The organism is Sphingopyxis sp. A083, from assembly GCF_001468495.1.
GTDB lineage: Bacteria > Pseudomonadota > Alphaproteobacteria > Sphingomonadales > Sphingomonadaceae > Sphingopyxis > Sphingopyxis terrae.
In genome coordinates this window covers 220,080-334,036 of the sequence record NZ_LNSK01000001.1, presented here as the reverse complement: position 1 = coordinate 334,036, position 113,957 = coordinate 220,080, and the positions used below count along the sequence as shown (strand labels likewise).

The window sequence follows — 113,957 nt, the reverse complement described above, 5'->3', positions numbered from 1 at the left end:
CGAGCGAAGGCGGCGAGCGAAGCCGCCGACCGCCGCATAGCGGTGTCGGCGCGCGACACGGCCGAGGCCGCCGTCCGGCGCATCGCCGGCGACCGTCAGCGGGTCGAGGCCGAAATCGCCGCATTGGGCGACAGCGCCGCCCTCGCCGCGACGCAGGCCGAAAGCGCCCGCAGCGCCGAACAGGCCGAAGCGGCGATAGCTGCCGCGGAAACCGCGCTGCACGAGGCCGAGGCCGACCGCGAAGCGATCGCGGTCGATCTGGGCGCAATCGATGCCGGTCTTGCCGAAGCGCGTGCGGCGCTCGCCGCGCTCGACGGCGAGGCGGCAACGCTCGAACGCGCGCTCGCCGCCGCCCGCACCGACGACGACCGCATCCTCGACCGGCTGCGCGTGACGCCGGGCCACGAGGCGGCCCTCGCCGCCGCGCTCGGCGACGATCTCGACGCCGGGACCGACCGCGACTCCGCGCGCAGCTGGGGCGGCGCCGATACCGACAAGAACGACCCGGCGCTGCCGGCAGGCACGCAGCCGCTCGCAGCCTTTGTCCAGGCGCCCCCGGCGCTCGCGCGGCGGCTCGCGCAGATTGCAGTTGCCGATCGCGACACCGGCCAACCGCTCGCGGTCGGCCAACGGCTGGTCACCCTGGACGGCGTGATGCGCCGCTGGGATGGTTTCGTCACGCGCGGCGACGGCGCGACGGCGACCGAGCGGCTGCAGCGGCAGAATCGCCTCGACGCGCTCGCCGCGCAGCGCCCGCAAGTTGAACTCGGGGTGCAGGAATTGCAGGATCGCCGCGATACTGCGGCAACGCAGCTTGCCGAGCGAACCGACGCCGCCGCCGCGGCGCGCAGGGCGCTCGCGAGCGCCGACGAGGCACGCCGCACCGCGCTGCGTGCCGCCGATCAGGCGCAGGCCGCGCTCGACCGTCACCGCGACGCCGCCGCGCTGTTCGACCGTCGGCTCGCCGAAATTGCGGCGGCCGGGAGCGACGCCGCTGCGGACCTTGCCGCAAAGGAGGCGGCGCTCGCCGCGCTCCCCGACGACAGCCTCGCGCGCGCGGCGCTTGAGGGTGAAGAAAGTGCAACCGACCGCGCGCGGGGCGACGCCAATGGTGCGCGCGACGCGCTCGCTGATCATGAGCGCGCGCTCGCCGGGCTAAGCGAGCGACACGCGGTCGTCGGTGCCGAGATCAAGAGTTGGAAGGCGCGCGCGGGCGAAGCGGCAAGGCGTGTGACCGACATGGACAAGCGCGCCGAAGCGCTGACAACCGAAGCGGCGAAGCTTGCGGGCCTGCCCGAAAAGCTCGCCGCCGATAGCGAAGCCGCGGCGGCCCGGCAGACGGAGGTGCGCGGCAAGGTGCGCGCCGCCGAGGCGCAGGAGCGCGAAGCCGAAGCGGCGCTGCGCGAAGCCGAAGCGGCGCTGACGACGATCCGCGAGCGCGTCGCCGCGGCGCGCGAGATACGCGCCGGCGCGGTGGCACGCTCCGAAAATGCCGAGCTGCGCCGCATCGAGATGGGGCGCCTGTCGGGCGAGCGCTTCGAATGTCCGCCCCCCTTGCTACCGCAGAAGGTCGGGTTCGAGAGCGATGGCGTCGACGATGCAAGTGCCGAGTCGGCCGCGCACGACCGGCTGATCGGCGAACGCGAGCGGCTGGGGCCGGTCAACCTCGTCGCCGCCGACGAGCTTGCCGAACTCGACGTCGAACGCGAACGAAGCGCCGCCGAGATCGAGGAGCTGCAACAAGCGGTCAACCGGCTGCGCGGCTCGATCGGCAACCTCAACCGCGAGGGTCGCGTTCGCCTGCTCGCCGCCTTCGCGACGGTGAACGAACATTTCCAGCGCCTGTTCACCACGCTGTTCAACGGCGGGCAGGCGCATCTCGAACTCGTCGATTCGGACGATCCGCTCGAGGCCGGGCTGGAGATCATGGCGCAGCCGCCGGGCAAGCGCCTCGGCACGCTGACCCTGCTCTCGGGCGGCGAACAGGCGCTGACCGCCGTCGCGCTGATCTTCGGCCTTTTCCTGACCAATCCGGCGCCGATCTGCGTCCTCGACGAAGTCGATGCGCCGCTCGATGACGCCAATATCGAACGCTTCTGCGACCTGCTCGACCGGATGACGCGCGAGACGAAGACCCGCTATCTGATCGTCACCCACAATGCGGTGACGATGGCGCGCATGCATCGCCTGTTCGGGGTGACGATGATCGAAAAGGGCGTCAGCCGCCTCGTCTCGGTCGACCTTGGCGGCGCCGAAGAACTGCTTGCGGCCGAATAGGCGCCCGCGTCAGGGCGCGCTGCCGACCACCAGCATCGCCGCGAAGACCAGCAACCCCGCAAAACGATTGCTGCGGAATTTGGCGAGCGCGTCGGCGCCATTGTCGAGGTCGAGCGTGACGACCTGCCCCGTCAGGTGCAGCGCGGCGGGGATCAAGGCAACAAGCACGAGGGCATCGGGACGAACATTCCAGAGCGCCCCCGCCCAGCCGCCAAGCGCTACGGCGTAGCAGAGCGCGACGCCGGCCTTCACATGCCGCCCCATCGCGCGCGCGCTCGATTTCACGCCGACGAGCGCGTCATCTTCGATATCCTGAAGCGCATAGATGGTATCATAGCCGATCACCCAGGCGATCGTTCCCGCATAGAGGAAGGGCAGCGCCAGCCCGCCTTGATCGTTCGCGCCGCCGCCGACCGCGATCCAGCCGACGAGCGCGCCCCAACTGAAGACAAGGCCGAGCCATGCCTGCGGCCACCAGGTGATCCGCTTCATGAAGGGATAGGCGGCGACCAGCACGAGGCTGGCCACCGCGACGATCTGCGCCGGCAGGGGCAGGCGCAGCAGTACAACGAGCCCGATCATCGACAGCAGCAATGTCCACATCAGGGCGTTGCGCACCGACACTTCGCCGCTCGCAACCGGGCGCACCGCGGTGCGCGCCACCTTCGCGTCGAGGTCGCGGTCGACGATGTCGTTGTAGACGCAGCCCGCGCCGCGCATCACGATCGCGCCGAGCAGCATCCATAGCAGCAGCGGCCAGTGCGACCAGGCTCCACCCGCCAGCGCCACACCCCAGGCGCAGGGCCAATAGAGCAGCCACCAGCCGATCGGCCGGTCGAAGCGCGCAAGCAGCGCATAGGGGCGCATGCCTGCGGGCAGGATCGTCAGAAAGCCCTGATGCTGGCTGTCGGGGGTGTGCGTCGCTGTCATCGCCGCCCGCGCGATAGCAGGCGGCGCGGCGACAATAAATGGGGCATCGGCGTTCGGCCGCGCCCCGCGCGGATCAGGTGCAGGTCATCTTCGTTGCCGCCGGCGACGGATTATAGACGCCGTCGCCGCCCGCCGGACCCTGAAGGTCGCGGCCTTCGCGGATATTGAAGGCCGCGGTCGTGCGGATAACGCGCGGCCCGAGCCAGGCGGCAAAGGCAAGCGGCTGATATTCATAAGAGACTTCGACGAACATCACGGCGGTCCCGGTCGATGCGGTGACTTCCGCGCCCGGTTTGCCCATCCCTTTGAATGCGGTGCCCGTCTTGCCGGTCCCTTGCAGACCATAGGCCGAATTCACCGGATAATTCCCATAGCAGCGTTGCCAGTGTATCCACTGGCCGCCGCTCGAGTTGCGCTCGAGGCTCGACAGGATGATGCGGCCGTGCGCCTTGAAGTCCAGCCCGCGCGACTGCTCCTCGACGCCTGCGAAGACCTCATTGATATCGACTTCGCGCACCCGCGGCAGCGACAGGTCGCTGCCATAGGCGATACGCGATGCGTTATCGGCGGCGCTCAGCGCCACCTGGCTGATGCGCGTGTTCGCCAGCGTCAGATTGGCGATCTCCAGCCCCCCGAAGCCAAGAAACACGAGCAGCGGCATCGTGAAGGCGGTTTCGATGAGCACGACGGCCTTGTCGTCGCGCGCGAAGCGCACCAGCCGGGCGGTGCTGCGCCGGGCGTGGGCAAGGATGCGGGTCAGTTGCATATCACCTTACTCGTCACGGTATTGACGTTATACGGCTGGTTGCGGAGCACGGTCGTCGCGTAGAGATAGGTTTCCGGCGGCTGGCCGAGCATGCGCCACACCGGCAAAATGCGTTCGAACTTCATCTTCGCGGTATAGAGCACGACATCCTCGGCGCCGCCGTTGCCGTTCGCACCCTGGTCGGCATCCCAATTATTGTTGCCGTTGCGATCTTCGAAACATTCACCCGAATCATAGCGGTTGTTGTTGTTGGCATCGGTGAAGGGCTCGGGCTTGCCGACGTCGTTGAAACTTTCATAGGATTTGCGGGTGAAAGTGACCGGGGCGCCGGGAAAGACATTCTGAACCTGATCGCGCACCGCCGCGTCGATCAGCGTCTGGCTCGACGCCGCCGTTTCGAGGGTCGAGGCCCGCGCCGCGTTGCTGACGGCACCTTGCAGCACCTGCTTGGCGTACATCTGCCACGTATAATCGAACAGGCCCATCAACAGCAGGATGAAGACCGGCGCGATCAGCGCGAATTCCAGGATCGCCGTGCCGCGCTGGTGGCGGCGAAGGCGGCGGAGGAGCGACGGTATCCGGATCATTGCGAGAGCCTCAGCTTCGAAATCTGGCGCGCGATCGCCTGGAAATTGTCGTTGAGCTGCGAAGCGTTGGAGGCTTCATAGGCCTTGCCCGGCGTCGCGCAGGTCGTGAGCTGGGTGTTGAGCGAGGTGCCGAAGCCGACCACCCAGATGGTGATATTCTTCGCCTTCGCCTTTTCGCAAAGCTGGAGGAAGCGGTTGTTGTGCCGGTCGGTCAGATTGCTGTCGCTGGTCCCGCCGACACGCTGCATCGTCCATTCATAGCCCTGGAAGGTCAAATTGCCCATATTCGCCGACATGTCGCCGTCGGTCATGAAGACGATATGGCGGCTGATCGGGCGCTTGTTCGGCGCTTCGGCATTTTCGTCGGCGAACATGCCGTCGGGCGACAGGAGGCGGATGCCCCAGACCATGCCCGAATCATGATAGGTGCCGCCGACGGGCTGCAAGGCGTTGATGTAGGTGTTGAAGCTGGAACGGTCGCTCGCCGTCATCGTCGTCAGCTTCATCGAGGGCGCGGGGCAGACGCCCCAGCCGCTGCTCCAATATTTGGAGTAACGCTGCCAGCTGCCGCCCGACGTGCTGTCGCTCGACACGCTGCTGCTGTTGACATTGAGCGAACTCGTCGTTCCCGACGACGACGGATTCTTGGCGCGCGGGAAAGCGATTTCGGGAATCAGCACTTTCCACTTGGTCCCGTCGTCGCTCGTCGGCGCGCTGTCGACATCCATGTCGCGGGCGCCGGCCGGCGCGGTCTGCGTCGGACCGAAGGCGACGGTTTCGCGCTCCATGACACATCCGCCCCAGGTGGCCGAATAGTTGGTGCCGCTGTCGCCCGTGTCGGTGACAATCGCCGAGCCCGCCTTCGCCTGCGTGACGTCGAAAACGCGATCTTCGTAGCGATATTTATTATCGAAGGTCTGGATCGGCTCTTCGGTCGTCGTCGTTGTCGAGGTGCGCGTATAGGTCGCAACGCGGCGCTGAAGGCGGCACTTGCTGCTCGACCAGGTATATTGGTAATTATAATAGGTATAAGTCTGCGAGTTGTTGTTGGTCGTGACGCGGTTGCCGTCGCTATCAAAGGTCTGCCCGGTCTGGTTGACGGTCGGCGACCCGCTCGGTGACGGCGTCGTGTCGGCCGGCGGCTCCAGATTGCCGCAGCTGCTGCTGTTCTGGCCGCTGACGGTGCTGACGTTGGACCAATTGCCGTAGGTGACGCTGCCCGTTGACGAGCCGTTTTCGACGGTCTGGCCATTACCGTAGGTGATCTTGAAGATCGGCGTGCGCGAAGGCAGCAGCACATTGTTCGACAGCCAGTCAGGATTCTTCGCATAGAGAATCGAGCCGACATTGGCGCTCGAGCTGTACGGCACGACGCCGAACCGCAGGCGGCCGTCACCGACATCGGCGGTGGTCAGCGTGTCGAAGAAGTTCATCGTCGCGGTCTTGAGCGCGCTGATGCGATTGACCGAGTCGCCCGAATTGGTCGTCGCCATCGAGCCGGTAACGTCGAGCACCATCATGATGTCGGCGTTCGAGATTTCCAGCTTCGCGGTGCAGTTGACCGCAAGGTCGAATTGCTTGGTCCCGAATATCTTCATGATATCGGTGGGCAGCGTAACCTTGGCTTCGCCGACGACGTTCGACGTCCCCTGCGCCTTCGATTTGAAATCGACGCCGCTGCTTGCATACATTCCCGACGGGAAGTTGAAGGCGAACATCTTGTTCGCTTCGCCTTCGGCGTTCGAATCATAATCGCCGCCCTGCATCGCGCGGCGGCCCGCGAGCACGCCCGCATCGCACGCCTGCTGCAGGCGAAGCTCGGCCATATAGGCACGGCCGATATCGACGCCCGACCCTACGAGCGCCACGATCGGCACGAGCGCGCCCGCCGTCAGCATCATCGTGTTGCCGCGCGTATCGCGGCAGAAGGTCGAGATGCCGGCCCGCAGGCGGCTGAAAACGGTCCCTCGCATGGTCTAAAACCCCTCTTGGCCCGGCCGCGCGACCCACCAGATGCGCGGCTGGTAGCCTTGCACCTAGGAGGAAACTGCTTACCAAATCGCTAATCGGCCTGACCGGGAATGGCAGTTTTTCGGGGATTCTGGCCCGAAACGGAACAATCGAGCCCGCGCAAAGCAAAAGATGCGCGAAGATTGTGCCTCTGCTATCGCCCAGCCATGCCCGCGACACCTGCCTGGCCGCCCGCCAGCACGCCCCGACTCTATACCGACACGCCGCTTGCCGCCGGCGCGATGGTGGCGCTCGACGGACCGGCGGCGCATTATCTGCTAAACGTCATGCGCGCGAAGCCGGGCGATCCGCTGCTGCTGTTCGACAATCGCAGCGGCGAGTGGCTCGGCGCGGTCGCCGAAGCGTCGAGGCGGGCGCTTTCGATCCGCATCGAACACCAGATGCGCCCGATCGAACGCGTGCCCGACCTCTGGCTCTGTTTTGCCCCGGTGAAAAAGGCGCGGCTCGACTGGATCATCGAAAAGGCAACCGAACTCGGCGTCGCGCGGCTCCAGCCCGTCATCACCGAACGCACGATCGTCGAGCGCGTGAAGCAGGAGCGGCTCGCCGCACAGATTGTCGAGGCCTGCGAACAATGCGGCCGGACCGCGCTCCCCGACCTCGCCGATCCGGTCAAACTCCCCCAGCTGTTGAAAGACTGGCCGGTCGGTCGCGCGCTACTCTTCGCCGACGAAGCCGGCGGGGCTCCGCTCGCTGCAGTCGCCGCGCCCGCCCCCGCTGCCATTCTGACCGGCCCAGAAGGCGGTTTCACCGACCGCGAACGCGCGATGCTGATCGACCATAATTCGGTGAAGCGTATCGCGCTGGGACCGCGTATCCTGCGGGCCGAAACGGCCGCGATTGCAGCAACGGCGCTATGGATGGCGCAGCATGGCGACTGGCGCGGCGGTTAGAAGCTGTTTCATATTGAAACAAGAATGCTGCCAAACTGGCAGTTATTAACTCCAAATTAGGGATGTTGCAGGCAGAGGGTCGCCATGCAACGGCGGGACCAAAGCCGAGGACGCTGGCGTGGGGGCCAGCGGACGCTGCCAATCAGGGCATGGACCATGCTCCTGTGGCTGGCGATGGCGCTCGTCGTTGCACCCGCTGCCCGTGCGCAGACCACCACGACATACAGCAACACGACCGGCGGCGCGATCAGCAACGGCACCCCCTGTTCATCGCCGCTCGTCCGCAATTTCACGGTATCGACCAGCTATATCGTCGGCGACGTCGATCTTGGCGTCCTCGCAACCCATACGTGGCGCGGCGACCTCAGGATCACATTGCAGTCGCCGGCGGGCACGCGGGTCCAGCTTGTGAATGGCGACACCAACAATATTTCGGGTGACAATTTCAACGTGCGGCTGAACGACGGCGGCGCGCAGACGGTCAACACCGACGGAAATAGCGTAACCCATTCGACTAGCGCGCCGCCCTATCAAAACGACTTCAGCCCCAATTCGCCGCTGTCGGCGTTCAACGGCGAAAATGCGCAAGGCACATGGCGGCTCGAGATTTGCGATCAATATCCGCAGGCGGACAACGGCAATTTCGTCCGCGCCGACCTGTATCTGACCAGTCTGCCCGCCAACTATGCCGATCTGTCGCTGACCAAGAGCGTCAGCAACGCCGCCCCGGCGACGGGATCGAGCATCAGCTACACGCTGGCCGTCACCAATGCGAGCGGATCGCCGGCGACCGCGACCGGCGTCACCGTGCTCGACACGCTGCCGGCCGGCTTCAGCTTCACGAGCGCGACCGGATTCGGCAGCTATAACAGTACGACCGGCGTCTGGACGGTCGGCAGCGTCCCGCCGGGTGCGACCCGCACGCTGACGATCAGCGGCACGGTCAACGCGACATCGGGCGCGACGATCCTCAACAGCGCCGAAATCACGGCATCTTCGGCACCCGACCTCGATTCGACGCCGGGCAATGGCGCGACCGGCGAAGATGATTATGCCGCGGCCAGTTTCACCGTCTCGGGCAGCCGCGTCGCGGGCGTGCCGCCGGTGCTGATCTGCCCGGCCGGATCGACGCTGCACGATTGGGACAGCGTGAGCTGGTCCGCCGGCACGACGAGCGGCAGCTATGCGCTGACCGCCATCGGCACGATGAACGTCAACATCGCGATCAGCGGCGGCAGCTTTCTGAGCAACGCCACCTATGGCGGCCAGTCGCCGACGCGGCAGAATGTCGTCACCGGCGGCCTGTCGCCTGCGCAATATTCGATCTTCGAGATCGTCGACTTCACAAGTCAGGCGGGCGTCGTCTCATCGACGATCAGTCTGCCGACCGCAGTGCCGGGCGCCCAATTCACGCTGTTCGACATCGATTATGCCTCGGGCCAGTTCGCCGACCGCGTGACCGTTACCGGCAGCTTCAACGGCACCATCGTCTATCCAACGCTGACCAACGGCGTCGCCAATTATGTCGTCGGCAACAGCGCCTATGGCGACGCCACCTCCGCCGACGGCAGCGCCAACGGCAATGTCGTCGTCACCTTTGCCGCGCCGGTCGACACCATCACCATCGAATATGGCAGCCACAGCCTTGCCCCGGCGAATCCGGGGCAGCAGGGCATGGCGATTCACGACATCAATTTCTGCCGTCCGGTCGCCAATCTGCTGATCGCGAAGACGAGCAGCATCGTCAGCGATCCGGTCAACGGCACGACCAATCCCAAGGCGATTCCCGGTGCCACCATGCGCTATTGCCTGCTGGTGACCAACGGCGGCAGCGCGACCGCGACGGCGATCTACGTCGCCGACCCGCTGCCCGCGACGACCAGCTTCGTTCCCGGTTCGCTGCGCAGCGGCACCAGCTGTGCCGGCGCGACGACCGGGGAAGACGACAATGCCACGGGGGCCGACGAAAGCGACCCGTTCGGCGCCGCGATCGCCGGGACAACGGTGTCGGCCTCGACCGCGGCACTTGGCCCCGGCAGCGCCTTTGCAACGGTCTTCGACGTAACCGTCAACTGACCCCTTCCAAGATGCCGCGAGGCCGCTTACATGCGCTGCCATGAGCACGCGGCAGGTTTCAGATCAAAACGATCCCATCATCGAAAGCCGCGACCAGCTCGCGGCCCCCATGATCAAGGGCGAAAAGCCCAAGGAGCGGTGGCGGATCGGCACCGAGCACGAGAAATTCGTCTATCGCACCAGCGATCACCGGGCGCCGAGCTACGACGAACCCGGAGGTATCCGCGACCTTCTGATGGCGCTCACGCGCTTCGGCTGGGAGCCGGTGATCGAGGGCGGTCATGTCATCGCGCTCGCGGGTAGCGACGGCACCGTCAGCCTGGAACCCGCGGGCCAGCTTGAACTGTCGGGCGCGCCGCTCGAAAATCTGCATCAGACCTGCGCCGAAACCGGCCGCCACCTGAAGCAGGTCAAGGAAGTCGGCGCCGAGCTCGGCCTCGGCTTCCTCGGCGTCGGCATGTGGCCCGACAAGACGCGCGCCGAACTGCCGGTCATGCCCAAGGGCCGCTACAAGATCATGCTGAACCATATGCCGCGCGTCGGCAGCATGGGGCTCGACATGATGCTGCGCACCTGCACCATCCAGACCAACCTCGACTATGCGAGCGAGGCCGACATGGTGCAGAAGTTCCGGGTGAGCCTGGCGCTTCAGCCGCTCGCGACCGCTCTCTTTGCTTCCTCGCCCTTTACCGAGGGCCGCCCCAATGGCTTCATGTCGTACCGGAGCCATATCTGGACCGACACCGATCCGGCGCGCACGGGCATGCTGCCGTTCGTGTTCGAGCATGGCTTCGGTTATGAACGCTATGTCGACTACATGCTCGACGTTCCGATGTATTTCGTCTTCCGCGACGGCCAATATATCGACGCCGCGGGCCTCAGCTTTCGCGATTTCACGAAGGGTGAGCTGTCGGTCCTGCCGGGCGAACTGCCGCGGCTTTCCGACTGGAACGACCATCTGTCGACCGCCTTCCCTGAAGTGCGGTTGAAGAGCTTTCTCGAAATGCGCGGCGCCGACGGCGGCCCGTGGAACCGCATCTGCGCGTTGCCGGCACTCTGGGTCGGGCTGCTCTACGATCAGGGCGCGCTCGATGCCGCATGGGATCTGGTCAAGGGCTGGAGCATCGAAGAACAGCAGGCGCTGCGCGATGCGGTGCCCAGCGAGGGCCTCGACGCGCCGGCGCCCGACGGCGGGACGCTCGGCGAACTTGCGCACCGCGTCCTCGATATCGCGGCCGCGGGCCTGGCGGCGCGGGGCGAGGTCAATTCGATGGGCGATAACGAGGTCGGCTTCCTCGAACCGTTGCGGCGGATCGCCAAGAGCGGCAAATCGCCCGCCCACGACCTGCTCGACCGGTACGAGGGTGCCTGGCATCACGACCTGTCGAAAATCTACGACGAGCAGAGTTTCTGAGCGCACTGCCGGGTCGGTGCGTCAGTCCTGCTGCGCGCCTTCGAACTGCTCGATGACCCAGTCTTCGGCCTGCGCGCCGCCGATCCATTCCTGCATATGCGGATGGCTGACGACCGCCTGGCAGTAAGGCAGGGCAAAGCGCGGCAACGGGATCGAATAGGTGATAAAGCGCGTCACGACCGGCGCGAACATCATGTCGGCGGCCGACCAGTCGCCGAACAGATAATCACCCTCGCCCCCGAACCGCGCGCGCGCCTCGGCCCAGATCTGGAGGATGCGGACGACGTCGGCCTGCACCTCGGGCAACAGCTCCGCGGCGGGATAGATGCGGCGGATATTCATGCTGTGGTGGCGGCGTAGCGCCGAGAAGCTGGCGTGCATTTCGGCCGCCATCGACCGCGCCATTGCGCGCGCCGCCATGTCGGCGGGCCAATAGCCGCGGGCGCCGCCCGTTTTTTCGTTGAGATAGTCGATGATCGCCAGACTGTCCCAGACGACGATATCGCTGCCGTCCCACAGGATCGGCACCTTGCCGCCCGACGGCGCGAATTCATCGCCCTCGCGGCGGCGATTCCAGTCCTCGTCATAGAGCGGAACCGTGACTTCCTCGAACGGCAGACCGCTGTGGCGGGTGGCGAGCCAGCCGCGCAGGCTCCAGCTCGAATAGGCCTTGTTCCCGATGAAGAGTTTCATGCGGTCTCCATATTCCCATCCCGCTTGCGGGAGGGGAGACATTTCGTCAACTCTCCACCGCCTCCAGCACCGCGGTGCGCAGCTCGGCGATGCCCATGCCCTTTTCGCTGCTCGTCACGATCACCTCGGGGTGCGCGGCGGGATGCTTGCGGGCCTCGGCCTCGGTGGCGGCGTGGACCGCGGCGAGTTCGCTCGCCTTGATCTTGTCGGCCTTGGTCAGCACGACGCGGTAACTGACCGCGGCGGTGTCGAGCATTTCGAGCACCTCGCGGTCGACATCCTTGAAGCCGTGCCGGCTGTCGATCAGCACCAGCGTCCGCTTGAGCACCTGGCGCCCGCGCAGATAGTCGTTGACCAGAAAACGCCATTTCTTGACGACATCCTTGGGCGCCTTCGCAAAGCCATAGCCCGGCATGTCGACAAGGCGGAACACCAGCGGATTGCCGACGTCGAAATAGTTGAGCTCCTGCGTGCGCCCCGGCGTGACCGAGGTGCGAGCAAGCCCGTTGCGATTGGTCAACGCGTTGAGCAGCGACGATTTGCCGACGTTCGAGCGGCCGGCAAAGGCGATCTCCGGGACGCTCGGCGCGGGCAGATGCTGGAGTGCGGGCGCCGATTTCAGAAAGGCGATCGGACCCGCAAACAGCTTGCGGGCGCGTTCGCCGCGATCTTCGGCCGCCGGATCGATCTCGCTCACTTTACCGGCGCCGCCCGGAGTTGCGGGAATTTGCGATACATCCACTGCTGCTGCGCGATCGACAGGCAGTTGTTGGTGATCCAGTAAAGCAGCAGGCCCGCCGCGAAGGGCGCCATGATGAACATGAACATCCACGGCATGATCTTGAACACCTGTTGCTGCACCGGATCGGTCGCCTGCGGATTGAGGCGGAACTGCAGGAACATGGTGATGCCCAGGAGCAGCGCGAGCGGCCCGAGCGCGAGCAGCGACGGCGGCGTGAAGGGCAGCAGGCCGAAGAGGTTTAGGAAGTGCAGCGGATCGGGCGCCGACAGGTCGCGAATCCACAATGCGAAGGGCTGGTGCCGCATTTCGATCGTCAGCATCAGCACCTTGTAGAGCGCATAGAAGATCGGAATCTGGATGACGATCGGCAGACAGCCCGCGAGCGGATTGATCTTTTCGTCCTTGTAGAGCTTCATCAGCTCCTGCTGCATCTTCGGCTTGTCGTCCTTGTGACGTTCCTGCAGCGCCTTCATCTTGGGCTGGACGAGGCGCATCTGCGCCATCGAATGGAACTGACGCTGCGCGATCGGGAACATCAAGCCGCGAATGATGACGGTGAGCAGCATGATCGCGACGCCGAAATTGCCGATCTGGCGGAACAGCCAGTCGAGCAGTTTGAAGATCGGCACCTCGAAAAATTCGAACCAGCCCCAGTCGATCGCATTCGACAGGCGCGTGATGCCCTGCTGGTCCTGATAATGCGACAGGATGCTGACTTCCTTCGCGCCGGCGAAGATACGACTGGTGGTCGACACCTGCGTTCCCGGCGCCACCTGTTTGAAGTCGCGCGCGAACAGCGTCTGATAATTGTCCGTCGCCGGCGCGGTGATCGACGCGGTGACGCGCTCATCCTTCGCCGGGATCACCGCAGCGAGCCAATATTTGTCGGTGAAGCCAAGCCACGCCGCCGAATTATATTTGAAGGCGCCGCCTTCATCGAGATTTTTGTAATCGACGTCGAACACCGACTTGCCGTCCAGATAGCCGGTCGGACCAACGTGGATCGTCCAGCTGTCCTTTTCGTGCGGGTCGGTCGGCTTGCCGAGGCGGTCGATCAGCGCGAAGCTGCTCGCCGCGACCGGCGCGCTGCCCGCGTTCGCGATCGTCTGCTTGGCGGTGATCAGATACTTGTCGTCGATGCTATATTCGACGCGGAAGGTCTGGCCGGTCGCGTTCGACCAGCTGAGCGTCACGGGGGTCGCCGGGGTCAGCTTCGTGCCGCTGGCAGTCCACAGCGTCGTCGGCCCCGGAACCTCGATCCCCTGCGCCGACCAGCCGACGCTCGCGAAATAGGCGGCCTTGCTGTTGCCCGGCGCGAACAGGCGCACCGGCGGCGCGTTCTTTTCGATCGTCTGGCGATATTTGGTCAACGTGATGTCGTCGATCCGCGCGCCCACAAGGTTGATCGACCCTGCGAGCGACGGGGTTTCGATCGGCACCCGATTGCCCGTGGCGAGCGCAGCCTCGACCGGCAGAATCGTCGTCTTGGCGACCGGTGCCGCGACCGCGGGCGTGCCGGATGGGGGCGCACTGGCGGGCTGGCCTTGTGACGCCGCGGGAGTCGCACCGGGCGCGCCGGCGACGGTCTTGGTCACGTCGGGCTTTGCCGGGGTGGGAAAGAATTTCTCCGAAACGAAATTCCAGCCGAGCAGGATCGCCACCGACAGTAAAATTGCCGCGATCAGGTTACGCTTGTCGTCCACGCTCTTCGGTCTCTCTTCTGATCAATGTGGGGAAATGCCGCATCAAGGTACGGGGTCGTAGCCGTGGCCGCCCCAAGGATGGCAGCGCAATAGCCGCTTTGTCGCCAGCCAGCCACCCTTGATCGCACCATGGCGTTTCAGCGCTATGATCGCATATTCGCTGCACGACGGCGCATAGCGGCACGTCGGCGGCAGGATGCGCGACGGGCCCAATTGCCAGGCACGGGCGATCAGGATGAGCAAGCGGGCAATCATGGAAAACGCCCGGAAAAATGCGCAACTTCACACGCGCTTGCACCAATTGCGGCGCCATGACCCGGGTCGGGAAGGGGCACGGAGCGCATATCCGCAGAAAACTGCGCAACTTCATTCGCGATTCGCGGTTTGCGGCGTGAAACGGATGGGGTCATGTCTGGACGCTATGCCATCGGAACAATGTAGGACAGCCGGTCATTTCGCCAGCTTCCTTGCCGCGCGCTGCAGCGCCGAATCGAGATGCTCACCCAGTTCGGCAAAGGCGATGTCGTTGCCGCCCGGCCGCCCGATCATCACATGGTCGGCGCCCGCGATTCCCCGCGCGGCAAGCGCGGCGCGGGCGAGCGCGCGGAAACGGCGCTTCATCCGGTTGCGGGTGACGGCATTGCCGACCTTCTTGCTGACGGTAAAGCCAATGCCCGGCGCATCGTCGCCGTCGCCGCGCGGGCGCACGAGCAGGACAAAGCCGGGCATGGGAAAGCGAAGGCCGCGGTTGGCGGCCAGAAATTCGCTGCGTTTGGAAAGCGTTCGCACCAGCCCCAGCTCCTTTTGGGCTGGCGGCGAAGCGTCGGCGATTAGGCCGACAGCTTCTTGCGGCCGCGCGCGCGGCGGGCGGCGAGAACCTTGCGGCCGCCGACGGTCGCCTTGCGGGCGCGGAAGCCGTGACGGCGCTTGCGCACGAGGCGGCTCGGTTGATAGGTGCGCTTCATCGCGGTATCCCCAAATTCTCTTCAATCGGTGCAACGAAAAAGGGCCGCCAAGCGAGGGCGGCCGCTGATCGAGGCGCGGATAAGCGAGAGTCGGGCGAAAGTCAATCGCCCTCGACGCCCGATCGCGATCAATCCGCATCGAGCGCCTCGATCGCGGCGCGGGCGCGGCGGCGCGCGGCGCTGACCCGGCGCATGACGCGGTCGGTCCAGGCACCATAGCGCGGATGGCGGCGCTTGAAGCGGACATAGCGGCGTTTCGCCCAGGCGCTGTTCTGCAGGACCAGCATCAGTCCGACCGGAAACAGGATGATGAAGCCGGGGCCGGGCAGCGGGCCGATCAGCACCGCGACGATCATCAGCAGCCCGCCGAGGCAGAAGAGCGCGCTGCGCACCTGCGCGTTCGATCGCAATCGCTGGTATAAGCCGCGCTTTGCCATGGCGGGCGATGTGGGGAGCGTCGAGGCGTGTTGCAAGGGTAAGGCAGCTTGGCGCGCCAACGCCTTTTTCGTCATCCCGGATCAAGTCCGGGATGACGATGATGGATATGATAAAGAGCGACCGCGACCGGCCCTTCCCAATGGAGCGACGGCGATACTCAGTTCAGCGGGACGAAACGCGCCATATCGTCGCGGGTCAGGTAGCGCACCTGATCGAAGGGGGTGGCGTTGGTCAGCGCATAGAAGGCGCGGGCATGCGCGTCGTCCATGCCCATTTCGCGGTAGAGGCCGATATATTCGGCGTGGACGGGATCGCTGGCGGGATAGTCCTTTGCCTCGCGCCCATATTCGTCGGCCCAGCTGTGGACGCCGAATTCGGCATCGGGAGCGGCGCGGCGGGTGGAACCGGCGAGCCAGAGCTCGACCGCACCCGACCGCACCGAACCGCCGCTCGGGACGACGGTTTCCAGACCCGCCCGGCGAATCGCGCGGGCGAGAATCAGATTGGCCTCTTCATCGAGGCTGCCGGGGCAGTCGATCATCTCGAGCCGCTTCACGCCCGGAAAGGCCGCGAGCATCGCGGCGAACTGGCGCGGCGTCGCACCATCGACATCGCCGCTCATCCGCGCCGTCGTGCCGTCGACGACCGCAAAGGGGCCAAAGCGCGTCTTCGCCGGGCCGCGCATCGCCAGCCCGGCGCCGGGCGCGTAGCGCCGCGTCGCGCCCAGATCGGCCTCGTCGGCAACCCCAGTGTCGTCCCCAGCATCGTCGAGCAGCGCGGCGGTGTCGTCGTCAGCCGCGAATTCGTCAGCGTCTTCGGCGCCCGCATCCCCGGCGCCGGGGGTGTCGTCGTCGATCCATGTCACGATGGTCGTCACCGTGGTCGTGACCGTCACCAGCTGCTGCGCCCGCGCCTGCGCCGGCGCGAAGGCGAGCAGCGCCGCGAACAACGCGACGAGCAGCGTCCGGAGAAGCGCGGCGGGGGCGACAGGCGAAACCATCGCCCCGCCTTCGCGCGCGCGCGGTTCCCAAATGGCAAAGCACCACCGTCAGCGCGGCGTTAACCGCATATCGGGACGCCCCCAGTCAGTTCGGAACGCGGAGGCTCAGTCGCGGTCGGGGGCGCCCAGCGGGAAATAGCTGCGATAGGGGCGGGCATCCTCGATGCAGCGCGCCACCGACGGCCGCGCGAGCAGGCGGGCGCGGTAGGCGCGCACTTTGGCGTGAGCCGGGTCGATCGGATGCACCCAGTCGGCATAGAAGAGCGCCGGGGCCGCGGCGCAATCGGCGAGCGTGAAACCATGGGGCGTCGCCCAGCCATCATCGCCGAGCCGCAACTCGAGCCAGCCATAGACCTGTTCGAGCTGATCGCGGGCGCGGGCGACGCGGGCCAGATCGGGCGTTTCGGTGATGAAGGGCAGATATTCGGCCACCGCGGCCTGAAAGCGCGCCTGGAAATGATTGTCGAATATCCGGTCGAGGAAGCGCACCTCCAGCGCCGCCTGCGGATCGGCGGGAATCAGCCGCGGGCCGGCGTCCGAGCGCTGATCGAGATATTCGGCGATGATGCTCGCCTCGAACAGCGGGCGCCCGTCATCGACGATCAGCGGAAATTGCCCGACCGGCCAATGCGCCCGCAGTTCGTCATAATGGGTGAAGGGCGGCTCGGTCTCAATCGCGCGGAATTCGTGCGCAACCTCCTTTTCGTAAAAGGCGATCTGCGCCTTCCACGTATAGGAGGAAAAGGGGTGTCCATAGAGGATCATCGGTCATTCTCCTGCCGCATCGACAGCCACGCAAGCGGCAGGCCGATGAAAGCGATATGCGGAAATAATGCGATCGCGCCCTTGGCGAGATCGGCAGGCGGAAAGGGTGCACCGAAGCGCAGCGGCAGCACGATCGCGTTCATCACCAGATAGAGGACGAGGCCATAGAGTGTGCCGCTGAGCCACCACGGCCTGCGCAGCGCGGGGATTCGCGCCGCCGCGGCGAACCAGACGCCGACCATCGCCGCCATGATCGCATAGTGGGTAGCGAGCCCCGCGAGCGCGCCCGCCGCGCCCCAGTCGGCAGCACCGTCGCCAAAGGGGCCCTTGGCGACGCCGCGTAGCATCCGCCCGGGATCGCTGCCCGCGAGCACGCTCCACACCGCAGCATAGAGGATGTCGAGCGTGCCGCAGAGCGCCCAGGCGAAGAGGAAGGGGCTACGCCGCGCCAACGGCGTCACCCCGCACCGCGGCCTCGATCGCCGCGATGTCGATCTTTTTCATCGTCATCATCGCATCGAAGGCGCGCTTCGCCACCCCCTTGTCGCTGCTCGTCGTCGCTTCGATCAGGATCCGCGGGGTGATCTGCCAGTTGAGGCCCCATTTGTCCTTGCACCATCCGCACGCGCTTTCGGCGCCGCCATTGCCGACGATGGCGTTCCAATAGCGGTCGGTTTCTTCCTGCGTTTCGGTCGATACCTGAAAGGAAAAGGCCTCGCTGTGCGGAAAGATCGGGCCGCCGTTCAGCCCGACGCACGCGATACCCAGAACGGTGAACTCGACGGTCAGCGCATCGCCTTCCTTCCCGCCGGGAAAATCGCCGGGGGCGCGGTGAACCGGTCCGACCGCGCTGTCGGGAAAGGTCGCGGCGTAGAATTGCGCCGCTTCTTCGGCATCCTTGTCGTACCAGAGGCACAGCGTCACGGGGGGCTTGCTCATCATCCTTCTCCCTTCAGCGGATGGCCGATCGACCAGAGGTGGCCGAACGGGTCCTTCACCTGGGCGTAGCGATCGCCCCAGAACATGTTTTCGGGTGCCATCACCGACGTCGCGCCCGCCGCGATCGCGCGGTCGTACCAGCGGTCGGCATCGTCGACCTGCAGGTGCAGCGTCACGCCCGACGGCGCGGCCATCGCTTGGCCCGAATATTCGGGGAAATCGTCGTGCATCATCAGCGACGATCCGTTGATATGCAGATGCGCATGCATCAGCCGCACGCCGTCCTCGGCCGGCATCCGCACCTGTTCGACGGCGCCGAACGCCTGTTTGTAAAATTCGATCGCCTCGCTTGCCCGCTTGTCGGCGATCGCGATATGCGGGGTCAGTCCGCCGGTCGGCCCTTGATTCTCCATCGTCTCTCTCCCTTCTTTCGGTTCAGCGGCGCGGGCCGACGAGGCCGAAGGCGGCGCCCTGCGGGTCGAGCCCGGTTGCGGAAAATTCGCCCCCGGGGATTTCATGCGGGCCGCTGAGCAGTTGCCCGCCCTCGGCGGCAACGGCGGCCAGCGCGCGGTCGATGTCGTCGACGCCGATATAATAGGTCCAGGCGGACACCGGCATCTGCGGCATGCGCGGCATGACCGCGCCGATGCCGATGTCGCCGAGTTGCAGGAAGCGGTAGCTGCCCATCGCGCCCATATCCATCGCGCCCTCCTGCCCCCAGCCGAAGTGGCGGCGGTAGAAGGCGATCGCGGCTTCGGGGTCGTCGGTCGACAGCTCGTTCCAGCGGGCATGCTGCGCCTCGGTCACCGAAAAGACGTCGCTCGTCATGCCCTCCATGCCCGGCGGCGGCACCGGGTTCATGACATAGAAGGGCGCGCCCTGCGGATCGCTGACCATCGCGATGCGACCGACGGGCAGGTCGGTCGCGGGCATATGGACGCTGCCGCCGTCGGCGGTGATCGCGGCGACCGCCGCATCGACATCGGGCGTGTAGAGATAGCCGAGCCAGCCCGGCCGCGCGCCGCCCGCGAGCATATCGGCATTGAGCGCCAGCATGCCGCCGGCATTGCCGCCGTCGCTGCGCCCGATCATGCGGTAATCGACACCGCCGGGCGCCGCGGGATCGGCGGCGCCCGCGATCGTCCAGCCGACGACGGCGCCATAGAAGCGCGCCGCGCCATCGGGATCGCCGGTCATCAGTTCGTACCAGATGAAGCTGCCCTTGGGGTTCGTCATCACCATTCTCCGTTTCGTATCTGGGGAAGGAAGGGCCCTGAGGTCAGGCGTCGAGGATCGGCGCGAAGCCGCCGTAGATCATGCGCTTGCCGTCGAAGCACTGGTCGGCCGGGTCGTGCCGCATACGGTCGTCGGCCATGATCTTGTCCCAACCCGCGACGCGCGTTTCCTTGTCGGGCCATTCGATCCAGCTGAACACGATATTTTCGTCCGCTTCGGCGTGGGCCGCGCGGCGATAGTCGGTGACCTTGCCGTCCGGCACATCGTTGCCCCAGCATTCGAGGACGCGCGTCGCGCCATGGTCGAGAAAGACGACCGCGGCCTTTTCGGCGAGCGCGCGATAGGCGTCGCGATTGGCGGTCGGAACCGCGACCACAAAGCCGTCGGTATACCCCATCGGGCCGCCCAGCCCTTCCTCGACGATCGAGGCGAAGCCCGCACCGATCATCCGCTGGCCGTCGAAGGGCATTGCCGCGCCCATCGCCTGCATACGCGGATCGCTCATCATCTTTTCGGTCGCGGCGTCGCGCGCCGCGCGATCGGGATATTCGAACCAGGAAAAGACGATCTCCTCGCCCTCCTTTGCCTGCACTGCGGTCCGGAAGTCGTTGACCTTGCCGACGGGGACGTCATCGCCCCAGCATTCGACATGGCGGCGGACGCCGAATTCCTTGAACAGCGCCACCGCATCGGCGGCATGCTCGCGATAGGCGTCCTTCGCATTGGCAGGCACCGCCAGCACAAAGCCTTCGACATAGGTCATCGTCTCTCTCCATTTTTCTTTCCAGGGGTATCAGGTCATGCGGCGCTCGGCTCCTCGGTGAAGGCGGCGAGCTGTGCGGCGAGCGCACGGCCGAAGGCGGGGCGGTCGAGGCAGCGCGCGAGATAGGTTTCGAGCCGCGGATGTTCGGCAACGACGCCCGCCTCTATCCCTTCGCGCAGCACCGTCGCCATCGCGATATCGGCGACGCTGAAGTCGTCCGCGAGATACGGCCGGTCGCCCAGCGCCTCCGCAAGCTTGCCGAGCCGGGTGCGAAGGAATTCGAGGAGGCCGGGACGGCGCAGCCGCGCCCATTCCTCGCCCGCCGCGAAAATCTCTATGTTCGACAGTTCGAACATCAGCGGTTCGACGCTGTTGTAGGCGGCGAAGAGCCAGCTCGTCACCGTGGCACGCCCTTGCGGGTCGCGCGGCAGCAGCGCGGCGTCCTGTTCGGCGAGATGGAGCAGGATCGCGCCGCTTTCGAACAGGCGGACATTGCCGTCGCGCAGCACCGGCACCTGCCCCCACGGCTGGTCGCGATAATGATCGGCCGGCCGGTTGACCGCGCTGATCAGCCGCTCGGCATAATCGACGCCCATTTCCTCGCACGCCCAGCGCGGACGCAGGTCGCGGACGAAGCCCTGCGCGAAATCGGGAACCCAGTCGAAAGCGGTGATTTCGATCGCCGCATCGGATTTGACGCCCATGGCCCTACTCCCTTTTGCCCTTGATGAACGCGACGATCGACATGGCGTGGCCATGGCCGAGGTCGAAATCCTGCTTCAGCCAATCGACCACCGCGCCGGCCTTGACGCCCGCGGCAAGCCCGCCCGCGTCGGCGAGGCCGCGCTCGACGGCCATCGTGCGCAGCGCCTCCGCCGACTTGCCGGTCTTGGCCTCGACATTGTCGAGATAGGCCTGGAAACTCATTGCGAGACCTCGGGCACCGCCGCCTCGCCGTTCGCGACGGCGGGGTCCATCCAGAAGGGACCCCAGACATGGCCATCGGGGTCGAGGAGGTCGCGGCCGTACATGAAGCCATGATCCTGCACCGGGTTGATGTCGGCGGTGCCGCCGTGCGCCGCGGCGGCGGCGATCATCGCGTCAACCGCCGCGCGGTCCTCCATCGCGAGCGCGAGCGACACCTCGCTGGCGCTGGTCGGCGGGATCGGGCGATCGGTGAAGCTCTGCCACTTTTCGTGCGTCAGCAGCATCACGAAGATGCTGTCGGACCAGACCATCGCCGCCGCAGTCTCGTCGGTGAAGCGCGGTTCGTTGGTGAAGCCGAGCGCTTCATAGAAGGCCATGGATTTCGCGAGGTCGCGAACCGGCAGGTTGACGAAGATCATCTTGGACATGGGTGGCACTCCTCTTCCTGGGGGGATTTTTCGTCAGGTCCGCCCGAACAGCATGCGGACATAACGCGTCAGATGCGCGACACTTTCCCGGGCAATCGCCGGGTCGTTGGTGGTTTTGGCCAGAACGAAGCCGCCCTGCAGCACCGACTGGATATGCCGCGCGAGATCGAGCGCGCTCATCCCCGCAGGCGCGCCATAGGCCTGCATCGCGGCTTCGATGTCGGGGGCGAGAGCCTCGCAATAGGCGGCGATGCTCGCCTCGCACGCCAACCGGATCGGCTCGCTGGTCGCATAGGCATCCTGCACCATCGTCCCGACGAAGCAGGTGAAGCCGTCGACGGGGCCGTGCAGCAGCGAGAAACGGAAATCGATATGGCCGAGCAGTCGGTCGAGCGGGTCCTCCAGCTTCGTGTGCGGCAGCATGTCGAACATCGGCCGCGCGCGTTCGGTCCAGGCCTCGGCCGCGGCGACCGCCAGCGCCTCCTTCGATTCGAAATGATGGAAAAAGGCGCCCTTGGTCACGCCCGCGGCGGCGCAGATCTGGTCGACCGTGGTCGCGGCATAGCCCTGACGCCGCACCTCCTGATGTGCGGCGGCGATCAGCTTGTCGCGCGCACTGCCGCGCGGTGCGCGAGGGGCCGGAAGCGGGTCGGACGATGAGTGAGTCGCGGTCATGAATGCTTACATACCAACTGGTCGGTATGTTGTAAAGAGGTACGGGGGACGCATCCAGGATGGCGCCGAAAGGACTCGACCTTTCCGGCACTTGGCTTATGACGGAACGCAGAACAAAGCAGGCACAATCTGCGCCACTATGGGGGCAAAATGGTCGCGATCGTTTCTACCGTCGCCTATCTCGGGCTCGAAGCGCGGGGCGTCGAGGTGCAGTGCCAGATCGCACCGGGCGTGCCCGCCTTCGCGGTCGTCGGCCTGCCCGACAAGGCGGTCGCCGAGAGCCGCGAACGCGTGCGCGCCGCGCTGTCGGCGATCGGCCTCGCGCTGCCGCCCAAGCGGATCACCGTCAATCTGTCGCCCGCCGATCTGCCCAAGGAAGGGTCGCATTACGATCTGCCGATCGCGCTGGCGCTGCTCGGCGCGATGGGCGTCGTCGATGCCGAGACGCTGGGCGCCTATGTCGTCGTCGGCGAGCTGGGACTCGACGGACGGGTCGCCGCCTCACCCGGCGTGCTGCTCGCCGCGCTGCACGCGGGCAGCGTCGAGCGCGGGCTGGTCTGCCCCGCGGCGCAAGGCCCCGAAGCGGCATGGGCGGGCAATGTCGAGGTGCTGGCGGCGACCGACCTGCTCGCGCTGCTCAACCATTTTCGCGGCACCGCGACGCTTCCCCCACCCGTTCCGGGCGAGGTCGAGCCGCCGCGGCGCACCGCCGATCTGGCGCAGGTCAAGGGACAGGAAACCGCCAAGCGAGCGCTCGAAATCGCGGCCGCCGGGGGGCATAATCTGCTGATGAGCGGACCGCCGGGCGCCGGCAAATCGCTGATGGCGGCGTGCCTGCCCGGCATCCTGCCCGACCTGACCCCCGCCGAAGCGCTCGAAGTGTCGATGATCGCCTCGGTCGCGGGCGGGCTCGAAAGCGGGCGGCTGGTGCGTGCGCGGCCCTTCCGCGCCCCGCATCATTCGGCGTCGATGCCCGCGCTGGTCGGCGGCGGCCTGCGCGTGCGCCCGGGCGAAGTCAGCCTGGCGCATCTGGGGGTGCTGTTTCTCGACGAACTGCCCGAATTCCAGCGCGGCGTGCTCGACAGCCTGCGCCAGCCGCTCGAAACCGGCGAGGTCAGCGTTGCGCGCGCCAATGCCCATGTCACCTTTCCGGCGCGCGTACAGCTTGTCGCGGCGATGAACCCGTGCCGCTGCGGCCATCTCGGCGACCCGGCGCTCGCCTGCAGCCGCGCCCCGCGCTGCGCCGCCGATTATCAGGCCAAGCTGTCGGGACCGCTGCTCGACCGGATCGACCTGCATGTCGAGGTCGAGGCGGTGAGCGCCGCCGACCTGACGTTGCCGCCGCCCGCCGAGGGCAGCGCCGAAGTCGCGGCGCGCGTCGCCGCGGCGCGCGCGGTCCAGACCACCCGCTATGCCGCACACAAGGTGCGCACCAATGCCGAGATCGACGGCGAGTTGCTGGAAGCGGTCGCGACCCCCGACAAACCGGGGCGGCAATTGCTGGCGCAGGCGGCCGAGGCGATGCGGCTGTCGGCGCGCGGCTATACCCGCATGCTGCGCGTCGCGCGGACGATCGCCGATCTTGCCGGCGCTGATTCGATCGGCCGCGTCCATATTGCCGAAGCGCTGAGCTACCGTCGGCAGGCGCCGCGGAATTAGGGTCAGGCGAAAGCGCCGACGCTTTCGATGAACTTGATGACCGAGATCGGTTTCGAGACATAGGCCTCGGCGCCCGCGGCGCGAATCTGTTCCTCGTCGCCCTTCCCGGCATAGGCGGTGACGGCCATGATCGGCACTGCGCGCAGCGTCAGGTCGGCCTTCATCTGGCCGATCAATTCGAGCCCGCTGACGTGCGGCAGCTGGATGTCCATGATGATGAGGTCGGGCGCGATTTCGCGCGCCTTGGCAAGCGCATCGCGGCCGTCGCGCACCGGATGCGCGCTATAGCCATGGGCGTTGAGCAGGTCGCAGAACAGGCGCAGATTAAGCTCGTTATCCTCGACGACCAGAACGGTCTTTCCCATGATGTTGAAGCTTTCCCCGCTTGCGTCCGCGGCCGGTTTAGGCGAATCGGCGGCGCGACACAATTGCTTCGCAGGGAAGGATTTTCGGCGTGAATGACGGCGACGCGGCGCTGGCGCTGCACGCGCTCGGCTGGATTCTGGCCGACGAGCCGCGGGCCGAACGGCTGCTCGGCATGACCGGCCTGTCACCCGAAGGTCTGCGCGCCTCGCTCGGCGATCGCGCGACGCTGGCGGCGATCCTCGGCTTTCTTGCAGCGTACGAACCCGACCTTGTCGCCTGCGCAGAAGCACTCGATATAGACGCCGAAGCCTTGGCCGCTGCCGCGCGCCGCCTCGAAGGACTGGAAGGACCAATGCCATGACCCGCCCGCTCGTCATCACCGATTGCGACGAGGTGCTGATGCACATGGTCGTCCCCTTTGCGCAGTGGGTCGACGAGGAACATGGCGTGATCTTTCGGATGGAGGACACGAGTTTCGCCGGCGCGCTGAAGCGCAAGGAATGCGGCACGCCGCTGGAAGCGGCCGAGGTCTGGCCGCTGCTCGACGGCTTTTTCCGCACCGAAATGCCGCGCCAATATCCGATTCCCGGCGCGCTTTCCGCGATGGCCGAAATCGCCCGCCATGCCGACATCGTCGTGCTGACCAATGTCGGCCCTGACCATCAGGCGGCGCGCATGGCGCAGCTTGCGGCCCTTGGCTTCGACGCACCGGTGATCGGCAGCCGCGGCGGCAAGGGCGAGCCGGTGCGCGCGCTGATCGAGGAGCGCCGGCCGCCGGTCGCGGTGTTCATCGACGACCTTGCGAACCATCATCATTCGGTCGCGATCGAGGCGCCCGACGTGTGGCGCCTGCACATGGTCGGCGAGCCCGCGATCGCGGACAAGATACCCGCCGCGCGCCATGCCCATGCCCGCATAGACGACTGGGCAGCGGCGCAGGACTGGATTTTGGCGCGGCTTGCCGAAAAGGCTCCGGCCCCGGCGCCGCAGGCCGTATAATCCCCCAATCGAGACAGAAGGAATCACCATGGATATTGCCGCCAAGCTCGCCGACCTCGGCCTCGAGCTTCCCAAACCCGCCGCGCCGGTTGCCGCCTATGTCCCGGTCGTCGAGGCGGGCGGGCTGCTGCATATCAGCGGCCAGCTTCCCTTCCGCGACGGGCAGGTCGTGACCGGACGGCTGGGCGCCGACACCGACGAGGCAAGCGGCTATGACGCCGCGCGGCGCTGTGCGCTGATGCTCGTCGCCCAGATCGGCAAGGCGCTGGACGGCGATTGGTCGCGGGTCGAAAAGATCGTCAAGCTCGGCGTGTTCGTGAACAGCGATCCCGCCTTCACGCAGCAGCCCAAGGTCGCGAACGGCGCTTCCGAGCTGATGGAATCGCTGTTCGGCGAAGCGGGTCGCCACGCGCGCAGCGCCGTCGGCGTGTCGGTCCTGCCGCTCGGCGCGGCGGTCGAAGTCGACGCGATCGTCGCGGTGAAGCCCGCGTAAGCCCATCGTGGCCGAGGCAGACCCGCCCGCCCGCACCCTGTCGCTCGGCACCGGCGTCGCCGCGGTCGAGGCGGCGGCGTGGGACGCGCTGGCAGGCGGCGGCAATCCCTTCGTCGGCCATGCCTTTCTGGCGCTGCTCGAAGAATCGGGGAGCGTCGGGCCGGGGACCGGATGGCAGCCCGCGCCCTTGCTGGTCGAGGACGGCGCGGGCCGACTCGTCGCCGCGGCGCCCGCCTATCTGAAGACGCACAGTCAGGGCGAATATGTCTTCGACCATATGTGGGCCGACGCATGGGAGCGCGCCGGGGGCGCTTATTATCCTAAGCTTCAGATCGCGGTGCCCTTCACCCCGGTGCCCGGACCGCGGCTGCTCGCGGCCGAGATCGACGATGCGACGCTGCTGCTGCGCGCGGCCGAGGCAGTGGTCCGGCAGAACGACCTGTCGTCGGCGCATGCGACCTTTGTTGCGCCCGAACAGATGCCGCTGTTCGAGGCGGCGGGCTGGCTGCTCCGCCGCGACATCCAGTTCCATTTCGCCAATCGCGGCTATCGCGATTTCGACGATTTCCTCGCCACGCTGACCTCGGCAAAGCGCAAGCAGCTTCGCAAGGAACGCGCGCGCGCAGCCCAGGGTCTGCGAATCGAGGATGTCAGCGGCGACGCGATCCGCCCCGAACATTGGGACGCGATGTGGGCCTTTTATCAGGACACCGGCGCGCGCAAATGGGGGCATCCCTATCTGACCCGCGCGGCGTTCGACATGATCGGTGCGCGCATGGCCGACAGGGTGTTGCTGAGCATCGCGTGGCAGGACGGGCGGCCGGTGGCGGGCGCGATGCACCTGATCGGCGCCGACACGCTTTATGGCCGCTATTGGGGATGCCTGATCGACATTCCCTATCTGCATTTCGAGCTATGCTATTACCGCGCCATCGACCTTGCGATCGCGCGCGGTCTCGCGCGGGTCGAGGCCGGCGCACAGGGCGGGCACAAGCTGGCCCGCGGCTATGCCCCCGTTGCGACCTGGTCGGCGCATTTCATCGCCGATCCGGGATTCCGCCGCGCGGTCGCGGACTTTCTGGAACGCGAACGGGCGGCCGAGGAATCCGAAATGCAATGGCTGGAAGGACAGATGCCGTTCCGACGGAGCGGCTGAGGAATCAGGCGGCGTAGCGACGCGCCGCCGGGCGGCGGGCGGTTTCGTCGAGCCATGCGCGCGCCTGACGCTGCGCCTCCGCGATCTCGTCGCGGCTCATTTCGGCCGAGACGTCGGCGCGGCACTGCTGGCCTTCGATATTGCCGCCGAGCGCCGAAAGATTGAACCATTTATGCGCCTGGATCAGATCGACCTCGACACCGCCGGTGCCGGTCGAGAAGGCCACGCCAAGGTCGAAATAGGCACTGGCATCACCGCGCGCCGCATCGAGCAGCCGGCTTTCGATCAGATACTGGGCAGACTTCAGACTGTTAGCCATGATAACCCCCTGTCGTCTCCACCCCACATGGAGACTTCGGGGTCAAACCTTGCGGCTTATGGTCAACAAAGCGTTAACGGCGCGGTGATTTTTTTGGGGATAAGCGGCGCGAACGCTGTAAATCCGCCAATTTTTCGTTTGATCAATCGACCGCATAATTGTCGATCAGGCGCGTTTTGCCCATCCGCGCCGCCGCCAGAAGACGTGCCGGCGCGCGGAATATCGTCAATCTTTCGAGGCTGTCGGCGTCGGCGAGCGCGACATAATCGACGCTGTCGAACCCGCCCGTGATGATTGCCGCCTCGGCATCGGCGAGCGTTTCGGCGACATCGGCGCCGCCCGCGATTGCCGCCACCGCGGCCTTGAGCGCGTCCGGAAAAGCCGCCGCGGCGGCGCGCTGTTCGGGCGACAGATAGGCGTTGCGCGACGACAGCGCGAGCCCGTCGCCATCGCGTGCGATCGGCGCGCCCAATATATCGAGCGCGAAATCGAGGTCGCGCGCCATGCGGCGGATGATCGCCAGCTGCTGCCAATCCTTTTCGCCGAAGATGGCGACGTCGGGGCGCACCTGGTTGAACAATTTGGCGACGACGGTTGCGACGCCGTCGAAATGCCCCGGCCGCGCCGCGCCGCAATAGTCGGCGCCGAGTTCGGCCACCTCGATATGCGTGGCATGGCCACCCGGATACATGGTCGCGACATCGGGCGCCCAGAGCAGCGCCACGCCTTCCTCGACCAGCAGCGCGGCGTCGCGCGCCTCGTCGCGCGGATAGGCGGCATAATCCTCGTTCGGGCCGAACTGGGTCGGGTTGACGAAGATCGACACCACGACATGGTCGGCAACGCGGCGGCCCATGCGGACGAGCGACAGATGCCCGGCGTGCAGCGCCCCCATCGTCGGCACCAGCGCGACGCTCTTGCCGCCCTGCTTCAGCGCCGCGACCGCGCGGTGGAGCGTGGCGATGTCACGGATGATTTGCACGCTTGCCCTGCCTCCGATATTGGCGGCGCCAATACGCCCTTCATGCGGCCGCCATGCCGCGCCAACAGGAAAATCGCAACGGTCATGACGAAAGCCCCCCCGCACCGGATCATCTTCGCCAATGAAAAGGGCGGCACGGGCAAATCGACCTGCGCGGTGCATTTCGCGGTCGCGCTGGCGAGCCAGGGCTGGCGCGTCGCGGGGATCGACCTCGACCCGCGCCAGCGCACCTTTCACCGCTATCTCGAAAACCGCACCAACACCGCCAAGCGCCGCGGGATCGACCTGCCGATGCCACAGTTCGAGGTGTTCGAAGGCTCGACCGTCGAGGAACTCGACGAACAGGTTGCGCGGCTGGCCGACGGGGTCGATTATTTCGTCGCCGACACGCCCGGCCGCGACGATGTGTTCGCCCGCCACCTTGCGACCACCGCCGATACGCTCGTCACCCCGATCAACGACAGCTTCATCGATTTCGACCTCATCGGTCAGGTCGACCCCGAAACCTTTCAGGTCACCCGCCCCAGCTTCTATTCCGAACTGATCTGGGACACGCGCAAGGCGCGGGCGAAAAGCGACGGGCGGACGATCGACTGGATCATCCTGCGCAACCGTCTGCAGCATGTCGACGCGCACAATATGCGCCGCGTTGGCGAAGCGCTGAACCAATTGTCGCGGCGCGTCGGCTTTCGCGTCATTCCGGGGCTGGGCGAGCGCGTGATCTATCGCGAGTTGTTCCCGGCCGGCCTCACCCTGCTCGACAAGGCGCATCTCGGCGGCATGGGGATCGGCCATGTCGTCGCGCGGCAGGAATTGCGCGAGGCGATGGCGGGGCTGAACCTGCCGCAGCGCGAACGGCTCCACCCCGACGGCGACCTGTTCGCCGTCGCCTGACCCCTCCATCCTCCCGAGAGGCATCCATGACCCATCAATTCCACCCGACCATGCTGCGCGAATATGACATTCGCGGGGTGGTCGGCGACACGCTGTCCGATGCGGACGCCCATGCCATCGGGCGCAGCTTCGCGACGCTGATCGCACGTGCCGGCGGCAAGCGGGTGGCGGTCGGTTACGACGGGCGGCTGTCGTCGCCGATGCTCGCCGACGCACTGATCGCCGGGATCAACGCCGCGGGTATCGACGCGCTCAATGTCGGGCTGGGGCCGACGCCGATGCTCTATTATGCCGCATCAACCGAAGATGTGGACGGCGGCATACAGATAACCGGCAGCCACAACCCCCCCGACTATAATGGCTTCAAGATGGTGTTTCAGGGCCGCCCCTTCTTCGGCGCCGATATCCAGCGGATCGGCGAAATGGCCGCCGCGGGCGACTGGGAAGCCGTCAACCCGGGAGGAGAAGGCACGGCGCAGAGCATCGATATCGTCGATGCCTATGTCGACCGGCTGGTCCAAGGGTTCGCCGGCGGCGCCTTCCGCATCGGCTGGGATGCGGGCAACGGCGCCGCGGGCACGGTGATCGAAAAGCTCACCGCGCGCCTGCCCGGCGAACATCATCTCCTCTACACCGATATCGACGGCCATTTTCCGAACCACCATCCCGATCCCACCGAGGAAAAGAACCTCGCCGACCTGAAGGCGCTCGTCGCGGCGAAGAAACTCGACTTCGGCGTCGCATTCGACGGAGATGGCGACCGCATCGGCGCGATCGACGGCGAAGGCCGGGTGATCTGGGGCGACCAGATGCTGCAGATCTATGCCGCTGCAGTGCTGAAGGAACGGCCGGGGGCGACGGTGATCGCCGATGTGAAGGCCAGCCAGGCGCTGTTCGACCGGGTCGCCGAACTCGGCGGCAAGCCGCTGATGTGGAAGACCGGACACAGCCTGATCAAGGCGAAGATGAAGGAAACCGGCAGCCCGCTGGCGGGCGAGATGAGCGGGCATATCTTCTTCGCCGACCATTATTACGGCTATGACGACGCGCCCTACGCGGCGGTCCGGCTGATCGAGGCGGCGACCAAGCTCGGCAAGAGCGTCACCCAATTGCGCGGCGAAATGCCCGCGATGGTCAACACCCCCGAACTGCGCTTCCAGGTCGACGAGGTGCGCAAATTCGCCATTGTGGACGAGGTTCTGGCGCGGCTGACCGCGGCGGGCGCAACGGTCGACCGCACCGACGGCGCGCGCGTGCTGACCGACGACGGCTGGTGGCTGCTGCGCGCATCGAACACGCAGGACGTTCTCGTCGCCCGCGCCGAGGCGAAGGACGAAGCGGCGCTCGCGCGGCTGATGGCGGCGATCGACGATCAGCTTGCGGCGTCGGGAGTCGTGCGCGGGCCGCAGGCGGCGCATTGATTATGACGCGTGTCCCCGCGAAGGCGGGGACCCATCTCCCGCCAGTGCCAGTTTGAGCCGGTCGGAGATGGGCACCCGTCTTCGCGGGTGCACACGGCCTCTTGATCGCCCCGATAGCCTCTCCATTTATCCCTGCAAAAATCTTGCCAGATTGACCTCCGCCGCGTCGCTAGGGTAACGCGCGCATGGGGGCAGCGACAGGAACCCAGAACGGAACCGAAGATCCTATGACCGACCAATCCACCGCCGGCACGCTTTCCGACACCGATCACGGCGTCGCCGAGCATACCGCGCACGTCCAGCAGGACGCGGCGGCGGGCAACGGGCTGGCGGTCATTTCGATCGCCAAAAGCTATGACAAGCGCACCGTCCTGTCGGACGTGTCGCTGTCGGTCGCCAAGGGCGAGGTCGTCGGCCTGCTCGGTCCCAATGGCGCGGGCAAGACGACCTGCTTCTATTCGATCATGGGGCTGGTCAAACCCGACGCCGGACGCATCATGCTCGACGGCGCCGACATCACCGCGCTGCCCATGTATCGCCGCGCGATCCTGGGCCTTGGCTATCTGCCGCAGGAAACCTCGATCTTTCGCGGCATGACGGTCGAACAGAATATCGCCGCGGTGCTCGAACTCGCCGAACCCGACAAGATCGCGCGCCAGCAGCGGCTCGACGAGCTGCTCGACGAATTCGGCCTGACCCGGCTGCGCAGCGCGGCGGCGATGGCGCTGTCGGGCGGCGAGCGGCGACGCGCGGAAATCGCGCGCGCGCTCGCGGCGAACCCGTCGATCATGCTGCTCGACGAACCCTTCGCCGGCATCGACCCCATTTCGATCAGCGATATCCGCGACCTTGTCGCCGACCTCAAGACACGCGGCATCGGCGTGCTGATCACCGACCATAATGTGCGCGAGACGCTGGACCTCGTCGACCGCGCCTGCATCATCTACGACGGCAAGGTGCTGCTTGCCGGATCGCCCGCCGAGCTGGTGGCCGACCCAGAGGTCCGCCGCCTGTATCTTGGCGAGGGCTTTTCGCTTTGATGCGGTAGTCGCCGATGGCGTTGGGTCCACGCCTCGATTTACGCCAGTCGCAATCGCTGGTGATGACGCCGCAGCTGCAGCAGGCGATCAAGCTGCTCGCGCTGTCGAACCTCGAACTCGAAGCCTATCTGGCCGAGGCGCTCGAAGGCAATCCGCTGCTCGATGCGACGCCGGGCGACCGCGAACCCGGCGATGACGAGGGGGGCGACGAAGCGCCGCCGTCCGACGGCCCGCCCGCCGACACCGACCTGGCGCTGTCGTCCGAAGCGGGCACCGCCGACGATCTCGACGTCGATTTTGCCGAGGAACGGTTCCACCACGATAGCGCGAGCGATTCGGTGGGGCTGTCGGGCGATAGTGAGGGCATCGATTTCGACAGCTTCGCGGGCGACGACGGCACGCTTTACGACCATCTGCTCGCCCAGGTCGGCGAACAATTTTCAGGCATCGAGGCGATGGTCGCCGAACAGATCGTCGCGCTGATCGACGAGGCGGGCTATCTGCGCGCCGATCTGGCCGAGCTGGCGCAGCGGCTCGGCGTGCCGCTCGCGCTGGTCGAGGCCGTGCTCGCGGGCGTCCAGAGCTTCGACCCTTCAGGCGTCGGCGGCCGCGACCTCGCCGAATGTATCGCGATCCAGGCGCGCGAGGCCGACCGCTACGATCCCGCCATGGCGACGATGATCGCGCATCTCGACCTCGTCGCAAAGGGCGCTTTCCCGCAGCTCAAGCGTATCTGCGGCGTCGATGACGAGGATCTGGCCGACATGATCCGCGAGCTGCGCGCCTACGACCCCAAGCCCGGCCTGCGCTTCGGCGGCACCGCGACGCAGGCTGTGGTGCCCGACCTTTATGTCCGCCAGACGGCGAAGGGCTGGGCGGTCGAGGTGAACAGCGGCACGCTTCCGCGGCTGCTCGTCAATCGCCGCTATTACACCGAACTGGCAAAGGACGCCGCGGCCAAGAGCAAGGCGTGGCTGTCCGAACAGCTCGCGGGGGCCAACTGGCTGGTGCGCGCGCTCGACCAGCGCCAGCGCACGATCGTCAAGGTCGCGAGCGAGATCGTGAAGCAGCAAGAGGGCTTTTTCCTCCACGGCGTCGCGCATATGCGCCCGCTGACGCTGCGGCAGGTGGCTGAGGCGATCGGGATGCACGAATCGACCGTCAGCCGCGTCACCAGCAACAAATATCTGTCGTGCGCGCGCGGCCTGTTCGAACTCAAATATTTCTTCTCGTCGGGGATTTCGGCGACAGAGGGCGACGGCGCGGTGTCGGCCGAAGCGGTAAAGAGCCGGATCAAGGCGATGATCGAGGCCGAAGATCCCAAGGCGATCCTGTCCGACGAGACGATCGCGCAGAAGCTGTCGGCCGAAGGCCACAACATCGCGCGGCGCACCGTGGTCAAATATCGCGAGGCAATGGGCTATGGCTCGTCGGTGCAAAGGCGACGGCAGAAGGCGCTGGCGGGATAAAACTGTCGTCACCCCGGACCCTTCGACAAGCTCAGGACAGACTTGATCCGGGGTCCACGACCTCGGCGCGGCAATGGATTCCGGATCAAGTCCGGAATGACGAAATAAGGGTGGGACCCGGTTGACTTTTCACCCGCTTCCCCATAGTTGCGCCGCTTCGCGTAACAACGCCAAGATTTACGGAACAGACCAATGAAGATTCGCAACAGCCTGAAGTCGCTGAAGGACCGCCACCGGGATAACCGCGTTATCCGTCGTCGTGGCCGCACCTATGTGATCAACAAGACCAACCGCCGCTTCAAGGCGCGCCAAGGCTAAACGCCTTGCCGGGACCGCGTGTCCCCGCGCATTTGCGAGTAAGCGTAACGCCGTCGGATGCTTCCGGCGGCGCTTTCGCGTGTCCGGAGCAGCCATGATTCGTCAGAGCGTCATTTTCGATGTCGGCCGCGTCCTGTTCGACTGGGACCTGCGCTATCTGTTCGCCAAGCTGATCGACGATGCGGGCGAGCTCGAATGGTTCGTGACCAACGTCGTCACGCCGCAGTGGCATTTCCAGCACGACGCGGGGCGGCCGCTCGCCGACATGCTGCCCGAGCTGAAGGCCGAATATCCGGCGCATGCGCCCCTGATCGACGCCTATGCGTCGCGCTTCAACGAGACGATTCCGGGGCCGATGCCCGGCAGCCTCGAACTGGTCGAGCGGCTCGACGACGCGGGGGTGCCGCTGTTTGCGATCACCAATTTCGGACATGAATTCTGGGAGGGCTTCCGCCCGACCCAGCCGGTGTTCGACCGCTTCCGCGACATTATCGTATCGGGCACCGAGAAGCTGATGAAACCCGACCCCGCCATCTACGCCCTTGCGATCGAGCGATTCGGCATCGATCCCGCCGGCGCCATCTTCATCGACGACGTCGCGCACAATATTGCGGGCGCCGAATCGGTCGGGATCGCGGGGCACCGGTTCGTCGATGCGGCGACGCTGGAGCGCGAGTTGGTGGCGCGGGGCTATCTGGCATAACCATTCGTCATCCCCGCGAAGGCGGGGATCGAGCTTTCAACGGCGCGAGCTGGATCCCCGCCTTCGCGGGGATGACGAATAGGGGTTCCTACTTCTCCACCCCCAACTGCGTCAGCACGAAGGCATATTCCTCGGCATCTTCGTGGAGCGCGCCCCAGCGGCCCGATTTGCCGCCGTGGCCCGCGCCCATGTTGGTGCGCAGCAGCAGCGTCGCGTCGTTCGTCCGCGTCGCGCGGAGCTTCGCGACCCATTTGGCGGGTTCCCAATAGGTCACGCGCGGGTCGTTGAGCCCCGCCGACACCAGCATCGGCGGATAGGCCTTTGCGGTGACATTGTCGTAGGGGCTGTAGCTCAACATATAGTCGAACGCGGCCTTGTCGGTGATCGGGTTGCCCCATTCGGGCCATTCGCCGGGGGTCAGCGGCAGCGTTTCGTCGACCATCGTGTTGATGACGTCGACGAAGGGCACGCCCGCGAGCACCGCGCCCCACAGCTCGGGCGCCTCGTTATAAATCACGCCCATCACCTGCCCGCCCGCCGAGCGGCCCTCGACCGAAATCTTGCCGGCGCTGGTGTAGTTTTTGGCGATCAGCCCGCGCGCGACGTCGATGAAGTCGTTGAACGTGTTCTTGCGCTCGGTCGTCTTGCCTGCGAGGTACCAGCCCCGGCCCAGATCGTCGCCGCCCCGGACATGCGCGATCGCATAGATCATGCCGCGATCGACGAGGCTGAGCCGCGTGGTCGAAAAGCCTGGCGGGACGCGATAGCCGTACGACCCATAGGCATAGAGATGCATCGGCGCGCTGCCGTCGAGCTTGGTGCCCTTTTTGTAGACGAGCGAGGCGGGGATCAGTGTCTTGCCGTCGCGGCTCGGAAGATTAACCCTTTCGGTTACATATTGCGTGGCATCGTAACCCGAAGGGATTTCCTGCACCTTCAGCGTTTCGAGCGTTCCGCTCGCCAGATCATAATCATAGACCGTGTCAGGGGTGACCATCGATTCATAATCGAGCCGGAGCTTGTCCTGATGATATTCGGGATTGTCGCCGAGGCCCGCGACATAAGTCGCCTCGGGAAATTTGATCCGGCCGGGGGTCAGCGGCGCGTCATAGCGGCGGATATCGACCTGATCGAGCCCGTCCTCGCGCGCTTCGATGACGAAATAGTCGCGGAATATCGACAGACCGGTGATGTAGCTATGGTCCGATCCGGGGATCAGCGTGGTCCACTTGCCCGGATCCTTCACGCTCGCGGTGGCGATGCGGAAGTTGGGATGCTCGTCATTGGTGTGGATATAGAGCGTGCCGTCGCGCTCATCGACGCTGTACTCGCGGCCCTTCTGGCGCGCCGAGACGAGCTGCATCGGCGCTTCCGGGTTATCGGCGGGGAGAAGATAGACCTCGCTCGTCTCGTTATCGCCCGTCGCGATCACGATATAATTGTCGGCGGCGGTCTTGCCGATCCCGACCCCGAAACCGATGTCGGGTTCCTTGTAGAGCAGCTTGTCGTCGGCAACATTCGTCCCGAGCTTGTGCAGCCGGACATTGTCGGTGCGCCAATTCTCGTTCGCGAGGCCATAGAGGATCGCGTCGTTCCCCGACGTCCAGACGAGCGAGGACAGCGTTCCGGGGATAACGTCGGGCAGTTGTTCGCCCGTTTCCAGATTGCGCACGCGCGCCTCGAAGCGTTCGGAGCCATTGTCGTCGAACGAATAGGCCATCAGCCTGCCGTCGGGGCTGATCGACAGTTCGGCGAGGCGGAAATATTCCTTGCCCTCCGCCATCGCGACCTCGTCGAGGATCAGCTGGGTCTCGCCCGCGCCGGACGCGGGCTTGCGGTACCATTTCTTATATTCGGCGCCCTCTTCATATTCGACCCAATAGAGCCAGTCGCCGTCCTTCTGGGGCACCGACGAATCGGCTTCCTTGATCCGCCCCTTCATCTCCTGGAACAACGTCTCGACCAGCTGGGCGTGCGGTTTCATCGCCGCATCGAAATAGGCGTTTTCCGCCTTCACATAATCGAGGATGTCCGCGTCATCGATCACCGGATAGCTCTGGTCGCGGAGCCAGAAATAGGGATCGGACAGCGTCTTGCCGTGCAGCGTGACTTGGTGCGGCCGCTTGTCGGCGACCGGAGCGGCGGGGCTGGTGGTCAATATCGTCTCTTTCTCTTCGGCGAACGCGCTGCCGGGCGCGACAAGCGGGGTGGTAATTGCGGCCAGAAACATCCAAATAGCGCGCATCAAGAAAACCCCCGCAGCGTCGCCCCGATCGGGCAGGAATTGGCTGCGATGTAGGAACAAGGAACAGCGCATGTCCACCCCCGACCATGCAGATCGCCTCGCCCGCCTGCGCGCCGAACTCGCGCGCCGCGGCCTCGACGGCTTTGTCGTGCCGATCAGCGACGAGCATATGAGCGAATATGTCGGCGCCTATGCGCAGCGCATGGCGTGGCTGACCGGCTTCGGCGGATCGGCCGGAACCGCCGCGGTGCTGCCGGCGAAGGCGGCGGTGTTCATCGACGGCCGCTATACGGTGCAGGTGCGCGACCAGGTCGACGGATCGCTTTACGACTATATCGGGGTGCCGCAGTCGAGCGTCGCCGAATGGCTGGGCGCCAATGTCAGCGCCGGGCAGAAGATCGGCTATGATCCGTGGCTGCACGGCATCGACTGGGCGCGCGGCCTGGCGGCGGCGCTGACCGCGAAGAGCGCCAGCCTGATTGCGGTCGACACCAACCCCATCGACGCGGTGTGGGACGACCAGCCCGCGCCGAGCGCCGCGCCGATCGCGGTCTATGATACCGAGCAGGCGGGGCAGTCGGCGGCCGACAAACGCGGCGTGATCGCCGACTGGCTGAAGGCGCAGGGGCTCGACACCACGGTGATGACCGCGCTCGATTCGATCGCCTGGACCTTCAACATCCGCGGTGAAGACGTCAGCCACACGCCCGTCGGGCTTGCCTTTGCGTTGCTCCATGACGACGCCACCGCCGACCTGTTCGTTGCGCCCGAAAAGATCACCGAAGCGGTGCGCGCGCATCTGGGCAACAGCGTGCGCATCCACGACCGCACCGCCTTCGAGCCTGCGCTCGCCGCACTGGCGGGCAAGCGTGTCGCGGTCGATCCCGACCGCGCGGTTGCGGCGATCTTCACCGCGCTTGAAGGCGCGGGCGCAAAGATCGAGCGCCACCGCGACCCGGCGGTGCTGCCCAAGGCGATCAAGAACAGCGCCGAGCTTGCCGGCACCCGCGCCGCGCACGTCCGCGACGGCGTCGCGGTCGCGCGCTTCCTCAAATGGATGGAAGAGGTCGCGCCGCAGGGCGGGCTCGACGAACTCGGCGCGGCGGCGAAATTGCGCGCCTTTCGCGACGAAAGCGGCGTTCTGAAGGATTTGTCCTTCGATACCATCTCGGCCGCCGGTCCCAACGGCGCGCTGCCGCATTACAAGGTCGATGAAACGACCAATCGCGCGATCGAGACGGGCACGCTCTATCTCGTCGATTCGGGCGGGCAATATGCCGACGGCACGACCGACATCACGCGCACCATCGCGATCGGCGAACCCAGCGCCGAAATGCGCCGCCGCTTCACGCAGGTGCTGAAAGGGCATATCGCGCTCGCAACCGCGCGCTTTCCCAAGGGAACGCGTGGCAGCCAGCTCGACATTCTCGCGCGGCAATATCTGTGGGCCGACGGAGTCGATTATGCGCATGGCACCGGCCATGGCGTCGGCGCCTATCTGGCGGTCCACGAAGGGCCGCAGCGCATCGCCAAGCCCGCCGGCGGCCAGGCGGGAACCGAGGAGCCGCTGCATGCGGGCATGATCCTGTCGAACGAGCCCGGCTATTACAAGGCCGGCCATTTCGGCATCCGCATCGAGAATCTGGTGGTGGTCGAACCCGTCCGGATCGAGGGGGCCGAGGAGGATATGCTGGGCTTTGAAACGATCACCTTCGCGCCGATCGCGCGCAACCTGATCGTCGGGGCGATGCTGTCGCCCGCCGAAGCCGACTGGCTCGACACTTATCATGCCGAGGTGGTGGAGAAGCTGTCGCCCGGGATGGTCGCGGCCGACCGCGAATGGCTGGCCGCCGCCTGCGCGCCGATCGATCGCGGCGTCGCCGCGCTCGCGGCCTGAGGAGCGCGGCATGGATCAGGCCAACTGGGCTGTCCCGCGCGACGATTTTCGCGTCCAGCAGGATGTGCGCGTCCGCTTCAACGAGATCGACGGCCAGAATATCGTCTTCAGCGGCAATTATCTGATTTACGCCGACATCGGGGTGACCGAATATTTTCGCGCGCTGGGCGAAGGACAGCCGGGGCCCTATTTTCACCAATATGGTACAGATATCCGCGAAGTGCATAGCGAAATCGACTATCACGCACCGGCGCGGCTCGACGAGTTGATCACCATCGCGGCGCGCGTCAGCCACTTCGGGCGGACGAGTTTCACGCTGCACTGTGCGATATTCCGCGGCGCCGAACGGCTGACCGATATCGAGATCAGCTACGCGCATCTCGACCTAGACACGGGCAAGCAGACCGCGCTTCCGGGCAGCTTTATCGCCGAAGTCCGGCGATTCGAAACCCGCTTGCCCATTCAGGATTAAGGTAGGCGATTCGCGCCAAACGCCGCCGATTCGCGTTTCTCCACCAAAAAGGTCGAAAAAAAGGGCCGCCCGAGGGCGACCCTTGAAAGTTTTTGGGAGAGGATGCCTAAAAGGCAAGTGTGATATTGCACTGCACAATTGATTGTGCAACTGCGAAATAAGCATCCGACATTGCAAAAATTGCAATCATTGGCATCGATAGCATGCAAAGCGTGCAATCCCTTCCGCGCGCGCACCCCCTCGCAAATGGGCGCGACATCGCCTAGATTGGCGCCATGTCTATGCTCAAAAATTGGGATGTCGGCGGCGGCCTGTCGGATTTCTGGGCCTATATCCGCGAACCGCGCCCGCACCGCTGGACGGTGTGGGGCCTCGCGATCGCGCTGCCGCTGCTGATCTTCTACGGCTTTTCCAAATATCTTGTGCCCTATGAAAGGCCCAAGCCGCAGATCATCTATTTCGAAAACTGGAAGGCCGACCGCAGCGAAGCGGAGATACGCGCCGACTGGGTGGCGCGCGCCAAGGAAACGACGCGCGCCAACGCCAAGCGCCGCGCCGAATTCCAGCGGCTCGCCGACATGATGGGGGTCGAATATGACGCGAGCGAAGCCGAGAAGGTGACGCGCGAGACGCTGGGCAAGGAAGCCGACGCCATCGAAAAGAAGCCCGAGCCGCCGAAGCGCTCGACGCTCGCCGAGCGGGCAGCGCGCGGCGCGGCGGCGGCGCCCGCGACTCAGCCCTGACCCCGGTGCGCGCCGACGCCGACTGGATGGCCGCGGCGATCGCGCTGTCGCAGCGCGGGCGCCCCGAGGCCGCACCCAACCCCAATGTCGGCTGTCTGATCGTCAAGGACGGCCGCGTCGTCGCGCGCGGCTGGACGCAGGCGGGCGGCCGGCCGCACGCCGAAGCGATGGCACTGGCGGCGGCGGGCGACGCCGCGCACGGCGCAACCGCCTATGTCAGTCTGGAACCCTGCGCCCATGCGAGCGCCCGCGGCCCGTGCTGCGCCGACTTGCTGATCGCCGCGGGCGTCGCACGCGTCGTTGTCGCCGCGCAGGATCCCGATCCGCGCACCGACGGACAGGGCATCGCCCGGCTGCGCGCGGCGGGAATTGCGGTCGAGACCGGCCTGCTTATCGGCGAAGCGCAGGCGGCGATGGCCCCCTGGTGGTCGCGCGCGACGCGCGGCCGGCCGTTCGTCACGCTGAAACTCGCGACCTCGCTCGACGGCTGCATCGCGATGGCCGACGGGTCGAGCCGCTGGATCACCGGCGCCCCTGCCCGCGCGCACGCGCATCTCGAACGCGCGCGGCATGGCGCGATCCTGGTCGGGCGCGGTACCTTCGCGGCCGACGCGCCGACACTCGACGTCCGCCTGCCCGGACTTGCGTCGCGGAGCCCGCAGCGCCTGCTCCTGACGCACGGCGATGCCCCCGACGGCTGGACCGCGCTCGCGGCGCCGGACGCTGTGGATGCGCTGCCGATCGATTCGCTGCTTGTCGAGGGCGGCGCCGGGGCCGCGGCCGCCTTTCTTGCCGCCGACCGCGTCGACCGGCTGCTTCTCTATCGCGCGCCGATCCTGATCGGCGCCGGTCGCCGCGCGCTTGGCGACATCGGCCTCGGCGATCTGGCGGGCGCGCACGGGCGCTGGCGCCCGGCCGACAGCCGGATGCTTGGCAGCGACCGGATCGACGTCTACGAGCGCATCAGGAAGGAATGACCGCTCCCATGTTTACCGGCATCATCACCGACATCGGCACCATCCGCAGCCGCGAGGATCGCGGCGACACGCGCCTCGTCATCGGCACCGGCTATGACGTCGACACGATCGACCTCGGCGCTTCGATCGCCTGCTCAGGCGCGTGCCTGACCGTCGTTGATAAGGGCGTCGATGACGGCAGCAACGGTCCCGGCGGCTGGTTCGCGATCGACGCAAGCGGCGAAACGCTCGCGCGCACCGCGCCGGGCATGTGGGACGCGGGGCGCCGCCTGAACCTGGAGCGCGCGCTGCGCGTCGGCGACGAACTGGGCGGACATATCGTGACGGGACATGTCGATGCGGTCGGCCGGATCGTCGCGGTCGATCCCGTCGGCGACAGCGTCAAATTGGCCGTCGAGGCACCTGCATCGCTCGCGCCGCATATTGCGCCCAAGGGATCGATCACGCTCGACGGCATATCGCTGACCGTGAACGACGTCAGCGATCAGCCGGACGGTACCGCGCATTTCACGCTGAACATCATCCCGCACACGCAGGAGATGACGACGCTGAACGAAGTCGCGGTGGGGCGTCCGGTCAATCTGGAGATCGACGTCCTCGCGCGTTATCTGGCGCGGATGCAGGCGCGCGGATGAGCGACCCGCGCCGCAAGGCGATCGTCCGGCTGCGCATCGCGATCTGGGCCTGCGCCATCCTGTTGTTCGCGATCCAGTTCGTCCATCACGCAATCGGCCTGTTCCTGCCCGCGATGGCGCTCGCACTCGTGCTGCTCGCCGCAGCGGTCCAGCATGTCGAAACGCGCTTGCAGCGGCCGGCCAAAAGCTATGCCCGGGTGGGCATCGCATCGGCCGCGGCGGCGCTGCTGTTCATCGCGCTGCCCGCCTATTGGCACGGCATCATGTGGATCGGTGCGCTGCTTTGGGTCGGCTTTACCGCCGCCGGGCTTGCCTGGTGCATCCAATATGAGCGAACCGAGCCGCTCGACCGCCCCTGAAACAGGCCGTCAGCGCTCGGCCCAGCCGGCCGCGATTTCGGGATCGGCGGCGATCATCGAACGGCGCATCGCGAGCCGGCCGATCCGCAGCAGTTCGGCCTTGCGCCGCGCGGGCGCGAGGTTGCAGCTCGCGGCCTCGCGCACCACGGCGGCGCCATAGCGGTCGGCGACGATCAGGCCCGAGGTTTCGGGGCGATAGCCCTCGGTCTCGAGGATCGCGGGATCGAGGCCCGACGCGAGCGCCCAATAGAAGCGGTCGCACCAGTCGCAATAGTCGGGCCATTTGCCGTCACCGTGCAGATCGGCGCGGCTGACCTTGATCTCGACGATTGTGATATGGCCCTTCGCGTCGATCGCGGTGAGGTCGGTACGGCGGCCGTTGGGGAGCGTCACCTCGGGGATCGCGACGAGCCCCTGCTGCGCGAACAGCCGGCACACGCCGCGCGCGACGTCCGCGGCGGTCAGCAGGTCAGACATGGTTCGATTTCAAAATGACCGCATCCCCGAGCGAAGACGAGGGGCCGGGCCGAGCGAAGACGAGGCCGCGCACGGCTCTGGCTTCTCACTCCGCTCGAAGGAGCCCCTCGTCTTCGCTCGGGGATGCGGGTCATGCTTGAGCATCCCGATCGATGGTCAGAACGGAACGTCGTCGTCCAGATCGTCGTCGAACGGCGGACGGCCGCCGCCCGAGCCGCCACCGCCACCCTGGTTCCAGCCACCGCCCGAGCCGCCGCCGGGCGCGGCGCCACCCTGATCCCAGCCGCCGCCCGATCCGCCGCCCTGCGACCAGCTATCGCCGCCGCGCGAGCCGCCACCGCCGCCGCCAGGCGCACCGTCGAGCATGGTCAACGTGCCGCCCATGCCCGCAATCACGACTTCGGTCGTGTAGCGGTCGTTGCCGTCACGGTCCTGCCACTTGCGGGTGCGCAAAGACCCTTCGATATAAACCTTCGAGCCCTTTTTGAGGTAGCGCTCGACGACGCCGACGAGGCCGTCGCCGTTGATGACGACATTGTGCCATTCGGTGCGCTCCTTGCGCTCGCCGGTCATGCGGTCCTTCCACTGTTCGGAGGTCGCGATGCGGATATTGGCAATCTTGCCGCCGTTCTGGAACGACTTGATTTCGGGATCGGCGCCCAGATTGCCGATCAGAATAACTTTGTTGACGCTGCCAGCCATGCCGCTCCGCTCCGCTTGAATGTTGGAAGGATCAGCCTAGTCCAAAGGCAACGGCTGTCCAGTAGGTGATACCTGCCGCGGCATAGGCGAGCGCGAACAAATAGCCAACCATGAAGAGCGGCCATCTCCATCCATTGGTCTCGCGCCGGGTGATCGCGATCGTCGAGATACATTGCGGGGCAAAGACGAACCAGGCGAGGAAGGCGAGCGCGGTCGCGATGCTCCAGCGGCCCTGAAGCCGCTCGCTGAGCGATTGCGCGACGGCGTCCTCGTCATCCCCCGCGTCGATCGCATTAGCGGTTGCGAGCGCCGAGACGGCCACCTCGCGCGCCGCCATCGCGGGAATCAGCGCGAGTGCGATGTCGTGGTTGAAGCCGATCGGCTTCACCACGACTTCCAGCCCGCTCGCGATGCGGCCGGCGATACTGTAATCGACCTGGCGGACGTCGCCGCCCGCCGGCGCCTGCGGATAGCTGAGCAGCAGCCACAGCACCGCAGTGGTCGCTGCGATGATCGTGCCGGCGCGGCGCAGGAAGATCCACGCGCGCTGCCACAGCGCGATGCCGACATCGCGCAGCCGCGGCCATTGATAGCGCGGCATTTCCATCATGAAGCCCGCCGCATTGCCCTTGGTCACCGACCGCCGCAGCACGAAGGCGACGACCAGCGCGCCGACGATGCCCGACACATAGAGGCCGAACAGCACGAGTCCCTGCAGGCCAACGGGCGATCCGCCGACGCTGCGGTTCGGGATGAAGGCGCCGATGATCAGCGTGTAGACGGGCAGCCGCGCCGAACAGGTCATCAGCGGGGCGATCAGAATCGTCGTCAGCCGGTCCTTCGCATCGGGAATCGCACGCGTCGCCATGATGCCGGGAACCGCGCAGGCGAAGCTGGAAAGCAGCGGGATGAACCCGCGTCCCGACAAGCCGACCTTTGCCATGATCCCGTCCATCAGGAAGGCGGCGCGAGTCATATAGCCCGAGGCTTCAAGCAACAGGATGAAGAGGAAGAGAATCAGGATCTGCGGCAGGAAGACGACGACCGCGCCGACGCCGGCGAGCAGTCCTTCGACCACCAGCCCGCGCAGGAAGCCTGCGGCCATATGATCGCTCGCCAGCGCCTGCAGTGCGGCGATGCCGTCCTCGATCCAGGCGATCGGTGCTTCGGACCAGGCATAGACCGCCTGGAACATCACGAACATCAGCGCGAGCAGGATCAGCAGCCCGAAGACCGGATGAAGCGCCACCGCATCGACGCGCTGCGTCCAGCGGCGCACCGGCGTTTCGGCGAGCGTCGCGGCGCGCGCGATGGCGCGGGCGCGCTGGTGCAGCGCGGTGTCGCCGGGCGGCGGCGCGGGCTGGTCGGTCGCCGACAGGCCGTGCGAGAGGATTGCGCCGTCAACCGCTGCAAGCAGTTCGGTCAGGCCGCGCTTGCGCACCGCCACCGTCGGCACCACCGGCACGCCGAGTTCGGCGGCGAGCCGGTCGGGATCGAGCGTCAGCCCGTCGCGCTCCGCGAGGTCGAGCATGTTGAGCGCGACGACGGTCGGCAGGCCGAGCGCGATCAGTTCGAGCGCGAAGCAGAGATGATTGTCGAGGTTCGCCGCGTCGACGACGACGATCAGTGCGTCGGGGCGCTTCTCGCCCGTCTGGCGGCCGAGCACGACGTCGCGCGTCACCGCCTCGTCGGGGCTGGCGGGCGACAGGCTGTAGCTGCCCGGCAGATCGACCAGCGCGAGCGGGCGGCCGTCGGCAAAGCTCGCATGGCCCGATTTGCGTTCGACCGTGACGCCCGGATAATTGGCGATCTTCTGCCGCGCGCCGGTCAGCGCGTTGAACAGGCTCGATTTGCCGGCGTTCGGATTGCCGACCAGTGCGATCGTGGGTGCGGGGCCGGTCATGTCGTCGCCGGTTCGACCTCTATGGCGGCGGCCTGCTTGCTGCGGATGATGACTTTCATCCGCCCGATCGTCAGTGCGAGCGGATCGCGCGAGAACAGGCTGCCGCGATGCAGCGGGGTGACTTCGCTCCCCTCCAGCAAGCCGAATTCGCGCAGCCGGCGCCCTTCGTCGTGCGACATCGACGTCCAGTCGATGCGCGCGATGCGCACCGCGATGCCAAGCGGGGAGGAATCGAGCTTCGCGATCATTTGCGAGCGATTATCAATAACAGCAGCGAAGCGCCAGCCCCAAAATTTGCCGGCGCCGCCCCCTCAGCGTCCCGGGTAGCGCAGCCGCCCCACGAAGCGCGCGAGGCTGGGCCGTTCGATGCGGTGCGCAGCGCGGCGGTGCTTCCACGCTTCGAAGCGCATCACATTGTCGATGCGCCGGGCAAGGAAGGCGCGCGTTTCGGCGAAATCCTCGCTCTCGTCATTGAGGAAGACCGCCATCGTCGATCCGTAAACCCCGGTGAGGATCGCGCGCTTGCTGTAGTGATTATAGTCGGTCGCGGTGTCGCCCGCGAGGCGCCACATCAGGTCGGCGGCGCGCCAGCCGAGCCTGGCCGCATGCGGGGCCTTGCCCGGTAGCGCGAGCAAGGCCAGCGCGCGGCGCAGCGATTCGCGGTTAGGCGCGAGCAGATCGATCCGCGTTTCGACGAGCCGGGTGATGCGCTCACGAATCTTCATCGTCGCGAGCGTCTCCGCCGGGCAGCGCTCCGCCATCGCGGCATCGATCGTCGCAAACCAGGCATCGACCATGTCGCGCGCACCGCCGGGAAAGGCGAGCCGCGCAACGTCGCGGTCGATCCCGAGCGCGCCCGCGGCTTCGTCGAGCGTGGCGGCGGTGAAGCCGTCGAAGGCAGCGGAAGCCGCGACAAGCGGCGCCAGCGCGGCGCGAATCTCGTCGAGCGTCGGATCGGCGGGCAGGGTTGCGGCGGACGGATGCTGGGCCATGACCATCAGATAGGCGCCGCGCGGCGGCTCGGCAACCGAATCAGCACCAGCGCCGCAGCGACCATCGCGCCGCCGAACAATTCCATGACGCTGAGCGTCTCGCCGAAGATCAGCCACCCCGCAGTCGCCGCGACCACAGGCTGGACGAGCAGGGTCAGGCCGACGACGAGCGGCGAGAAACGCGGCAGTGCCCAGATGAGCAGCCCCTGCCCGACCAGCTGGCTCATCAGCGCCAGCACGATCAGCGGGGTCCAGTCGTGCGGCAGAATCGCTTCGCCGAACAGCAGCGCGGTGCCGAGCAGCACCGGAATGCCCGCCGCGGAGGATATGGCGAGCGCCGACCAAGGGCCGATGTCGCCGCGCACCCGCTGCATCATCAGCACATAGCCGGTATAGAGCGCCCCCGCGAGCAGGCTGAGCAGATCGCCGACCAGATAGGCCGCCGACGCCTCGTAGCTTTGCCCCATCAGCAGCGCCGACCCCGCGAAGGCGAGCAGCACCGCCACCGCCTGCCACCCGCGCGGCAGCGTGCGCGCGACCGCAATCCCCCACAGCACGAGCAACAGGCTGGCGCTGTTGCCGAACAGCGTCGCATTGGCGACCTTGGTCTGAAGGATGCCGAGATGCCAGGCGGCAAGATCGAGCGCGAAGAAGAGCCCCGCCCCCGCCGCCACCGTCAGGGCGCCGCGCGGCGGCAGGCGGCCGCCCGTTTCGCGCCGCATCAGCAGCGCGAGCAGCGGCAGCGCGAGCGCGAGCCGCCAGAAGGCCGCGGCCACGGGGCCGGTATCGGCGAAGCGCACCACCATCGCGGTCAGCGACAGCGCCAGATTGCCGCCGACAAGCGCGGCAAAGGCCCAGCGGTTCACCGTGGCGGCGACCGGCTTGGCCACCGGATCGACCGGCGAAATGGTGGGCGGGCTGATTGGCTTGTTGCTCATTTAGATTTTCTTTTGCTACCCACCATTGTGCAGCGGCCGCCGCATCCATAGCTTCGGTGGCCATAGCGGCGACAGCACGGGCCGTCGCCGGTAAAGTGAAAGGTGGAATCTATGCCCGCATCGCTTCTCGACCCGATCAAGCTTGGCGCGATCGACGCGCCCAACCGCATCATCATGGCGCCGCTGACGCGCGGCCGCGCCGGCCCCGGTTTCGTCCCCAACGAACTTGCGGTCGAATATTATCGCCAGCGCGCCTCGGCCGGGCTGATCATCTCCGAAGCGACGGGAATTTCGCAGGAAGGGCTCGGCTGGCCGTCGGCGCCGGGGCTGTGGACCGACGCACAGGTCGAAGGCTGGAAACCCGTCACCGAGGCGGTCCATGCCGCGGGCGGCCGCATCGTCGCGCAGCTGTGGCACATGGGCCGGCTCGTCCATTCGGTGTTCAACGACGGCAAGCAGCCGGTGTCGGCTTCGGCAACGAAGGGCGAAGGTCGCGCGCACACGCCGGTCGGGCGGCTCGAGCTCGAAGAAGCGCGCCCGCTGCGCCTCGACGAGATTCCGCGCGTGATCGCCGACTATGTCGCGGCTGCCGAAAATGCGAAGCGCGCCGGGTTCGACGGGGTGCAACTGCACGGCGCAAACGGCTATCTGATCGACCAGTTCCTGCGCGACGGCACCAATTTGCGCGACGATGATTATGGCGGTCCGGTCGAAAACCGCATCCGTCTGCTCCGCGAAGTGACCGAAGCGCTAATCGGCGTGTGGGGCAAGGATCGCGTCGCGGTGCGCCTGTCGCCCAATGGCGAGACGCAGGGTGTCGACGACAGCGCGCCCGAAATACTGTTCCCCGCCGCCGCCGCGGCGCTCGACGCGCTGGGCATCGCTTTCCTCGAACTGCGCGAGCCCGGCCCCGACGGTACCTTCGGCAAGACCGACGTGCCAAAGCAGTCGCCCGCGATCCGTCGGGCCTTCAAGGGGCCGCTGGTGCTCAACAGCGATTATGACGTGGCGAAAGCCGAAGCCGATCTGGCGAGCGGCCTTGCCGATGCGATCAGCTTCGGGCGGCCGTTCATCGGCAACCCGGATCTGGTCGAACGCATCCGCACCGGCGCGGCCTGGGCCGCCGACAATCCGCAGAGCTGGTATTCGCCGGGGCCCGAGGGCTATATCGATTATCCGGCGCTGGTTGACGCCTGAGCTGATAATCCTCCCTGTCGCGTTGCGATGGGGAGGTGGCAGCCCGCAGGGCTGACGGAGGGGCTGAGACCTATCGCCCCTCCACCACCTTCGGTGGTCCCCCTCCCCACGGCTACGCCGCAGGGAGGATTTTTTAATTTCGCTCGGCGATCGCCTTGTCGACGATCCCCGCGCCGATCGGCGCCAGGATCTTGCCGCCGAACTGGAACAGCAGAAAGGCCGCGACAAAGGCCGCGACCGGCATGATGAGCAGCAGGAAGACGAAGATCGCGAGCCCGATCGCGAAGATCGTCACGAAACCGCCGCTCAGGGTCGATTGCCCGCTGGCGCCGAGTTCGATCGTCCGCGGCCCCTTTGCATCCCACCATTTCGACGTGACCACCGTCTTGCGCGAACCGCGGTCCGGTTGCGGCGCCGGACGGGACCGCGATGCCGGGATCGGAGCGGCTTCGGGGACATGCGCCGGGATTCGCGCAGGTGCGGCCTCGCGCGCCGCCGGCGCGGCGGGCGTATCGCCCCAAGGCTGGCGCGCCTTGGCCTGAGCGCCGCGCGCCGCGATCGCTTCGCGCAGCCGGTCGGCCGGGGCGGTACCGGCAATCGTTGCGGGGGCTTTGACGGGTTCAGGCATTTCGTCGCGCGGCGCCGGGTGGGCAGGCTCTATGCCGCTGCGCCGGTCATGTTCGGCCATGCGCTGTGCCGCGGTCGGCGGAGTTCCGCCAGTCGCGCGGTCGATCACCACCAGCCGGCCGCCGCGTTCGACGACGGAGTATCGGCCGGGGGGAGTGCGATCAAGCAACGCCGAACTGATCCTTCAATGCCAGCATCGCGAGCGCGGCCTTCGCCGCCTCGCCGCCCTTATCCTTGCGCGTCTTGTCGGCGCGCGCAAGCGCCTGTTCTTCGTCCTCGACGGTCAGAATGCCGTTACCGATAGCAAGGCCGTCGAGCGTGAGTGCCATGATGCCGCGCGCGCTTTCGTTCGACACCACTTCGAAATGATAGGTTTCGCCGCGGATGACGACGCCAAGCGCGACATAGCCGTCATAACGGCCGCTCTGATCGGCAAGCGCGATCGCCGCCGGAACTTCGAGCGCGCCGGGGACGGTCACGACCTCGTGGCTATGTCCTTCGGCTTCGAGCGCGCTACGCACGCCATCGATCAGCATGTCGTTGAGATGGGCATAGAAACGCGCTTCGACGATCAGGATATGGGCCATCATTCTTCTCCGGGGATTGCGCGTTCGCCGACGACCGACAGGCCATAGCCTTCGAGCCCGACGAGATTGTTGTGCGAAGGCGTCAAAAGCTCCATCGCATGAACGCCGAGGTCGACAAGGATTTGCGCGCCAATGCCATAGGTGCGCAGATCCATGCCGCCGGTCGGCGGCGGGGCGGCGTCGGCGGCGGCCGAACCGGGAAGCGGGCGCATGAGCATTACGATGACCCCCGATCCTTCGGCGCCGATCGCTTCCATCGAGCGTTGCAGGCGGCGCTTGCGGGGGCCGGGGCGGCCCATGATATCGTCGAAGATCGACACCGCGTGCATCCGCACCAGCGTCACGCCTTCGGGATCGACCGCGCCCTTCTGCAGCACCAGATTGACGGTGCCGTCGACCTTGTTGCGATAGGATTTGAGCCGCCAGTCGCCGCCATAATCCGATTCGAAGGGTTCGTCGGCGACGCATTCGACCAGCCGGTCGGTGCGGCTGCGATAGGCGATCAGGTCGGCGATCGTACCGATCTTCAGCCCGTGGCGCCGCGCGAAGGGGATCAGATCGTCGAGCCGCGCCATCGTCCCGTCATCGTTCATGATCTCGCAGATCACGCCCGAGGGATTGAGGCCGGCGAGGCGCGCGATGTCGACCGACGCCTCGGTATGGCCGGCGCGCACCAGCACGCCGCCGTCGCGCGCGATCAGCGGAAAGACATGCCCCGGCGTGACGATATCGTCGCGGCCCTTGGCGGCGTCGATCGCGACCGACACGGTGCGCGCGCGGTCGGCGGCCGAAATGCCGGTGGTCACGCCCTCGCGCGCTTCGATCGAGGTGGTGAAGGCCGTTTCGTGGCGGGTGCCGTTGTTGCGGCTCATCAGTTCGAGGCCCAGCGTTTCGACCCGCGACCGCGTCAGCGTCAGGCAGATGAGGCCGCGGCCATGCGTCGCCATGAAATTGACCGCATCGGGGGTCGCCATCTGCGCCGGGATGACCAGATCGCCTTCATTTTCGCGGTCCTCGTCGTCGACAAGGATGAACATGCGACCGTTGCGCGCCTCGGCGATGATTTCCTCCGGCGTTGCCATCGGCGAGAGGTCGCTGCCGTGCGCGAGCCAGTTCTCGAGCTTGCGCAGCGTTTCGGCGGTGGGGTTCCAGCCCGGCGATTCCATGTCGCGCAGGCTGTTGGCGTGGAGGCCGGCCGCGCGCGCAAGCCCCGAACGGGACATGCTGCCATCGTCGACGATGGCGCGGATACGATCGATGAGGTGCGTAGACATGCCACGCAATTATCACATCATAATGTGATCCCCAATAGCGAAATCACATTGCGCTATTATTTGGGTCCGAAGATCGGCCCCAGATCGCGCAGCGGGGCATCGGGCTTGGCGTCAAGCAATTGCAGCATCTGGCCCGTCCGGTCGTCGCGCTTGGCATAGTCGCGCGCCGACATGCCCGCGATATGATCCGATTTGTCGGGATTGGCGCCGTGGCGCATCAGCAGCCGCACCATCGCCGCATTCTTGGCCTGCACCGCCAGGATCAGCGCCGTCTCGCCGCGGCGATTGGTCATGTCGACGATCGACTTGTCGGCTTCGATCAGTTCCTCGGCGCCGTCGGGATAGTTGAGCAGCGCCGCGTGCATCAGCGGCGTCACCCCCTGGCGGTCACCGATTTCGGGGTCGGCGCCCTTGCCGATCAGGAAGCGCAGCCAGGTCGTGTCGCGACGCTTGGTGACGATGATCAGCGCGGTTTCGCCGGTGTCGGGATGGCGCGTGTTGACCAGCGTCGAATCGTCCTTCAGCGCCTCGGTCGCCTTCGTCCCGTCGCGGTTCTCGACGGCCTGCAGAAAGGCATAGCCGCCGCGGAATTGCGCGTGCGCCGCAGTACCGGCGCCGAGCGCGGCGGCGATCAGCAGGAGGAAGGAGGCGAGGCGAAGCTCCGCGCGTCGAAACATGATTAGGCGACCCCTGGCGATGATCGTCGCACGGCGCGACGAGAAAGGTTGATTTTCGTGGCCTAGCCCATCAAGGCTGGCCGCATGATGAACATCCCGAATATGGTCCGAAACGCCGGTCGCGCAAGCCTGCTTCTGATTTTTGGCGCGGCGCTCGCCGGGTGCAACGCCCCGTCGGCGACGCAGGACGCGACCCCGCCGCTCGCCGGCGCGAAGATCGGCGGACCGTTCAGCCTGACCGATCAGGATGGCCAGCCGGTACGCGACAGTGATTTCGCGGGCCGTTACCGCATCGTCTATTTCGGCTACAGCTATTGCCCCGATATCTGCCCGGTCGACGTGCAAAAGCTGATGCGCGGGCTGGCGGCGTTCGAGAAGGCCGATCCGGCGCGCGGTGCCAAGGTGCAGCCGATGTTCATCACCGTCGACCCGGCGCGCGACACGCCCGCCGTGCTCAAGGCCTTCGTCAGCCGGTACCACCCGCGCCTGATCGGACTGACCGGCACCCCCGAACAGATCGCGGCGGTCGCGAAGGAATATGTCGTGTCCTTCCACAAGGTCGAGGGATCGGCGCCCGACCGCTATCTGATGGCGCATACGCAGCTCGCCTTCCTGATGGACCCGGCCGGCAAGCCGCTCGCGCTGCTGCCGCTCGATGACCCGTCGACCGACGTCGATGAAGGCGCGCCCGACAAGGTCGCCGCCGACCTTGGCAAGTGGGTGAAGTGACCGGGGCGGGGCGCCGCTTCTGGGAAGCGCCGCTCGCCTCGCTCGACGCGGGCGAGTGGGAGGCGCTGTGCGACGGTTGCGGCAAATGCTGCCTCCACAAGCTGGAGGATGAAGACAGCGGGCGCATCTATCCGACCAATGTCGCGTGCCGCCTGCTCGACCTGAAAACCGCGCGCTGCGGCGATTACAAGCATCGCCGCCGCCACGTCCCCGATTGCCTGACGCTGACCAAGCGCAGCGTCGCCGACATCGAATGGCTGCCGCAAACCTGTGCCTATCGTCTGCGCGCCGAGGGCGCGCCGCTGCCCGCATGGCATTATCTGGTCTGCGGCGATCCGGACGCGGTGCACCGGGCGGGCGAGTCGATCGTCGGCTGGACGGTGAGCGAGGACCGCGCCGGGCCGCTCGAAAACCATCTCGTCGAGCGCGTCGTCTGATGCGCCGCGAACGAGCCAGCGACGAGCGGCCGCATATCTGGGTCGGTGATACGCCGTGGCCGGTGCGGCTGGTCCCGCATGCGCAATCGCGCCGCTATCGCCTGGTTTTCGACGGTGCGCGCGGCGAGCTGCGACTGACGCTGCCGCGCCGGGCAAGCGCCGCGCGCGCGATCAAATGGGCGAGCGAGCAACAGGACTGGCTCGCCGAACAGGTCGGCAAGACCGCCGCGCCGGTCCGGGTCGGCCCCGGCACGGCGCTGCCGCTGTTCGGCATGGAGCGCCGGATCGAATGGACGGCGACCGCCCCGCGCGCGGTTCGCGCCGAGGGCGACCGGCTGAGCGTCGGCGGCCCCGCCGAAACCGTCGGGCGCCGCATCGAGCGCTGGCTGAAGGCCGCGGCGCTCGACATCATGACGCGCGAGAGCCGGGAAATTGCCGCGCGCGCGGGACTGACCGTCGGCCGCGTCGGGGTCGGCGATCCGCGCAGCCGCTGGGGCAGCTGCACCCACGACGGCGACCTGCGCTATAGCTGGCGGCTCGTCATGGCGCCCGACCATGTCCGCCGCGCCACCGTCGCGCACGAGGTCGCGCATCTGCGGCACATGGATCATAGCGCGGCCTTTCACGCGCTGGTCGACGATCTGCACGATGGCGACGTCGGCGCGGCGCGCGCGTGGCTGCGCCGCGAAGGCCGCGGGCTGCACCGCTACCGTTTCACCTGATCCTTAATTGCCCTCGCCATTGGCGGGGGCACGCGCGGGCGGCGCCTTCAGCACTGGTGGCGGCGCCTTGGGCGGTGCCGGTGCGGGAGTGCGCAGCTGCTGCGGGGCCGCCTTTGGCGCGGCGGCGCCATTGTCGGCGGGCGGCCGGCGCCCGGTCTGCTCCTCGATCCATTGCTGGTTGAGCACCGGACCGTCGGCGGGCGGCGGCGGCGGGACGTCGCCCTGGGCGGTGTCGGGCGCGGCGGGCAGCTCGATCGGCATGCCATTTTCATCGACCATGCCGCCATTTTCCTCCGGCGCGCCGAAATAGGCCTCGTCATCGCCCTCGAGTTGCCATTCGGGCAGCTTGACCTCGGTATCGAAGGGCTCGACGGGGCGCCGTGCGACAGCGATGCGCATATAGTCGGCGAAGGCCTTGGCCGGCGCGCGGCCGCCCTGCAGCCCCCCGACCGCCTTGGCATCGTCGCGGCCCATCCAGACGCCGGTGGTCAGACCGCTCGAAAAGCCAAGGAACCAGCCGTCCTTGTTGCTCGACGTCGTGCCGGTCTTGCCCGCCACCGGCCGGCCGATCTGCGCGGCGCGCCCTGTCCCCGTCGCGACTGCGGTCTGCAACAGGTCGGTAATGCCCGCGGCAACCCAATTGTCGACGAGCACCTGCCCGCGCTCGGCCGGCTTCTGATAGAGGAGGCGCCCGTCGGCGGTCGTCACCTTGGTGATGCCATAGGGCTGCACCGACACACCCTTGCGCGACACCGCGGCGAAGGCGGCGGTCATGTCGATCACCCGCACTTCGGCGCTGCCGAGCACCATCGACGGGTGGGTGTTGATCGGGGTCGTGATGCCGAAGCGGCGCGCCATGTTGGCGACCGAGGAAAAGCCGATTTCATTGCCCAGCTTTGCCGCGATCGTGTTGACCGAATAGGCGAAGGCGGTGCGCAGGCTCATCGGCCCGGCGAAGCGGCCCGACGAGTTTTTCGGGCTCCAGCCGTTGATCGTCACCGGTTCGTCGACCACCTGATCGTCGACCTTATAGCCGGCTTCGAGCGCCGCCATATAGACGAACAATTTCCATGCCGACCCCGGCTGGCGCATCGCCTGCGTCGCGCGGTTGTAGTTGGAGGCGACATAGTCGGTGCCGCCGACCATCGCGCGCACGGCGCCGTCGCGATCGAGCGAGACGAGCGCGCCCTGCACCCCCTTCGGCGTGTCGGCCTGGATGGCCGCGGTCGCGGCGCGCTGCATGCCGAGGTCGAGCGTCGTGTAGACGTCGAGCGCCTCGGTGCCTTCGTCGATCAGCATGTCGAGCTGGGGCAGCGCCCAGTCGGTGAAATAGCGCGCGCTGTTCTGGCCGGTTTCCTGTGCCAGCTGGACATCGGCGGGCTTGGCACCGTCGGCCTGCGCCTGGGTGATGAAGCCCGCATCGACCATGGTTTCGAGGACGACCCCAGACCGGCCGAGCGCGGCCTGGGCGTCGGCGGTCGGCGAATAGCGCGACGGCGCCTTGACCAGCCCCGCGACGACCGCGGCTTCGGACAGCGACATCTGGGTCGCGCTATGCCCGAAAAAGCGCCGCGATGCGGCGTCGATGCCGTAGCTGCCGCCGCCGAAATAGACCTTGTTCAGATAGAGTTCGAGGATCTCGTCCTTCGAGAATTTCCATTCGAGCGCGAGCGACAGGATCATTTCGCGCAGCTTGCGCGACCAGGTATAGCTGTTCGACAGGAAGATATTGCGCGCCAGCTGCTGGGTGATCGTCGATGCGCCCTGCATCCGGCGCCCGGTGCCATAATGTTCGACCGCGAAGACCGCGGCGCGCGTCATCCCGACCGGATCGACGCCGGGATGATAGCGAAAACGCCGGTCTTCGACCGCGACCATCGCATCCTGCATCACTTGCGGTGTTTCGCGCAGCGTCAGCCAACGCCCGTAATTGGGGCCGAGCGACAGGAAGACGGTGCCGTCGGCGGCGTGGACGCGGATCGTCTGGCCCGCCGGCGACTTTTTCAGCTCCTCGAAGCTCGGGATGCGCTGCGCCGCAATGCCGACCGCGACCGCGACCGCGACGACCCCGACCAGCGCAAGCGCGAGGCCCCAGCGGAACAGGCGGCGCAGCCAGAGGCGCAGGCCCGACGGTCCCCCCGAGCCGGAGCCCGAGCCTTTGCCTGACGATGACGATTTGGAGGCGGATGACGACTGTCGCTCGCGGCGCAAAATCCAGTTTCCTTCTTTCGCTGCACGGCGATGCGGCAGCCGGCCCGGCGGGGATCAGCCTTCGCCGGTCCCCGCCTCATCCTGCCCGCGGTCGGCGAAGTCAAGCGCCGCGCTGTTGATGCAATAGCGCAGCCCCGTCGGCCCGGGGCCGTCGGGAAAGACATGGCCCAGATGCCCCTCGCACTTGGCGCAGCGCACTTCGGTACGGATCATGCCATGGCTCATGTCGCGATGTTCGCTGACCGATGCGTCGCTGGCGGGCGCGGTGTAGCTCGGCCACCCCGAACCGCTGTCATATTTGGTGCGGCTGTCGAATAGCGGCGTGCCGCAGCCGGCGCAGCGATAGAGGCCGTCGCCCTTGAAATCGGTGTATTTGCCCGTGAAGGCGCGCTCGGTGCCGCCTTCGCGCAGCACATGATGGGCCATCGGGTCGAGTTGCTTGTCGGTCATGATGGGCTACTCCTCGGCGGCGCACGGGGTGGGGAAAGGCGCCGCATGATGGCCTGAATATCGGCGCGATGCCGCGCCCCCGCAAGGGGTAGCGTGGGCGGCTTTACCGCCGATTAACCACGATCGCGCTATGGCGAAGGGGTGATAATGCGTCTCCTCCTTATCCTCCTGCTGGTCGGCGCGCTGCCGCCCCCCTTGGCCGCCCAGTGCCAATTGTGCCGTCAGGACGGCAAAGATGCCGCGATTGCAGCGCGCAAGGCGAGCATGCCGCTGCGCGTCGAGGTCGACACCCAACTCGACATGGGCCGCCTCGCAGTCGGCGCGAGCGGCGGCGAGGTCGAGATCGATCCGCTGACCGGCGCGCGCCGCCTGCGCGGCGACGTGCGCGACCTCGGCGGCTTTGCGGTTACCGGCGTCGTCACCGTCAGCGGCGAGCCCGGCGCCGAAGTGCGCGTCACCCTGCCCCCGTCGGTCGATCTGGAGAGCGGCAGCGGCGCAAGCGCGCGGGTGACCGGGCTGGCCACCGACCTGGGCGCCGCGCCGCGCCTCGGCCCCGACGGCCGCCTCGTCTTCCGCTTCGGCGGACGGCTGCAGGTCGCCGGCGCCACCGACGGCGACTATCGCGGCCGCATTCCGGTGACGGTCGAATATCCGTAAACTGGCGCGCGTTCAGGCGAGAAAAGCCGCAACGCCAACGCCGCAAAACGGCTGCTCGGCGCGGACGTTCTTTCAACGCCGGGCGTGGCGGCGCTGCTTCTCCAGCCTCGTCCACTGGTCCGAGGGCCGAGATTCGGGATGGGCCATCGACGCCCAGATCATCAATTCCCGCCTCGCGAGCGACCGCGAATTGGCGCCACGAACGCGATTCCAAGCCTTGCACCTGTGTTAATCAAGCAATACAGCATGGCCATTCGGACGGCCTGCGAGTCGAAAACCGCGATGTTCAAATATATTCTTTCAACGCTGACCTTTCTCGGACTCTACGTTGCGGCGCCGGCGCACGCGCTCGACGGTGGAATGACCTTTCTCGTCCCGGCACGGGATGCGGCGGGCCAGGCCATCACCGAGCGGCTGTCCGATGGCCGGGAGCTGCCGGTTGGCATGCCGATCGCCGAAGGCCCGTTGAAACGCAGGCTACTCGCAGCGACGGCGAGCGGGGTCGCTGCCCTGCTTCCCGATCTCGATCGGATGGCGCGGGCCAGAAGCCGGCAGACGTTCGACTGCCCCTCGATCGGCGGCGGCATCATCGTCTATCTTTCCGACGAAGACGGCGGCTTCGCCCGCAAAGATCTGTTCATCGAGGACGGCAAGGGGCGCCGCGCACTTTGCCGCGACTATTTCATCGATCTCACGGTCGATGAAGCCAGTATCGCCGACGGCCAGTTCGAAGAGGTGCTCGCGCATGAATTCGGCCATGTGCTTTTGCGCCGGCTCCTTGGCCCGATCCCGCCGACGCTGTCGCGAAATGGCCATTCGGTGCTAGTCGTCACCGATCCAACGACCGCCTTCGACGAGGGTTTCGGTGAACATTTCCAGCCCCTGGCGCTGGCATTGACGGCATCGGAGGGGTTTCGCGCCCGCGCGCGGTTCATGGCGCCATCGCCCGCCGACTATTGGCTCAGCCGCCGCGAGACCTGGCTGCGCGAGACGGCGATCCCGCAAGGCGGCTTTCTCTTCGGATCGGCCCGATCGGACCCGCAAGCTTCGGGGATCGAGGGATGGCGCCTCGCGCAAACCGATTATTCATTAGACCCCTGCAGCGTCAGATCGGGCGAGGCGCAGATGGCGTCCGAAGGCGTCGCCGCGACCATCTTCTACCGGCTTCTCGCGGAAAGCATGACGCGCGAGGCTTTGCTCGCTCGCTACGAAAAGCTGTTCACGATTCTCGCTCGGCGCGCGGACTGGCATGGCCGCGCGCCGCTGATCGATCTGGTTCGCGACTGGGCCCGGCTCTATCCCGACGACGAAAAGCAGGTCACGCGTATCTTTCTCGAGGCCACCGGCGGCGCGACGGCGAGCGCGGACTTGCGCGACGCCACTGCCCGGCTTTCCTGTTCGGGTGCGCATGGCAAGCTTGCCGACTTTCTTCGCGATTTGCCGCTCTATCGCCAGGCCTTCGCCGCAGCCACCGATCAAGTCGCGGCGGGCAAGCTCGCACTCGATGCCGATCTCGCTCCGGAACTCTGGATCACGAACCCCGACGTCCATATTCCCGCGGCGCCGTGGGACGAGAAAATGGCCGAACCCTTGGTGGTCGACCTCAATACGGCCGACGCTACCAGCCTGGCCTATCTCCTCGCAGGCAATCGCGATCTCGCATCGCGGCTGATCCAGGCGCGCGACAGCGCGCGTTTTTCGAGCATCGACGATGCCGTGACGAGGGCGAAGCTTACGCCCGGCGAGGCTAGCGAAATCGCCCGATTCCATCGGCAGATCGGCGATCTGCCGGCATTTACGCGGCGTTGAGCGGATGTCGGTTTGGCGGCAAAGTGATGGGAGTATCGGGACTATGGCTCGGGTGAAGTTCGCCTTGTCGCTGCTATGCAGCACCATAGCGCTTTCCTTGTTGGGCGGTGAGATTGCCGCCGCCCGTCAAGAGTCGGCGCCCTCGGTGGTCCCCCTTGACGTTCAGTTCGGCAAACCGCCCGCGCCGGTCGAGGCGTCCGGCCGCGACCATCTTCTCTACGAGATGCGATTGACCAACTATTCGGGGCGCACGATCGTCCTGACGGAAATCGACGTCCTCGACAGCAACGGCGGCCGTCCACTCGGCGCATTTGCGGCGAAGGATTTGGCGACGATGATTGCGACGCCCGGACAGCAGAAGGAGGACGCCGATCGTCTCCAGATCGGGCCTGGCGGCTTTGTCGTTGTCTATTTCGACACGGCGGTTCCCAAGGGAACAGGGGCCGGGTTGCGCCTCGGTCACCATATCCATGTGGCATCGGCATCAAGCGGGCCGCCCGACCCATCGCGCACTATTCTGAAGGCCCCGCCACTGACGGTGAGCAGCGAGGCTCCGCTCGTGGTGAACGCGCCGCTTGGGCCGGGCCACTGGCTCGCGGCCAATGCGCTGTCGAACGATTCCGACCACCGCCGAACGATCGCGGTCGTGGATGGCCAAGCCCGGATCGCGCAGCGCTATGCAATCGACTTCGTGAAGATCGATGCGCATGGCCGTGCCTTTACGGGCGATCCGTCGAAGAACGAAAGTTGGGCCGGATATGGCGAACCGGTTCTCGCCGTCGCCGACGCGGTCGTCGAGCGCATTCTTGATGGCTTGCCCGACAACCCACCCCTGGCCCCGCCTTCCATCAAGATCGGCCTCGATACGATTGCCGGTAATCATATCGTCCTTCGGCTGCCGGGCGGAAAGCGCGTCCTTTACGGACATCTCAAGCCCGGCAGCATAAGAGTGAAGGAAGGCGAGCGGGTGCGCGTGGGCGAGGTGCTCGCGGCGCTCGGCAACTCGGGGCAATCCGATGCTCCGCACCTTCATATCCATGTCGCCGATGCAGCCTCGCCGTTGGGTGCAGACGGTCTGCCCTTCGCTTTTCGCAGCTTCCGGCTGGAAGGCTATGCGCCGTCGCTCGATATTCTCGACAACCCCGGCGGGTGGACCGGACCCGCAACATCCGGCGTCGCTACGCGGCATAGGGAACTGCCCACAGATCTGGCCGTCATCGCCTTTTAATCGCTCGCTGCGCCCTCGGGATCGAGTATCGCGCGACCGGCAAGGACAATGTCCACAAGATGGTCGAGGACCGCACGGATACGCGGAGACCGACGAAGATCGGAATGAACAAGCAGCCAAAGCTCGCGGCTCGGCGGCGGTGAGGGTTTGGCTACCAGCGCGAGCCGCTCGTCGGGATCGCCGAGAAAACGCGGCAGAACCGCCAAACCTATCCCGGCAGCCGCCGCTTCGTGCAGCGTGGCCAATTCGTTGCTGCGAAATGCCAAGCGCAAGTCCGCCTCCAGCCGTCGCAACCATTGCTGTTGGAGCACATGATCGAGGCTATCGTCATAGCCGAGAAAATCTTGGTCGCAGGCTGCGGTTTTCGCAAGATAGTCCCGCTGGCCATAAAGGCCGAAAGCCATCGTTCCGATCCGCCGCGCCACGATCGAACCCGTCGTCGGCCGACTGAGGCGGATGGCGATATCGGCATCCCGGCGCGACAGGCTGATGGCGCGGCTGTCGCCGGCAAGTTCGAGCTCGATCCCGGGATATCGGCGCCGCAGCGCCGTCAGGCGGGGCGCGATAAATTGGCTGGCGAATGTGGGCGGCGCGCTGATCCGCACGACGCCTGCCAGATCGGACTGCCGGCCTTGCGCCACGCGCGCGATGTTGAGCGTTTCCTCTTCGACGCGCGCCGCAATATCCGCGATCGCTTCGCCTTCGGCCGTAAGGCTGAATCCGCGACCGGACCGTTCGAACAGACGCATGCCAAGCCCTTCTTCGAGCGACGCAATACGGCGCGCGACCGTGCTGTGTTCGGCTCCCAGAGTGCGGGCCGCGGCCGAGAGCGTCCCCGACCGGAAAAGCGCCAGAAAATATTTCAGATCATCCCACTGCATTTGTGCATTTTTGCACAATAACTGGGCATACTAAAGGAATTACTGTGCGCGTGCCCATGTCCTAAACAGCCCGCTTCCAAAGCGAAGGAGCGAGAAGATGGCACGAGTGGTGAAAATGCACGCCGTGGGGGATGCGGCTGTTCTGCGCGTCGATGACCAGCATGTCGGCGATCCTGGTCCCGGCGAGATCCGCCTCCGTCAAACCGCGGCGGGGGTAAATTATGTCGATATCTATCACCGGACCGGTCTCTACCCCGTCGCCCACCTGCCCGCCGTCCTTGGTGTCGAAGGGGCCGGCGTGGTCGAAGCTCTAGGCGATGGCGTCACCCATCTTCGCCCGGGCGACCGGGTCGCTTGGGCGGGCCTGCCGATGGGCGGCTATGCCGAAACGCGCCTGCTGGCGGCAAACCGGGCGGTGCCGCTCCCGTCACATATCTCGGATACGGTCGCCGCGGCTTCCATGTTGCGCGGTATCACGGCGCACATGCTGCTGACGCGCGTCGCACGCATCTCGCCCGGAGATATCATCCTCATTCATGCCGCCGCGGGCGGCCTTGGTCTGATATTGAGCCAGTGGGCGCGCAAACTCGGAGCAAGCGTCATCGGGACCGTCGGCTCGCCCGAAAAGGCGGCGCTGGCGAAGAGCTTCGGCATCGACCATGCGGTGCTTTACAAAGAGGGCGATTTTGTCCGCGAGGTTCGGGATATCACCGGCGGCCGGGGCGTCGATGTCGCCTTCGACGGTATCGGGGGCGACGTCTTGCTGCGAACCCTCGATTGCGTCCGACCTTTTGGCCTGGTGGTCAGTGCGGGCCAAGCCTCGGGGTCGCTCCCGGCAATCGATATATCCGAACTGGGCCCGCGGCGGTCGCTCGCCTTGGCCCGGCCTAGCGTCCTTGCTTATATGGCCGACCTTGATTCCTATCGGAAAGCCGCGGCCGAATTGTTCGAAGAACTGGAAACCGGACTGCACGTGGAGATCGGAGCGCAATTTGACCTGGCCGACGTGGCCAAGGCGCATTCTGCCCTCGAGGCCGGACGAACCACCGGTTCCGTCTTGCTGACGTTCTGACCCTGAGCAGAAAGATTTGAGCAATGAAAGACTGGATTTCGTCCGCCATCGCCGAAAGAAAAGGAACCTGATGATGAAGTACCTCGTCCTTTCACGGCGAACGCCGGAATTTCGTGGAGAAGTGCTTGGGGAGCACTATGCCTATCTCGACCGCCTGCGCGATGCAGGGCGGCTCGAATGCGCCGGCCCCTTCACCGACCAATCCGGCGGCGCCTATATATTGATTGCCGCCAGCCTCGACGAGGCGAAGCAGTTTGCCTTCAAAGATCCGTTGCACACGCAAGGCTGTTCCCAGCTTGATGTCCTCGAATGGAACGCGGATTTGCAGCCGTCTTCCGATCGTGCCTGGAGGATGGTCTCTTTTCGGTGAAAGTCAGCAAGAGCGATCCGTTCGGCATGGGGGCCGCGGCCGCCAACCCGGATCTCCGCTCTTCCCATTTCGATTGCGCGACCGTCATCGTGAAAGCCAGGCTGCGCGCGCGGGATAAACTCCCGACCCGGGTTCTCCTAGGCCCCTTAGATACGCATCCGGACGCCGCCGTCTGCCCTTCTGCCAGCCACGCGACACTCGCATTCCAACCTTGGTCGAAAAGTCAGGGGCGCTCGTGACCTAAATCTTTCGGGTCCGGCCAACCCGGCTAGAGGTTGCATCACGACGTGATCGGCACGGGTCAGGAGGGGGACAAGCGATGGATCGGCGGCAATTTATGGCGGGTGCGGCTTCGATCGGGGTCAGCGGCATCTGGGCATCGCGTCTGTCCGCGGCGCCCTCGCAAATGGCATGGCGAGAGGATCGCCGCCTCTTTCCCCAGGGTGTGGCGTCGGGCGACCCGGACGACCATAGCATCGTCCTGTGGACTCGGCGGCCGTTCGACGTGGGCGACCGTCATGAACTGACCGTCGAGGTGGCGCTCGATCCGGACTTTCGCCGCGTCGTCGCGGCGGCGCGCACGCCGGTGCTGGCCGCCGCCGACTGGACGTGCCGGGTATTGGTCGGCGGGCTCTCGCCGGCGACGGTCTATTGGTACCGCTTTATCGACGACAAAGGTGCGGGCAGCCGGATCGGGCGGACGATCACGGCACCGCGCGCCAACGACCCGCGACCCGTTCGCTTTGCCTTCGTGTCCTGCAACAGCGTCAACGAAGGCGCGCAGAACGCCTACGCCCGCATGATCTGGGAGGATCAGCGCGCGGCGGCCGACCGCAAGCTCGGCTTTGTGCTCCATCTCGGCGACTTCATCTACGAAGTGGTCGAATATCCCGAAGAAGTCCCGCACCGCTATTCGCGCACGGTCTATGATCTCGGCCACATTCCCGACGCGCGCAAGGTCGGCAATTTCTATGTGCCCACCAATCTCGCCGGCTACCGCCACGTCTATCGCGCGCATATCGACGATCCCGATATCCAGGACGCCCGGGCCTATCTTCCCTTCGTGTGCATGGGCGACAATCACGAATTCTCCTGGCAGGGCTGGCAGAGCTTCATCAAATATGGCGCCGCCGTCGAACCCGCGCAGCCGCTGCGCGTCGCGGCCAACCAAGCATGGTGGGAATATATTCCCTCGCGCGTCCGCAAGGCATCGGGCGCCGCGCTGGAGCAGTTCAGCCCGCCGGCCGTCGAAAAGGCGGCGATCGACACCTTCGACGACGATGGCTTTGGCACCGAAACCAACAACCGCATCGCGGTCGGCAGCATGACAGCCTACCGCGCGCTGCGGTACGGCAAGCATGTCGATCTGATCCTGACCGACCTGCACAGTTACAAGGCGGCGGACCCCACCGATCGGCCCGAGGCGGCGGCGCTCGACTCCGGCGACTATCCGGTGATCCCGCAAGAGTGGCTGGAAATCGTCGACGGCGGGCGGGATTATGCGGGCGGCAAGCCGCCTGCGATCATTGCGATCGGCGACAAGAGCATTCCCAATTATCGCAAGGACGAACCCGCCCATACTGTGCTCGGCCGGGAACAAAAGGCGTGGCTCAAGGCGCGGCTGACCCAGTCGACTGCGACCTGGAAGATCTGGGGCGCGACCAACGGCACGCTCGACATGCGCACCGATCCACAGAATCTTCCGGCGGGGCTGGTGAAAGACCGATGGCCGGGCAGGGATTATGGCACCTTTGGCGGCGGCGATATGAGCGGAGCCTTCGCCGAACGTGCCGAAATCTACGATCTCGTTCGCGACGAGAAGATCCCGGGCTTCGTTACCGTTTCCGGCGACCGCCACAGCTTCTGGGCGGGTTATGCAGCGCCTGCCCTGCCGCCCGCGGGATTTGCGCCGGTCGGGCTCAGCTTCATCACCGGTTCGATATCCGCTCCCGGTCTTGGCGAAGCTGCCGAGTTCTTCAAGGAATCGGCCTTGCGCCCGCTCTATGTTCGAAAGGTCGAAGGCGCTCCGCCCGAGCACACGATCAACCTCACAATCAAGCGTGGGGTGCGCTCGGCGCTGGAATATGCGGCGAGCGGCGACATCGAAGCCGCCCGGGCGCTGACCAATCCCGACGTTGCGCCCCATCTCGAATTCGTCGACATGGCCGGTCACGGCTATGCTGTTGTCAGCGCAGGGCCCGACACCATCGAAACCGAGTTCGTGTGCATCGTGCGCCCGATCGCGCGGGCGAAAACCCCCGATGGCGGTCCGCTTCGCTACCGCGTCTCGCACCACGCCCAAATGTGGCAGCCAGGGGCACGGCCCAGGCTCGAACAGCGCATTGTCGAGGGGGACGCGAAGCTCTCGATCTGAAGCTCTCTTCGGATAATCGGCTGCAACGAGCCCGGACCGATTGCGGGCATCTACCGAAAGCAATCATCCGAAGACACCGACACCATTTGGGACGCGACAATGCGCATCTGAGCGCCGAATGCCTGTCGGCAGAAGGAGCCCGGCGGAGATCAATTTTCGGGCGGCGGCTGAAATCCGCGCGGCTATTCTATGATGGCCTTTTGCTGCAGCGACCGGATCTCATTTTCGCTTACAGCCCAGTCGGTCAGGCTGCCCAGCAAATCGGGTCTCGAAACCACGGGACCCGGTGACCGGAGGGTGGACCGCGAAAATCGCGGCGCGGGTGCCGGTTGCAACGAGCGGCCCGAATGAACATGCGCTTCACGCGCGCGATTTGCGGGATGATCGGCCGCCTCGTCAAAGGTCAGCACTGGCGAGACGCAGGCATCGAGCCGATCGAAAATCGCGCACCATTCGCGCTGCGAACGCGAGCGGAATATCGGCTCGATCCGGCGCGTGCGGTCGAGCCAGACGTCGGGGTTGAGATAGTCGGGAAAATCCCCGGGGTCGAGGCCAAGCCCCACCAAAAACGCATCATGGAACTCTCGCTCAAGCGCGCCGACGGCGATGTGCCGGCCATCGGCGGCTTCATAGCAGCGATAGAAATAGGCGCTTCCGTCGAGAAGATTGCCGGTGCGCTCCCGGTTCCACAGGCCCATCTGCATCCAGCCCGCCATCTGGGTCAGCAGAACCGAAATGCCGTCAACCATCGCCACGTCGAGAATCTGGCCCTTGCCCGATCGCTGCCGCTCGACCAGCGCAGCGAGCACCCCCATGGCGAGGAATGTGCCGCCGCCGCCGAAGTTACCGACCAGATTGAGCGGCGGCGTCGGCGGCGCGTTACTTGGCCCGATAGGATAGAGGGCGCCGGCGAGCGCGAGATAGTTGATGTCATGTCCTGCGCGCGACGCCAGAGGGCCGGCCTGCCCCCACCCGCTCATGCGCGCATAAATCAGACGCGGATTGACTTCGCAGAGTATTTCGGGACCGATTCCGAGCCGTTCCATCGCGCCCGGGCGATACCCTTCGATAAGAACGTCTGCCTTCATCGCCAGGTCGCGAACGAGATTGCGTCCGTCGGGCGATTTCAGGTCGACCGCCACCGAGGGGCGGTTGCGATAGAGAAAGTCGAATTGCGGATCGCCGCCAAGCGGGCGCCCGGCGCCAAAGCGTTCAATGCGCAGGATGTCGGCGCCCAGATCGGCGAGCAACATGGCGCCAAAAGGCGTCGGGCCAAGCCCGGAAAATTCCAGAATCCGAATACCGGCAGCCGGCGGCGCAGAACCATTTTCTTTTTCTATCATAGGCTTGTTATCCGTCTCCCCTCGCGGGCTCGGCGCCCATATTCCCATCAGTTGAAAAATATACTAGCCAGTATACGCTTCTCCTGTCACTATCTGATTCACCAGACCGGCGCAGACCGGACGATCAGAGGAGAGCGAGATCATGTCTGAGATCACCCCGAGCGAATTGCGCTTCACCCGGACCGAGCGGGTTACCATGGGCGCCCCCACGGCTGAGGCGATTGCCGACCAGGCCGCCAAGATGGGGTGCAACAAGGTTTTTCTGCTGGCATCGACGACGCTGCGCGAACAAACCGGCGAAATCGGCGTGATCGAGGCGGCGCTTGGCGACCGCCACGCCGCAACCTTCAGCGGGATCGCGCCGCACGCACCGCGCAGCGATGTCCTCAAGGCCGCCGATGCCGCACGCGCCGCGGGTGCCGACCTGATCGTCTCGGTTGGCGGAGGTTCGGTCACCGACAGTGCAAAGATCGTCGCCCTGCTGATCAAGCATGATGTGCGAAGCGTCGAGGCGTTCGAACCCCTGCGCACCTTTGTCACCGATGCAGGCGAGGTGATCAACCCGATCACGATCGGTCCCGATATTCCGGTCATCTGCGTGCCGACCACGCTTTCCGGCGGAGAGTTCAACGCGCTGTCGGGCGCCACCGACGAGGTCACCCAGCACAAGCAGGGCTATGAGCACCGCAACATGGCGCCCGTCATGGTCGTTCTCGATCCCGCCATCACGCGCCACACGCCCGAATGGCTCTGGCTCTCGACCGGCGTTCGTTCGGTAGACCATGCGGTCGAGACCTTGTCCTCCTACCAGTCGAACGACTTTGCCGACGGTCTTGCCGAAAGCGCCCTGCGACTGCTTGTCGAGGGGCTGCCGCGCGTGAAGGCGGATCCGGGCGATCTCGAAGGTCGCCTTAAATGCCAGATCGGCGCATGGCAGTCGATGATCAGCATCATCGGCGGCGTTCCGATGGGTGCAAGCCACGCAATTGGCCATATTCTGGGCGGCACCTGCGATGTCCCGCACGGATATACCTCCTGCGTGATGTCGCCTTATGTCCTGGCGTGGAACGCCGAGCATGATGCAAGCCGTCAGGCGCGCACGCTCGCGGTACTCGGGGGCGAGCATGCGAGCGCTTCGGCAGCGCTCGATGCCTTCATCGCGGGGCTGGGAATGCCGCGGAGGCTGAGCGATGTGGGAGTAGACGAAAGCCGCTTCCAGCAGGTCGCCGAATATACGCTTCTCGACATCTGGGGCCGCACCAATCCCCGGCCGGTCACCTCGGCCGCCGACATCCTCGAAATCCTTCGGCGCGCCGCCTGACGATGTCGGCAACCGAAACGATAGCCAAGGAAGAGAGGGGGCTGACTATGCCGGACGCTGCGCGCGCGCGAGATTTTCAGGATCCGCGCATTCCCAATCGCGACGAATGCGTGCTGCGCTACCTGCTCGACCGCTGGGCGGCCGAGCGGCCCGACAAGGCCCATATCGTCTTTCCGGACGGGTCCGAATGGAGCTTTGCTGACATCCACGCCCGCGTTCGCGCCAAGGCCGCCGGCCTGCGCGCGCTCGGCGTCAAGCAGGGCGATCATGTGGCGGTGTGGCTGCCAAATGGACCCGACGCGCTTTTGGCCTTTTATGCGATCAACTACCTCGGCGCCGTCTTCGTGCCTTTCAACACCGCCTATCGGGGCGGCTTGCTCGAGCATGTGCTTGCCAACGCGTCGGCGCGGCTTCTGCTGGTTCACCCCGATCTTGTACCGCGCCTCGCCGAAGTCGATCTTGGCGGTCTCGAACGCCTTGTCGTCACGACAACCGGCACCGTGGCGCAAGCGCCTCTTCCGGTGGTGCGTTACAACGATGTGGCGGGCGACCCCTCGGACGGATTGCCGCTCGAACGGCCGATCGAACCCTGGGACATCCAGTCGATCATCTACACGTCGGGCACGACGGGTCCCTCGAAGGGCGTCCTGTCGTCCTATCTTCACATGTTCTCGAATGCCGGCCCCGAAAGCTGGCCGATGGTGGGTGAGGACGATCGCTATATGTGCGTCGCGCCGATCTTTCACATCGGCGGGATGGGGCCGCCGTTCGTCATGCTCGCGCGCGGCGCTTCGGTCGCGCTGATTGACAATTTTTCGACCGACGAATTCTGGGCAGTCGCAAAGCGAACCGGCGCCACCGTCGTTTTTCTGCTCGGCGTCATGGCTACATTCCTGCTCAAGGCGCCTCCGGCCGCGCAGGACCGCGACCACGGGGTCAAGAAGGCCTTCATGGTGCCGTTGACCGGCGATGCGCCCGCCTTCACCGAGAGGTTCGGCATCGATATCTACACGATCTTCAACATGACCGAGATTTCCTCGCCGATCGTGTCGGAAGCCAATCCGGTGAAGGTCGGCACCTGCGGGCGGGTGCGCCCGGGGGTGGATGTCCGCCTCGTCGACGGCGACGATTGCGAGGTCGCCATCGGCGAAATCGGCGAGATGCTGGTCCGCACCGACCGGCCCTGGGCGATGAACAGCGGCTATAATGCGAACCCCGAGGCGACCGCGGCGGCGTGGCGCAACGGCTGGTTCCACACCGGCGACGCCTTTCGCCGTGACGAGGATGGCTATTATTATTTTGTCGATCGGGTCAAAGACGCGATCCGCCGCCGGGGCGAGAATATCTCGTCCTTCGAAGTCGAGGCCGAAGTCTGCCGCCACCCCGACGTTCGCGAGGCGGCTGCTATCGCCGTGCCGAGCGAATATTCAGAGGATGAGGTGATGGTCATTGTCGCACCGGTGCCCGGCCGGTCGATTGACTGCCGCGCGCTCGCGCAATTCCTGATCGAAGCCATGCCCTATTTCATGGTCCCGCGCTATTTTCGCGTGTTGGACGAACTGCCCAAGACGCCGTCGGCAAAGGTGTTGAAGACCGATCTGCGGCGCGAGGGGGTCACGCACGACACTTGGGATCGCGAGGCGGCTGGCCTGCGGGTTCGCCGCGAATCCTTCTCGCCATGATCCTTCCGGCCTCCGCATCGCGAGCGGAGCACCGCCCTCGCTTCATCGGCGTCGTGGCCGGCGCACGCGCCCGTTTTTCCGCTTTTTTCAGGATATTTGTCAGATGACCCAACCGATAACCGACCGCCCGATCGCTGCGGACCGGATCGACTGGCCGCTTTTGGAATCTGGGGTGGAGCAGGCGAACATCCCTGCCCTGCTGATGCTGCTTCACCAGATGACCGGCGAGGAAAAGTGGCTCGAAGATCCCTATCGGCCGGCGCGCGCACCGGGCCTCGATGACAATGACAGCGGCCAGCTGCCCGAGGACATCCAGCGCGAGGTGCGCGAAGCCGCACGGCTGGCAATCAAGGCCTGGCTGACGGGCACGCCGCTCGCCCTGCCGCGGCCCGACAATACGCATCTCGCCAGGATGCTGAGCGTGGCAATGACCGAGCATGTCCCCGAGGAATATGGCGATATCGTCGCCGCCGGGATGCTGTACGCGCCGATGCCGCGTGCGATACCGCCCTTGCTCAAGACCAAGTCGGCGATCGTGATCGGAGGCGGAATCTCTGGCATTTGCGCCGGGATCGAGCTTCAGCGGCTGGGCATCGATTATGTGCTGTTCGAGAAGAACGAGGATTTCGGCGGCACCTGGTTCGAGAATCGCTACCCGGGATGCGGGGTCGATACGCCTTCGCTGACCTATACATTCTCGTGTCGGCCGAACGACTGGTCAAAATATTTCCCGCTGCGCGACGAGATCGAGAATTATCTTCTCGAAACCGCGCGCGAATATGGGCTGGCGGCGCACGCACAGTTCAATTCGAAGGTCGAGTCGGCGCGGTGGATCGACGACGCGCAGCAGTGGGAGGTCGTGGTCTCGAAGCCCGATGGCAGCACGGCCGCGCATCGCGCGGACTACCTCTTCAGCGCGGTGGGCATTCTCAACATCCCCCGATATCCGAGCATCGAAGGTCTCGACGGCTTTGAGGGCGAAGTGATCCACACCAGCCGCTGGCCGCAAGGCGCCGATCTTTCGGGCAAGCGGGTAGCGGTGATCGGCAATGGCGCATCGGGCATGCAGGTTGCTCCGGCGATTGCCGACGAGGTGCGTTCGCTCACCCTTTTTGCGCGGTCGAAACAATGGGCGGCGCCGTTTCCGCAGTTCCGCAAATCGGTTCCCGACGGCGTGCGCTATCTGATGCAGGCCGTGCCGCTCTATCGGGCCTGGCTCGAACAGCGCCTGTCGTGGACGTTCAATGACCGCGTCCATGGCACGCTTCGACGCGATCCCGACTGGCCGCACCCCGAACGCGCGGTCAATGCGATCAACGATGGTCACCGCCGCCATTTCACCCGCTACGTCGAGGAGCAGCTGGCCGAACGGCCCGACCTGATAGCGGATGTGCTTCCCGACTATCCGCCCTTCGCGAAGCGGATGCTGCTCGACAACGGCTGGTATCGCACGCTCCTCAAGCCCAATGTCCGGCTGATCCCCGAACATCTGGCGCGGGTGGAAGGCAATCGATTGATCTCGTCATCGGGGATCGAGGTCGAAGCCGACGTCATCATTCTTGCGACCGGATTCCAGACCACCCGCGTTCTCGGCTCCTATGAGGTGATCGGACGGAACGGCGCGTTGCTGCGCGACATCTGGGGCGAAGATGACGCCGCTGCCTATCTCGGGACACTGGTGCCGGGCTTTCCCAATCTGTTCATTCTGCTCGGTCCCAATGTCGGTTCGGGCCATGGCGGCAGCATGATCCGCAACATCGAAAACCAGATGCATTTTGCGGGCGAAGTCGTTCTTGCAAGCGCCGCCCGCGGGGCCGACACGGTTGAGGTGAAGGATGAGGTTTACCAAGACTATCGGCGGCAGATCGACGAAGCGCATGAGAAGCTTGTGTGGACGCATCCTGGGACCGAGAATTGGTACCGAAACGCGAAGGGCCGCGTGATTGCAATCACGCCGTGGCGTAACGATGCCTTCTGGCGCATGACACGCTCGCCCAATGCGGACGACCTGGCTTTCGGGCGGCAGGACAGCGAGGGACTCAATGCCCGCGCCGAAGCCGGTTAGGCGGCGACGAGGCCGAAACCGATGAAAGTCTTTCAAGGCCGCCGCCTCGGCGCGATCGAGGATTTCACGATCGAGGAGCGGGCCAGCGTCCCGCCGGGTCCCGGTCAAATGCGCGTCCATGTCGAAGCGACCGCGCTCGGTTTCGTCGATGCACTCGTGATGCGCGGCCTTTACCAGGTGCAGCCGCCTTTGCCCTTCATTCCGGGAGGCGAGATTGTCGGGCGCATCGAGGCGGTGGGGGATGGTGTCGAGGGCTTTACGGAAGGCCAGCGCATCGCGAGCTGGCAATTCGGCGGCGGGCTCGCCGAACAGGCGATCGTCAGCGCCGAAAGCAGCGTGGCAGTGCCCGATGCCCTTGATGCTGCAGGCGCTTCGGCGTTGATCCTCGACTTCCTGACGGCCTATTACGGGCTGTTCGATCGCGGCCATTATGAAGCAGGCCAGTCGCTGCTCGTTACCGGAGCATCGGGCGGGGTGGGATCGGCGGCGGTCCAGCTCGCCTATGCCAGCGGCGGCCGCGTCGCCGCCCTGGCCTCGGGAGACGCCAAGATACGCCATGTTGCGGGCCTCGGCGCCGAGCTGGTGCTCGACTATCGCAATCCCGAATGGCGCGCCGACCTCAAGACCCGCTATCCTGGCGGGATCGACCGCGTGTTCGATCCGGTCGGCGGCGCGCTGTTCGAGCCCTGTTTCCGCTCGCTCGCCAAACATGGTCGGCACCTGGTCGTCGGCTTCGCGTCGGGTGACGAAATCCCGCGGCTTCCTGCCAATCTGCCTTTGCTCAAGTCGGGGGAGTTGGCGGGCGTGGATGCGCGTTATCTTGGCGAAAGCGATCCGGCGCGGGTGCGGACGATTCTTGACATCATCTTCCGCCTTGCCGAGCGCGGCCGGATCCGGCCTGTCATCGCTCAGAGCTTCGCGCTGTCCTACGCCCCTGCGGCGCTACGCGCTCTCGCCTCGGATACACGGATCGGAAAGATCATCGTCACGCCCTGACGCGTCACCACTGCGCGCGAAGCGCGCTCATGCCGCGGAACAGAAATCCCTCGCGCCATGCCGGTGCGTCGACATCGACGGTCAGCCCCGGCAAGCGCGTCGCCAGCCTTTCGAAGGCGATCCGGCCTTCGAGCCTGGCCAATTCGGCGCCGACGCAAAAATGAATGCCGCCGCCAAAGCTGAGGTGCCGAGCCGCATTGCCGCGACCGATATCGAAGCGGTCGGGATCGTCGAACAGCCGCGGATCACGGTTTCCGGCACCAATGAGGGTGAGAACCTTCTCGCCCTGCGCGATCGGCTGTCCGCGGACTTCGGTTGCTCGCAGCGCGGTGCGATAGGTTGCAATGAGCGAGCTTTCGTAGCGCAGCGCTTCATCGACCACGCCTGCAGCAAGGGTTTCCGGTTCGCCGACAAGACGCCGCCACTGATCGGGAAAGCGGCTGAAGCAGAGCAGGCCGTTGCCGATCATGTGGGCGGTCGTCTCAAAGCCAGCCCCGAACAAGCCGATGGCGACGGTGACCAGTTCATCGTGCGAAAGCGCATCCTCGGCGCCTCCGGCCTGGACCAGCGCGGTGGCGAGATCGTCCCGGGGCGCCGCCTTTCGTTCGTCGAACAGCGTCTCGAAAAATTGCTGCAACACGGCGATCTGGCTATTCGCGGTTGCCAGTTCCGCGTCGGTCAGCGCGCGCGCTTCAAAGACGATGAAGCTTTGCGCAATGGCATCGATTACCGTTTTGAGACGGGCATCTTCGGGATCGATGCCGAGCATGTCGCACATGACGCGGACCGGAAGTTCATAAGCGAAGCGCGCGATCAGATCGCCTTCACGGTCGGCGGCGAAATCGTTGATCAAGCGATCGGTGATCTCACGAATACGCGGCTCCATGGCGCGAACGCGCCGTGCGGTCAGGGCCCCCGTCACCAGTCCGCGCACGCGAGTATGATGCGGCGGGTCTTGCATCAGAAACACCTCGGACAGCCATTTATAGCCTCGCTGTCCCATCACATCGAAATCCGGGCCATAGAAAAGGCGAATATTCTCGACAAAATCGCCCTGCCCGAACGCCTCGCGGTTCATCAGGACCGAGCGTATATCGTCGTAGCGGCTGACCACCCAATAGCCATGCGCGGACCGGTGGATCGGATCCTGCTCGCGAAGCCGGGCAAAGGTTTCGTAAGGATCGGCCTTGAGCGACGCATCGCCGGGCGAAAAGGGCGGCAGGGGAAGCTCGGTCATCGCAGTGCCTCGATCAATGCTATGCAAAACGCGGCCGGTATGTCCCGTCATCGGCGCGCTCCACGAACAACGAATGAGGGGCCCCGAAATGCGCGGGGACGATGCGCGCTCCCCTGGCGCTCGCGCGCTCGAGCAGATGCCGCCGGCTCGCAGCCGCCTGCGCCCTGTCCTCGCAATAGACACTGTTCCAATCGGGGCGCAGCACCTGCATCGGGTGATGCAATATGTCGCCGGTGAAGAGTGCAACCTGACCCTGATCCTCGACTTCGAGGACCATGTGACCGGGCGTGTGCCCCGGAAAGGTCCAGGCGCGCATCCCGGGGGCGATCTCGGCGCCATCGTCGATCAGTTCAGCGAGGCCTGCATTGATGATCGGCAGGACGCTGTCCTCGAAGACATTGGCGTTGACTCCGGCACCGGCGAGGTTCGCATAAAGTGGCTTTTCGGGATTCCAGGCCGCTTCGTCCGCACGCGGGAAATGGTAGCGTGCGTTCGGGAAGGTCGGCAGCCAGCTGTCCTCGCGCCATTCGGTGTTCCACCCGACATGGTCGATGTGAAGATGCGTGCAGAAGACCGTGTCGATATCGCCTGCTGCGAACCCTGCCGCCTCCAGCTCCGCGAGAAATGGCGTCGCGAGATTGCCGAAGATCGGAATGCCGGGACGATCCTTGGCGTTGCCCGCACCGGTATCGACGACGATCCGCTCGGTTCCGGTATCGATGAGCCAGCTTTGCAGATAGCCATAGATCATCCCGTTACGAAAGAAGGCGGGCTCGAAACCCGCCGCCTGGGCGGCGAAGGCAGCGTCCTCATATTCCGCGAAGAGTGCCTCGGGCGGACTGAAGCCGCCCTGCCACTCCTCGAGACGGAAGACACGGTAGCGGCCGATACTGAACGCTGCCTCCATGCCGCAATACTCCAATCAGAAATCGACCCCGAGTGTCACGCCGTAGGTCCGCGGCGGCCGCAGCGACCCCACCGACACAAAGCTGTACAGCGGCGCGGAGATGATCGTGTTGGCTAGCGCATATTTGTCGGTCAGATTCTTGCCCCACAGCGCGAGCGACCAGCGTTCGTCGGGAGACCGGTAGGTAATGCTCGCATTGGCCAGCGCGAACGCCTGCTGCCGCGCGTCGCGGTTGTTGAATTCGGTGAAGAAGACCTCGTCCTGCAGATTGACGTCGGCGGAGAGGTCGAGGAAGCCGGCGCTACCGAGCCGGAAACGCTGGTCGGCAAAGGCCGCGACCGTAAATTTGGGCGCGTTGGACAAGCGGTTGCCCGACAGATCGACGAGGGCCGGGTCGGTCGGACAAGCCGGATACTGCGGCCTGCCGGGACTGCCCGCCCCATAATAGCCGTTGCAGAATTCCTTGTATTTCGCGTTGAGATAGGTGCCGTAGACCCGGATCGTGGTGTTCTCTCCGGGACGGAAGTTGGCTTCGAGCTCGACCCCGTAGTTGCGCGCCGACGCCGCGTTGATCGTCTCGACGATGCTGTTGGCGTTGACGAAACCGACCTGCAGATTGCTGTAATCATAATAGAAGACGGCACCGGCGAACCCGAATTTGCGGTCGGCGGTTTCCCCGCGGAAGCCCGCCTCGTAGCTCCAGACATATTCGGGGTCGATGACCGAGTTGATGCTGCCGATGTTGACGACACCCGATTTGAAGCCGCGCGTGACCTTACCGTAAAACAGCGTGCCGCCCGGGGTGCGATATTCGATCGCGAACTTGGGCGTGATCGCATCCCAGCTGCCGCTCTTGTCGGTCGGGATATCGAGGCCCTGCGCCTCGAAGGTGAAACGCCCCACCCCGCTGCGCCTTTCCCAGTTATAGCGTGCGCCGGCCGTCAGCGTCAGGTCGGGCAGCAGCTCGTATGACGCTTCGAGATAGGCGCCCGCCGCCTTGGTCTTGACGGTGCCGCGCTGGAGATAATTGCCATTGTCGAACTGGTCGGCGGGGAAACTGGTGCCTAGAACGATGTTGAAATAGGATGCCAGGTTGACGGTCGGCACGCGCACCTCGCCGAACAGACGTTCGTCGAAATAGGTCGCACCGCCCAAAAGCGACAAGCCGCCGGTCTTGTAGGTGAAATTGACCTCCTGGCTGAACGACTTGCTGTCCTCGGTATAGTTGTTCTGACCGAAGGCATTGATATCGCTGACGTCGAGATCGTCGCGATTGAAACGCTTGAACTTGCGGTAGGCGGTGGTGGAAACCACCGAGAGATCGCCCGAATCCCACGTCAAAATGCCCTGAACGCTCGATCCGTCACGCTTGTTGACCGCGTCTTCGTCGGAGTAGATGTTGCGCAGGTTGGGCTTTTCGCCGCGCGCCGCATAATAGTCGAAGATCGTTTTGCCGCCGAGGAGCGACGACGCCAGCCCCGCTTCGGGAACCACGGTCGGACCGAAATAGTGGAAGGCATAATTATTGTCGTCCTCCTTGAAGTGATCGGCGACGATCAGCAGGTCAAGGTTCGAGGAGAATTTCGCGAGCAGCGATCCGCGAATGGCATAGGCATCGCGGTCATCGACAGGGTTGCCGGTGAACAAGTTGGTGCCGTAGCCGTCGCGCTTTTCATATTTGCCCGCGACGCGAAACATCAAATTTTCGCCGGTGATCGGTCCCCCCAGCGCGCCTTCGAGCGTCCGCGCGTCATAATTGCCGTAAGTGGCACGGGCATAGCCGCCGAATTGGGAGGTCGGCCGCGCGGTGACGATATTGATGACGCCGCCGGTCGCGCCGCGGCCATATGTCGTGCCCTGCGGTCCGCGCAGCACTTCGATCTGCTGGACGTCGTAAAAGCCGCTGAGCTGCGCCGCCGGGCGGCTGATCATCGCGCCATTCTGCAGGAAGGCCACGGCGCCGTCGGCGCCAAGGTCGATGCTGGTGAGGCCGATGCCGCGAATGAAAGTGCGGTTGACGCCGAATTGATCGCCGACCGAGACATTGGGCACCGCCGAGGCGAGATCGCCAGCGTCTTCGATACCGCCCGCGCCGACGTCGCCGGCACCGAGAACCGAAATCGAGCCCCCTGTATCTTCCAGCGCCTTGCCGGACTTGGTTGCCGTTACGATGATGGCACCATCCTCGCCGGCCTCGGTGCCGCTATCGCGCGCAGTTTCCTGGGCGAACACTGGCGCTGCGACGGCAATCGAAGCCGTGGCAGCCGCCGACAGCAGTAGCTTGACCTTGAAATTCATATCGCCTCTCCCTGATATACCGGGCTTATAATTATCTACCCGCCAGTATTTGATTATCTGTTTGGGCCAATCGGGTATCGAAACCCGCTCCGTTTTCCGCCTGTGTCAGATTCCTTTTGCTATTCCGCGCCTGCCAGCCGCAGCGCGGCCTCGACGAGATATTCGATCACCTCGTCGGCGGTGCGTTTGCCGGTCGGCGAGTACCATGTCGGGATCCAGCTGATGAGGCCGCCGATCCAGACCGCGATGAACGGATCGATGTCGGCGCGGAATTCGCCGCTTGCGACGCCTTCGCGGATCATCGTGCCGATCTGGTGATCGAAGCTGTGCCGCAACCGCAGGATGCGCTTGTAATCATCGGCGGAGAGATGCTTCATCTCACGCTGATAGACGACGACATATTCCTGCCGGTCGATGACAATCCGCCCGACCTTGCGCACCACTTCGGCAAGCCTTGCACGGTGGCTCTCATGCCGATGCGCCAGCACATCCTCAAGCACCGCGAGGGCCTCGCTGATGCCGACCTCGCAGATCGCCGCAAGGATCGCTTCCTTGTTCCTGAAATAGGAATAGAGAAAGGGCTTCGTGACGCTGAGCTGGCTGGCGACATTGTCGAGGGTGCAGCTGCTGTAGCCGCGCTCGTAAAAAAGATGGCTCGCAGCCTCGACGATGCGGTTGACCTTGAAGGCAACGAACTCGGATTTGAGCGAGGCACCGGGGGCGCGGGGATTTATCATGGAATCACTGGACACGGCCACCGTCATAGCATCGACCCAAGGCAGTCGGATAGTGACACCAAAATCTCCCTCCGCGGTGCCATTCTGTCGATGGCGAGCCGTTGGAATAACTATGCCGCAAAAATTATCTACCTGCTAGTAGTTTTTTCAGGATGCTGGTATTTTTGCGGAACTGCGACGAAAACGCCACCGGGGTCACCATGGCGGCAGTCGCGAACAGCGCTGCCGCCGCGACCAGCCGGGCTGCGAATGATGCGGTCAGCCGATTAAGCGCGCACCTGTTGTCTTGAACTTTTGCCGATCTGGCGGCGGTGCGCCTGGCCCGATGGGTCAAGCGCACCGCCCGCTGACGACTGTGGGTCGCAGATCGCCGTCAGCGATTGCGAATAGAGCCCAAGCCTGCGTGCGGTTCATCCTCCAGATGGAGGATGGGACGGAGTTTTTTCGATCAGTTCGGAGCGGTTGCACCGAGCCGGGCCAGCAGCCCGGCAAGGTCGGACTGTCGTGACGTACCCGTTTTCTCGAGCACACTGCGAATTTGGCTGCGCACCGTAGTGATGGCGACACCGCCCGACGCCGCGATTGTTTCAGGCGTTTCGCCTCGGGCGATACCACTGGCAACGCGCGCTTCCGACGGCGTCAGGTCAAAAAGCGACTTCATCAGCGTTGCCGAAGGCACGCGATCCGAAGCGACCGGCACCATCATCAGCAAGGCATAGGAATCCCCAAAAACATCGTGCGCGCCGCGCGGAACCGGGATCAGATGCGCAACCTGCCGGGGCGTTCCCGCCGCGTCGCGCACCGGAAACGATCGCGCGCTGATGGCGGGTGCCGAGGTCAGCGATGCCAAGGCGTCGTCGAGGAGCGCGTCTGCCTGCCTGTCTGCCAGTCGCAGGCGGCCGTGGGCACCCAATATCACAAGCGATGACACATCGGTGCCAAGGGGGCTCATCTCGACAACTTCACCGCCGGCGCGCAGGAGAAAAGCCGGCAGTTGCATCGCGGTCAGCGCCTCGGCAGCGCCCTGCGCGCGCTTGTGCTGCATGCGCGCGCTCACGAGCGCGCTGCGCGCCAGATGCGGGCGCAGCAGGTTGAGCCGTGCCACGCTTTCGGCCGCGACGGGGCCTTCAGAAAAGGCCCGCTCGACGCTGAACACGATATTGTCACCGGTCGACACCTGGACCCCGGTTCCCGCCGACCATCCCAGCCCGCGCGGACGGAAGAAATCGCGATACACCGGATCGGCATCGATTTCCTCGTCGCTCCAGAAATCATGCTCGACGAAAAAGGAGGGCTCCTCGCGGCCCATCAGACAAACGCGTCGGCTGCATTTGCCGAACCATCCTTCCTCCACATAGGCTGCAAAGACGTCGGCTACTCGCTCGGAAGCTGTCCAGTTCAGCGCCTTGCGCGCCGAGAAGAGAAGCCCACCCGCCGATCCCGCGAGCGCCGCCACCTCGTCGAGAACCGCCGGCCATGCCTCCGGGACCACCGAGCATTCGTAAATCCGATCGACAAGTCCGTCTTGCATTCTTGATCCCCGCCGGCAGATGGGGACATTGTCGTCACCTTCGTCCAAATGGCAAGAGTAAGGAGCGCAGCCCGTAAAGCGCGTCTTCCCAACCAGGTTGAGGCTTTAGACAAGGGCCTGCTCCCTCATACAACGACTGGCGGCTATGCGCCCGAAACCAGGCGTAGCGCCGGATAACTGACGGCCTGAGAGTTGCCATCCGCGCGTTAGGTGAAATTACCGGATTGGCCAATCTCAAGCGTGAATATGAGATCGTCGAAATCGTCGTCGAACTCTCCATCGTTGCAAAGATAGCGCCGACTTCCGGCATCTCCCTCCACAATCATCGCGCCCCCGCCGCGCCAAGACTGCATGACCCCGTCGCCCATGTCCCAGACATTTTTCACTGACAACAGGCCGTCGCTCGAATTGACACGGAATTCGGAGGTGACCGGGGCAGTATCCTGCCACAACACGATAGATTTATCGAACCTCTCGCCATTCACCACGAAATGCCCGTTTGTCGTGAGGTTGATTCCCTGCTTCCACTTGGCTGAAATAAGTTCAAATCGAATTCTGACGTCGGCACCGTCTCCTATGCTGACCTTGTCCACCATCTGCACGGTCCGCCCGTTATATTCGATCGGTTTCCCACGAGATTCCATGAACATATCTTGAAATACGATCATCTCATTGCCTTACACGCCGAAAGGGGGTCTTTAGTCGGACGTTCATCAGGCCAAACGTGCTGGACGTCAAATCGCCCACCACCTCGCTGTGGCCGGAGCAATTGAGATTGTCAAAGCGAGAGCGCTGAATTCCTTGCCCTTTGAGGGGGTAGCATTCCAAGCTATTGACGATGATACCCGCGTCTCGATCTAAGCCCCGGATTGCGGAACGTCCGCGTCCCATCCTTCGCGCCCGACAGGGGCTCAGCGCCGCTGGCTGGCACAACCGCTGACGCTGACCGGTTGCGGACTGTCGGGTGTCGGTAACAATCCTCCGAAAGCGGACGAAAGCCCATTGGAACGAATTTAAGAAGGCCAATCAGCGCCAATTCGCCGCGCTTGATGCCAGAGCGATCGTTCGGCCAAGCCCGGGCTGCGGCGGCGGAGGTAAAAGATTCTGCTGCGCGGATCGCGCCAGAGACCCTTCGGATCCGTGATTGTTCGTCCTTTGTGTACTCGTCTGGTGTACCCACCGAGTCACTCACGAACATAAAACCGAGAATTCCGCGCCTTTCCGGCGATTTGGTGACCCCTACGGGACTCGAACCCGTGTTTTCGCCGTGAAAGGGCGACGTCCTAGACCGCTAGACGAAGGGGCCGTCGTTCGGTGAAGCGGCGCCTTAGACGGGCCGGTCGGTGCGGTCAAGCCGTGGTGGCGGCGCGTACGCAAAAATATTGCGCCGCGCTGTTTCATTCGGCCCAGGCGGCATCCTCGAGATGGAGTTCGGCGGCGGGGCGGCTGCCCCAATCGTCGCGCTTTGCGCGCCCTGCCAGCCACAGCTTGCGCGAACCGCGCGCATGGAGCAGCGTCTGGCCGAGTTCGGTTTCGGCGCTGCGAAAGGCGATCGCCTTGAAACGCGCGCCATCGTCGCCCGCGACGATCAGCCGCAGATGGTCTGTGCCGACCACCCCCGATTCGACGATTCGCACCAGCCCGGTGGCGACGCGCGGCGCAGGCCAGCCGGCGCCGTAAGGGCCGGCGCTCTCGATCGCTTCGCACCACAAGGGATTGATCCCGCGCGGCGCGAGCACCGCGTCGATCAGCAGCGACCTGTCGCCGCTCGCGCGCTCGACATCGGCAGCCAACCGCTCGTTCAGAAAGGCGCCGAGCGCATCGACCCGCGCGCGCTCGACCGTCAGCCCCGCGGCCATCGCATGCCCGCCGCCCGCGACGAGCAGCCCTGTCTCCTTGGCGGCCAGAATGGCGGCCCCCAGATCGACGCCCGAGATCGAGCGTCCCGATCCCTTGCCGACGCCATCCTCGTCGAACGCGATGACGATCGCCGGGCGGTGCAGCTTTTCCTTGAGCCGCCCCGCGACGATACCGATGACGCCGGGATGCCAGCCGTCGCCCGCGACGATCGCCACCGGCGCGTTCGCGGTCGCGCCGCTTGCCTCGATCGCGGCGTCGAGCACCGCCGCCTCGATCGCGCGGCGCTCCTCGTTGAGCCGGCACAGCTCCTGCGCGATATCCGCCGCCTCCTGCGGGTCACCGGTGGTCAGCAGCCGGACGCCGAGGTCGGATTTGCCGACGCGCCCGCCGGCATTGATCCGCGGCCCCAGCGCAAAGCCCATGTCGCTCGCCGTCGGGGGCTTGGTCAGCCGCGCCGCATCCATCAGCGCCGCCATGCCGATATTGCCGCGCCGCGCCATCACCTTCAGCCCCTGCGTCACCAGCGCGCGGTTGAAGCCGGTGAGCCGCGCGACGTCGGCGACGGTGCCGAGTGCGACGAGGTCGAGCAGCTCGATCAACTGCGGTTCGGCACGGCTACCGAAAAAGCCGCGCGCGCGCAGCGTGCGGAGCAGCGCCGCCCCGAGCAGGAAGGCAACGCCGACCGCGGCGAGATTGCCGTGCACCGCCGCGCCCGGTTCTTCATCGAGGCGATTGGGGTTCACCACCGCAAAGGCCTGGGGCAGCGTGGTCGCGCATTGGTGATGATCGACGACAATCACCTCGACCCCCGCGGCCTTCGCCTCGGCGATCGCGTCGAACGCCTGCGCGCCGCAATCGACGGTAACGACGAGCCGCGACCCCGCTTCGCCGATCCGCACCAGCGCGGCGCCCGAGGGGCCATAGCCTTCCATCAGCCGGTCAGGAATATAGGCGCCCACCGGCACATCGAGCGCACCGAGCAGGCGGACGAGCAGCGCCGCCGATGTCGCGCCGTCGACGTCATAATCGCCGAAGACGGTCACCGCCTCGCGCGCCTCGACCGCATCGGCGAGCCGCGCCGCGGCGGCATCCATGTCGCGGAACAACGAAGGGTCGGGCATGAAACCGCGCAGCGTCGGAACGCGCTGGCGGTCGAGATCGTCGCGCGCGACGCCGCGCGCGAGCAGCAATTGGGTCACCAGATCGTCGGGGGCGAGGCTTTCGCCGCCCATTTCGGCGCTCGTACGGCGCCAATGCCACGGCTGGCCGAGGATCGAGCGGGTGATGCCGAGGGCGGCGGTAGTCATGCCGCCGTTCCTGCCCTGAGGATGCGCGCGCGTAAAGCTCGCGCGTCGGCGAGCGGAATGGCCGGGATTTCATGCGCGCCGAGCGCGCTGCCGCCGGGCACGCCGAACACGAGGGTTGCAAGGCCGAGCGGGCGGAGGAGGAAATCGGTCTTGATATCGACGCTCTGCACCGACGCGTGCGGCAGCAGCGTCGTCTTCGGCTTCCACCAGCCGCGGCGGATCACGACCATCTCGCCAAGGTCGGTCCACAGATGAAAGCGCGTCGCGAACAGCGCGCCGGCCGCGAGCAGGGGAGCGGCGATCAGGCCGAGCCAGCCGACCGCATTGCCCAGAATCAGCGCGATGGTTCCGCCGGTCGCTGCCGCGACCGCGCCGATGACCGGGCCGATGGCGATGATGCGGTGGCTGTGTTGCCACGTCTGGCCGGGGCTGGGGCGCGGCATCGCAACCTCGGCGAGCACCCGATCGATTTCGGCGAGCCGCCCGAAGGGGACGACCTGATGGTCGGGCTCCTTCGCTCCGTCGCTCGCCAGGCTTTGCAGGCGCAGTTCGTGCCAGCCGAAGCGCTGTCGCAGCCAGCCGGTGACGAGGATCGCCGCCTGCACGCGCTTGACCGGCATCGCCACATCGGTGCGCGTCGTCAGCCCGCGCGTGCGGCGCAGCGCGCGCGGTTCGCGCACGAGGCGAAAGCCCCAGTTGGCAAAGATCATCATCGCGATCCCGCTCGCAAAGCCGATGACGAGCAGCGACAGGAGCGCCCCGATACCGGCGACCCAGCGATGCGCGAGTACCCAATTGTCGAGGCCATAGCCTTCGGCCAGATCGACCCAGTCGATGGGGTTGAAGACGTTGAAATCGAACGGCAGCAGATTGTCGAACAGCTGCATCGACGCGCCGACGACCGCGAGCGCGGCGAGCGAGAAGTTGAACAGGCCCGCGACGAGCAGCCGGCGCGGATCCATTGCGAAGAGCAGCCGGTCCTCTGCGGCATCGCCGCCGCCTTCGGTGGCGGCGCCCGAGGGATCGGCAACCTGCGTGTCGGCGGCATCGCTGCGCCAGGCGCGGATCGCGCCGCGCAGCGCCTGCGCTTCGTCGAACCCGATGGCATCGAGATCGCCGTCGCCTTCCTTGCCGCCGCCCGCGCCGGTTTCGAAATCGACCTTGGCGATGCCCAGCGCGCGCGCGATCAGCCCCTGTTCGATACTGACGTCCTGGATGCGGTCGAAGGGGATGGTGCGGTGCTGGCGCGCGAACACGCCGCTCTCGATCACCACCGCATCATCGGTCACGGCATAGCGGAAGCGCAGCCAGGCAGCGATCGCGACGAGCAGCGACAGCAGCAGAAAGGCGAGCAGCGCGGGAACGACATAGGCCCATTTGCCCGCAAAGCCGATCGCCGCCAGCGCGGGCAGAAAATTGAGCGAACGCGGGCCGAGCTTGACGATCGCCAGCGCCAGCGTCGCCGCGTGCAGGCGCTGCCAGTCGGGTTCGACATCGGCCGCCCGCGCGGGCGCCGCGGCAGGTTCGCCCTCGCTCATGCGAAGTCGGTCTGGATGTGGTGGCGGATCGTCTCGCGCATCGCGGCGGCGAGATCGGACCGCAGGCCAGGCAGCGTGACCGTGCTGTTGTGCGTCCCCGAGGTATGGACGACGAGGTGCGACAGACCGAACCAGCGCTCGATCGGCCCCTGCCCGACGTCGATGTGCTGGACGCGCACGAAGGGGACGATGGTGTCGGTGCGGAACATCCAGCCGCGCGCGACGCGTAATTGCCCCGCGCCAATGTGATAGCCCCACCGCTGCATCCGGCGCGACGGCAGCATGACGATGACGAGGAGCGCGACCAGCCAGGCCAGCGCGGTGAGCAGGCCGAACGGACCGCCGATGTTGCGGATCAGCAGCGCGTCGGCGACGCTCGCGCCGATCGCCAGCGGGACGGCATTGAGCGCCGCGGCGATACGCAGAACGTGGCGATAGGCGGGATCGACCGGGTCGAGCCCCTCCACCGCGTTGAGCGCATCGGGTGCGAAGGGGTCGATGGGCGGCGCGGCGTCGGTATCGGTCATCGCCCTTCGTTAAGCGCAGCGCCCCCTATGGCACAACAATATTGAAGCGCGGGTCGGCGGGCGGGTGCATCGCGAACCACGACAGAAAGGCCATGCGGTCGCCCTCGATGCGGATCGCGCCCGATTGCATCAGCGCCGGAAACTGCGCCTGACCGAGCATCACATCGTCGAGCGTGCTGCGATCGAGCGTGATCGTCGCGGTCGGCGCGGCGTCGGTGACGCCATAGCGCGGGAATTCGACCCCGCCCTCGACGACGACCGCGACGCTTTCCTTGCTGTCGGGCATCACGAACTGGAACACGCCCTTCTGCGCCGCGCCCTTCACCGCGTCGAAGCGGGCAGCAAGCGAATCGAAGAAGACCGCGGTCGGGATCGCGCTGATGAACGACCGGCTCTGGCCGTTGCTGGTGCCGCCAGCGACCGCATTCCCGCGCAGCGTCGCGGCCGCGGCGAGATAATAGTTGCGCCACGCCCCCGATTCGGCCTGATAGCCGAGCTGGTCATAGGCCGAGGCGAGCGCGGCGCGCGCCGCCTGATTGTCGGGCGCCGCGAAGACGAGCTTGTTCAGCATTTCGGCCGCCCAGCGATACTCACCCTTGGCGATGGCGTCCTTGCCCGCCGCAAGCAGCTTGTCGGGGCCGCCCGCCAGCGCGACATATTTGGGCGCGCTCTCTTCGGGCGGCAGCGGGTTGAAATTGGCCGGATTGCCATCCCACCAGCCGAAATAGCGCTGATAGGTGGCCTTCATGTCGTGATTTAGGGTGCCATAATAGCCGCGCGTCGAAAAATCGCTTCCCTGCACCGCCGCTTCGGGAGTCTGGTCCGCCAGCTCATGCAGCGTCGCGCCCCGGTTGGCGAGAAACAGGGTGCGATCGTGGACATAGCGATAGGCGTCGCGCTGGTTCGTGAGCAGCGTGCGGACCTCGCCCGCGCCCCATGTCGGCCAATGGTGCGATCCCATCGCAACCTCGGCGCTGCCGCCCCATTTGAGGAGCATCGCATCGATCACCTTCGACCAGCGCAGCGCGTCGCGGACCTGCGCGCCGCGCAGCGTCAGCACATTGTGCAGATTGTGGGTCACCACCTCGGTCGTGTGGAGCGCCTTGTAGGCGGGGATGTAAAAGACGAACTCGGCCGGCGCCTCGGTGCTGCCCGCGTCCATGAAGTCGAAGGCCAGGCCGTCGATGGTCAGCGTCGCGCCGCGCGCGGGCACGGTTTCGGTCGGCTCCATATAGCCGATCGTTCCCGACGACAGCTTGGGGCCAAGCCCGGTATCGACCTGTCCTGTCGGCCCGGGCGCGAGGATCGCCCCGAACATATAGAGCGCGCGGCGCCCCATCGCCGGGCCGGCAAGGACATTTTCCGACGTCGCCTCTTCGGAAAAGCCGTGCGGTGCAATGATGCGGATCTTGTCCTTCGTCACCTGTTCGGGGGTCACGATGCCGCCGACGCCGCCGAAATGATCGCTGTGGCTGTGGCTGAAGATCACGGCGCGGATCGGCAGCACGCCCGTCTTTGCCTCGACCGTGTCGGCGAACAGCTTCCACCCCGCCGCAGCTGTTTCTTCGGACAGCAAGGGATCGACCACGATCCATCCGGTCTTGCCCCGAATGATCGTCATCACCGACAGGTCATAGCCGCGCAATTGCCAGATCTTGTCCGGCACAACCTCGAACAGCCCGTGCACCGCATTGAGCCGCGCCTGCCGCCACAGCGACGGGTTGACCGTGTCGGGGGCCTTGGCCCTGTTCAGAAAGTCATAGGGTCGGCGATCCCAGACGATCCGGCCATCCTTGCCCGTGATGACGCCGTCCGGAATCTCGGCGATCTTGCCGCGCAGCACATTCGCCTCGTCGCGCGGGTCGTCGAGTGGCAGGCGCTGGGCGAGTTCGGCCTGCGCGGCACGGGTCGCCTCGCTCGCCGCATCCTGCGCCGCCGCGCCGCTCGCCCACAGCATGATCGGAATCAGACAGATCGCACGCTTCATCGCATCCTCCCCTTTTGGTCCTGCTTGCGCCTTGTGGCATGGCTTGGCAAGCGGATGCCCGGCGGGTGCGGGCTTCGCGCGACGCTAGAGGATATTGCGGCGATGAAATGCAAATTGCTTATCATTTGGCACAGCCGCACCGGCGGCAGCGCCGCGCTCGCCGAGGCGGCGGCGGCAGGCGCCGGCGACGCGGCGCGGCGCGGCGCGGCGGACGATGTGACGCCGGAGATGATTAAAGCGGCGGCGGGCTATCTGTTCGTCGGTCCCGAAAATCTCGCGGCGCTGTCGGGCGCGATGAAGGAGATGTTCGACCGCTGCTATTATCCCTGCCTCGGCCGGATCGAGGGGCGCCCCTATGCGACGATCATCTGCGCCGGCTCCGACGGCGAAAATGCCCAGCGCCAGCTCGACCGCATCGCGACCGGTTGGCGCCTGCGGCGTGTGGCCGATCCCGTCATCGTCAATACCGATGCCCAGACGCCCGAGGCGATCCTCGCCCCCAAGACGATTGCGGCGGACCGCCTTGCCGAAGCGCGCGATCTGGGCGCCGCGCTCGCGGAAGGGCTGGCAGCAGGGATTTTCTAGCGCCGGATGCCGTCAGGCCGGGTTCGCCGCCTGCATCTCGGCGATCAGCCCGTTGTCGATGTCCTTGGCCCGCCGGTATCCCGCGCGATCGCGCAACGGCGCGACATAGGCTTCGAAGGCGGGGCGCGTCGGGATCGTCCCGAATTGCAGACCCCAGTCGAGTTGGCTGCCTACATAGACGTCGGCGGCGCTGAAGCGCCCCTCCGCAACGAAGGCCTTGCCCGCCACCGCCGTTTCGAGCGCGTCGAGCGCCTTTTCGAACGAGCCATATCCCACCATCCGCTGCTGCTCGGCGCTCGGCACCCAGCCCGCATGGGTGTTGGTCACCGCGGTTTCGAGCGGCCCGGCGGCAAAGAACAGCCAGCGGTAATAGTCGGCGCGCGCCTCCAGCGGCGGCGCGAGCCCCGTATCGGGAAAAGCATCGGCCAGATAGGCGCAGATCGCGGCGCATTCGGTAACGACCTTGCCCCGGTGGACGATCGCGGGCACCTTGCCCATCGGGTTGATCGCCAGATAGTCGGCGCCCTTCATGCTGTCGTCATAGCCCAGGATTTGCGTCTGATAGGGCGCGCCCACCTCTTCGAGCATCCAGCGGACGATCTGTCCGCGCGACATGGGGTTGGTATAGAAAATCAGATCGTCGACCACCGTTGCTCTCCCTTGCTGCGAGTCGCAAAGAACATATCAGGAACATTGTCTGCGATCCAGAAGCCTTGTTTTGTCATGCGGGCGCGGTAAGGCAAGAGGATGAGCGACGAACGCATCTGGACCGCCGCCGTGCTGGTGATCGGCGACGAGATTCTCTCGGGCCGCACGCAGGACAAGAATGTCGCGCAGATCGCGACCTGGCTCGACGTGCAGGGGATTCGCCTGCGCGAAGTGCGCATCGTCCCCGATGTCGAGGACGAGATCGTCGATGCGCTGAATGCGCTGCGTGCGCGTTACGACTATGTCTTCACCACCGGCGGCATCGGCCCGACCCACGACGACATTACCGTCGATGCGGTGGCGAGAGCGCTCGGCGTCGGGGTCATCGTCCACCCCGATGCGCGCGCGATCCTCGAACGCTATTACGCGGCGCGCGGCGGCGAACTGACCGAGGCGCGGCTGCGCATGGCGCGTACCCCGGAGGGCGCCGAGCTGATCCCCAACCGCATGTCGGGCGCGCCCGGCATCCGCATCGGCAATCTGTTCGTGATGGCGGGCGTGCCGCACATCACCGCGGGCATGCTCGATGCGCTGACCGGCGCGCTGGAAGGCGGAGCGCCGCTCGTCGCGCACACGATTGGCGCTTGGGCGCCCGAAAGCGAGGTCGCCGATCTGCTCCGCGCGGGCGAAAAGGATCACCCCGGCGTCGCCATCGGCAGCTATCCCTTCTTTCGCGACGGCCGCGTCGGCGCCAATTTCGTCTTTCGCTCGACCGACGCGGAGCGGGTCGCCGCTTGCGTTGCCGCCGTGCGCACGGCGCTTGAGGCGGCGGGCTATGCGGTGACCGACGGCGGCATCTGATCGGCCGCGTCGGCGTCGCTCGTCCGCGTCGCGCGCGGCAGGCGGCGCAGCATCGCGATCGCGAACAGTCCGAACAGCGCCGCCACCAGAAAGGCGGCGCCGGGAAAATGCACCGGCGCGTTCGCGCCCGTGAACCAGGCCATGGTGCCGGTGAGCAACAGGGGCGCGACGATCTGTCCCAGCCCCATTGCCATCGCCGATATTCCCTGCACCTCGCCCTGCGCGCCGGCATCGGCGCGGCGCGACAAGATGGCGCTCAGCGATGGCTGCACCGGCGCCTGGAACATGATCGGCACGATCAGCAGGAAGGCGCCCCAGGTCGTCGTCACGAACGCATAGCCGACGAACACCGCGACCGCGACGGCGATGCCGATCGTCGCCGCATCGCGTTCGCCGAAGCGCGCGACCATCGGCCCGACGACGAAGCTTTGCCCGAGCGCGATGGCGACGCCGACCGCGGCAAGGCTCGCGCCGATCATCCCCGGCGTCCAGCCGAGCTGCGCGATGCAGTAAAAGCTCCACGTCATCGGATAGACGAGGCTGGCGATCTGCCACAGCAGCAGCACCGCCGCCGCGCCGCTCATCCCCGGAAGCGCGCGCATCGTGCGAAAGGCGCCGAGCGGATTGGCGCGGCGCCAGTCGAAGCCGCGCCGCTTGTCGGGGGCCAGCGTCTCTGGAAAGATGAAGGCGCCGTAGATCATGTTCGCCGCCGCGAGCAGCGCCGCCGCCACAAAGGGCGCGCGCGGCGACAACTCGCCCAGAAAGCCGCCGATCGCGGGGCCGACGACGAAGCCGACACCGAAGGCGGCGCCGACGAAACCGAAGTTGCGAGCGCGCTCCTGCGGCCGCGTGACATCGGCGATCGCCGCCATCGCGGCGGCATAGCTGCCCCCGAAAATCCCCGACAGCGCGCGCGCGACGAACAGCCAGGGCAGCGTGTCGACGATTGTCAGCAAGGCATAGTCGGCGGCGAGTCCGGCAAGCGACAGCAGCAGCACGCGCCGCCGCCCGAACCGGTCCGACAGATTGCCGAGCACCGGCGAAGCGAGGAAGGTCGCCATCGCCATGACAAGCCCGATCCACGCCCCGACCTCGATCGCATGCGGCAGGTCGATGCGCCCCACCTCCATCACGAGCTGCGGCAGCACCGGCATGATGATGCCGAACCCGATCGCATCGATGAAGATGGTCGCCACAATGAACGGAATGGTGCGCTTTGCCGTCACAAGAATATCCTGAATGTCGGAAGCGGGAGGCCTGCGCCGGGCCTCTTACGGCGGGGCTGGAGCGGGTGAAGGGAATCGAACCCTCGTCGTAAGCTTGGGAAGCTTCTGCTCTACCATTGAGCTACACCCGCATTTCAACGACTTGGCCCCTGCCTGCCGCGCTGTTTTAAAACGCGTTTTGCAGTTGCCCTCGCGATGCGGCGTCCGAGTGCCACGATGACCGCGCTGTCGTCAACATATCTCTTGCGGATCGCGCGAGCACGCGGCGGCGATCAGCGCTTCCGCGCCTTCCATGCCCGCACCGCCGCCATCGTCTTCTCGATATGCGCCTGCGGCTTGCTGTCGGTGTAGCTGAGCAGGATCGTCCCGTTCGGCGCGATCACATAGGATGTGCGTTCGGAGAGAATCCGGTTGTCCGCCGTGCGCATCGTCGTGTCATATTTGGCGGCGACCTTCGCGCCCGGATCGGCCGCCACGGCAAATTTGTCGCGGCATTCCGACCGCGAAAATTCGGCGACGCGGTCGATATTGCCCGCGGTGACGCCGATGACGCGCGCGCCCAACTTTTTGAAATCGTCGGTCGATTCGGCAAAAAGATGCGCCTCGATCGTGCAGCCGGGCGTGAAAGCCGCGGGAAAGAAATAGAGGACGACCGGACCTTGCTCCAACGCCTGCTTCAGCGACAGGCTGAAGGGCTTCCCGCCCTGTGCCGCATCCAGCGTGAAATCGGGCGCCTTCACGCCGGGCTTGAGCGCCGCGAAGCCCTGCAGAGGCGCGGCAGCCAAGAGCAGCCCGACACCCAGCGCGATTGCCGTCATGCCCCGGAATTTCATCATCGCTCTCCCATTTGGCCGATGTCGCCAAGCATGACCAAAAAATGCGCGGGCGTCCAGCGCGCCGACGCAAACGCTCGTCGAGGTCATGGTCTTGGAGAAAGCTGCGGCATTATGTCGCAAAAGAACCGATTCGCAGACTCCACGAATCGCGCTGATTTCCTTAGTGAAATCGGCATGGGTAAAAGCAATTTACAAGCGTCGCTGGAGAAGAAATACGCCGCCTGGAGCGGCGAACTTCTCGAAGTTCAGAAACAGATCTTCAAGATCGAGGAATCGCATGCCGAGCTGACGCAGTTACGGGCGCGGGCGGCTAAACTCGAAGAGTTGGTTGGCAACGCCAAGAGCATTTTCTTCGAAGTAAATCCGGAATGGGATCCTGAACAGATCAAGCCGACACGGACCGGCTCTTACACCCTGCCTTTTGAGATCGGCACGGTTTCAAAGGAGTGCATGACGATCCTGCGCGAGGCGGAAAAGGCAATGACGTCGCGAGCGATCGCCAAGATGATCCTCCAACGCCAGAATATCATTGATGCCGACTGGCAGCTCCTCGACAAAGTGCGCAGCGCAGTGGATGCTTGCATGCGCTCTCGCCGCGGAAAATATGTCCAAGCTGAAGGCGAATACCCCATCTACTGGTCGATCATCCCCGCGTGATGATCAGCGGCTCAGCTTAAACACTCTTATGAGCTCAGCCTTGTCCGGGTCATTATCATTGTCAGATTTGCGCCGCTGCCAGTAGCCCTTCATCCGCCGCGAAACCGGTGACGCGAGTGCGCTAGAAAGGATCATTGCAAACAGGTCGCCATTAGGCCTGCGCCTGTTTTCCTCTCTCCACGCCATTTCACGAGCATAGTAGCTGGTATAGCCTCTTCCGATGCTGTTGTAGACGCCGCGCTCGGCACGGCGCATTCTGGAAAAGAAGCTCTCGGCCTGGTTCGTGCACGCTATTCCGTCGGAATAGCTTTTCGAGTGGTTGATCCGCTTGGTATCGAAATAGCCATGAAGCGCATCATACTGGTTGGCTTCGTCGGCATGGACGACGCTGCCCTTCTTCACTAGCTTGCGCATGATTGGGACGGCATCGCTTTCCTTGCTAACGTGGAATGTCCGCACACGCGCCGGCCGGTTTCGCCCCTCGTCTTCACGCTCGCGGACGACAACGATCAATCGTTTCTTCGCCAGCTGCTCAGCCTTTGCCGCAGCGCGCAAGCCTTCCCAATTATCAGGATCATTCGCAATACGCTTTGGCTTTCCACCAAACACGGCGCCATCCACCTCGATGACGCCATCGAGCTCGTCATATGCATCGCGGTGATCGATCCCCATGGCTTCGCGCAGCTTGTGCGCGAGCACCCAGGCGGTCTTGTATTCGACCCTGATGTCGCGCTGCAGTCGCAGGGCTGCCACGCCGAGCGCGCCATTGGTGAAGATGGCGATCGCCTCGAGGATCTTGCGGAACTCCAGTTTTCGGCTGGCGAAGATGGTGCCACTGGTTACGGAATATTGCGTCCGGCATTTTGCAACCGAGCATTTCCATTTGCGTCCGGCGATCAGTTCCCAGTGATTTTCTGACCCGCATTTTGGGCAAACCGGTCGACCATTTGTGGCGGCCCACCGGATGCGCTTGAATTTGGCATAGGCGCGATCCTCAGACATGCTGAAGACCGAACGCAATGAAAGCGTCTGTGCTTCGCGTGTGAGGAGGAAGTGCTGCGCCATTTCGTGTGATGATCCGTATCATCACATATAATGATATTCCGTAGATTGTCCAGTTCAATATCATCACACACGATGATGCGTCTCATTGCTGGACGTTACGGCGCGTTTGGCGAAACGAAATGCTGATCCTATAACTCCGCAAATGACAGATGATTCGACAGCAGCCGCTGATGACAAAGCTTGGGAAGAGCTGGTCAAAAACATGCTCCGCGCGGAGATGATGCGCCGGGGCATTTCCTATACCACGCTGGTCGAGCGATTAGCCGAGATCGGCATTGACGATAATGAGCTGAATTTGCGGAACAAAGTCAGCCGCGGGCGCTTTTCCGCAGTTTTTTTCATGCAGTGCATGCTCGCCGTCGGCGTTGATCTTCTGCAGATTCCCAAGACGCTTGAAGAAGCCATCGGGAAAGGCGGCGCCCAACGGCTCGCCAAAACGCGCGCGAAGCCGGACTCCTGATCTCCAAAATATTCTCGAAAACATAAATGCGAAGAAAGACGAATTCGAATGAACGACGTAGCGGGAAATGAACGGGCCGACTTGCATCGCACGATTTGGCGCATTGCGAACGACCTGCGCGGCAGCATCGACGGGTGGGATTTCAAAACCTACGTGCTCGGAATGCTGTTCTATCGGTTCATTTCCGAGAATCTCGTCAAATATTTGAACGAGCAAGAACGCCAGGCGGGGATCGTGGACTTCGACTATGTCGAACTCAGCGACGAAGATGCCGAATTCGGCCGTGAGGAAACGGTAAAGGAGAAGGGCTTCTACATTTTGCCGTCGGCGCTTTTTTCAAACGTGCGCCGGCGAGCTCGCCAGGATGCGAATCTCAATGAAACCCTTGCGCAGATTTTTGCGCAGATCGAAGGCTCGGCCAACGGAACCGACAGCGAAAACGATATCAAGGGTCTGTTCGACGATCTGGACGTCAACAGCAGCAAGCTTGGTGCGACGGTGGCGAAGCGAAATGAAAAGCTTGTCAAACTCCTCGACGCGATCGGAGATCTTCCGCTCTCCAATCCCGCCTTTGCCGATAACAGCATCGACCTGTTCGGCGACGCCTATGAATATCTGATGCAGATGTATGCCTCGAACGCGGGCAAATCTGGCGGCGAATTCTATACGCCGCAGGAAGTGTCTGAACTGCTGGCGCGGATCACCGTTGCGGGAAAAACCGAGGTCAACAAGGTCTATGACCCTGCATGCGGCTCGGGATCGCTCCTGCTCAGCTTCAGCAAGGTGCTGGGGCACGACAAGGTGCGTCAGGGATTCTTCGGACAGGAGATCAACCTGACGACCTACAATTTGTGCCGCATCAACATGTTCCTGCATGATGTGAATTATGAAAAGTTCGACATCGCACTGGGCGACACGCTTACCGATCCAGCGCACTGGGATGATGAGCCCTTTGAGGCGATCGTCTCCAATCCGCCCTACTCGATCAAGTGGGAGGGCGACGCCAATCCGCTGCTGATCAACGATCCGCGCTATGCACCAGCCGGTGTGCTGGCGCCCAAGAGCAAGGCCGATCTTGCCTTCACAATGCACATCTTGCACTGGCTTGCTGTCAACGGCACGGCCGCAATCGTCGAGTTCCCGGGCGTCCTCTACCGCGGCGGCGCCGAGCAGAAGATCCGGCAGTATCTGATCGACAATAATTATGTCGATGCCGTGATCCAGCTGCCGCCGGACCTGTTCTTCGGCACCACGATCGGCACCTGCATCATCGTGCTCAAGAAATCGAAGACGGATAATGCGACGCTGTTCATCGATGCCAGCGCCGAATGCTCGCGTATCGGCAACAAGAACAAGCTGACGCCCGGTAACATCGCGGCGATCCTTGACGCCTTCGTGGCGCGCAAGGACGTCGATCATTTCGCCAAGCTGGTCGAAAACAGTGCAATTGGAGAGAACGGCTATAACATCTCGGTATCTTCCTGGGTCGAGCAGAAGGATGCACGGGAGGCCGTCGACATCGTCGAACTTAACGCCAAGATAGCTGGCATCGTGAGTCGGCAATCCGAATTGCGCAACCAGATCGATGCGATTGTTGCCGAGCTTGAGGGAGAGGCGGCGTGAGCCGGATCGATACCCTTCTTGAAGAACTCTGCCCAGACGGAGTTCCGTTCTATCAACTCAACGAGATATTTGTCACCAGGAACGGATATACCCCAGCAAAGGCCAACAAGGCATTCTGGGTAAACGGGACAATTCCTTGGTTTCGGATGGAAGATATTCGAGACAACGGACAGGTTCTCGATGACTCCGTGCAGAAAATCTCGACTGACGCAGTCAAGGGCGGAAAGCTGTTTCCCGCCAACTCCATCCTCGTAGCGACGTCGGCAACTATCGGGGAGCACGCGCTCATCACAGTTCCCCACTTGTCCAACCAGAGGTTCACCTCACTATCCCTCAAGCCTGCCTTCGTTGACAGGTATGATATCAAGTTCGTCTATTACTACTGTTTCAAGCTGGACGAGTGGTGTCGAAGCAACACTACGACTTCGAGCTTTCCATCGGTAGAAATGAATGGCTTCAAGAAATTTAAATTTCCGTTGCCGCCGCTCGAAATCCAGCGAGAAATAGTTGCCATCCTCGACCGGTTCACCAAGCTGGAGGCGGAGCTGGAGGCGGAGCTGGAGGCGGAGCTGGAGGCTCGGCGTCGGCAGTATCGACACTACCGTGATCAGCTGCTGAGCTTCCCGGAACACACGGATAGCCAAGCAAGCAAGCAAGCAAGCAAGCAAGCAAGCAAGCAAGCAACAAGGATAATGGCCTTGGCTGATTTTGCAACCTTTCGGCGGGGCACAGCCATCACGGAAAAGCAGACTGCTGCAGGCTCGATCCCGGTCGTCGCCAATGGTCCTGAGCCTGTATATTCACACAGCGAATTTAATCGTGACGGAGAAACGGTTGTCGTGGCACGATCCGGCGCAAACGCCGGATATATTAGTTTCTGGACGAAGCCGATTTTCCTGACGGATGCCTTCAGTATTGATCCCGATCCGTCAGTTATGCGGCCTAAATTTGTCTATTACTTGCTGAAGCATAACGAGCGCGCGGTCCAGAACAGCAAGAAGGGAAGCGGAGTGCCTCATATCCAGATAAAGGCGATGCATTCGATGCGATTCCCCGTTCCCGATTTGCGGGAACAGGATCGCATTATTGGCGTCCTCGACAAATTCGATGCACTCGTAAACGATCTGTCGAACGGCCTGCCGGCTGAGATCAACGCGCGTCGCCGCCAATATGAGTATTATCGCGACCGCCTTATGACCTTCCAGGAAGCCGCATGACCGAAGGACATCAGCCCTTTCACTTCCAGCCGATTGCGCAGTCGAGCGAAAGCACCGTTGTTGCCGAGTTTGTGCCCGAAACGAGTGGCGTGCGCGATGCCGGGTATCAGTCGGAGGATGCCCTCGAAAAGGCGCTGATCGCGCAGTTGCAGGCTCAGGCCTATGAATATCTGGCCTTCACCTCGGAAGCCGAACTGGTCGCGAATCTGCGCGATCAGTTGGAGAAGTTGAACAAGGTTCAATTCTCCGATTCCGAATGGAGCCGGTTTTTTACGACCTGCATCGCCGGCGCCAATGACGGCATCATCGAAAAAACTGCGCGCATCCAGGAAGATCACGTTCAGCTGCTCAAGCGTGACGATGGCAGCATCAAAAATATCTACCTGATCGACAAGGCGACCATCCACAACAACAGCCTGCAGGTCATCAACCAGTATGAGACGCAGGGCACTCGGGCCAACCGCTACGATGTGACGATCCTCGTCAACGGGCTGCCGATGGTGCACATCGAGCTGAAACGCCGCGGCGTCGACATTCGCGAGGCCTTTAACCAGATCAACCGCTACCAGAGGGACAGCTTCTGGGCAGGCTCAGGCCTGTTCGAATACGTGCAGCTGTTCGTCATCAGCAACGGGACGCTGACTAAATATTACAGCAACACCGTGCGCGATGGGCACCTTGCCGAGCAGCGCGGCAAGCGATCGCGGCAAACGACGTCGAACAGCTTTGCTTTCACCAGTTGGTGGGCCGACGCAAAGAATCGACCGATCACGGACGTGGTCGGCTTCACGAAGACGTTTTTCGCCAAGCATACTCTGCTCAACATCCTGACCCGCTACTGCGTGTTCGATGTCAGCCGCAAGCTGCTGGTGATGCGGCCCTACCAGATCGTCGCGGCCGAGCAGATCATGCTGCGAATTGGCACGTCGACCAACTACAACCAATTAGGGACTGTGAACGCCGGGGGCTACATCTGGCACACGACCGGCAGCGGCAAAACGCTCACCAGTTTCAAGACCGCGCTTCTGGCCCGCGATTTTGCCGGCGTCGACAAGGTGCTGTTTGTCGTGGATCGCAAGGATCTCGACTACCAGACAATGCGCGAATACGAGCGGTTCGAAAAGGGCGCCGCCAATTCAAATACGTCAACCGCCGTGCTGCAAAAGCAGCTTGCCGATCCGAACGCGCGGATCATAATCACGACGATCCAGAAGCTTTCGCGCTTTGTTGCCACTAACAAGAAGCATCCGATCTATGACGCCCATGTGGTCGTCATTTTCGACGAATGCCATCGCAGCCAGTTCGGCGATATGCATGCCGAGATCACGAAATCCTTCAAGCGCTACCACCTGTTCGGCTTCACCGGCACACCGATTTTTGCCGAAAATTCCGGCAGCGCGGGCAATCCCAATCGTCGCACCACCGCCCAGGCGTTTGGCGACCGGCTGCACACTTACACAATCGTCGACGCCATCAATGACAAGAACGTGCTGCCGTTCCGCATCGATTACATCAACACGATCAAGACCGGTGGGGCTATCAAGGACAAAAAGGTTCCGGCGATCGACACCGAACGCGCCCTGCTTGCGCCGGAGCGCATCACCGGGGTCGTGGAGTATATCCGCGAGCATTTTGACCAGAAGACGCGCCGTGCCACCTCTTACCGCCACGACGGAAAGCGGCTCTCCGGCTTCAATTCGATTCTTGCGACCGCATCGATCGACGCTGCCAAGCGCTATTACGCCGAATTCAAGCGCCAGCAGCAGTCGCTGCCAGCGGCGCAACGTCTGAAAGTTGGCCTGATATACAGTTTTGCGGCCAACGAAGATGACGAGGACGGGTTGCTGGGCGAGGAAGAGTTCGAGACGGCGGGTCTCGACCAGAGTTCGCGCGATTTCCTCGAGGATGCGATACGCGAATATAACGCGCTGTTCAGCGCCAGTTTCGACACTTCGGCGGACAAGTTCCAGAATTACTACAAGGACCTGTCGCTTCGGCTAAAGGCCCGCGAACTTGATATGGTCATCGTGGTCAACATGTTCCTGACTGGCTTTGATGCCACGACGCTCAATACGCTGTGGGTGGATAAAAATCTGCGCGCGCACGGTCTGATCCAGGCCTATTCGCGCACAAACCGCATCCTCAATTCGGTGAAAACCTACGGCAATATCGTATCGTTTCGTGATCTTGAGCAAGAGACGAACGATGCCCTTGCTCTGTTCGGCAATAAGGATGCCAAAGGGATCGTCCTGCTTAAACCATATGCTGAATATTACGACGAGTATGAGAGCCTGGTCGGCCGCCTGAGAACCGAGTTCCCGCTCGACCAAATAATCGTCGGAGAGACTGCCCAAAAAGCCTTCATCAAGCTGTTCGGCTCGATCCTGCGGCTCAAAAATATTCTGACGGCATTCGACGACTTTGCTGGAAACGAGATTCTGACCCAGCGCGAGTTCCAGGACTATCTCAGCCTCTATCTCAATTTCTACGCGGACTTTCGCCGGGCCTCCGAGGCAGACCGCGAAGCCATCAATGATGACGTGGTATTCGAGATCGAGCTCGTCAAACAGGTCGAGATCAACGTCGATTACATCCTGCTATTGGTCGAGCGCTATCTGGCCGCCAAGGGCACAGGAGAGGACAAGGAAATCCTTGCGACCATCGACCGCGCCATCAACTCGAGCCCTTCGCTTCGCAACAAGAAGGACCTGATCGAGCAGTTCGTCGCGTCCGTCTCCGCCAAGTCAAAGGTCGATGCCCAGTGGAAGTCGTTTCTGGCTGGCCGCAAGACGGAGGAGCTGGAGGAAATTATTGCAGGCGAAGGTCTGAATGCGGACGAGGCTCGCAGCTTCATCGACAATGCGTTTCGCGATGGCGCCATCCCCACGTCCGGCGTGGCGATCACCAAAATCATGCCGGCCGTCTCTCGCTTTGCGAAGGGCGGGGAGCATGCTTCGCGGAAGCGGACTGTAATGGAAAAGCTGACGGAGTTCTTCGAGCGATATTACGGGCTAATCTAGGCCGTGTTGACAAAAGTGATTCCCAAACGCGCGTCGTTCTGATTCAAGACTGCTTTTTGAGGAGCGGTCTTGGGTCGCGGGGATTTGTGGGAAGCGGAGTTAAAAGTGATTTTCGCGTCAAAGATTTTTGGAAATCAATTATTATCATCCTATAATCTGTCGATCCGATAATTTTGACCGGCCGGATTATCTACCAGCCATTTGGCGTCGAGGAACACTATGACTTCGGTTGGACTGAACAGCTTTTTATTCCTCGCGCAGAATTGGCCCGGCCTCTACGATCTAGCTAAGAAGGCAGAGGCTGCAGCTGAATACGATCCAGAAATCGCAGCTGTTCGCCTGCGCAGCTATGCTGAGCAGATGGTCGAATTGCTGTTTGCCCACTTTGGCATCCAACTGGTCGATGCCGATAGTCTGAATGATCGGCTACGATTGCTCGAAAAGGGCGACTTGTTGGATCGCCGACTGCTCTCAAAGCTTCATACACTGCGGAAATTTGGCAACAAGGGCGCTCACAGTAAGGGCGTGCCCGCGGAGAAGATAGACGACCTTCTGGTTGACGCATGGTCTCTTGGCTGTTGGTTCTGTCGACTGTTGCGGCCCGATGTGGAGTGGATGATCCGCCCATATGGGCAGCAGCAGAGCGTGCTTTCCGTAGAGCAGTCTACTACGTCACCGGATCGAGAATCCACAGCGTCTACGACCACGACAAATGTGCTGAAGTTCCCGGAAGACCGAATCCGGCGTATTCGTGACGATGTCGCGCGCGCCATGGCGACGGTCGATCCGCGGGTCCGCAATCTGCGAACACGCATGTCCATTCAGGAAGCGTTCTCGGACGCACTCAATGATGACCAGACTGCTTGCATCGCGGTCGTCGACGATTTCCTGGCCAATCCCGACCAAAAGATTCTCTTGCTCAAGGGCGACGCCGGCACGGGCAAAACCTACATCGCCCAAGGCATTATCGACTACCTGGCAGCGCAGGGCCGTGCATGCCATGTGGCCGCGCCAACCGGTCGTTCTGCAAAAATCATAGGCGAAAAGGCTGAGCAAGAAGCAAGAACCCTACACAGCCTGATCTATGACTTCAGCAACCTGAAGGAATTCGGCCACGAAGATGGCGCTCCAGGCTTGGAAACGTTCAAGTTTTACGCATCAGTCGCAGCCAATCGTGATCAGGCCAACACGGTCTATGTTGTCGATGAAGGTTCGCTCATTTCCGACGTATATTCGGAATCCGACTTTTATCGCTCAGGGTCGGGATATCTGCTGCAGGACCTGATCGCTTACGTCGGGTTCAATAATAGCGAGAATGACCGGAAGATCATTTTCCTAGGCGATCCCGCTCAGCTTTCCCCTGTTGGTATGAACACATCTCCGGCCCTTGATGCCGAATATCTCAGGGTGAATTTTGGAATTCAGCCCGCCGAGTATCAGCTACGGCAAGTTGTCCGGCAAAAGGCAGACAGTGGCGTTCTGCGCAACGTCCAACCCATCCGTAAGGGATTGGAGAGCGGAAATTACGGCGGCCTGCGCTTCAACTTCGACGCTGATGTCCAGCGTCTTGGGGCGGACGAGATCGTCCCTACCTACATGCGTGCGCTTGCAGATTCCAAACCTGATTTGCCGATCGTAATTACTCGGTCAAACGCGGAAGCATCGGAGATAAACCATGCTGTAAGGGCACAGCTCTTCCCAGGGCAAGCTTACGTCACCAAGGGCGATCGCCTGCTGATCAGCGGGAATACGTTCGTCAACGGTCACTTCCTAGCGAATGGAGAATTCGTTAGGGTGGCAGGGACTGAGGGAGCCGTTGAGCGCCGGAGCGTTACTCTCCGCACCAGGAACGTCGAAACCAAAGAAACGGAAGTTGTCGAGGTAACCCTGACCTTTCGTGACGCTGACCTTGTGCTCGTCCTTGCCGACGGAACAGAGGTCATCCAGAGCGTCAAGCTCCTGGATGATTTCCTTCACGAGGGGGAGGCCGGCTTATCGGCCGAAAAGCAGCGAGCGCTGTATGTCGATTTCCTCAAGCGCCATCCCGATTTGCGCCGTGACGAGCCGGGCGTTCTGCATCAGGCACTGTGTTCGGACCCCTACTTCAACGCTGTTCGTGCGAAGTTTGGCTATGCGGTTACCTGCCACAAGGCGCAGGGCGGTGAATGGAAGCACGTGATCGTCGTTTGCCCGAGCGCCGGCGATCCAAGGAATGCTGACTATTTCCGGTGGTTGTATACGGCAATGACAAGAGCCAGCGGCACCCTCTACCTGGTGAATCCTCCTGAGGTGCGTATCCGGGTGGCGGGGCCTGACCTGTTGGCAGGTCATCCCAATTCCGAGCCAGGTGCGACGAATAGCACTCCCGTGTCGCCAGTGGAGGCCTTTCGCGCAAATCTGCTGACCAACATCCGTAGACTGCTTGAGGGAACCGATATCCAAATCGAGGATGTTGCCCATTATCCATATCAGGAAGCGTATTTCCTTGGTCGTGCGCCGGACGGAATTAAAGTGCTCATCCACTACAATGGCAAATACCAAGTAGGAAAGATTGCGGCGAACCGGCAAAGCCCATTCCGGGATGAGGTGATGCAGATTCTAGCGCCGTTGATCGGCGCGTTGCCAGGACAATCCGGGCAAGCTGGCGCCTCTACTGGACTGCCTACGCGACCGTTCCTGATGGCCTTCCACAACCAGTTGGTTGATGGTTTGAGCAAAAGAGACATTGATGTCGCGTCGCTGAAAGAACAGCAATGGAGCCAGCGGTATTCCTGCCAGAGGGACGACCAAATCGCCATCGTCGATGTGTTCTATGATGGGAAGAACCGGCTGAAAAACTGCGTCCCCATCAGTCCTACGGCTTTCACGTCGGGTGCCGACTTGAGCCTCCTGCGTGAAGTGCTCGAAGTCGTCACGGACATAATCGTGTGAAGCCTTCCCAGCAGATTACGGCCGCTCGCAAAACGGGCAATCTGGAGGAAGCTTACCAGATTGCAGTCGATTTTCTGAAAACCAGTCCGGATGACCGCTGGCTAAAGGGAGCATTCGGCTGGGTCTTGATTGACCTCGTGAAAAAGCACTCATCGGGATCGGATCAGGCTGCACTGCGCCGATACACTGATGAACTGGCGTCGCTGGTCGTGCCCGAAGGTGACGAACTTCTGGCAACACACAGGAACCGGTGGCTTGCCTCTTCAACCCCATCCGGGAAGACGCTTGAAGAAGCGCGCACGCTTAGCAAAGCGGGGAAGCACGAGGATGCAATCCGGCTTTACGTTACCCTGGCCAGCGAGAATGCTTTGGATGAAGATGGCAGGGTTGCATTTGGCTGGGAACTGTTTCGTGCATTGAAAAGCGCGACGGGTAAAGATGACAGCGGAAAACTGGATGAACGAAATATCGGCCGGATTCGGCAGTATTTGAACATGTATTTCAAGCTCGGAATTTCACGCCCTGACCTTCTTCATAGCTGCATCATGCAGCAGGGGATAAAAGTGGCCAAACAAGGCCACTTGAAGTTCCTCCCATTTCTCAAGATCTGGAAGATTGATAACCTTCGTAAAGAGGATTTCGGTTCAACGCGCAGCGATGATGGCAGAGAATTCCCTGCGCTCGCAGAAGACCTTATTCAGTTCGCATCGAAGGAAGCCTGTCGCACCAACGAAGAGCGCGATCTTGAATACCTGAAGCCCCATCTCGAAGCTGCCATCAGACGTTACCCAAACAACATCTGGCTCAAGTTCAATCTGGCAAAATTGCTCAGAGGCCTCAATCAGAACGAGGCCGCACTTGCGCTTGCTATTTCGTTTGCCAAGGAAAAAGCTGGCGAATCCTGGACTTGGGATCTGATAGGGGATCTGCAATCTGATCCGGAAATGCGCTTGTCATGCTATGCAAAGGCACTGTCATGCTCAGATGACGACAACTTCACCGGCAAAATCCGATTGAAATTTGCGCAGCTTCTTGCTGCATCGTCGCCCGGCGAAGCCAAGGCCGAAGTCGAAAGAGTTATAAGCTTCAAGCAGAAGAACAGCGAAAAAGTCCCTGCAGAGGCGGCCCAGATGGCTCAAAGCCCCTGGTTTATGCAGGCGTCCAGCACCGCAACGGGACGATCATTTTATGACAAGCACAAGGTCCGAGCCGAAGAAATCCTCTTTGCAGATATCCCTTGGTATGACGCATGCCTGGGTGACGAGTTCGAGATTGTAAGGGATGACGGGTCGAAGAGAAGAAAGCGGCGTATCTATATTCGGGGCAATCCAATCCCACTAGAGATCAGTGTTTCTGCTTCACATCCCGAAGTTCGGGGAAAAGCACCGGGACACCCGCTGCGCTTGCAAAAGGAATCGCCGGCTCAAGAGCCATGGAACACGAAGGTTCATCGGATCCAGCCCCGACCGCAGGGTATAGATAACGACGTTCTCAAGGAAGTGACAGCCGCAATCAACGGCTTGAACAAGGACAAGAGCGTCATCCATTTCGTGGTGACAAGGGGCGTGGAAGGGGCGTGCCCGATGGCCATGCTGCCTGAAGCGCCGCGCATTGGTGCGACCGTAGCCGTTTCACTGGCCAGGTATTACACCAAGTCCGGTGCTCGGGTCCGTGTCTTCTCCATCAGAAACGCTGATGAGGCACCGTCAGCCGATGTTTTGACCAAGTTTCGAAGCACCGTCAGGGTCAACAACGGCATGGGCTTTACTTCAAATGACATTTTCATCCCGCCAAATTTGATTAGCGTAAATCGGATCAACGACGGCGATGACGTCGAAGGACAGGCAGTCCTTAGCTACGATAAAAAGAAGGACAGGTGGGGATGGAAGGCTTTCGCGATACTATCTTTTGAGGGCGAAGCGTCAGCTTTCGACCTTGAAGAAGGTTGATATCTTTACGTCCGGATTCGCCTCAGCAAACAAAATTGTCGGAGAAACTGGCGATGCCGAAGTCGAGATCGATTCGTTGCGAGTGGTTCCCAATCTAAGACTTCAGCGCGATTTCATCTCTGAATAATCACCATCTTTCAATGATATAACGAGTTTTTGGTTCTTTTGCGACATAATGCCGGAAAGCTGGCGCACCCGACAGGATTCGAACCTGTGACCTCTGCCTTCGGAGCGGGTACTAACAGGCTACGCTATTCAACGCCAGAGCCTGTTTTCCTACCCTAAGCTACTCATATTACATCGGAAAGATGAAAATCGCTGCCGCCGATGCTAACCTAGGCCCGCCGAGAATACACCCCCTGTTGCTTACGCGGTGCTTTCGCGGAAGCGGTACGGTTCGAAGAGGTTGCAGCCTATGGGCAGGATCACAAAACGCCTTGTAGAGGCGGCTGTCGCCGAGGTGAAGGATTATATCATCTGGGACGACGAATTGCCGGGTTTCGGCATCCGGATCTTCGCGTCTGGCAAACGCAGCTACATCATCCAGTATCGCACCCAGGGACGATCCCGGCGTCTGACGATCGGCATGCACGGCATCTGGACCCCCGAAATGGCGCGCCGAGAAGCGCGCATTCAACTGGGCCGCGTGGCTCAAGGCGAAGATCCGCAGGAAGAGCGACAGATCGACAGGCAAGCGATAACGGTCAAAGAGCTTTGCACCTCGTATCTAACGGACCTCAACGCTGGGCTTATTATCGGCAAAGGCGGGCGGCCGAAGAAGCAATCGACCATCGACACTGATACGGGTCGCATCCATCGCCACATCGTGCCGCTGCTTGGACCGCGGCGGGTCAGAGATTTGGACAAGGCCCACATCAACAAGGCGATGAAGGACATCATGGCCGGCAAGACAGCGGTCAGCGTCAGGACAGCGAAGCTGCGAGGCAAGGCGATCGTGCGAGGCGGCGCGGGAACCGCCGCCAGAACTATTGGTTTGCTGGGAGGAATACTGACCTATGCAGTCGAGGCGGGGATCATCGAAACCAATCCGGCGTTCGGCCTCCGCAAGCCAAAAGACAATGTTCGCGATCGCCGCTTGTCGGAAGCCGAATATCGGCTGCTCGGTACCAAACTTCGCGAGGCGGAGGTCGATGGGCAACATGAAATAGCCGCACAGATCATCCGACTGCTGGCGCTCACCGGCTGTCGTCGCAGCGAGCTCACCAAGCTCCGGTGGAGCGAAGTCGACATCGAAGGCAGCTGCCTTCGCCTCGAAGATAGCAAGGAAGGAAAATCGGTTCGGCCTGTCGGCTTGCCTGTAATTGAATGCCTGCAACAACAAGAGTTGTCAGAGGCTCGAACCTATGTGTTTCCCGGCACCAGCCGCGACAATGCCTTCGGTGCCCTTCCCGACCACTGGACGAAGATACTCGGCGGGTGCGGGCTCGACGGCATTACTCCGCATGTGCTGCGGCATAGTTTCGCCAGCATCGCGAATGATCTCGGCTTCACCGAAACCACAGTCGCGGCGCTGCTCGGTCATGCCAAGGGGTCGGTGACCGGCCGCTATATCCACACAATGGACGCCGCGCTGATCGCAGCCGCAGATACGGTCGCCGGATATATCCAGGGCCTTCTCGACGGAGCCCATTACAAGCTGACCGCCTACGCCCTCGATCATGCTTCCCGGAAGCAGGCCCTTGCGAGCTTTCTGGCTGGCGCCATCGGAGCAGATCCCGATGTTGACGTGCGCGACGAATCTCTCGTCGCTTAAGGCGGGCAAGGGCACGTCTCTAGCCAGAACCGTTCCTTTGATTGGGTTACAAGGAGTAAGACATGGTCCAGGACGATAAGGCAATCAAGCCTCGCCACGTGACTACTCCAGATGCAGCCAAGCATGGCTTTGCTGCGATGATCAGTGGCCGCGATTATCGCGCGAGTCCCGGTTGGGGAGCGAAACTCGGCTATTCGCGGGAGGAGCTTTGGGATGCACTGGAACAATCGATCGCATTCCAACGCATCGCGGCTCGGCCATATGACGGCCGAGTTCCCGAAATCTTGATCGGCGGGATTCTCGGTCCGAGAGGCGATGCCTATTCGCTTGACCAGACGATCACTGCCGTAGAAGCCGAGGATTAAACAGCTTTCGTCTCGAAGCCCTGAAGCACGCAGAAGCGGACTTCGTCAGCGCGGTGACGTTTAACAATGTCCCGGAAGCGGTGGGCGTCGCCCGAGCCGCAGCCCGGATCGGCCTGGCGCTAAGCATATTGTTCACGCTCGATAGCAACCATCGGGTCCAAGCCGGAAAGAGGCGATAGAAGCTGTAGATGCCGAATCCGGCGACGGAAGGCCGGACTTTTACGGCATCAACTTCTCGCACCCGCTCGAATTCGAGTCGGCGCTTGAACCCGGCGACTGGATTCGTCGTCTCCGCAGCTTGCAGCTAAATGCCAGCGCGAACGACAAAGTCGACCTGTGCCACCCCGGCCATATCAAGGACGGCACCCACGTTGACCTCGGTCGGCGCATCGGAGCGCTGGCCCGGCGCTATCCGCACATCGACATCTTCGGCAGTTGCTGCGGAACTTGGGCGCCCCATCTCGATGAAATGGCTCGTAACGTACGCCAGACGCCACAGTAGCTCCATTGCCAGCTCCTGGCGGCGCGTGTTGGAGAGGGCAACGGGTAGCTGTGTTGCCCACACGGCCGCACCAATCATTGGTAGAAATTGGCCGATTTCAGACCGGCGGCTTCCGGGCGTCGATCCAAGATAGCTGACATTCGCCAAGGTCGTGCGAGGACTAGGGAATCGGGAATTACCGTACGCAACTTTTGCCGCCCTGAAAGTACCAAGGGTTGTACTTGCTTATCGGCAAAGTGCATCCTTCTGCCCCGCAAATCGCTCGCTGCTAACGCAATTCACCGAAGCTGCGCCTGAAGGGAGGCGTCAAGGCGCTGGAGTACGGTTCGCGATGGCGTCCTCGATCAGGTCCTGCATCACCTGCTCCAGCTCAACACCCTTGCGGTCGCCGCCGCTCGAGATTTCGGTTGCGATCAAAGCGTAGTAGCCAGTCTCTCGATCGATCCAGCCGGTCCACCCATAAGCGCCCGGCGAGGAATTTATCTTCGACGTCGCGCACGCCGAAGGCGTATCGCATTCGACGAAGGAACCCAGCGCATATTCCCAGTTCGCGGCGCTTGCCGGAACGAAAACGCGCGGCAGGCCTGCAGTGCGCTGCTGCGTAAAGCTCGTCATGTCGGTAATGAAGGTCCCGCCAAGGAAAGCGCGCAACAGTTTCGCATAGTCGCGCGGCGTCGAATAGGCGCCTCCGGCAACCCATGGGTTGGTGGGAACGCTACCCGACGGATCGTACCAAGTCGTGCTCGTCAACCCGAGCGGGGTCGTTACATGCTGCGCGAACAATTCGTGGAAATTGCGCTGGCGTGACGGCGATGTGCCGGGCGCGATGCTCGTATCCTTCGCCTCGAGATAGGCTGCGGCAACCTGGATGCCATGCGGACCATAGCTGAATTGCGCCCCGGGGGCATTGCCCGGGCGTAAACTGTCGTAGCGCAGGTCGTGGATGCTCTTGGCGCAATTATTCAGCCCATAAGCCGGAAGGAGCTGGCAGCCGCCGACGAGCGGGCTCGCGTTGAAACCCGACGTCATCGACAGCGTGTGCTTCAGTTTGACATCCTTTTTCGTCCCGCTCGTCGTCCAGAAGGCGAGCGGCGGCCGCATCGGATCATCCAGCGTCGCGATACCGGCCTGCACCATACGCATGCCCAGCGCGCCGGCGAACCATTTGGAAGCGGACGCAAGCGGGGTCACCCGATCGATGCCGAAGCTGCCCTTCTCATAGGCGAAGAGATAGTCGGGATCCGAAGCATTACCGACGATGATATAGCCGTCATCAACCTCGGTGTCGGCGTCGATCGCCGCCTGCAACGCCGTCCAGTCATAGGCGTAGCCGCCAACGGTGGTTGACAGGCTGGCGGCAGCGGTTGTCGATGTAGCTGCGGTCGTCGTTTTCGCAGCGGCTGCCGCAGGCGGGAGCTGCACCATCGGACGCGCGTCGCCGCCGTCGTCGCCTCCGAACCCACCCTGCGCCGCAAAGGCCGCAGCCCCGGCCATCGCCGCGCCGGCGGCAAGCCAAATCCATTTTCCTCTTCCAGCCATTTTCTCTCTCCCGGCTTCGTTGCACGTTGTCGAAACGGAGGGCCTTGCAAGGCCGAACGGGCTAGGGCCTGGGCTGGCCGCTCCCGAAGTGAATCCTCAGCAGATGGTCGAGCTGCGCCTTGCGAAAGCCGGCGACGACGCTCGATTGGAGCGCAAACGTCGCCAGGCGATCGTTTGCGGAATCGTAGCGCGGCCAACTGCGGATCAATGTGCAGCCGGGAACGCCCGTCTTGGCGAAGGCAACCCAGCAGGCCGAGATGCCTTCGCCGAAGCGGCGATCGTCCTCACCGACAGTGCCGGCAACCGACGCCAGATAGTCGAGCGTCCCGAACACATACGGAATTTCCGAGCCGTGCGCGGCGCCCTTGGCACGGTCGCGCCGCGCCGCTGCCACATAGTCGAAATGATAGAGATAGGATGGAGCCCCACCCGCCGTCCGCGCCGCGAGCCAGCGCGCCGGAGCGACGAACCAGGCGTCGCCCAGCACCTGCCGTACCAGCTCGTCGTCGGCGAGACCTGTGCCATAGGCGGCGCGGCCCGCCGCCTGGTCGGCGCCGAGATAGGCAAGCGCGGCCGCAGGCGGCACGCCCATGCCGAGGATCACGCTCGCCTCGTTACTGTTGGCGCCGACAAGGAGCGGAACGTCGATCGGCTCACTGCGAGCAAAAACGCGCCAGGGCGCTTCGCGCACCAGCTCGCCGTCGAGAATGGGGCCGACCATCGCGCCCGGTGTCTTTACCTCGCCAGCGGCGACGAGCGCGGCGGCGGGAAGCGCGCGAAGCGCGTCGAGCGAAGCCGCAGGCGGCGCGCCGGCGCGGACCGCCAACGCGGAGCCCAGCGCTTCCTGTTCGGCAAGCGGGCGCGGATCGAGAAGTCCCACGCCCGACTGGACGATCGCGCGAGCAAACAGGCCCTTGGCTTCGGGCTGGGCAAGGATCGTCGTGACACCGATCGCTCCGGCCGATTCGCCGAACAAGGTCACCTGCCGAGAATCGCCACCAAAGGCCGCGATGTTTTTCTGAACCCATCGCAAAGCGGCCAATTGGTCCATCAGGCCATAATTGGCGAGCGCCTCACCGCGCGGCTTGGCCGCGCTGAGCGCCGGGTGCGCGAAATAGCCGAGCGCGCCCAACCGGTAATTGATCGTCACCAGAACGACGCCTTGCCGTGCAAAGGCGGTGCCGTCGAAGGCGGGGAAGGTGCCGGAGCCGATCACATGCGCGCCGCCGTGAATCCAGACCATGACGGGCAGCTTGCGCGCACCCGTCGGACGCCAGATGTTGAGCTGGAGGCAATCCTCGGACTGGTGCTCGGCAACGCCGCCCGCGACAAGCGCGGGGCGCACCGTCTGCGGACAGGCTGCGCCGAGTTTCGAAGCGTCGCGGAGGCCCGCCCAGCGCGGCGGTGCCTGCGGCGCGCGCCAACGAAGCCCGCCCACCGGCGGAGCAGCAAAGGGAATATCCAGAAAGCGCTCGATCCCCGCCTCGCTCGCGCCCGCAAGTCGGCCCTGCGCGATGGTCGCCGCGGGTGACGCGTCCGCTGCCGCAACCGAAACCGATCCGGTCAGCGTGGCGGCGCCAGCGAGTGCTGCCATCCCCAAATGCCGCATTGCGCCCTCCTTCCCTTCCCGGCCCAGCGGCCGGAGCCGCCGACGAGGTGAGCGACCTAGAAAGAAATGCGTCCTTCAACGCCGATGACCCGCGGCTGGCTGTACCGGTTGATTGTCGGCGCCTGCGCCACGAAATAGACCTTGTCGAACAGGTTGTTCGCAAACGCGCTGACGCTGACCTTTCCGAACTCGGCGCCGACCCGAAGATTGACGAGGACATAGTCATCGAGATCGACCGAGGTTGCCGTCAGCTCCTGCTTGCCGCCCCGTTGGCCGCTGACCAGGACATTGCTGGTCAGCGCGATATCCTTCGTGACCGGGTAGCGCAGATTGAGGTTGGCCGAGGCAAGCCAGTCGGGAACCTGCGCCAGGTCGAGCCCGTCATAGCGGCCGCTCTTGACCTTGCCCCCCTGCCGCGAGCCGCTCAGCGCAAGGCGGCCATTACCTTCGCCGAGATCGAAGCCTTGGCTATATTCCGCCTCGACACCCCAGCTTTTCGCATCACCCGCGTTGGTGAGATAGGCGACCGCCGCTACCGGGCACGCCGCATTGGTCAGCGCGCAGCCATCGTCGACCTGCGCGATTAGGTCCTCAAGCTCGGTGTAATAGCCAGCGATGGCGAAATATCCGCGGCGTATCGGACTGCCCTTGATGCCAAGCTCGTAGGAGGTGCTGTTTTCGTTGCCGAACAGCACCTGCACCGGGGCCGGCGCGCGGGGGTCGGAAAGGCGCGTGTTGAACCCGCCGGCGCGGTAGCTGGTGCCGACCTTGCCATAAGCGAGGACATCCGAGGTGAGCTTGTAGGACAGCGTCGCGTTGTAGGAGAGATTGTCGGCGTTGATGCTGTCGTCAATGATCCGCGACGGTCCGCCAGTCGGAAGGCCCGTCCCGAGATCAAAGAGCCGCGCCGAGATGCTCCGGCTGTCGCGGGTGTAGCGCAGTTCCCCGGTCAGGTTGAGGCTGTCGGTAATATCGAAACCGAGCGAACCATAGGCCGCATAACTTTCGAAATGGAGCCGCGCCGGCGCGATGTTGCCTGGCGACGGATTGGCAAGGGTCGGCGTGCGGGTCGTTGTCACCGAGAAATCGCTGTCGAGCAGCAGCATTTCGGCGCCGACCAGCCATGTGAAGCGATCGCTCGCCCCGCTGACGTGGATGTCCTGCGAGAAATTGTCGGTCGTATCGACGACATAGGACGCCGCGCTCGGATCGAGCGGGGTCAGCGCGCCGATCTGACCCGCAGCGCGCGCGCGCGCCAGTTCGGCGGGGCTGATGGCGTCATTGTCGAGATCATATTCGGACCGGCGCTTGCGGAACGAGGTCGTCGAAGTGAGGTCGGCGCCGCCGAGATCGACGCGGACGAGCGCCTGCAGACCGTCCACATCCTGGCTCGCGCGCGGCGCGGTGTTCCAGGGGTAACGAAAGCGATCCTGGATATAGCCCCCCGGAAAGCCGGGCGTGCCGGCGGGAATGAAAATCTGATAATGGATTGTCGGCGTGGTGAGGCGCTGTGTTTCGGCGGTGATGATCGCATCGACGGGGCCGCGTTTGAGCCTGATCTGGCCGCGCAGCCCGTGCCCCTTCTGCTGGTCGAAATAGACGTCATTGTCCGGATTGTAAAAGAAGCCCTTGTCCTGCTCGACCAGATCGCCGCTGAGGCGGATCGCCAAGCCATCGGCGAGCGGGACGTTGATCGCGCCCTGCGTCTGGAAGCTGCTGTTCTCGAAGCCGTAGCGCGCGCTCGCCCAGCCCGACAGATCGAACTCGGGTTCGGCCGAGATGATGTTGATCGCGCCGCCGACGGCATTGCGACCGTAGAGCGCGCCCTGCGTCCCGCGCAGCACCTCGACGCGGCCGATGTCGAGCAGGTCGAGCCGCGTGAAGTTGCGCCCGCCCACCGGTCCGCCCGCGATATAGGCGCCGTTGCGATACAGCCCGACGCTTGGGTCGCCGTTCGTCGCCCGCGCCGTTGACGAGGCGCGGATCGAAATCTCGGAGGTGACCGACGAGTTCAGATTGTTGAAGCGGACGCTCGGCTGGTCCGCGAGCAATTCGCCGCTGCCCGTTGCACCGCCGCGATCGGCGAGCGACGAGGCATCGATGACCGAAGCCGCGGTGGGAACATCCGCGAGCCGCTCTTCGCGGCGGCGGGCCGTCACGACGATCGCGCCGTCGTCGCTTGCCTCTGCTGCCGTGTCGGCCGGAGGAGGAGTCTCGGAAGGCCGATCCTGAGCGAAGGCTGCCGGGCCTGCCGACACCCAAAGGGCGGCCGTGCAGAAAAGAAGGTGCGCCTTGCGTCCCATAGTGTCTCTCCCATCGTCTTATCGCAATTATTATCGATAATTTTGTGCATAAGCGCGAACGAGTCAAGCGGGAAAAGCGCAACGCCCCTGAAGTGCGGCTCAGCGGCTTACCGGGATGACAGCGGTGAGAAGGTCCCTGAACCCGCGCGCCGTAGCGGCAAGCGGCTCGGGAGCGACGGTCGATAAATCGTCGGTCGCGGCATGGTGATGGCGGTGTGCGCCGAAGACGCCCGCGTGGCGTGTATAGCCGGCCTTGATGATTTCGGAGAGTTCTCCCGCGGTGCCATCACCCGACGGATAGGCCATCTCGATGCCCGGCTGGCCCTTGAATATCGCGCGCGCGCGTTCGACATATTCGGCCGAGGTCATGAGGAAACGATAGGGATCGGCACTCGGCAACGGCAGCAGGCGCCCCGGCATGTCCTGATAATCGCGCGTCGCGGCATTGGCGCCGAGATGCAGCCAGAAATCGGTCTCGCCCGGCGGCGGACCGACCTTCTCGACGATGTGGCTCGCGCCGAGATTCTCATATTCATGCCCGCTGTTGCACATGAAGAGCAGGCTGTGCTGCCTGAAGACGCCGGGCATCCAGTCGGCGAGCGCGAGCCAGATCGCGATGCCCGGCCCCCGTTCACCCGCGCAATCGGTCCAGCCCGAGCGCGGCGTCGAGACGGCGAGCCAAGGGCGGCCGGGGCGAACACGCCGACCGATGACATTCTGTGCCGTGCGTGTGCCGCCCCGGCCAAGAAGCGTCATTGTTGCCGGCGCGCCATGGCGCGCGGCTTCGATTACAGGTGCAGCAAGCCGCGGCGCGAGTAACGCGAGCGGCTTGTCCGAAGCCGGATGGTCCGCCGGGGCATTGAGGAGCAAGGCTTCGCCCGTCGGTCCGGTCGTGACGAGGATTACCCCGCTCGCGCCTCGCGCCAGCGCGTCGGCAAGAGGCTCCCGGACCGCGCGATCGACAAGGCTCGACCAGCGGAGATGCGGCAAGCGCACCACAGCGATCGCCCCGTCGAGGCGTTCAGGGATTTCTGCGAGCCGCAGCGGCGCATCGAGTCCGGCCTCACCGGTTTCGACGGCGAGCTGTTGCGCGACGAGCGCAACCTCGAGATCGCCGAGCGTGAGGTCGCAGCGGGTGACTTCGAACCAGGGCACGTCAAACGTCTGGCGTTCGACCTCGAAACCGGCGCTCGCCAGCCGCTTCGCCGTCCAGTCGCCGGTCCAGCGATCGCCCGCGCCGCCCGACTGCTTGTTGCCGGCCTCGGCATAGCTTTTGAGGTCGGCGAAAAGGCGTTCGGGCCCGAACATGGTCAAATCCTCCGATGCGGCGGCAGCGGAGCCAGCCTGCAATGCGATCGGCGCGGCGAGGCCCGCCTTGAGCAGGGTTCGGCGGTCGGTCGGGAGGCGGCTCATGTCACTTTGGCGCGGCGGCGGCCCGGCTTGGTTTTTGCGTGGCGGGCCTTATATTCCTCGAGCGCTCGTCCGAAGCTGTTCTGTGTCACGCCGATCAGGTCGCGTGCGACCGCATCGGCCGCATCGCCATCGCGCGCGACGATGTGCCGGCATAGCTCGTCATAGAGAATGGCTGAGCGCTTCGCGGCGTCATTGCCATGCGTTTCGATATAGCTGTCGGTGTAGACATTGTGCTGCCAGCGCGCGAGCAGCGCGACCCGGTCGAGGAGTTCGAGCGCAAGCGGCGCATTGCTGCGCTTGGCGATGAAGCGGCCGATGCGGTTCGAGACCTTGATATGCTCGAAGGTATTCGCGGTGCGCTGAGTGACATCCTTATATTCGACGAGCCGGTGCATCAGTTCGCGCCCGTCGCGATCGGTCATTTCGGCGGCCGCAAGACGGCACACGACACCGAACAGCGATTTCCAAAGTTCATAGACCTCGTTCGCGGCATGCTCGTCGATGTCGATCACATAGGTGCCGCGCCACGGCACGACCTTGACGAGGCCTATCCGCGCGAGATGACGGAACGCCTCGCGCACCGGCGCATGGCTCACCCCGAACCGCGCCGCGATTTCACGCTCGCGCAGCCATGACCCCGGCGGGATCCGCCATTCGACGATGTCGTCGGTCAAGAGACGCGCGATCACGCGGTCCTGCGTCGGCGCGCTGTCGTCTTCGGTCTTCGTCGCGGCCATTTCTCTCCGTTCGGCTTTCCTGTTTGCGGCGCCATCCTAATCGGGCAGTGCGTGCGAGCAATCGAAGATTGCGAATGAAATTATTATCGATAATATCAACAATGACAAGCATCAGAAATTGGGAGCCGGATTTTGAAGCGCACCATTCTTCTTCTCGCCGCCGCCGTTGCGGCCCAGCCAGCGGCGGCCGCCGACCCCGGGTCGCTTCCCGGCTGCGCCAAAGCGCTTGCCTATTCGGAGGAACATGCTGGCGTTGCGTTGCTGATCCTGGAGGACGGCAAGGTCCGCTGCCGATCGGCAGATGTCGCGACGCCACAAGAACTCTGGTCGGGCACCAAGAGCCTCGTCGGGCTGATGGCGGCAGCCGCCGTCCAGGACGGGCTGCTGACGCTCGACGAGCGGGCTTCGGACACGCTGGCCGAATGGAATGGCGACCCCGCGAAAGCCCAAATCACGCTCCGCCAGCTGCTGTCGATGACAGGCGGGCAGGCCTCGGCTATCGGCAAACCCCAAGGCTATCTCGACTCGGTGAAGGCGCCGCTTACCGCGGCGCCGGGCAGCAAATTCCAATATGGCCCCGCTCCGATGCAGATTTTCGGCGAGATCATGCGCCGCAAGCTCGTCGCCAAGGGCGAGGACGGCAATCCGCGCCATTATATCGAGCGGCGCCTTCTTACGCCGCTCGGTGTGACGATCGGCGATTGGCGCAGTGGCCCGGATGGCGCGCCGCTCATGCCGCAAGGCTTGGTGCTGGCGGCCTTGGAGTGGGCGAAGATCGGCGAGTTCGTCCGCGCGGGCGGCACGCTGAGCGGCAAGCCGCTCGTCGATGCCGCGGCGTTCGCCGAAATCTTCAAGGGAAGCGAGGTCAATCCCGCCTATGGGCTGACCTGGTGGCTGCCGCGCGAAAGCCCCGTCGATGATCCCGTCACCCGCTCGAACGACATGACGCTCCATGCTGCCGAGCTTCCTGCCGATATGGTGGTCGCGGCCGGGGCGGGCGATCAGCGCCTCTATGTCATCCCCTCGCGCCGTCTTACGATCGTGCGCCAGGCGAGGCTCGATTTCACGGGCTTAGCGGCCGCGAAGAAAAGCGGTTGGTCCGATTGGCAATTTATTTCGATGCTGCTGACCGCAGAGAAAGGCTAGATCACGACGTAAGGCGTGCAACCTCTGGTCGAAAGCGGCCTGTCGGATCTTGGCTTGGAAAACGTGAAAGCGGCGCCTTTTTGTGAGCAAAAGGCTCCCATTTCTCCCCCGGCACAAAGTGACTGCATTTCTTGGATCACCTAACCGGACTCATCCACACAGAACTATCCAAGGCTGGGCGCCGTATGCTTTATAGACCGCAAGCATCCCGCCTCGGCCAGCGCGGATCGCGCACCACGGCTTCTGCGGCTGCATATTGTGCGTTCGGCCGACCGAAGCCTGGCTTGCAGAGTTTTCGGGCCGGCCGGCTCCGACAGGTTGAGATCGTCAGTGCGGATCAGGAGAAATTCATATGAGATTCTTTCTGAAACGATATCGCACCTTGGAGCTCATATTAACAACACGCATAGGTTATATTAAGTTTTTGCTTGCGTTTGCCATCCCAG

The 113,957-nt window shown here is 64.3% G+C and carries 109 protein-coding genes, 2 tRNA genes and 1 pseudogene (2 of these 112 cut by a window edge); 47 read left to right on the top strand and 65 right to left on the bottom strand.

Translation table 11 applies throughout. The annotated features are described in order from the left end of the window. Window positions 1–2,277: the 3' portion of a chromosome segregation protein SMC gene (smc, locus tag ATE59_RS01685; protein WP_058811013.1), read on the top strand. It extends 1,167 nt beyond the left edge of the window; the window shows 2,277 of its 3,444 coding nt (coding positions 1,168–3,444); the start codon falls outside the window, past its left edge; it ends in the stop codon at window positions 2,275–2,277. Between the two features lie 9 nt (window positions 2,278–2,286). Here smc and ubiA read toward each other — a convergent pair whose 3' ends face one another. The 4 genes from ubiA to ATE59_RS01665 all read right to left on the bottom strand — a co-directional run bounded on the left by ubiA (window position 2,287) and on the right by ATE59_RS01665 (window position 6,533). Next, window positions 2,287–3,207: a 4-hydroxybenzoate octaprenyltransferase gene (gene ubiA, locus ATE59_RS01680; protein ID WP_058811012.1), complete on the bottom strand. Its 921-nt coding sequence runs from the start codon at window positions 3,205–3,207 to the stop codon at window positions 2,287–2,289. 73 nt (window positions 3,208–3,280) lie between these two features. Then, complete coding sequence (locus ATE59_RS01675) at window positions 3,281–3,973, bottom strand: TadE/TadG family type IV pilus assembly protein (RefSeq protein WP_058811011.1); 693 nt, start codon at window positions 3,971–3,973, stop codon at window positions 3,281–3,283. Then, complete coding sequence (locus tag ATE59_RS01670) at window positions 3,964–4,560, bottom strand: TadE/TadG family type IV pilus assembly protein (protein ID WP_003046663.1); 597 nt, start codon at window positions 4,558–4,560, stop codon at window positions 3,964–3,966. The genes ATE59_RS01675 and ATE59_RS01670 overlap by 10 nt, the downstream gene beginning before the upstream one ends. Next, on the bottom strand, window positions 4,557–6,533 hold the full coding sequence (locus tag ATE59_RS01665) for a pilus assembly protein (RefSeq protein WP_058811010.1): 1,977 nt from the start codon (window positions 6,531–6,533) through the stop codon (window positions 4,557–4,559). Before ATE59_RS01665 ends, ATE59_RS01670 begins: the two co-directional genes overlap by 4 nt. A gap of 204 nt (window positions 6,534–6,737) precedes the next feature. On the opposite strand from ATE59_RS01665, the gene ATE59_RS01660 reads away from it, so the two are divergent. The 3 genes from ATE59_RS01660 to ATE59_RS01650 all read left to right on the top strand — a co-directional run bounded on the left by ATE59_RS01660 (window position 6,738) and on the right by ATE59_RS01650 (window position 10,974). Next, window positions 6,738–7,484, top strand: coding sequence for a 16S rRNA (uracil(1498)-N(3))-methyltransferase (locus ATE59_RS01660; RefSeq protein WP_058811009.1), 747 nt, complete (start codon window positions 6,738–6,740; stop codon window positions 7,482–7,484). Between the two features lie 156 nt (window positions 7,485–7,640). Continuing rightward, window positions 7,641–9,560, top strand: a complete 1,920-nt coding sequence (locus ATE59_RS01655; protein WP_058811008.1) for a proprotein convertase P-domain-containing protein — start codon at window positions 7,641–7,643, stop codon at window positions 9,558–9,560. A gap of 40 nt (window positions 9,561–9,600) precedes the next feature. Beyond that, entirely contained in the window at window positions 9,601–10,974 is a 1,374-nt protein-coding gene (locus ATE59_RS01650) for a glutamate--cysteine ligase (protein WP_058811007.1), read from the top strand. Between the two features lie 21 nt (window positions 10,975–10,995). On the opposite strand, the gene ATE59_RS01645 is transcribed toward ATE59_RS01650, so the two are convergent. The 19 genes and pseudogenes from ATE59_RS01645 to ATE59_RS01560 form a co-directional block, all read right to left on the bottom strand. Further along, the gene (locus ATE59_RS01645) at window positions 10,996–11,667 is read right to left on the bottom strand and encodes a glutathione S-transferase family protein (RefSeq protein WP_058811006.1); all 672 of its coding nucleotides are present in this window, start codon (window positions 11,665–11,667) and stop codon (window positions 10,996–10,998) included. Window positions 11,668–11,713: 46 nt separating this feature from the next. Next, on the bottom strand, window positions 11,714–12,364 hold the full coding sequence (gene yihA / locus ATE59_RS01640) for a ribosome biogenesis GTP-binding protein YihA/YsxC (RefSeq protein WP_003046680.1): 651 nt from the start codon (window positions 12,362–12,364) through the stop codon (window positions 11,714–11,716). Continuing rightward, window positions 12,361–14,112 (bottom strand): membrane protein insertase YidC, encoded by a 1,752-nt coding sequence (gene yidC, locus ATE59_RS01635; protein ID WP_058811005.1) that lies wholly within the window; start codon window positions 14,110–14,112, stop codon window positions 12,361–12,363. The genes yihA and yidC overlap by 4 nt, the downstream gene beginning before the upstream one ends. A 42-nt stretch (window positions 14,113–14,154) precedes the next feature. Then, window positions 14,155–14,367, bottom strand: a complete 213-nt coding sequence (gene yidD / locus ATE59_RS01630; protein WP_003046687.1) for a membrane protein insertion efficiency factor YidD — start codon at window positions 14,365–14,367, stop codon at window positions 14,155–14,157. 195 nt (window positions 14,368–14,562) lie between these two features. After that, window positions 14,563–14,901 (bottom strand): ribonuclease P protein component, encoded by a 339-nt coding sequence (gene rnpA / locus ATE59_RS01625; protein WP_058811004.1) that lies wholly within the window; start codon window positions 14,899–14,901, stop codon window positions 14,563–14,565. Window positions 14,902–14,942: 41 nt separating this feature from the next. Continuing rightward, window positions 14,943–15,077 carry a 50S ribosomal protein L34 gene (gene rpmH / locus ATE59_RS01620; RefSeq protein WP_003046693.1) on the bottom strand — a complete coding sequence of 45 codons (135 nt, stop codon included), beginning with the start codon at window positions 15,075–15,077 and terminating at the stop codon, window positions 14,943–14,945. 128 nt (window positions 15,078–15,205) lie between these two features. Then, the gene (locus ATE59_RS01615; protein ID WP_058811003.1) at window positions 15,206–15,514 is read right to left on the bottom strand and encodes a PGPGW domain-containing protein; all 309 of its coding nucleotides are present in this window, start codon (window positions 15,512–15,514) and stop codon (window positions 15,206–15,208) included. Window positions 15,515–15,672: 158 nt separating this feature from the next. After that, the gene (locus ATE59_RS01610) at window positions 15,673–16,515 is read right to left on the bottom strand and encodes a hypothetical protein (protein WP_058811002.1); all 843 of its coding nucleotides are present in this window, start codon (window positions 16,513–16,515) and stop codon (window positions 15,673–15,675) included. Between the two features lie 105 nt (window positions 16,516–16,620). Then, on the bottom strand, window positions 16,621–17,280 hold the full coding sequence (locus ATE59_RS01605) for a glutathione S-transferase family protein (RefSeq protein WP_058811001.1): 660 nt from the start codon (window positions 17,278–17,280) through the stop codon (window positions 16,621–16,623). Next, window positions 17,277–17,741: a hypothetical protein gene (locus tag ATE59_RS01600; RefSeq protein ID WP_058811000.1), complete on the bottom strand. Its 465-nt coding sequence runs from the start codon at window positions 17,739–17,741 to the stop codon at window positions 17,277–17,279. Before ATE59_RS01600 ends, ATE59_RS01605 begins: the two co-directional genes overlap by 4 nt. Next, window positions 17,719–18,222, bottom strand: coding sequence for a VOC family protein (locus ATE59_RS01595; protein ID WP_058810999.1), 504 nt, complete (start codon window positions 18,220–18,222; stop codon window positions 17,719–17,721). The genes ATE59_RS01600 and ATE59_RS01595 overlap by 23 nt, the downstream gene beginning before the upstream one ends. Then, window positions 18,219–18,632: a VOC family protein gene (locus ATE59_RS01590; protein ID WP_058810998.1), complete on the bottom strand. Its 414-nt coding sequence runs from the start codon at window positions 18,630–18,632 to the stop codon at window positions 18,219–18,221. The genes ATE59_RS01595 and ATE59_RS01590 overlap by 4 nt, the downstream gene beginning before the upstream one ends. Window positions 18,633–18,654: 22 nt before the next feature. After that, entirely contained in the window at window positions 18,655–19,455 is an 801-nt protein-coding gene (locus ATE59_RS01585; RefSeq protein WP_058811276.1) for a VOC family protein, read from the bottom strand. 43 nt (window positions 19,456–19,498) lie between these two features. Continuing rightward, on the bottom strand, window positions 19,499–19,852 hold the full coding sequence (locus ATE59_RS18145) for a DUF1428 domain-containing protein (protein WP_231292920.1): 354 nt from the start codon (window positions 19,850–19,852) through the stop codon (window positions 19,499–19,501). 69 nt (window positions 19,853–19,921) lie between these two features. Further along, a pseudogene (locus ATE59_RS18140) lies at window positions 19,922–20,218 on the bottom strand (DUF1428 domain-containing protein); the annotation flags it as partial. Between the two features lie 35 nt (window positions 20,219–20,253). Then, window positions 20,254–20,922 (bottom strand): glutathione S-transferase family protein, encoded by a 669-nt coding sequence (locus tag ATE59_RS01575; RefSeq protein WP_058810997.1) that lies wholly within the window; start codon window positions 20,920–20,922, stop codon window positions 20,254–20,256. Between the two features lie 4 nt (window positions 20,923–20,926). Next, window positions 20,927–21,145, bottom strand: a complete 219-nt coding sequence (locus ATE59_RS01570; protein WP_058810996.1) for a DUF4287 domain-containing protein — start codon at window positions 21,143–21,145, stop codon at window positions 20,927–20,929. After that, window positions 21,142–21,573: a VOC family protein gene (locus ATE59_RS01565; RefSeq protein WP_058810995.1), complete on the bottom strand. Its 432-nt coding sequence runs from the start codon at window positions 21,571–21,573 to the stop codon at window positions 21,142–21,144. The genes ATE59_RS01570 and ATE59_RS01565 overlap by 4 nt, the downstream gene beginning before the upstream one ends. Window positions 21,574–21,606: 33 nt before the next feature. Next, on the bottom strand, window positions 21,607–22,248 hold the full coding sequence (locus ATE59_RS01560) for a TetR/AcrR family transcriptional regulator (RefSeq protein ID WP_058810994.1): 642 nt from the start codon (window positions 22,246–22,248) through the stop codon (window positions 21,607–21,609). A gap of 150 nt (window positions 22,249–22,398) precedes the next feature. Here ATE59_RS01560 and ATE59_RS01555 point away from each other — a divergent pair, with 150 nt between their 5' ends. Beyond that, window positions 22,399–23,907, top strand: coding sequence for a YifB family Mg chelatase-like AAA ATPase (locus ATE59_RS01555; protein WP_058810993.1), 1,509 nt, complete (start codon window positions 22,399–22,401; stop codon window positions 23,905–23,907). A gap of 2 nt (window positions 23,908–23,909) precedes the next feature. Here ATE59_RS01555 and ATE59_RS01550 read toward each other — a convergent pair whose 3' ends face one another. Further along, window positions 23,910–24,272 carry a response regulator gene (locus tag ATE59_RS01550; protein WP_003046733.1) on the bottom strand — a complete coding sequence of 121 codons (363 nt, stop codon included), beginning with the start codon at window positions 24,270–24,272 and terminating at the stop codon, window positions 23,910–23,912. A gap of 89 nt (window positions 24,273–24,361) precedes the next feature. Here ATE59_RS01550 and ATE59_RS01545 point away from each other — a divergent pair, with 89 nt between their 5' ends. From ATE59_RS01545 to ATE59_RS01530, 4 genes are read left to right on the top strand one after another with little or no spacing between them, the layout of a single operon-like run. After that, window positions 24,362–24,634: a DUF3572 family protein gene (locus tag ATE59_RS01545; protein WP_082657255.1), complete on the top strand. Its 273-nt coding sequence runs from the start codon at window positions 24,362–24,364 to the stop codon at window positions 24,632–24,634. Continuing rightward, a complete protein-coding gene (locus ATE59_RS01540; protein WP_058810991.1) occupies window positions 24,631–25,272 on the top strand; it encodes a hypothetical protein in 642 nt (213 codons plus the stop codon). Before ATE59_RS01545 ends, ATE59_RS01540 begins: the two co-directional genes overlap by 4 nt. Window positions 25,273–25,300: 28 nt before the next feature. After that, window positions 25,301–25,765 carry a RidA family protein gene (locus ATE59_RS01535; RefSeq protein WP_003046743.1) on the top strand — a complete coding sequence of 155 codons (465 nt, stop codon included), beginning with the start codon at window positions 25,301–25,303 and terminating at the stop codon, window positions 25,763–25,765. A 7-nt stretch (window positions 25,766–25,772) separates the two neighbouring features. After that, entirely contained in the window at window positions 25,773–26,921 is a 1,149-nt protein-coding gene (locus tag ATE59_RS01530) for a GNAT family N-acetyltransferase (RefSeq protein ID WP_058810990.1), read from the top strand. Window positions 26,922–26,925: 4 nt separating this feature from the next. On the opposite strand, the gene ATE59_RS01525 is transcribed toward ATE59_RS01530, so the two are convergent. Next, window positions 26,926–27,240: a sel1 repeat family protein gene (locus ATE59_RS01525; protein WP_058810989.1), complete on the bottom strand. Its 315-nt coding sequence runs from the start codon at window positions 27,238–27,240 to the stop codon at window positions 26,926–26,928. A gap of 142 nt (window positions 27,241–27,382) precedes the next feature. Then, window positions 27,383–28,222 carry a pantoate--beta-alanine ligase gene (panC, locus tag ATE59_RS01520; RefSeq protein ID WP_058810988.1) on the bottom strand — a complete coding sequence of 280 codons (840 nt, stop codon included), beginning with the start codon at window positions 28,220–28,222 and terminating at the stop codon, window positions 27,383–27,385. 84 nt (window positions 28,223–28,306) lie between these two features. On the opposite strand from panC, the gene ATE59_RS01515 reads away from it, so the two are divergent. From ATE59_RS01515 to ATE59_RS01490, 6 genes are all read left to right on the top strand, one after another. After that, on the top strand, window positions 28,307–29,116 hold the full coding sequence (locus ATE59_RS01515) for a division plane positioning ATPase MipZ (protein WP_003046756.1): 810 nt from the start codon (window positions 28,307–28,309) through the stop codon (window positions 29,114–29,116). Between the two features lie 26 nt (window positions 29,117–29,142). Continuing rightward, window positions 29,143–30,537 (top strand): phosphoglucomutase/phosphomannomutase PgmG, encoded by a 1,395-nt coding sequence (gene pgmG, locus ATE59_RS01510; protein ID WP_058810987.1) that lies wholly within the window; start codon window positions 29,143–29,145, stop codon window positions 30,535–30,537. Window positions 30,538–30,764: 227 nt separating this feature from the next. Next, window positions 30,765–31,577: an LPS export ABC transporter ATP-binding protein gene (gene lptB, locus ATE59_RS01505; RefSeq protein ID WP_003046761.1), complete on the top strand. Its 813-nt coding sequence runs from the start codon at window positions 30,765–30,767 to the stop codon at window positions 31,575–31,577. A gap of 14 nt (window positions 31,578–31,591) precedes the next feature. Next, window positions 31,592–33,046 carry an RNA polymerase factor sigma-54 gene (rpoN, locus tag ATE59_RS01500; RefSeq protein ID WP_058810986.1) on the top strand — a complete coding sequence of 485 codons (1,455 nt, stop codon included), beginning with the start codon at window positions 31,592–31,594 and terminating at the stop codon, window positions 33,044–33,046. 192 nt (window positions 33,047–33,238) lie between these two features. Beyond that, entirely contained in the window at window positions 33,239–33,364 is a 126-nt protein-coding gene (gene ykgO / locus ATE59_RS01495; protein ID WP_003046794.1) for a type B 50S ribosomal protein L36, read from the top strand. 94 nt (window positions 33,365–33,458) lie between these two features. Then, on the top strand, window positions 33,459–34,067 hold the full coding sequence (locus ATE59_RS01490; RefSeq protein WP_058810985.1) for an HAD family hydrolase: 609 nt from the start codon (window positions 33,459–33,461) through the stop codon (window positions 34,065–34,067). Between the two features lie 88 nt (window positions 34,068–34,155). On the opposite strand, the gene ATE59_RS01485 is transcribed toward ATE59_RS01490, so the two are convergent. Beyond that, window positions 34,156–36,312 carry a S9 family peptidase gene (locus ATE59_RS01485; RefSeq protein WP_231737144.1) on the bottom strand — a complete coding sequence of 719 codons (2,157 nt, stop codon included), beginning with the start codon at window positions 36,310–36,312 and terminating at the stop codon, window positions 34,156–34,158. 70 nt (window positions 36,313–36,382) lie between these two features. Between ATE59_RS01485 and ATE59_RS01480 the strand changes: the two genes are divergently transcribed. From ATE59_RS01480 to ATE59_RS01455, 6 genes are all read left to right on the top strand, one after another. Beyond that, window positions 36,383–38,209: an aminopeptidase P family protein gene (locus tag ATE59_RS01480; protein ID WP_058810984.1), complete on the top strand. Its 1,827-nt coding sequence runs from the start codon at window positions 36,383–36,385 to the stop codon at window positions 38,207–38,209. Between the two features lie 10 nt (window positions 38,210–38,219). Further along, entirely contained in the window at window positions 38,220–38,681 is a 462-nt protein-coding gene (locus ATE59_RS01475) for an acyl-CoA thioesterase (RefSeq protein ID WP_058810983.1), read from the top strand. Between the two features lie 275 nt (window positions 38,682–38,956). Further along, on the top strand, window positions 38,957–39,424 hold the full coding sequence (locus ATE59_RS01470; RefSeq protein ID WP_231737143.1) for a hypothetical protein: 468 nt from the start codon (window positions 38,957–38,959) through the stop codon (window positions 39,422–39,424). A 26-nt stretch (window positions 39,425–39,450) separates the two neighbouring features. After that, entirely contained in the window at window positions 39,451–40,401 is a 951-nt protein-coding gene (ribD, locus tag ATE59_RS01465) for a bifunctional diaminohydroxyphosphoribosylaminopyrimidine deaminase/5-amino-6-(5-phosphoribosylamino)uracil reductase RibD (protein ID WP_058811274.1), read from the top strand. 8 nt (window positions 40,402–40,409) lie between these two features. Further along, on the top strand, window positions 40,410–41,036 hold the full coding sequence (locus ATE59_RS01460) for a riboflavin synthase (RefSeq protein ID WP_058811273.1): 627 nt from the start codon (window positions 40,410–40,412) through the stop codon (window positions 41,034–41,036). Then, window positions 41,033–41,395 (top strand): hypothetical protein, encoded by a 363-nt coding sequence (locus ATE59_RS01455; RefSeq protein WP_058810981.1) that lies wholly within the window; start codon window positions 41,033–41,035, stop codon window positions 41,393–41,395. Before ATE59_RS01460 ends, ATE59_RS01455 begins: the two co-directional genes overlap by 4 nt. A 9-nt stretch (window positions 41,396–41,404) precedes the next feature. On the opposite strand, the gene ATE59_RS01450 is transcribed toward ATE59_RS01455, so the two are convergent. The 6 genes from ATE59_RS01450 to ATE59_RS01425 form a co-directional block, all read right to left on the bottom strand. Continuing rightward, window positions 41,405–41,872, bottom strand: a complete 468-nt coding sequence (locus ATE59_RS01450) for an MmcB family DNA repair protein (protein WP_058810980.1) — start codon at window positions 41,870–41,872, stop codon at window positions 41,405–41,407. A gap of 156 nt (window positions 41,873–42,028) precedes the next feature. Beyond that, window positions 42,029–42,574, bottom strand: coding sequence for a single-stranded DNA-binding protein (ssb, locus tag ATE59_RS01445; RefSeq protein ID WP_003046820.1), 546 nt, complete (start codon window positions 42,572–42,574; stop codon window positions 42,029–42,031). A gap of 31 nt (window positions 42,575–42,605) precedes the next feature. Further along, on the bottom strand, window positions 42,606–44,477 hold the full coding sequence (gene feoB / locus ATE59_RS01440) for a ferrous iron transporter B (protein WP_058810979.1): 1,872 nt from the start codon (window positions 44,475–44,477) through the stop codon (window positions 42,606–42,608). Beyond that, window positions 44,474–44,725, bottom strand: coding sequence for a FeoA family protein (locus ATE59_RS01435; RefSeq protein ID WP_003046824.1), 252 nt, complete (start codon window positions 44,723–44,725; stop codon window positions 44,474–44,476). Before ATE59_RS01435 ends, feoB begins: the two co-directional genes overlap by 4 nt. 63 nt (window positions 44,726–44,788) lie before the next feature. After that, window positions 44,789–45,475, bottom strand: a complete 687-nt coding sequence (locus ATE59_RS01430; RefSeq protein ID WP_156416685.1) for a COQ9 family protein — start codon at window positions 45,473–45,475, stop codon at window positions 44,789–44,791. After that, window positions 45,475–46,407: a DMT family transporter gene (locus ATE59_RS01425; RefSeq protein WP_058810978.1), complete on the bottom strand. Its 933-nt coding sequence runs from the start codon at window positions 46,405–46,407 to the stop codon at window positions 45,475–45,477. Before ATE59_RS01425 ends, ATE59_RS01430 begins: the two co-directional genes overlap by 1 nt. A gap of 111 nt (window positions 46,408–46,518) precedes the next feature. Here ATE59_RS01425 and ATE59_RS01420 point away from each other — a divergent pair, with 111 nt between their 5' ends. Beyond that, entirely contained in the window at window positions 46,519–47,604 is a 1,086-nt protein-coding gene (locus ATE59_RS01420) for an alkene reductase (protein WP_058810977.1), read from the top strand. Between the two features lie 133 nt (window positions 47,605–47,737). On the opposite strand, the gene ATE59_RS01415 is transcribed toward ATE59_RS01420, so the two are convergent. From ATE59_RS01415 to ATE59_RS01400, 4 genes are read right to left on the bottom strand one after another with little or no spacing between them, the layout of a single operon-like run. Then, on the bottom strand, window positions 47,738–48,400 hold the full coding sequence (locus ATE59_RS01415; protein WP_058810976.1) for a hypothetical protein: 663 nt from the start codon (window positions 48,398–48,400) through the stop codon (window positions 47,738–47,740). Further along, entirely contained in the window at window positions 48,393–48,818 is a 426-nt protein-coding gene (gene ribH, locus ATE59_RS01410) for a 6,7-dimethyl-8-ribityllumazine synthase (RefSeq protein WP_058810975.1), read from the bottom strand. The genes ATE59_RS01415 and ribH overlap by 8 nt, the downstream gene beginning before the upstream one ends. After that, window positions 48,818–50,092, bottom strand: a complete 1,275-nt coding sequence (ribB, locus tag ATE59_RS01405) for a 3,4-dihydroxy-2-butanone-4-phosphate synthase (RefSeq protein WP_058810974.1) — start codon at window positions 50,090–50,092, stop codon at window positions 48,818–48,820. Before ribB ends, ribH begins: the two co-directional genes overlap by 1 nt. A 56-nt stretch (window positions 50,093–50,148) precedes the next feature. Beyond that, window positions 50,149–50,769 carry an ankyrin repeat domain-containing protein gene (locus ATE59_RS01400; RefSeq protein WP_003046841.1) on the bottom strand — a complete coding sequence of 207 codons (621 nt, stop codon included), beginning with the start codon at window positions 50,767–50,769 and terminating at the stop codon, window positions 50,149–50,151. A gap of 84 nt (window positions 50,770–50,853) precedes the next feature. Here ATE59_RS01400 and ATE59_RS01395 point away from each other — a divergent pair, with 84 nt between their 5' ends. From ATE59_RS01395 to ATE59_RS01385, 3 genes are read left to right on the top strand one after another with little or no spacing between them, the layout of a single operon-like run. Further along, complete coding sequence (locus ATE59_RS01395; protein ID WP_058810973.1) at window positions 50,854–51,498, top strand: SCO family protein; 645 nt, start codon at window positions 50,854–50,856, stop codon at window positions 51,496–51,498. Further along, the gene (locus ATE59_RS01390; protein WP_156416704.1) at window positions 51,495–51,935 is read left to right on the top strand and encodes a YcgN family cysteine cluster protein; all 441 of its coding nucleotides are present in this window, start codon (window positions 51,495–51,497) and stop codon (window positions 51,933–51,935) included. The genes ATE59_RS01395 and ATE59_RS01390 overlap by 4 nt, the downstream gene beginning before the upstream one ends. Continuing rightward, on the top strand, window positions 51,935–52,657 hold the full coding sequence (locus ATE59_RS01385) for a M48 family metallopeptidase (RefSeq protein WP_058810970.1): 723 nt from the start codon (window positions 51,935–51,937) through the stop codon (window positions 52,655–52,657). The genes ATE59_RS01390 and ATE59_RS01385 overlap by 1 nt, the downstream gene beginning before the upstream one ends. Before the next feature lie 3 nt (window positions 52,658–52,660). Here the strand turns inward: ATE59_RS01385 and ATE59_RS01380 are convergent, their stop codons facing one another. Then, entirely contained in the window at window positions 52,661–54,868 is a 2,208-nt protein-coding gene (locus ATE59_RS01380; protein WP_058810969.1) for a transglycosylase domain-containing protein, read from the bottom strand. A gap of 54 nt (window positions 54,869–54,922) precedes the next feature. Beyond that, on the bottom strand, window positions 54,923–55,318 hold the full coding sequence (gene msrB / locus ATE59_RS01375; protein ID WP_003046857.1) for a peptide-methionine (R)-S-oxide reductase MsrB: 396 nt from the start codon (window positions 55,316–55,318) through the stop codon (window positions 54,923–54,925). A gap of 147 nt (window positions 55,319–55,465) precedes the next feature. Between msrB and ATE59_RS01370 the strand changes: the two genes are divergently transcribed. From ATE59_RS01370 to ATE59_RS01360, 3 genes are all read left to right on the top strand, one after another. Next, complete coding sequence (locus ATE59_RS01370; protein ID WP_058810967.1) at window positions 55,466–55,975, top strand: DUF4402 domain-containing protein; 510 nt, start codon at window positions 55,466–55,468, stop codon at window positions 55,973–55,975. A gap of 282 nt (window positions 55,976–56,257) precedes the next feature. Next, complete coding sequence (locus tag ATE59_RS01365; RefSeq protein ID WP_086457532.1) at window positions 56,258–57,784, top strand: hypothetical protein; 1,527 nt, start codon at window positions 56,258–56,260, stop codon at window positions 57,782–57,784. 4 nt (window positions 57,785–57,788) lie between these two features. Next, complete coding sequence (locus ATE59_RS01360) at window positions 57,789–59,012, top strand: M23 family metallopeptidase (RefSeq protein ID WP_082657254.1); 1,224 nt, start codon at window positions 57,789–57,791, stop codon at window positions 59,010–59,012. On the opposite strand, the gene ATE59_RS01355 is transcribed toward ATE59_RS01360, so the two are convergent. Beyond that, window positions 59,009–59,893, bottom strand: a complete 885-nt coding sequence (locus ATE59_RS01355; protein WP_058810962.1) for a LysR family transcriptional regulator — start codon at window positions 59,891–59,893, stop codon at window positions 59,009–59,011. The two genes, ATE59_RS01360 and ATE59_RS01355, sit on opposite strands and share 4 nt — an antisense overlap. A 97-nt stretch (window positions 59,894–59,990) precedes the next feature. On the opposite strand from ATE59_RS01355, the gene ATE59_RS01350 reads away from it, so the two are divergent. The 3 genes from ATE59_RS01350 to ATE59_RS01340 all read left to right on the top strand — a co-directional run bounded on the left by ATE59_RS01350 (window position 59,991) and on the right by ATE59_RS01340 (window position 63,709). Next, entirely contained in the window at window positions 59,991–60,965 is a 975-nt protein-coding gene (locus tag ATE59_RS01350; protein WP_058810959.1) for a quinone oxidoreductase family protein, read from the top strand. 70 nt (window positions 60,966–61,035) lie between these two features. Then, a complete protein-coding gene (locus ATE59_RS01345) occupies window positions 61,036–61,335 on the top strand; it encodes a YciI family protein (RefSeq protein WP_058810956.1) in 300 nt (99 codons plus the stop codon). Between the two features lie 337 nt (window positions 61,336–61,672). Further along, window positions 61,673–63,709, top strand: coding sequence for an alkaline phosphatase D family protein (locus ATE59_RS01340; protein WP_231737140.1), 2,037 nt, complete (start codon window positions 61,673–61,675; stop codon window positions 63,707–63,709). A 182-nt stretch (window positions 63,710–63,891) separates the two neighbouring features. Here ATE59_RS01340 and ATE59_RS01335 read toward each other — a convergent pair whose 3' ends face one another. Beyond that, entirely contained in the window at window positions 63,892–65,052 is a 1,161-nt protein-coding gene (locus ATE59_RS01335) for a CaiB/BaiF CoA transferase family protein (RefSeq protein WP_058810951.1), read from the bottom strand. 142 nt (window positions 65,053–65,194) lie between these two features. On the opposite strand from ATE59_RS01335, the gene ATE59_RS01330 reads away from it, so the two are divergent. The 4 genes from ATE59_RS01330 to ATE59_RS01315 all read left to right on the top strand — a co-directional run bounded on the left by ATE59_RS01330 (window position 65,195) and on the right by ATE59_RS01315 (window position 71,116). Then, window positions 65,195–66,373 carry an iron-containing alcohol dehydrogenase gene (locus ATE59_RS01330; protein WP_058810949.1) on the top strand — a complete coding sequence of 393 codons (1,179 nt, stop codon included), beginning with the start codon at window positions 65,195–65,197 and terminating at the stop codon, window positions 66,371–66,373. Window positions 66,374–66,420: 47 nt separating this feature from the next. Next, entirely contained in the window at window positions 66,421–68,055 is a 1,635-nt protein-coding gene (locus tag ATE59_RS01325) for an AMP-binding protein (protein WP_058810946.1), read from the top strand. A 103-nt stretch (window positions 68,056–68,158) separates the two neighbouring features. Continuing rightward, on the top strand, window positions 68,159–70,120 hold the full coding sequence (locus ATE59_RS01320) for a flavin-containing monooxygenase (RefSeq protein WP_058810944.1): 1,962 nt from the start codon (window positions 68,159–68,161) through the stop codon (window positions 70,118–70,120). Between the two features lie 21 nt (window positions 70,121–70,141). After that, a complete protein-coding gene (locus ATE59_RS01315; RefSeq protein WP_058810943.1) occupies window positions 70,142–71,116 on the top strand; it encodes an NADPH:quinone oxidoreductase family protein in 975 nt (324 codons plus the stop codon). A 4-nt stretch (window positions 71,117–71,120) separates the two neighbouring features. Here ATE59_RS01315 and ATE59_RS01310 read toward each other — a convergent pair whose 3' ends face one another. From ATE59_RS01310 to ATE59_RS01260, 11 genes are all read right to left on the bottom strand, one after another. Further along, window positions 71,121–72,353 carry a cytochrome P450 gene (locus tag ATE59_RS01310; protein ID WP_003046894.1) on the bottom strand — a complete coding sequence of 411 codons (1,233 nt, stop codon included), beginning with the start codon at window positions 72,351–72,353 and terminating at the stop codon, window positions 71,121–71,123. Between the two features lie 19 nt (window positions 72,354–72,372). Beyond that, window positions 72,373–73,260, bottom strand: coding sequence for an MBL fold metallo-hydrolase (locus ATE59_RS01305; protein ID WP_058810942.1), 888 nt, complete (start codon window positions 73,258–73,260; stop codon window positions 72,373–72,375). A 15-nt stretch (window positions 73,261–73,275) separates the two neighbouring features. Next, window positions 73,276–75,558, bottom strand: coding sequence for a TonB-dependent receptor (locus tag ATE59_RS01300; RefSeq protein ID WP_058810941.1), 2,283 nt, complete (start codon window positions 75,556–75,558; stop codon window positions 73,276–73,278). 119 nt (window positions 75,559–75,677) lie between these two features. Then, a complete protein-coding gene (locus tag ATE59_RS01295) occupies window positions 75,678–76,295 on the bottom strand; it encodes a TetR/AcrR family transcriptional regulator (RefSeq protein WP_003046902.1) in 618 nt (205 codons plus the stop codon). A 448-nt stretch (window positions 76,296–76,743) separates the two neighbouring features. Beyond that, window positions 76,744–77,787 carry a helix-turn-helix transcriptional regulator gene (locus ATE59_RS01290; RefSeq protein ID WP_231737138.1) on the bottom strand — a complete coding sequence of 348 codons (1,044 nt, stop codon included), beginning with the start codon at window positions 77,785–77,787 and terminating at the stop codon, window positions 76,744–76,746. A gap of 245 nt (window positions 77,788–78,032) precedes the next feature. Beyond that, window positions 78,033–78,494, bottom strand: coding sequence for a hypothetical protein (locus tag ATE59_RS01285; protein WP_058810939.1), 462 nt, complete (start codon window positions 78,492–78,494; stop codon window positions 78,033–78,035). Window positions 78,495–79,056: 562 nt separating this feature from the next. Continuing rightward, a tRNA-Glu gene (locus tag ATE59_RS01280) sits at window positions 79,057–79,132 on the bottom strand. A gap of 91 nt (window positions 79,133–79,223) precedes the next feature. Next, on the bottom strand, window positions 79,224–80,993 hold the full coding sequence (gene recJ, locus ATE59_RS01275) for a single-stranded-DNA-specific exonuclease RecJ (RefSeq protein ID WP_058810938.1): 1,770 nt from the start codon (window positions 80,991–80,993) through the stop codon (window positions 79,224–79,226). Then, entirely contained in the window at window positions 80,990–82,531 is a 1,542-nt protein-coding gene (locus ATE59_RS01270; protein WP_058810937.1) for a PH domain-containing protein, read from the bottom strand. The genes recJ and ATE59_RS01270 overlap by 4 nt, the downstream gene beginning before the upstream one ends. After that, complete coding sequence (locus tag ATE59_RS01265; RefSeq protein ID WP_003047161.1) at window positions 82,528–83,058, bottom strand: PH domain-containing protein; 531 nt, start codon at window positions 83,056–83,058, stop codon at window positions 82,528–82,530. Before ATE59_RS01265 ends, ATE59_RS01270 begins: the two co-directional genes overlap by 4 nt. Window positions 83,059–83,083: 25 nt before the next feature. Continuing rightward, entirely contained in the window at window positions 83,084–85,045 is a 1,962-nt protein-coding gene (locus ATE59_RS01260) for an alkyl/aryl-sulfatase (protein WP_058810936.1), read from the bottom strand. A 102-nt stretch (window positions 85,046–85,147) separates the two neighbouring features. On the opposite strand from ATE59_RS01260, the gene ATE59_RS01255 reads away from it, so the two are divergent. Then, window positions 85,148–85,630: an NAD(P)H-dependent oxidoreductase gene (locus ATE59_RS01255; protein ID WP_058811271.1), complete on the top strand. Its 483-nt coding sequence runs from the start codon at window positions 85,148–85,150 to the stop codon at window positions 85,628–85,630. Window positions 85,631–85,642: 12 nt separating this feature from the next. Here ATE59_RS01255 and ATE59_RS01250 read toward each other — a convergent pair whose 3' ends face one another. Then, window positions 85,643–86,278, bottom strand: a complete 636-nt coding sequence (locus ATE59_RS01250; RefSeq protein ID WP_058810935.1) for a glutathione S-transferase family protein — start codon at window positions 86,276–86,278, stop codon at window positions 85,643–85,645. 99 nt (window positions 86,279–86,377) lie between these two features. Here ATE59_RS01250 and ATE59_RS01245 point away from each other — a divergent pair, with 99 nt between their 5' ends. Further along, on the top strand, window positions 86,378–87,139 hold the full coding sequence (locus ATE59_RS01245) for a competence/damage-inducible protein A (protein ID WP_058810934.1): 762 nt from the start codon (window positions 86,378–86,380) through the stop codon (window positions 87,137–87,139). On the opposite strand, the gene ATE59_RS01240 is transcribed toward ATE59_RS01245, so the two are convergent. From ATE59_RS01240 to ATE59_RS01230, 3 genes are all read right to left on the bottom strand, one after another. After that, complete coding sequence (locus ATE59_RS01240; RefSeq protein WP_082657253.1) at window positions 87,112–88,365, bottom strand: MFS transporter; 1,254 nt, start codon at window positions 88,363–88,365, stop codon at window positions 87,112–87,114. The two genes, ATE59_RS01245 and ATE59_RS01240, sit on opposite strands and share 28 nt — an antisense overlap. A gap of 57 nt (window positions 88,366–88,422) precedes the next feature. Further along, window positions 88,423–88,496: transfer RNA gene (locus ATE59_RS01235), tRNA-Gly, on the bottom strand. Between the two features lie 141 nt (window positions 88,497–88,637). Then, window positions 88,638–89,201 (bottom strand): peroxiredoxin, encoded by a 564-nt coding sequence (locus ATE59_RS01230; protein ID WP_058810932.1) that lies wholly within the window; start codon window positions 89,199–89,201, stop codon window positions 88,638–88,640. Window positions 89,202–89,231: 30 nt separating this feature from the next. Here ATE59_RS01230 and ATE59_RS01225 point away from each other — a divergent pair, with 30 nt between their 5' ends. Beyond that, the gene (locus ATE59_RS01225) at window positions 89,232–89,858 is read left to right on the top strand and encodes a hypothetical protein (RefSeq protein ID WP_156416682.1); all 627 of its coding nucleotides are present in this window, start codon (window positions 89,232–89,234) and stop codon (window positions 89,856–89,858) included. Between the two features lie 3 nt (window positions 89,859–89,861). Here ATE59_RS01225 and ATE59_RS01220 read toward each other — a convergent pair whose 3' ends face one another. Beyond that, entirely contained in the window at window positions 89,862–90,923 is a 1,062-nt protein-coding gene (locus ATE59_RS01220; RefSeq protein WP_058810930.1) for an IS1595 family transposase, read from the bottom strand. Window positions 90,924–91,065: 142 nt separating this feature from the next. Between ATE59_RS01220 and ATE59_RS01215 the strand changes: the two genes are divergently transcribed. The 8 genes from ATE59_RS01215 to ATE59_RS18125 all read left to right on the top strand — a co-directional run bounded on the left by ATE59_RS01215 (window position 91,066) and on the right by ATE59_RS18125 (window position 104,262). Next, on the top strand, window positions 91,066–91,383 hold the full coding sequence (locus ATE59_RS01215; protein ID WP_197409118.1) for a DUF6471 domain-containing protein: 318 nt from the start codon (window positions 91,066–91,068) through the stop codon (window positions 91,381–91,383). Window positions 91,384–91,431: 48 nt separating this feature from the next. Then, a complete protein-coding gene (locus tag ATE59_RS01210) occupies window positions 91,432–93,006 on the top strand; it encodes a type I restriction-modification system subunit M (protein ID WP_058810929.1) in 1,575 nt (524 codons plus the stop codon). Beyond that, a complete protein-coding gene (locus ATE59_RS01205; RefSeq protein ID WP_058810928.1) occupies window positions 93,003–94,223 on the top strand; it encodes a restriction endonuclease subunit S in 1,221 nt (406 codons plus the stop codon). Before ATE59_RS01210 ends, ATE59_RS01205 begins: the two co-directional genes overlap by 4 nt. Next, entirely contained in the window at window positions 94,220–97,243 is a 3,024-nt protein-coding gene (locus ATE59_RS01200) for a type I restriction endonuclease subunit R (RefSeq protein WP_058810927.1), read from the top strand. Before ATE59_RS01205 ends, ATE59_RS01200 begins: the two co-directional genes overlap by 4 nt. Before the next feature lie 219 nt (window positions 97,244–97,462). Beyond that, window positions 97,463–100,174 (top strand): ATP-dependent DNA helicase, encoded by a 2,712-nt coding sequence (locus ATE59_RS01195; protein ID WP_058810926.1) that lies wholly within the window; start codon window positions 97,463–97,465, stop codon window positions 100,172–100,174. Beyond that, window positions 100,171–102,123 carry a DUF7017 domain-containing protein gene (locus ATE59_RS01190; RefSeq protein WP_058810925.1) on the top strand — a complete coding sequence of 651 codons (1,953 nt, stop codon included), beginning with the start codon at window positions 100,171–100,173 and terminating at the stop codon, window positions 102,121–102,123. The genes ATE59_RS01195 and ATE59_RS01190 overlap by 4 nt, the downstream gene beginning before the upstream one ends. A 415-nt stretch (window positions 102,124–102,538) precedes the next feature. Further along, window positions 102,539–103,897, top strand: a complete 1,359-nt coding sequence (locus ATE59_RS01185; RefSeq protein ID WP_058810924.1) for a tyrosine-type recombinase/integrase — start codon at window positions 102,539–102,541, stop codon at window positions 103,895–103,897. Window positions 103,898–103,959: 62 nt separating this feature from the next. Then, complete coding sequence (locus ATE59_RS18125) at window positions 103,960–104,262, top strand: hypothetical protein (RefSeq protein WP_231737137.1); 303 nt, start codon at window positions 103,960–103,962, stop codon at window positions 104,260–104,262. A 304-nt stretch (window positions 104,263–104,566) separates the two neighbouring features. On the opposite strand, the gene ATE59_RS18345 is transcribed toward ATE59_RS18125, so the two are convergent. From ATE59_RS18345 to ATE59_RS01150, 6 genes are all read right to left on the bottom strand, one after another. After that, window positions 104,567–104,911, bottom strand: coding sequence for a hypothetical protein (locus tag ATE59_RS18345; protein ID WP_331458643.1), 345 nt, complete (start codon window positions 104,909–104,911; stop codon window positions 104,567–104,569). 159 nt (window positions 104,912–105,070) lie between these two features. Continuing rightward, window positions 105,071–106,303: a serine hydrolase domain-containing protein gene (locus ATE59_RS01170; RefSeq protein WP_082657252.1), complete on the bottom strand. Its 1,233-nt coding sequence runs from the start codon at window positions 106,301–106,303 to the stop codon at window positions 105,071–105,073. Window positions 106,304–106,364: 61 nt separating this feature from the next. Further along, window positions 106,365–107,912 (bottom strand): carboxylesterase/lipase family protein, encoded by a 1,548-nt coding sequence (locus ATE59_RS01165; RefSeq protein WP_082657251.1) that lies wholly within the window; start codon window positions 107,910–107,912, stop codon window positions 106,365–106,367. A gap of 56 nt (window positions 107,913–107,968) precedes the next feature. Continuing rightward, window positions 107,969–110,071: a TonB-dependent receptor gene (locus ATE59_RS01160; protein ID WP_197409117.1), complete on the bottom strand. Its 2,103-nt coding sequence runs from the start codon at window positions 110,069–110,071 to the stop codon at window positions 107,969–107,971. Between the two features lie 243 nt (window positions 110,072–110,314). Further along, window positions 110,315–111,628, bottom strand: a complete 1,314-nt coding sequence (locus ATE59_RS01155; protein ID WP_058810918.1) for a hypothetical protein — start codon at window positions 111,626–111,628, stop codon at window positions 110,315–110,317. Further along, window positions 111,625–112,365, bottom strand: coding sequence for a GntR family transcriptional regulator (locus ATE59_RS01150; RefSeq protein WP_058810917.1), 741 nt, complete (start codon window positions 112,363–112,365; stop codon window positions 111,625–111,627). The genes ATE59_RS01155 and ATE59_RS01150 overlap by 4 nt, the downstream gene beginning before the upstream one ends. Before the next feature lie 132 nt (window positions 112,366–112,497). On the opposite strand from ATE59_RS01150, the gene ATE59_RS01145 reads away from it, so the two are divergent. Then, a complete protein-coding gene (locus ATE59_RS01145; RefSeq protein WP_058810916.1) occupies window positions 112,498–113,511 on the top strand; it encodes a serine hydrolase domain-containing protein in 1,014 nt (337 codons plus the stop codon). Between the two features lie 164 nt (window positions 113,512–113,675). Here ATE59_RS01145 and ATE59_RS18365 read toward each other — a convergent pair whose 3' ends face one another. Beyond that, entirely contained in the window at window positions 113,676–113,849 is a 174-nt protein-coding gene (locus ATE59_RS18365) for a UrcA family protein (protein WP_443029273.1), read from the bottom strand. 78 nt (window positions 113,850–113,927) lie between these two features. Further along, window positions 113,928–113,957 carry the 3' end of an efflux transporter outer membrane subunit gene (locus ATE59_RS01140; RefSeq protein ID WP_082657285.1) on the bottom strand. 1,401 nt of this gene lie beyond the right edge of the window, so 30 of the gene's 1,431 nt are visible here — the last part of the coding sequence; its start codon lies beyond the right edge, outside the window — the gene reads right to left on this strand; it ends in the stop codon at window positions 113,928–113,930.

Bases quoted from the DNA above. Each gene is read 5' to 3' on its own strand.
- ubiA (WP_058811012.1), bottom strand. From the start codon at position 3,207: ATGACAGCGACGCACACCCCCGACAGCCAGCATCAGGGCTTTCTGACG.
- ATE59_RS01675 (WP_058811011.1), bottom strand. From the start codon at position 3,973: ATGCAACTGACCCGCATCCTTGCCCACGCCCGGCGCAGCACCGCCCGG.
- ATE59_RS01670 (WP_003046663.1), bottom strand. From the start codon at position 4,560: ATGATCCGGATACCGTCGCTCCTCCGCCGCCTTCGCCGCCACCAGCGC.
- ATE59_RS01665 (WP_058811010.1), bottom strand. From the start codon at position 6,533: ATGCGAGGGACCGTTTTCAGCCGCCTGCGGGCCGGCATCTCGACCTTC.
- ATE59_RS01660 (WP_058811009.1), top strand. From the start codon at position 6,738: ATGCCCGCGACACCTGCCTGGCCGCCCGCCAGCACGCCCCGACTCTAT.
- ATE59_RS01655 (WP_058811008.1), top strand. From the start codon at position 7,641: ATGCTCCTGTGGCTGGCGATGGCGCTCGTCGTTGCACCCGCTGCCCGT.
- ATE59_RS01650 (WP_058811007.1), top strand. From the start codon at position 9,601: ATGAGCACGCGGCAGGTTTCAGATCAAAACGATCCCATCATCGAAAGC.
- ATE59_RS01645 (WP_058811006.1), bottom strand. From the start codon at position 11,667: ATGAAACTCTTCATCGGGAACAAGGCCTATTCGAGCTGGAGCCTGCGC.
- yidD (WP_003046687.1), bottom strand. From the start codon at position 14,367: ATGATTGCCCGCTTGCTCATCCTGATCGCCCGTGCCTGGCAATTGGGC.
- rpmH (WP_003046693.1), bottom strand. From the start codon at position 15,077: ATGAAGCGCACCTATCAACCGAGCCGCCTCGTGCGCAAGCGCCGTCAC.
- ATE59_RS01615 (WP_058811003.1), bottom strand. From the start codon at position 15,514: ATGGCAAAGCGCGGCTTATACCAGCGATTGCGATCGAACGCGCAGGTG.
- ATE59_RS01610 (WP_058811002.1), bottom strand. From the start codon at position 16,515: ATGGTTTCGCCTGTCGCCCCCGCCGCGCTTCTCCGGACGCTGCTCGTC.
- ATE59_RS01605 (WP_058811001.1), bottom strand. From the start codon at position 17,280: ATGATCCTCTATGGACACCCCTTTTCCTCCTATACGTGGAAGGCGCAG.
- ATE59_RS01595 (WP_058810999.1), bottom strand. From the start codon at position 18,222: ATGATGAGCAAGCCCCCCGTGACGCTGTGCCTCTGGTACGACAAGGAT.
- ATE59_RS01590 (WP_058810998.1), bottom strand. From the start codon at position 18,632: ATGGAGAATCAAGGGCCGACCGGCGGACTGACCCCGCATATCGCGATC.
- ATE59_RS01585 (WP_058811276.1), bottom strand. From the start codon at position 19,455: ATGACGAACCCCAAGGGCAGCTTCATCTGGTACGAACTGATGACCGGC.
- ATE59_RS18145 (WP_231292920.1), bottom strand. From the start codon at position 19,852: ATGGGGTATACCGACGGCTTTGTGGTCGCGGTTCCGACCGCCAATCGC.
- ATE59_RS01575 (WP_058810997.1), bottom strand. From the start codon at position 20,922: ATGGGCGTCAAATCCGATGCGGCGATCGAAATCACCGCTTTCGACTGG.
- ATE59_RS01570 (WP_058810996.1), bottom strand. From the start codon at position 21,145: ATGAGTTTCCAGGCCTATCTCGACAATGTCGAGGCCAAGACCGGCAAG.
- ATE59_RS01565 (WP_058810995.1), bottom strand. From the start codon at position 21,573: ATGTCCAAGATGATCTTCGTCAACCTGCCGGTTCGCGACCTCGCGAAA.
- ATE59_RS01560 (WP_058810994.1), bottom strand. From the start codon at position 22,248: ATGACCGCGACTCACTCATCGTCCGACCCGCTTCCGGCCCCTCGCGCA.
- ATE59_RS01555 (WP_058810993.1), top strand. From the start codon at position 22,399: ATGGTCGCGATCGTTTCTACCGTCGCCTATCTCGGGCTCGAAGCGCGG.
- ATE59_RS01550 (WP_003046733.1), bottom strand. From the start codon at position 24,272: ATGGGAAAGACCGTTCTGGTCGTCGAGGATAACGAGCTTAATCTGCGC.
- ATE59_RS01540 (WP_058810991.1), top strand. From the start codon at position 24,631: ATGACCCGCCCGCTCGTCATCACCGATTGCGACGAGGTGCTGATGCAC.
- ATE59_RS01535 (WP_003046743.1), top strand. From the start codon at position 25,301: ATGGATATTGCCGCCAAGCTCGCCGACCTCGGCCTCGAGCTTCCCAAA.
- ATE59_RS01525 (WP_058810989.1), bottom strand. From the start codon at position 27,240: ATGGCTAACAGTCTGAAGTCTGCCCAGTATCTGATCGAAAGCCGGCTG.
- ATE59_RS01515 (WP_003046756.1), top strand. From the start codon at position 28,307: ATGACGAAAGCCCCCCCGCACCGGATCATCTTCGCCAATGAAAAGGGC.
- pgmG (WP_058810987.1), top strand. From the start codon at position 29,143: ATGACCCATCAATTCCACCCGACCATGCTGCGCGAATATGACATTCGC.
- lptB (WP_003046761.1), top strand. From the start codon at position 30,765: ATGACCGACCAATCCACCGCCGGCACGCTTTCCGACACCGATCACGGC.
- rpoN (WP_058810986.1), top strand. From the start codon at position 31,592: ATGGCGTTGGGTCCACGCCTCGATTTACGCCAGTCGCAATCGCTGGTG.
- ykgO (WP_003046794.1), top strand. From the start codon at position 33,239: ATGAAGATTCGCAACAGCCTGAAGTCGCTGAAGGACCGCCACCGGGAT.
- ATE59_RS01490 (WP_058810985.1), top strand. From the start codon at position 33,459: ATGATTCGTCAGAGCGTCATTTTCGATGTCGGCCGCGTCCTGTTCGAC.
- ATE59_RS01485 (WP_231737144.1), bottom strand. From the start codon at position 36,312: ATGCGCGCTATTTGGATGTTTCTGGCCGCAATTACCACCCCGCTTGTC.
- ATE59_RS01480 (WP_058810984.1), top strand. From the start codon at position 36,383: ATGTCCACCCCCGACCATGCAGATCGCCTCGCCCGCCTGCGCGCCGAA.
- ATE59_RS01475 (WP_058810983.1), top strand. From the start codon at position 38,220: ATGGATCAGGCCAACTGGGCTGTCCCGCGCGACGATTTTCGCGTCCAG.
- ATE59_RS01470 (WP_231737143.1), top strand. From the start codon at position 38,957: ATGTCTATGCTCAAAAATTGGGATGTCGGCGGCGGCCTGTCGGATTTC.
- ribD (WP_058811274.1), top strand. From the start codon at position 39,451: ATGGCCGCGGCGATCGCGCTGTCGCAGCGCGGGCGCCCCGAGGCCGCA.
- ATE59_RS01460 (WP_058811273.1), top strand. From the start codon at position 40,410: ATGTTTACCGGCATCATCACCGACATCGGCACCATCCGCAGCCGCGAG.
- ATE59_RS01455 (WP_058810981.1), top strand. From the start codon at position 41,033: ATGAGCGACCCGCGCCGCAAGGCGATCGTCCGGCTGCGCATCGCGATC.
- ATE59_RS01450 (WP_058810980.1), bottom strand. From the start codon at position 41,872: ATGTCTGACCTGCTGACCGCCGCGGACGTCGCGCGCGGCGTGTGCCGG.
- ssb (WP_003046820.1), bottom strand. From the start codon at position 42,574: ATGGCTGGCAGCGTCAACAAAGTTATTCTGATCGGCAATCTGGGCGCC.
- feoB (WP_058810979.1), bottom strand. From the start codon at position 44,477: ATGACCGGCCCCGCACCCACGATCGCACTGGTCGGCAATCCGAACGCC.
- ATE59_RS01435 (WP_003046824.1), bottom strand. From the start codon at position 44,725: ATGATCGCGAAGCTCGATTCCTCCCCGCTTGGCATCGCGGTGCGCATC.
- ATE59_RS01430 (WP_156416685.1), bottom strand. From the start codon at position 45,475: ATGGTCATGGCCCAGCATCCGTCCGCCGCAACCCTGCCCGCCGATCCG.
- ATE59_RS01425 (WP_058810978.1), bottom strand. From the start codon at position 46,407: ATGAGCAACAAGCCAATCAGCCCGCCCACCATTTCGCCGGTCGATCCG.
- ATE59_RS01420 (WP_058810977.1), top strand. From the start codon at position 46,519: ATGCCCGCATCGCTTCTCGACCCGATCAAGCTTGGCGCGATCGACGCG.
- ribH (WP_058810975.1), bottom strand. From the start codon at position 48,818: ATGGCCCATATCCTGATCGTCGAAGCGCGTTTCTATGCCCATCTCAAC.
- ribB (WP_058810974.1), bottom strand. From the start codon at position 50,092: ATGTCTACGCACCTCATCGATCGTATCCGCGCCATCGTCGACGATGGC.
- ATE59_RS01400 (WP_003046841.1), bottom strand. From the start codon at position 50,769: ATGTTTCGACGCGCGGAGCTTCGCCTCGCCTCCTTCCTCCTGCTGATC.
- ATE59_RS01395 (WP_058810973.1), top strand. From the start codon at position 50,854: ATGATGAACATCCCGAATATGGTCCGAAACGCCGGTCGCGCAAGCCTG.
- ATE59_RS01385 (WP_058810970.1), top strand. From the start codon at position 51,935: ATGCGCCGCGAACGAGCCAGCGACGAGCGGCCGCATATCTGGGTCGGT.
- msrB (WP_003046857.1), bottom strand. From the start codon at position 55,318: ATGACCGACAAGCAACTCGACCCGATGGCCCATCATGTGCTGCGCGAA.
- ATE59_RS01370 (WP_058810967.1), top strand. From the start codon at position 55,466: ATGCGTCTCCTCCTTATCCTCCTGCTGGTCGGCGCGCTGCCGCCCCCC.
- ATE59_RS01365 (WP_086457532.1), top strand. From the start codon at position 56,258: ATGTTCAAATATATTCTTTCAACGCTGACCTTTCTCGGACTCTACGTT.
- ATE59_RS01360 (WP_082657254.1), top strand. From the start codon at position 57,789: ATGTCGGTTTGGCGGCAAAGTGATGGGAGTATCGGGACTATGGCTCGG.
- ATE59_RS01355 (WP_058810962.1), bottom strand. From the start codon at position 59,893: ATGCAGTGGGATGATCTGAAATATTTTCTGGCGCTTTTCCGGTCGGGG.
- ATE59_RS01350 (WP_058810959.1), top strand. From the start codon at position 59,991: ATGGCACGAGTGGTGAAAATGCACGCCGTGGGGGATGCGGCTGTTCTG.
- ATE59_RS01345 (WP_058810956.1), top strand. From the start codon at position 61,036: ATGATGAAGTACCTCGTCCTTTCACGGCGAACGCCGGAATTTCGTGGA.
- ATE59_RS01340 (WP_231737140.1), top strand. From the start codon at position 61,673: ATGGCGGGTGCGGCTTCGATCGGGGTCAGCGGCATCTGGGCATCGCGT.
- ATE59_RS01335 (WP_058810951.1), bottom strand. From the start codon at position 65,052: ATGATAGAAAAAGAAAATGGTTCTGCGCCGCCGGCTGCCGGTATTCGG.
- ATE59_RS01330 (WP_058810949.1), top strand. From the start codon at position 65,195: ATGTCTGAGATCACCCCGAGCGAATTGCGCTTCACCCGGACCGAGCGG.
- ATE59_RS01325 (WP_058810946.1), top strand. From the start codon at position 66,421: ATGCCGGACGCTGCGCGCGCGCGAGATTTTCAGGATCCGCGCATTCCC.
- ATE59_RS01320 (WP_058810944.1), top strand. From the start codon at position 68,159: ATGACCCAACCGATAACCGACCGCCCGATCGCTGCGGACCGGATCGAC.
- ATE59_RS01315 (WP_058810943.1), top strand. From the start codon at position 70,142: ATGAAAGTCTTTCAAGGCCGCCGCCTCGGCGCGATCGAGGATTTCACG.
- ATE59_RS01310 (WP_003046894.1), bottom strand. From the start codon at position 72,353: ATGACCGAGCTTCCCCTGCCGCCCTTTTCGCCCGGCGATGCGTCGCTC.
- ATE59_RS01305 (WP_058810942.1), bottom strand. From the start codon at position 73,260: ATGGAGGCAGCGTTCAGTATCGGCCGCTACCGTGTCTTCCGTCTCGAG.
- ATE59_RS01300 (WP_058810941.1), bottom strand. From the start codon at position 75,558: ATGAATTTCAAGGTCAAGCTACTGCTGTCGGCGGCTGCCACGGCTTCG.
- ATE59_RS01295 (WP_003046902.1), bottom strand. From the start codon at position 76,295: ATGATAAATCCCCGCGCCCCCGGTGCCTCGCTCAAATCCGAGTTCGTT.
- ATE59_RS01285 (WP_058810939.1), bottom strand. From the start codon at position 78,494: ATGATCGTATTTCAAGATATGTTCATGGAATCTCGTGGGAAACCGATC.
- recJ (WP_058810938.1), bottom strand. From the start codon at position 80,993: ATGACTACCGCCGCCCTCGGCATCACCCGCTCGATCCTCGGCCAGCCG.
- ATE59_RS01270 (WP_058810937.1), bottom strand. From the start codon at position 82,531: ATGAGCGAGGGCGAACCTGCCGCGGCGCCCGCGCGGGCGGCCGATGTC.
- ATE59_RS01265 (WP_003047161.1), bottom strand. From the start codon at position 83,058: ATGACCGATACCGACGCCGCGCCGCCCATCGACCCCTTCGCACCCGAT.
- ATE59_RS01260 (WP_058810936.1), bottom strand. From the start codon at position 85,045: ATGAAGCGTGCGATCTGTCTGATTCCGATCATGCTGTGGGCGAGCGGC.
- ATE59_RS01255 (WP_058811271.1), top strand. From the start codon at position 85,148: ATGAAATGCAAATTGCTTATCATTTGGCACAGCCGCACCGGCGGCAGC.
- ATE59_RS01245 (WP_058810934.1), top strand. From the start codon at position 86,378: ATGAGCGACGAACGCATCTGGACCGCCGCCGTGCTGGTGATCGGCGAC.
- ATE59_RS01230 (WP_058810932.1), bottom strand. From the start codon at position 89,201: ATGATGAAATTCCGGGGCATGACGGCAATCGCGCTGGGTGTCGGGCTG.
- ATE59_RS01225 (WP_156416682.1), top strand. From the start codon at position 89,232: ATGACCAAAAAATGCGCGGGCGTCCAGCGCGCCGACGCAAACGCTCGT.
- ATE59_RS01220 (WP_058810930.1), bottom strand. From the start codon at position 90,923: ATGGCGCAGCACTTCCTCCTCACACGCGAAGCACAGACGCTTTCATTG.
- ATE59_RS01215 (WP_197409118.1), top strand. From the start codon at position 91,066: ATGACAGATGATTCGACAGCAGCCGCTGATGACAAAGCTTGGGAAGAG.
- ATE59_RS01210 (WP_058810929.1), top strand. From the start codon at position 91,432: ATGAACGACGTAGCGGGAAATGAACGGGCCGACTTGCATCGCACGATT.
- ATE59_RS01200 (WP_058810927.1), top strand. From the start codon at position 94,220: ATGACCGAAGGACATCAGCCCTTTCACTTCCAGCCGATTGCGCAGTCG.
- ATE59_RS01195 (WP_058810926.1), top strand. From the start codon at position 97,463: ATGACTTCGGTTGGACTGAACAGCTTTTTATTCCTCGCGCAGAATTGG.
- ATE59_RS01185 (WP_058810924.1), top strand. From the start codon at position 102,539: ATGGGCAGGATCACAAAACGCCTTGTAGAGGCGGCTGTCGCCGAGGTG.
- ATE59_RS18125 (WP_231737137.1), top strand. From the start codon at position 103,960: ATGGTCCAGGACGATAAGGCAATCAAGCCTCGCCACGTGACTACTCCA.
- ATE59_RS01170 (WP_082657252.1), bottom strand. From the start codon at position 106,303: ATGGCTGGAAGAGGAAAATGGATTTGGCTTGCCGCCGGCGCGGCGATG.
- ATE59_RS01165 (WP_082657251.1), bottom strand. From the start codon at position 107,912: ATGCGGCATTTGGGGATGGCAGCACTCGCTGGCGCCGCCACGCTGACC.
- ATE59_RS01155 (WP_058810918.1), bottom strand. From the start codon at position 111,628: ATGAGCCGCCTCCCGACCGACCGCCGAACCCTGCTCAAGGCGGGCCTC.
- ATE59_RS01150 (WP_058810917.1), bottom strand. From the start codon at position 112,365: ATGGCCGCGACGAAGACCGAAGACGACAGCGCGCCGACGCAGGACCGC.